We start from the raw sequence: 113,263 nt of genomic DNA, 5'->3' as shown, positions 1-113,263 counted from the left end.
GCTCAAGGACGTGGCACAGATCGTCGACGGCGCGGAGAACGAACGCCTCGCCGCCTGGGCCAACGAAAACCAGGCCGTGCTACTGAACATCCAGCGCCAGCCCGGGGCCAACGTCATCGAGGTGGTGGACCGGATCAAGGCGCTGCTGCCGAGCATCACCGATAACCTGCCGGCTGGCCTCGACGTTACCGTGCTGACCGACCGCACCCAGACCATCCGCGCCTCCGTCACCGATGTGCAGCATGAACTGCTGATCGCCATTGCCCTGGTGGTGATGGTGACGTTCCTGTTCCTGCGGCGGGTCAGCGCCACGATCATTCCGTCGGTGGCCGTGCCGTTGTCGTTGATCGGTACATTCGGCGTGATGTACCTGGCCGGGTTTTCCGTCAACAACCTGACCCTGATGGCCCTGACCATCGCCACCGGTTTTGTGGTGGACGATGCCATCGTCATGCTGGAGAACATTGCGCGCTTCATCGAGGAGGGCGACAGCCCGATGCAAGCCGCGCTCAAGGGCGCCAGGCAGATCGGTTTCACCCTGATTTCCCTGACGCTGTCGTTGATCGCGGTGCTGATCCCGCTGTTGTTCATGGCGGACGTGGTCGGCCGATTGTTCCGCGAGTTCGCCATCACCCTGGCAGTGGCGATCCTGATTTCTTTGGTGGTGTCCCTGACCCTGACGCCGATGATGTGCGCCCGCTTGCTCAAGCGCGAGCCCAAGGAACAGGAGCAGGGCCGTTTCTACCGGGCCAGCGGTGCCTGGATCGACTGGTTGATCGCCGCCTACGGGCGCAAGTTGCAATGGGTGCTCAAGCATCAGCCGCTGACCCTGCTGGTGGCGGTGGGCAGCCTGGTGCTGACGGTGGTGTTGTACCTGGCCGTGCCCAAGGGCTTTTTCCCGGTGCAGGACACGGGCGTGATCCAGGGCATTTCCGAAGCGCCGCAGTCGATTTCCTTCGCCGCCATGAGCGAGCGCCAGCAGCAGCTGGCCAAGGTCATCCTCGCCGACCCGGCGGTGCAGAGCCTGTCCTCTTACATCGGTGTCGACGGCGACAACGCCACGCTCAATAGCGGACGCCTGCTGATCAACCTCAAGCCCCACAGCGAGCGGGACGACAGCGCCAGCGAGATCATCACCCGCTTGCAACCGCAGCTCGACCGGCTGGTCGGCATTCGCCTGTTCATGCAGCCGGTGCAGGACCTGACCATCGAAGACCGGGTCAGCCGCACCCAGTACCAGTTCAGCCTGTCATCGCCGGACGCCGAGTTGCTCAGCCTGTGGAGCGGTCGTCTGGTCGAGGCCCTGGCCCAACAGCCGGAACTGACCGACGTCGCCAGTGACCTGCAGGACAAAGGCTTGCAGGTCTACCTGGTCATCGATCGCGACGCCGCCTCGCGCCTGGGCGTGTCGGTGTCGAACATCACCGATGCGCTGTACGACGCTTTCGGCCAGCGACAGATCTCCACCATCTATACCCAGGCCAGCCAGTACCGTGTGGTGCTTCAGGCCCAGGCCGGGGAAAATCTCGGGCCGCAGGCGCTGGACCAGATCCACGTCAAGACCACTGACGGCGGCCAGGTCCGATTGTCGAGCCTGGCCCGTGTCGAAGAGCGTCAGGCGCAACTGGCAATCGCCCACATCGGCCAGTTCCCGGCGGTGATGATGTCGTTCAACCTGGCGCCGGGCGTGGCCCTCGGGCACGCGGTGGAGGTGATCGAAAAGGTCCAGCAGGATATCGGCATGCCAGTGGGCGTGCAGACCGAGTTCCAGGGCGCGGCGCAGGCGTTCCAGGCATCGTTGTCGAGCACTTTGCTGCTGGTCCTGGCTGCGGTGGTGACCATGTATATCGTGCTGGGGGTCTTGTACGAAAGTTACATCCATCCGATCACCATCCTGTCCACCTTGCCCTCGGCGGCTATCGGCGCGTTGCTGGCGTTGATCCTCACCGGCAATGACCTGGGCATGATCGCGATCATCGGCATCATCCTGCTGATCGGTATCGTCAAGAAAAACGCGATCATGATGATCGACTTCGCCCTGGACGCCGAACGCAACCAGGGCCTGGCTCCGCAGACGGCCATCTACCAGGCCGCGTTGCTGCGCTTTCGGCCAATCCTTATGACCACGCTGGCGGCGCTGTTTGGCGCGGTGCCCCTGATGCTCGCCACCGGCTCCGGCGCCGAGTTGCGCCAGCCGTTGGGCCTGGTGATGGTGGGCGGGTTGCTGGTGAGCCAGGTGTTGACCTTGTTCACCACCCCGGTGATCTACCTGTACTTCGATCGTCTGGGCCGTCGGTTTGCCCGGCCTGAGGAGAAAGAGGTGCGGGTATGATCGCTTCCCTGAACCGCAGAGGGCTTTTGTGGCGAGGGGATTTATCCCCGCTTGAGTGCGCAGCACTCACAAGAGGGGCTGCTGCGCACCCCAGCGGGGATAAATCCCCTCGCCACGAAGCGCCAGCCATTTCTTGCGGTCAGTTTCCTGAAGCCTGGAGCCGGTGCTGATGAACCTCTCCGGCCCCTTCATCCGCCGCCCGGTAGCAACCATGCTGCTGAGCTTCGCCATCATGCTGCTCGGCGGTGTGTGCTTTGGCTTGCTGCCGGTGTCGCCGCTGCCGCAGATGGATTTCCCGGTGATCGTGGTCCAGGCCAACCTGCCGGGGGCGAGTCCCGAGGTGATGGCTTCCACCGTGGCGACGCCGCTGGAGCGTTCCTTCGGCGCGATCGCCGGGGTCAACACCATGAGCAGTCGGTCCAGCCAGGGTTCGACCCGGGTGATCCTGCAATTCGACCTGGACCGCGACATCAACGGCGCGGCGCGGGAGGTGCAGGCGGCCATCAACGCCTCGCGCAACCTGCTGCCCAGCGGGATGCGCAGCATGCCGACCTACAAGAAGGTCAATCCGTCCCAGGCGCCGATCATGGTGCTGTCGCTGACCTCGGATGTGCTGGAGAAAGGCCAGCTCTACGACCTGGCCTCGACGATTCTGTCCCAGAGCCTGTCCCAGGTGTCGGGCGTGGGCGAGGTGCAGATCGGCGGCAGTTCGCTGCCGGCGGTGCGCATCGAACTGGAGCCGCAATTGCTCAATCAGTACGGCGTGGCGCTGGACGACGTGCGAACGGCGATTGCCAACAGCAACGTGCGCCGGCCCAAGGGTTCGGTCGAGGACGACCAGCGGATGTGGCAAGTCCAGGCCAACGACCAGCTGGAAAAGGCCAAGGATTACGAAACACTGATCATCCGCTATCAGGATGGCTCGGTATTGCGGCTCAAGGACGTGGCCAAGGTCAGCGACGGCGTCGAGGATCGCTACAACAGCGGTTTCTTCAATGACGATGCCGCCGTGTTGCTGGTGATCAATCGCCAGGCCGGCGCCAACATCATCGAGACCGTCAACGAGATCAAGGCCCAGTTGCCGGCCTTGCAGGCCGTGTTGCCCGCCAGCGTCAAGCTGAACCTGGCGATGGATCGCTCGCCGGTGATCAAGGCGACCCTGCACGAAGCGGAAATGACCTTGCTGATCGCCGTCGCCCTGGTGGTACTGGTGGTGTTCCTGTTTCTCGGCAATTTCCGCGCTTCGCTGATCCCGACCCTGGCGGTGCCGGTGTCGCTGGTGGGCACGTTCGCGGTGATGTATCTGTACGGTTTCTCGCTCAACAACTTGTCGCTGATGGCGTTGATCCTCGCCACCGGGCTGGTGGTGGACGATGCCATCGTGGTGCTGGAAAACATCTCCCGGCACATCGATGAGGGCGTGCCGCCGCTGAAGGCCGCGTATATGGGGGCCGAGGAGGTGGGCTTCACGCTGCTGTCGATGAACGCCTCGCTGGTGGCGGTGTTCCTGTCGATCCTGTTCATGGGCGGGATCGTCGAGAGCCTGTTCCGGGAGTTTTCCATCACCCTGGCGGCGGCCATCGTCGTCTCGCTTATCGTATCCCTGACGCTTACGCCGATGCTCTGCGCGCGCTGGCTCAAACCTCACGTGCCAGGGCAGGAGAACCGCTTGCAGCGTTGGAGCCAGGGCGCCAACGAAAGAATGGTCCGTGGCTATGCGCGCACGCTGGACTGGGTACTGCGCCATCGGCGCCTGACCTTGCTCAGCCTGCTGGTGACCATCGGCGTGAACATCGCGTTGTACGTGGTGGTGCCGAAAACCTTCATGCCCCAGCAGGACACCGGCCAGTTGATCGGCTTCGTGCGCGGTGACGACGGGCTGTCGTTCAACGTGATGCAACCGAAGATGGAGATCTTCCGTCGCGCGGTGCTCAAGGACGAGGCCGTACAGAGCGTGGCCGGTTTTATCGGCGGCAACAACGGCACCAACAATGCCTTCATGCTGGTGCGCCTCAAGCCGATCAACGAGCGCCGGATTTCCGCGCAGAAAGTCATCGAGCGCCTGCGCAAGGAAATGCCCAAGGTGCCCGGCGGCCAGTTGATGCTGATGGCCGACCAGGACCTGCAGTTCGGTGGCGGCCGCGAGCAGACCACCTCGCAATATTCCTACATTCTGCAGAGCGCCGACCTGGCGTCGCTGCGCGAGTGGTACCCCAAGGTCGTCGCGGCGTTCCGCGCCTTGCCGGAGCTTACCGCCATCGATGCCCGTGACGGTGGCGGCGCACAGCAGGTAACCCTGATTGTGGATCGCGACCAGGCCAAGCGCCTGGGCATCGACATGGACATGGTCACATCGGTGTTGAACAACGCCTACAGCCAGCGGCAGATATCAACCATCTACGACAGCCTCAACCAGTACCAGGTGGTCATGGAGGTCAACCCCAAATACGCCCAGGACCCCAACACCCTCGAACAGGTCCAGGTGATTACCGCCGATGGCGCACGGGTCCCGCTGTCCGCGATTGCCCATTACGAGAACAGCCTGGAAGACGACCGGGTCAGCCATGAAGGCCAGTTCGCTTCCGAGGGCATCTCCTTCGATATGGCCGAAGGCGTGACCGTGGAGCAGGGCACGGCCGCCATCGAACGGGCGATCGCCAAGCTGGGAATGCCCGAAGACGTCATCGCGAAAATGGCCGGGACCGCCGACGCTTTCGCCGCCACCCAGAAAAGCCAGCCGTTCATGGTGCTCGGGGCGCTGCTGGCGGTGTATCTGGTCCTGGGCGTGCTGTATGAAAGCTACATCCACCCGTTGACCATCCTGTCCACGTTGCCTTCGGCCGGCGTTGGCGCGTTGCTGTCGATCTACGTTTTGGGCAGCGAGTTCAGCCTGATCTCGCTGCTGGGGCTGTTCCTGCTGATTGGTGTGGTGAAGAAAAACGCGATCCTGATGATCGACCTCGCGCTGCAACTGGAGCGCGCCGGCCAGACGCCGTTGGAGTCGATCCGCAGTGCTTGCCTGTTGCGCTTGCGGCCGATCCTGATGACGACGGTGGCGGCGATCCTCGGTGCCTTGCCGCTGTTGCTCGGCGGTGCCGAAGGTTCGGAGATGCGCCAGCCGCTGGGCCTGACCATCATCGGCGGCCTGGTGTTCAGCCAGGTCCTGACGCTCTACACCACGCCGGTGGTTTACCTTTATCTCGATAACCTGCGCCACCGCTTCAACCGCTGGCGTGGGGTGCGCACCGATGCTGCCCTGGAAACTCCGCTATGACCGACCGTTCGCTTTTCAACCTTGCCGCACCGCTGGCAGCCGCCCGTGGCTCGCGGGTATTGAGCCTGGCGCTGTGCGTGGCGCTGCTCAGCGCTTGCGCGATCGGCCCGGATTACCAGCGCCCGGCGGCCGCTGCGCCGGTGCAGTACAAGGAAGCCCAAGGGTGGCGCCAGGCCAACCCCAGCGACGCCTTGGCCCGGGGCGCCTGGTGGGAGCTGTACAGCGACGCCCGGCTGAATGAGCTGGTGGCAAAGCTCAACGCATCCAACCAGACCGTGGCCCAGGCCGAAGCCCAGTATCGTCAGGCCCAGGCGTTGGCGCGCAGTGCGCGGGGAGCTTTTTTCCCAACGGTCGACCTTACCGTCGGCAAGAACCGCTCCAGCCAAGGCACCGGCAGCAGCAGTTCGAGCCTGAGCAGTTCTTCCAGCGGCATTCGCGACACCTACAGCGCCCAGGCCGGGGTGAGTTGGGAAGCGGATGTCTGGGGCAAGTTGCGCCGCACCCTGGAAGCCGATGAAGCCAGCGCGCAAGCCAGCTTTGCCGACCTGGCGGCGATGCGCCTGAGCCAACAATCGGAACTGGTGCAGAACTACTTGCAGTTACGGGTCATCGACCAACAGAAGCGCTTGTTGCAGACCACGGTCGATAACTATCAGCGCTCATTAAAAATGACCGAAAACCAGTACCGCGCCGGGGTGTCGGGCAAGGACGCGGTGGCCCAGGCGCAGAACCAGCTCAAGACCACCCAGGGCGACCTGATCGACCTGATCTGGCAGCGGGCGCAGTTCGAAAATGCCATCGCCGTGCTGATCGGCCTGCCTCCCGCCGAATTCAGCCTGGCCGAAACCGAGGACGTCCCGGCGCTGCCGCAGGTCCCGGTGGCGGTACCCTCGCAGTTGCTTGAGCGGCGTCCGGACATCGCTTCAGCGGAACGCTCGGTGATGGCCGCCAACGCCAACATTGGCGTGGCGAAGGCGGCCTATTATCCGGACCTGACCCTGAGCCTGAGTGGCGGCTACAGCAGCAGTACCTACGATAACTGGATAAGTGTGCCGAACCGCTTCTGGTCGGTCGGGCCACAGCTGGCGATGACGCTGTTCGACGGCGGCCAGCGCTCGGCGGAAGTCGACCGCAGCGTCGCGGCGTACGACCAGACCGTGGCGACCTATCGGCAGACCGTGCTCGACGGTTTTCGTGAAGTCGAGAACTACATGATCCAGCTCAAGGTGCTCGAAGACGAAGCCCGCGTGCGCCAGGAAGCACTCGACGCCGCCCGCGAGTCCCTGCGCCTGACCCAGAACCAGTACCGGGCCGGCTTGATCGGCTATCTCGACGTGGTAACCGTCCAGGCCACCGCCCTGAGCAACGAACGCAGCATGCTGAGCCTGCAACAGAGCCGGTTGATCGCCAGCGTGCAACTGATCGCGGCGCTGGGCGGCGGGTGGGATGGGCAGTTGCAGGCGAGCGAACAGCCAGCAGCGGACTGATACCCAGCGCTATCCATGTGGGAGCGAGCTTGCTCGCGATGGCGGCAGCCCAGGCGACATCTCCTTGGCTGAACCACCGCTATCGCGAGCAAGCTCGCTCCCACAGTGGCTTTCGGCGAAGCCAGTCCCGCTTTTGGCCGATGCGCTGCCTACGTCCCTTGGCGATGGCTTGGTATAGTTCAGGCCTCTTTTCAGCCGGTAAAGGATCACTGCCATGTCGCAATACCAAGCGTTCCACGTCGAACTTGCAGACAAAATCGCCCATGTGCAGATCAATCGCCCCGACAAGATCAATGCCATGAACGCCGCGTTCTGGAGCGAGATCATCGAGATCTTCCAGTGGATCGACGATACCGACGAAGTGCGGGTGGTGGTCCTGAGCGGTGCCGGCAAGCATTTTTCGTCGGGTATCGATCTGATGATGCTGGCCGGCGTGGCGAACGAACTGGGCAAGGACGTCGGCCGCAACGCCCGTGTGCTGCGGCGCAAGATCCTCGAACTGCAAGCCTCGTTCAACGCCGTGGACAATTGCCGCAAACCGGTTCTCGCGGCGATCCAGGGGTATTGCCTGGGCGGTGCCATCGACCTGATTTCTGCCTGCGACATGCGCTACGCGGCCGAGGATGCGCAATTCTCCATCAAGGAAATCGACATCGGCATGGCGGCCGATGTTGGCACATTGCAACGCTTGCCCCGGATCATCGGGGACGGCATGCTGCGTGAACTCGCTTATACGGGGCGCACCTTTGGTGCCGACGAAGCGCGCAGCATTGGTCTGGTCAATCGTGTCTACAGCGATACCGCCAGCCTGCTTGACGGAGTGATGGGCATCGCCCGGGAAATCGCCGCCAAGTCGCCGATCGCCATAGCCGGCACCAAGGAAATGATTGGCTACATGCGTGATCACGGCATCGACGACGGGCTGGAATACGTCGCTACGTGGAATGCCGCCATGCTGCAATCGAATGACCTGCGCGTGGCCATGGCCGCCCATATGAGCAAACAGAAACCCGAATTTCTGGATTGATCGATCATGATTTCACGCTGGACCACCGCAGTACTCGACACCGACCTCGCGGGCGGCTGGGCCGTGGCCCGCAGCCCGGAGGGCTTTCTCTACGACGACAACGGCGCGTTGTTTCCCCGCGAGTGGCTCAAGCGCCAGGATGTGTCGATTCTCGCCGAGCACGGCATTGGCCATCTTGACGGCGAGCCGGTCTACCTGCTGGAACTGCATAGCTCGCTGGAGATTCCCGGCTGCAACTGGAAAGGCCTGCGGGCCTTCATGCTCGAGGACGACCACACGCTGTTCAAGGTGCTGGGTTATGCGGCGCAGATCGGCACCTGGGCTCGCGAACATCGCTTTTGTGGCAGTTGCGGCCAGCGCATGATCCAGGTGCCGCGAGAGCGGGCGATGTACTGTGAGGCATGCGATCTGCGGCATTACCCGCGAATCTCGCCGAGCATGATCGTGCTGATTACCCGTGGCGATGAGGTCTTGCTGGCCCGTTCGCCCCGGTTTGTCACCGGTGTCTACAGCACCCTGGCCGGGTTTGCCGAGCCGGGCGAGTCGGCCGAGGATTGCCTGGTCCGGGAGGTGCGCGAGGAGGTCAGCATCGAGGTGAAGAACATCCAGTACGTGGGCAGCCAGTGCTGGCCGTTTCCCCATTCGATGATGCTGGGTTTTCATGCCGAGTATGCCGGCGGTGAGATCGTGCCCCAGGAAGACGAGATCGAGGACGCCCAATGGTTCAGCGTCCATGACCTGCCGCCGTTGCCGGCCTCGCGCTCCATCGCCCGCTACCTGATCGACCTGTATGTCGCCCGCCGTCTAGGCCACGCTGAACCAGTGCTGCCAGGCTAGGCGCACGGTCAGGCCCAGCACCACGGTGATGAATACCGGGCGGATGAACTTCGCGCCGCCGCTGATGGCGGTGCGCGCGCCGAAGAACGCGCCGACCATCACCGACAGGCCCATGCTCAGGCCGATGATCCAATCCACCTGGCCCGAAAAGATGAACACCGACAGCGCCGCGATGTTGCTGACGAAGTTCATGCTGCGGGCCACGCCGCTGGCCTTGACCAGGTCGATGGGGTAGAGCAGCAGGCTGCTGACGGTCCAGAACGCACCGGTGCCCGGGCCGGCCACGCCGTCGTAGAAACCCAAGGTGAAACCCTGGGATGACTGCCACGTCTTCTTGATCGGCGCATTGCTGTCCAGCGGCGCCTTGGGCGTGCCGCCGAACAACAGGTACAGGCCACAGGCAAAGACAATCACCGGCAGCATCTTGTTCAGCCACTCGGCGGGCAGGTAATGAGCAACGACGGCGCCGACCAAGGCACCGACCAGCGTGCCGACGAGGGCGTGGGTCCATTGCCGTGGGTGAAACAGCTTGCGCTTGTAAAAGGTAAAACTGGCCGTGGCTGAGCCGAAGGTCGAGCTGAGCTTGTTGGTGCCCAGCACCAGGTGCGGTGGCAGGCCGGCGGTCAGCAACGCCGGCGTGGTCAGCAGCCCACCGCCGCCAGCGATGGCGTCGATGAAGCCGGCGATGAACGCGACGACGGCAAGGATAGCGAGGGTAGAAAGGTCGACGCTGAGTTCAAAAGGCATGGAATGGGGCTTATTCGGCAGGGCGCAGAAAGACTGCGGGAAAGGCCGCTATGTTACCCATAACAACGCCGGGCCGCGACTGCCTCAAATCGTGGCGAGGGAGCTTGCTCCCGCTGGGCTGCGCAGCGGCCCCAGATTGCCGCAAACGGTATATCAGGCAAACCGCGCCCGCCGGTCTACGACTGCTGCGCAGCCGAGCGGGAGCAAGCTACCTCGCCAAGCTACCCACTCAAACCACGTCGTCCACGATGATGTGCCGCTCATCCCTTGAACAGCGTTCGATCCGGGCCTGGACCCGGTACACGTTGCGCAGCATCTGCTCGGTGATCACTTCTTCACTTCGACCGCAGCCTTGCAGGGTGCCCTCGGCGATGACCAGCACCTGGTCGGCAAAGCGCAACGCCTGGTTCAGGTCGTGAATGGCAATGAACACGATGATCGAGTGTTGGCGGGCGAGGGCGCGCATGAAGCTCAGGACCTGGACCTGGCGGTGCATGTCCAGGGCGCTGGTGGGTTCGTCCATCAACAGGACTTCGGGCTCGCGCACCAGCGTCTGGGCGATGGACACCAGTTGCTGTTGCCCACCGCTCAGTTCACCGAGGTTGCGAAACGACAAATCACTGATGCCCAGGGACGCGAGGATGCGGTCCACCACTTCCAGCTCATCAGCTTGCACTGTCCAGCCGGGCGCCTGCTGTTTGCGCGCGAGCAGCACCGATTCGTAGACCGTCAGCCGGGCGTTGGCGTTGAGGTTCTGCGGCATGTAGCAAATGCCCTGCTGGCCCCTGCGCGAGCCTTCCAGGCGAACATGGCCGGGGCCGTCGATGAGGCCGGCGATGCGTTTGAACAGGGTCGATTTTCCGGCCGCGTTGGGCCCCACCACCGCCACCACCTCGCCACCCGTGAGCAGCGGCGTAGTGATCCCGTCCAGTATCGACCGACGACCATAACGAGCGCCGACACCTTGCAGCTCGATCGTCACCATGACTGTTTCCTGCCGCCCAGAATGAGAGAAATGAAGAACGGCACGCCGATCAGCGACGTGACCACGCCGATCGGGAAGATCGCCCCGGGTATCAGGGTCTTGCTCACCACCGAACTGGCCGACAGGATCAGCGCGCCGGTCAGCAGTGAGGCCGGCAGGAAGAAACGCTGGTCCTCGCCGATCAGCATCCTGGCGATGTGCGGCCCCACCAGGCCGATGAAGCCGATGGTGCCGACAAACGCCACTGGAAACGCGGCCAGCAGGCTGACCATGATCAGCGTCTGCAAGCGCAACTTGCGCACGTTGATGCCGAAACTCGCGGCTTTTTCATCCCCCAGGCGCAGGGCGGTCATGGCCCAGGCGCGGCGGGCAAAAATCGGCAAGGTGACGAGGATTACCAGGCAGATCACGCCGAGTTTCGGCCAGGTGGCCTTGGTCAGGCTGCCCATGGTCCAGAACACCACGGCGGCCACGGCCTGCTCGGTGGCGAAGAACTGCACCAGCGCCAACAGCGCATTGAAGGTGAAGACCAGGGCGATACCGAGCAGCACGATGGTTTCGCTGGTCATGCCCCGGCGCAGGCTCAGGACATGAATCAGCAGCGCCGAGAGCATCGCCATGATAAAGGCATTGAGCGGCACCATGTATTGGGCGATCACCGGCACCAGGGCCACGCCGAATGCCAAGCCCAGGGCCGCGCCGAAACTGGCTGCCGCCGAGATGCCCAAGGTGAATGGGCTCGCCAGCGGGTTGTTGAGGATGGTCTGCATCTGCGCGCCGGCCAGGGACAACGCGGCGCCCACGGCCACGGCCATCAGCGCCACCGGCAGGCGGATATCCCACATCACCACCCGCACTTGCGGCGCCGCGGCATCCGGAGAGAACAGCGCGCCCAGGACTTCATCCAGGCTGTAGCTGGCCGGGCCGAGGGCCAGGTCGAGCAGCACGCTGAACAGCAGCAACAGGGCCAGGCCGATCAGGATCAAGCGTTTGCGCCAGACCTGCTCGCGGTAAATCGTGCCCAGGGCGATACCCTCGATACGGCCATTCATGGTTGGGCCTGCGCGGGCTTGAGGCTGACGAAATAGCCTGGCTCATAGGGCACAGGCAAGAAGCGCTGGTGGAACTCGCGAAACGTCGCGTCGGGGTCCAGGTCGGTGAACAGCTCCGGATGGAACCACTTGGCCAGTTGCTGGATGGCGATGAACTGGTACGGGCTGTTGTAGAACTGGTGCCAGATGGCATGAAAGCCCTGGGTTTGCTGAGCCTTGATCCCGGCATAGGCCGGGCGGGCGGTGTACCACTGCAATTTGCGCCGCGCCTCGGCCAGATCGGCGCCGGGCCCGACACCGACCCAGTGCCCGCCCGGCGCAAAGGCCTCCCAGTTGGCGCTGGTGACCACCACCTGTTCCGGGTTGGCGACGATCACCTGTTCCGCGTTCAACTGGCCAAAGGTGTTGGGAATGATTGCGCTGGCAATGTTGCGGCCCCCGGCCAGCTCGACGAAACGGCCGAAATTTTCGTTGCCGAAACTCAGGCAGCAATCGTCGGTGTAGCCACCGATGCGTTCGATGAACACTTTCGGGCGGGGCGGCTGGCGGGCCTGGATCACATCGGTGACGCGACGGATCTGCTGGTTGCGAAAGGCGATGAACGCCTCGGCGCGTGCCTCTTCGCCGAACAGCTGGCCAAACAGGCGCATGGTCGGTTCGGTGTTCTGCATCGGGTTGTTGCGAAAGTCGACGTAGACCACCGGAATGCCCAGCGCATCGAGTTTCTCGATGTGGCGCGCGTCTTCGGTGGCGTGCTGGGCCTCGATGTTGAGGACGATCACGTCCGGTTGCTGGCTGATCGCTTGCTCGATGTCGAAGGTGCCGTCTTCGAAACCGCCGAAGGTCGGAATCCGGGCAATTGCCGGATACCGCCGCAGGTAGGCGCCGTAGGTGTCCGGGTCGGACTGGATCAGGTCCTTGCGCCAACCGACGATGCGGCGGATCGGGTTGTCGGTGTCGAGTGCCGCGACGAGGTACAACTGGCGACCTTCGCCGAGGATCACCCGTTGCACCGGAATGCGCACCTGGACCTGGCGGCCGAGCAAGTCGGTGACGGTGGTTCTGGTGGCGGGCAAGGTGTCTGAAAACACCAGGCCGCTCAGCAGCAGGGCGGTAGCACCCAGCAGCCAGGCGATGAGCGATGAGCGCGTCAGAGATTGAATCTGCATGGTTGGAACCTTGTCAGGGATCGCCCCGCCAGCGGTGCACGCGCTGTTGGGGCGAGGCGCAATCAGAAGTCGACCGTCGCTGAAAGCAACAGGGTGCGTGGCGCGCCTTGGGAGAACGCGCCGTAGGAGGCCACGCCGGACCAGTATTCGCGGTCGAACACGTTCTGCACCGTGGCGCGCAGCGTGGTCGGCCGGCCATCGAGTACCGTGCTGTAGCGGGCGCCGGCATCAAAGCGTGTCCACGGATCGAGCTCTTGGGTATTGGCCTGGTTGACGTATTGGCTGCCGGTGTAGATCGCTCCACTGGTCAACGTCAGGCCCTGGACCCAGGGGGTGTCCCATTCGGCCCAGAGGTTGGCCTGCACTTCGGGCACGCCCACCGGTTTGTTGCCGCGATTGGCGGCGGTCCCGCTTTTGGTGAGTTCGCCGTCGAGCAAGGTGACGCCACCGAGCAGACGCGTGCCCTCGCGCAGTTCGCCGAACATGTTCAGTTCGATGCCGCGGTTGCGCTGCTCGCCCTGGACCGAATACACGCCACCGGCCGTGCCGTTGGTCAATTCGCCGGCGGGCTTCTTGATCTGGAACAGCGCCAGGGTCGAGGTGAACGTGCCGTAGTCGACCTTGACCCCGACCTCCTGCTGGCGAGAGATGTAGGGCTTGAAGATTTCGCCCGAGTTGCTCGCAGTGGCCGGCGCAGTGTCGCCCTTGCTCAGGCCTTCGATGTAGTTGTAGTAGAACGACACATGTTCCCAGGGCTTGACCACCGCGCCGAACAAAGGCGTGGTTTCGCTTTCGTCATAGGCGCTGGTGACATTCCCGAGGGTGTTGTAGTTGTTTGATTCAATGCTCTGCTTGCGCAGGCCAAGCGTTACCTGGACCCGTTCATCGAGGATCGACAAGGTATCGGCCAGGGCCACGCCGGACAGTTCGGTATCGGAGACCTTCGCCACATCGGGCGATGCGATGGACGGTTTGTCGCGCGCCACCGGGTGATAGATATTCGAAAAGACCGGGGCGCCGGAATTGATTCCTCGGCGCAATTCATCGCGATAGCGGCTGGCCTGCAAGGTGGCGCTGTGGCTGACCGGACCGGTTTCGAAGCGGGCACGGGCACCGGCATCGACGGTGTAACGCTCCACCTCGAACTTGTAGTAGCCCGGTACCGAGCGGGTGTCACCGGCGCTGTTGAGGATCGTCGGGGTCTGGTCCGACAGTCGTGCCACATCGGACTTGCCGCCCCCGGCGTGGCCGAATACCGTCAGGTTGTCGCTCAGGTCATATTCACCACTGAGCAGCGCCGACTTGTCGCGGGTTTCGGACCAGCCCCATTCCTGGGTCACGTTGCTGCGCCCGTTGGCCGCCGAAGGCACCTCGACACCGCTGGCGATGGCAAACGGCCGGGAGGGTGCGTCCCACTGTTCTTCCTGGCTGATCAGGTCCAGGCTGGTCCTGAACCGGTCGCCCTGGTAATCCAGGGAGATCGCACCGATGCCGACATCCCGGGACTGCTTGTCGATCGCGGTGTCGCCACCCTGCAGGCTGCCGTTGACGCGCACACCGAAGCGGCGTTCCTCGCCGAAGCGGCGGCTGATGTCGACATGCCCGCCTGCCTGGGTGTCCATGGCGTAGCTGGCGGTAACGCGAGTCAGGTCCTGGTCCAGCGAGCGCTTGGGCACGATGTTGATCACGCCACCGACGCCGCTGTTGGGCGACATGCCGTACAGCAGCGCAGCCGGGCCCTTGATGACCTCGATGCGCTCGGCATATTCAGTGAACACCCGGTAGTTCGGCGCCACGCCGTACACGCCGTCGAACGCCAGCTCACCCAGGTTGCCTTCGCCCACCGGGAAACCGCGAATGAAGAACGAATCGACGATGCCGCCGGTCTGGCCGGTGGAGCGCACCGAGGAGTCGCGCTCCAGCACGTCGGCGGCGGTCACGGCCTGCTGGTCCTTCATCAGGGTCGAGGTGTAGTTGCTGACGCTGAATGGCGTGTCCATCAGGTCCTTGTTACCCAGCAGGCCAACCCGGCCGCCACGGGCCACCTGGCCACCGCTGTAGGTCGGCGGCAAATCCCCGGGGCGCACCTCGGCGGCATTGATGGTGGTTGGCGCCAGGGCCAGCCCCCCGTCGCCGGCGGATTTTTCCAGGGTGTAGCTGCCATCGTCGCGGGCGACCAGTTCCAGGCCGCTGCCGGCCAGCAATCGGGTAAACGCTTCACGCGCGGTGAACTGCCCTGAAAGGCCCGGGCTGTTCAAGCCTTGGGTCAGGGAGGGTTCAAACGATAATGCGATGCCGGCCTGCACGGCGAACGCCGATAACGTGGCACCCAAGGGACCTGGCTGTATGTTGTAGGACTGGCTGGCAACGTTGTCCAGCGGCGCGCCCGGTGCCGCCCAGGTGCACGGGCTCAAGGTGGAAAGTGCAACGCTGAGCATGGCACTGCGAATCGCCAGATTCAGCTTGCGATCCGAACGCAGGGGGCGGGCAACGGGCATGGCGGGGTGATCCTGTGCAGAGGGTTTGCTCTCTAAGCCAGCCAGGATTGAAAAAAGTATCAGCCCCGCCCGATTATTTTTTCAGCGCTCAAGCCGGCGCCAGCATGACCCAGTAATCGCCCAGGCGGGATGTGACCCGGATGGGGTAGGTTCGGGCGAGCATGTTCAGGGTCTGCCGGCTGTCGTTCAGGGGAAAGGCGCCGGATATCCGCAGGTTGGCGATCGCCGGGTCGCAACGCAGGACGCCGTTGCGATAACGGCTCAGTTCGTTGACGAAATCCGCCAGGCGCATGTTGTCGGCCATCAGCATGCCCTGGGTCCAGGCCAGCACCGACTTGTCGGCAGGTTTCAGGGCGTCGATGCCCCGGGCGGTAAAACCGCTGCTCTGGCCAGCCCCGACCACTTGCTCGCCGATGCCCTTGACCTCGATGCGCACCGCGCCTTCCAGCACGACGAGGCGAGTATGGCCGGTGTCTTCGCGAACGCTGAAGCGCGTCCCGAGCGCCTGCATCCGGCCTTCGTCGGTCTGCACCCGGAACGGCCGGGCGAGCGCTGCTGGGTCCGCTGCGGTCTGGACCAGTATTTCGCCTCGGCGCAACAGCAGCAGGCGCTGGTGTTCGTCGAAAAATACATCGATTGCGGTGTCGGTGTTCAACGTCAGGCGGGTGCCGTCGGTCAGGGTCAGGTCGCGCCGCTCGCCCACCGGAGCGCGGTAATCGGCGGTCCACTGTTGCCAGTCGTTGAGCTTCCAGCTGCCCCAGGCCAATGGCGCCAGGGCGAGCAGGGCGGCCAGCTTGCCCATGGCGGCACGCCGCGCCGGATTGCTCGGGCGGTCCAGCGCCGGCATCGCCAGCGCGGGCGGCAAGCCTTGCAGCTTGCTCAGCAGCAGTTCGGCCCGCGCCCAGGCCTGGCGGTGGGCCGGGCTGCTGGTACGCCAGCGTTCCCACTCCAGGCGTTCGGCGTCGTTGACGCTGCCTTCGCTCAGGCGCATCAGCCAATCGGCGGCTTCGTTGAGAATGGCCGGGTCGAGGGCGTGGCGGTCATGGGCGGGCATTCAGTCCACCAGCATCAGGCAGTGCAGGAAAGCCTGTTTCATGTAGCGCTTGACGGTGATCAGCGAAACGCCGAGTTGCGTGGCGATGTCGTCATATTTCAGGCCATGGATCTGCGACAGCAGGAACGCACGCTTTACCAGGGGCGGCAGGGTGTCGAGCATGGCGTCGATTTCATGCAGCGTCTCGAGCACCAGCAAGCGTCGTTCGGGCGAGGGCGCCTCGGGCTCGGGTAATGTCGCCAGTGCCTGGAGGTAGGCGCGTTCGAGTGCCTTGCGCTGGAACCAGTTGACCAGGATGCCCCCGGCGACGCAGCTCAGGTACGCACGCGGTTCCTCGATCACCGCCACCTTCGAGGCGAGGATGCGAATGAACGTGTCATGGGCCAGGTCGGCGGCGTCCAGCGCATTGCCCAGTTTTCGATAAAGCCTGGCGTACAACCAGCCATGGTGTCCGCTGTAGAGGTCTGCGACGGTGCGCAGGTGACAATCGTTGACCGCTGACCCTGGATCGCTCATGGCTGTTGTATTTTTTGATAGTGAGAATTATTCCCAATAGTAGTGGAGGCGCTCAGTGCCGCGCAAGGTTGATAGGCGGGCAATTTAGGTTTGTGTCGCTATTCGCCAGCCCTGTCGGCCATTCCGAGTGGTTTGTGGCGCAGCAGCATCAACGGCACCAGTGCGATTGCGTAGGCGAGGCAGACATAAAGAAAAATGTGCTTCAGGCCATACACCTGGCTGAGCAATGCGCCAAGGGAGATGCCAATGATCGATGCCGTCTGTGAAACGCCCTGGGCCAACCCCAGCACCTGGCCCTGGCGACTGTTGTCGACGCTTCGGGAGATGAGCGCCGTCAGCACCGGCGTGGTTGCGCCCAACAGCAGGCCCCAGAGGAAATAGGCGAGGGCGAAGACGACCGGCTGGCGCGTCAGGCCGGCCACGGCGGTGACGATGACCAGGCCGATGACAATGCTCGCCATGGCCTGCAGCGTTTGCGCCGGGTTGCGCCGTTCGAAGTAGCGCGACCAGGACGTCGCACAAAGAATGAAGCCCAGGGCTAGCAAGCCGTAGCAAAGCCCGACCATGGCATTGCTGACCTCGAAGGTCGCCCCCACGTACAAGGAAAACGAAGTCTGCGGCAGCATTCGCGCCAGCAGCAGGAGGCCCATGATGCCCAGCAGCCAATTGATCGCCGGGTCGAACAGCCTGGGCGGCAGGGGAGGCTTGCCTGCCAGCGGTGCTTTTTTTACTGGCGCCACGTTGGGCAACGCCAGCGCCGCGACGACGGTACATGCGGCGCAGAGGCCCGAGGCGACGATGTTGATCCAGAAAAACGTCGCATGATCGAGAATCAGCCCGCCGACCACCGCCCCGAGCAACGAACCGACGTTGGTGGAAATCTGCAGGATCGCAAACAGCCTGGCCCGCCGCGACGGTGCCTCGATGCTCACCCCATAGGCCTGGGCCGGGGCGATATAACCGGCGAAGGCGCCTTGCAGGAAACGCAGGAGCAGGATTACCCAGATATCGCTGCTCAATGCCAGCCCGAGCTGGGTCAACGAGAGCCCCGCCAGCGCGCGGATCATCATCAGCTTGTGACCGTAACGATCACCGATCCGGCCCCAGAAGGCACTGGTCAGGATGATGCCCAGCATCGGGCCGACGTACACCGCCGTGCTGGCAAAGCTGAACAGCGCGTCGTTGCTGGTCAGCTGGCGCAAATGCACAGGCCAGAACGGCCCGCTCATTTCCATCGCGCCCATGGAAACCAGCTGGATGGAGAACAGCAGGAAGACGAGCAGGCGCACACTGGAAGCCTGGGGGAGACCTATATGGGGCATGGACACATTCGCAGGGCGACAAAGCTGTGTCTTATCCACCAGTGCGTCGATCGGGGCAAGGGGAAAATGCTCCGTGAGGAAATCGCGCGGCTGCGCATCCGCTTTCGTGGCGAGGGAGCTTGCTCCCGCTGGGCTGCGCAGCGGCCCCAGATTGCCCGACACGGTGCATCAGGCAAACCGCGCCCGCCGGTCTACGACTGCTGCGCAACCGAGCGGGAGCAAGCTCCCTCGCCACGAGCTTCACTCCGGCCGAAATACCGCCCGCAGACAATCCTGGCGTTTTTCCTTGAACATCGCATAGCCGTCCACCGACTGCTCAAGCCCCATGGGATGGGTCAGCAGGTAGGAGGGGTCCAGCTCACCGTTCTGAATGTGTTCGAACAAGCGCTTCACGTAGCGCTGCCCCGGTTGCTGGCCGGAACGCAGGGTCAGGGATTTATTGACGATCGCGCCCATCGGGAATTTGTCCAGCAAGCCGCCATAGACCCCGACCACCGACACCGTCCCGCCTTTGCGGCAGGCGCGGATCGACTGGCGCAGCACGGTTCCGCGCTCGGTGTGCAGGCGCAGCATCTGCTTGGTCTTGTCGTAGAAATAATCGACTTCGGTGCCGTGGGCCTCCATGCCGACGCAATCGATGCAGCGATCCGGCCCACGGCCGCCGGTCAGCTCCAGCAAGGCGGCATGCACATCGGTGGTCTCGTAGTTGAGGGCGATGGCCCCGGCTTTTTCCTCGGCCAGGCGCAAGCGATCGGCAAAACGGTCGATGGCGATCACCCGTTCGGCGCCCAGCAGGTAGGCACTGGTGATTGCCATCAGCCCGACCCCGCCGCAGCCCCAGACCGCTACCGTATCGCCGCGCTGAATGTCGGCGTTGTCGGCGGCGAAATAGCCGGTGGGCACTGCGTCGGAGACAAACACTGCCTGCTCATCGCTGACGCCTTCGGGAATGCTGAACAGATTGACGTCGGCGTAGGGCACGCGGATATAGGTCGCATGACTGCCGGAATAACCGCCGAAGGCATGGCTGTAGCCGATGATGCCGCACGCCGGTTGGCCGTAGGCAATGTCTGTCGCCGTAGGGTTCGGATTGGAATTGTCACAGCAGGAAAAGTCCGAGCGCTGGCAGTGCTCGCATTCTCCACAGCCGACAATCGACACCGTGACAACCCGGTCGCCCTTTTTGAATTGCGTGACGGCCGAGCCGGTCTCCACCACCTCGCCCATGAATTCGTGGCCAATGATGTCACCGGCCTGCATGGTCGGCACGTAACCGCCCAGCAGGTGCAGATCCGAGCCGCACACCGAGGACAGGATCACCCGTACGATGGCGTCACGAGGGTTGAGGATGGACGGGTCGTCGACCGTCTCGACCTGAAGCTTGTTGGGGCCTTGCCAAGTCAATGCGCGCATCAGACGGTTCCTCCGTTGAGTTCGGGCTTGTCAGTGGATGAGTCATTGGCGGGTGCCTGGGTCGCGCTGTTGGCGGGGTGCACGAAGAGGAAGTCCTGCGTCTGCTCCGGGCGCATCCTGTTGGTGCTGACTTCTCCGGTTTCAAGCTGCTGCTTGATACTGCGCAGCACGTTCAACAAGGCTTTGTCCGAGAACCGGGAAATCGCCGCCGCCAGCGCGTAGCCAGCCGCGCCGAGCGGCGTCTGGCAAGCGACAATGACCTTGATCTGCGTACCGCGCCCGCCCGGAGCATCGCTGAAATGCATCTGGATATCGTGCTTGAATCGTGTGTCCGGCCCGGCGATCCAGTGCAGCTTGCGGTCTTCCTTGGGCTCGCACTGTTCGAGGTCGCAGTGCAACGTCTTGTCCATCGGGCCATGGGCGACCCAGCGATAAGTGCGTTCGCCGGTCTGCTCGATGGCGTCGATCCAAGGCATCAGCGCACCCAGATTGGCCGGGTCGCGACAGAACGCGAACACTTCCTCCCTGGGCTTGCCGACCGTGATGCTGCGGGAAATCACCTTGCTGCCGCCCCAGTCACGATCCTGTTCGAAGGTCTGCTCGAACGGACTATGAGTCAGCGCCCGCTTGACCCGGCACGTGCCGGAATAGGCACGCCAGGCAGCACACGCGCCAAGCAATACCTGCGGCCAGCCCTTGAGGCCGCCTTGGCGCAGGCCGTTGGCAATCAACAATGAACCGGCCGCCAGCGACATCAGGCGCTCCGGCTTGCCGAGATTGGGATGCGAAGGCGTGGGCACCGGAGCCCGGCTCGCCACCAGTTGTGGGCGTTCAGTCATGATGGTTCTCCTTTACTGATTCAAGGACGACATAACGAATGAACCGAGGGTAAAGGAGGTTGTTCCGTTTAAGTCGATGGTTTCCCGATGAGCAGGAGGACAAGGGTCCAGCTCGTTGCGCTACCCCGTGGAAAAGCCGCTTTGGCCTGGCCGTCAGGTAAATTTTTTTTGAAATCAAGGGGTTGTCAGCTTGGGCAAATGAGTACATAATTGCGCCCATCGAATGCATCGGAGCGTAAAAAACTTCAATGTTTTCAAGGAGATAGCGCGCTGTAAGCGAGCTTGGCTCCGATACAGTTTGTATGCGGTTGATGTGGTTGTAGTGCATCAGGCGTCTTGAGGCCGAATAGCAAAATGGTTATGCAGTGGATTGCAAATCCACCTACGCCGGTTCGATTCCGACTTCGGCCTCCACTTTTGAAAAGCTCTGTAGATTCTTGATCTACAGAGCTTTTTTATTTTCAGGTAAGGAAAGGTTTTGTCTTGGAAAAGGTCAATGCCAACCTTGCTTCACAGGGGAGGGATGTATATATTTCCCGCTCTGTTGCACCAGCCTGGATCCTGTCAGATGTACATTTGCCAGTTTCACACGGCTTGACCGCGCTACCGCCCGAATGGCGAAACTGGTAGACGCATGGGACTTAAAATCCCCCGCTCGTAAGGGCGTGCCGGTTCGATTCCGGCTTCGGGCACCATTTACGATTCTCAGGCTTTATCACCCATTCTCAAAAAACCCGGTATCCGCAATGGAGTCGGGTATTTTTGTTCTCGGCGGTTCTCGCTAATTATCACCACATCTCATTTTTTAGTACATCATTCAGTCCTTCCTCAGTTCGACTGACTTGGTGGTGTACTAATGCCCCTCACAGACACCGCTGTGCGCCAGGCCAAACCGGCCGACAAAGAATTTTCTATCGCCGACGGCGCCGGCCTTTCTCTATTCGTCGCCCCTAATGGCACGAAATCCTGGCACTTCCGGTTCTCATGGCATGGCAAGCAGCCGCGCATGTCACTTGGAACCTATCCAGAAATCTCCCTGAAAGAGGCTCGTGAGCAGCGGGATCATGCTCGTTCGCTTGTCGCGAAAGGAGTAGATCCTCTATCGCATCGCCGAAAAGAGAAGCAGGCCGCCGCCGATTCTTCCATAGCGCTATCAGGCTGTTACTGCTGACTGGTGTCCGTACGATCGAGTTGCGCAGCGCAACCATCGATCAATTCGACTTCGAAGCAGCGCTCTGGACGGTGCCAGCCGGCACCGTGAAGCAGTTGAAGAAGATGATTCGGGTGAAGGGGGAAGGGATTGTTCCGCCGTACCTGGTGCCGCTATCGCGGCAGACGGTCGAGGGAGACGTTCGAGTTGTAGGCAGCGTTTCGATTTCCGGAGGGCGATTGGTTGGCGGCAACACTGCACCTGTAGTTCATCGCGATACCGGATCCTCAAGTACCCCCGCCAGCGTTACAGCTACTGATCTGATGTCTTATACGATTTCTGCCGGAACTCTAAAAGTTGGGCAGAAAGTTAAGATTTTGGCCTACGGCACGTTTGCGGCGAACGCGAACAACAAAACGATCCGAATCTTTTTCGGCGCGCTGAATGCCGGGGGGTGGGCTGCCACCACTAACGGTGGTGCCTGGCGGATTGATGCAGAAATCGAGCTGATTTCGGCTGGTAATCAGGAATATATCCGCCGGTCCGATGTGCAGAGCGTCAGTAATTCCATCGCTACGGGGACCGGCACTGTAGATGAGGCCGCCGCGGTCATTGTTAGGGTCCAAGGCGAAATGGAGTGGCCAGCGCCGGGGACATCGTGTGTCAGCATTTCAGTGTTGAGCTGAGCCCCTCCTAACCAACTCACAACAGATTCGCCAGTAGACCGCCGCTGAGCGGTTTTTTTGCGCCCGGAGAAAAGATATGAATGCAACCGAGAAGGACCGCGACATTCTCGCCCGAACCCTGTGAGGCGAGGCTCGCGGGGAGGGCCTGGCCGGCCAGATCGCCGTGGGCTGCGTGATCCGCAACCGTGTGAACGATGGAAAGGAAAAGTCCTGGTGGGGCGAGGGGTACGCCGGCGTGTGCCTGAAGCCGTACCAGTTCAGCTGCTGGAACCAGAACGACTGGAACTATCCGTACCTGAGCGGGACCAAGCCAATTCCGCCGGCGCAGTTCGCCCAGGCGCTGCGGGCGGCCGATCTGGTGATCTCCGGCGCCCAGCCGGACATCACTCGCGGCGCGACCCACTACTACGCGACCACGATGCCGAAGCCCCCGGCCTGGTCCAAGGATGCGACCCAGACCTTCCGCCTGGGCAATCATATCTTTTTCAAGGACGTGCCGTAACGATTGAATTAAAGGAAGCTTGTCGGGGCCGAGTGGCCCCGATGCAGTTGGCTCGCACCAATGAATGGCTTTGCCGTAACCGGCCTATTCAGCGACAATTGCTTTTTTACAAGGAGGTTCGAATGGACCGTAACAGCAGTCTTGATTCATTGCGGTTCTTGGCGGCGCTGTGTGTCGCCGTGGCGCATTGCCTCACCGCCTTTTCGACGCAGCCATACCATGCCCAGACTTGGTCCATGATTGATTTTTCAAATGTCGAGGGTGTTTTAGCCAGGGCTATACAGCTCGTCTTCAATGCTCACTCGGCAGTTATTGTATTCTTTGTTTTGAGCGGATTCGTCTTAACCCTTTCGCTTAAGAGAATAACTTCCACGAACTATTTGGAAGAGTTTTCGGTTTTTGTAGTAAGGCGAATTTATAGAATATTCCCAGCGCTGATTTTCAGCCTAATTATTCTTGGATACATTATAAGCTACCCGTCTCAGAAGCTTGTCCAAAACATGCTGTTAATGGACACTTCTATCAATAGCGTTGCCTGGACATTAAAGGTAGAGCTGGCAGGGTGCGTGGTTGTCTTCGCGACGTTCATGGTCGGGAGAATTTTTAGGCCAGGCTTGATACTGGTTGGATTGATGTTGACTCGCCCTGTTCTTTGGTGGCTATTTGATGCCTGTTTACGCTAAATATTTACCCGCTTTTTTTGTGGGTAGCATTATAGCGAACTTTAGCAGGAGTGTAGCCGTTGGCCCTGTAGCTGCTTATTCGGCGTTGCTGGTAATGCTAGTTTCAGACATGCTGTTGGGGTATAAGACAGACTCGTCAATTATGCTCCAGACCGTATGTGCGGGCGCTTTGATTCTGAGCATTGGACGCTCTGATTCTATGCAATGGCTTAATCGCTCGGTTTTATCATTCCTTGGCAAGATATCCTTTTCGTTTTATTTAATGCACTTGGTTGGAATGATTCTGACTAGGCAACTTTGCGTTAAGCTTGGAATACCGCTTGGTCAGATGTCGATGATTGAAAACGCAATAGTCTACGCGGCGATCTCTGTACCCCTAACCATCGTTATATCGGTTGTCTCCTATCAATTTGTGGAGCTCCCCATGAATAAAGTTGGCGGATCTACAGCCGCATCCTTAAGGAAAGTTTTTACCCAGGGCGCTCTGTCTGGCGCCCCTAGAACATCAGAGAAGTGAGCCAGCGATAGGCCTGATGAGGTCCGGGCCCTGGTTGCGCACATTGCCGACGGCGCGATCCACCTTGAACCACTCGAAGGCCTCTGCCGGCTCGCCCTGGTGCAGGACCATTTGCTCGGCGCGTTCTTTTGGCGTGGCCGGGTCCAGCCATTCCCGGGCAAGCTCAGGCGTCAGCACCGCGGGCCGGCGGTCGTGGATGTCGACCATCCCGCCCGCGCTGTCGGCGGTGATGATGACGAAGCCGTCATGCTCGCCACGCTCACGGCCACCGGTGGGGAACTGGCCGATCGATGCGCAAAGGATCGGTGCCTGGTCCCGCCGGCGGATCAGGTAGGGCTGCTTCTTCGGCCCACCTTCGTCGACCCACTCGAACCAGTTGTTGATCGGCGTGATGGCGCGGTTCGGCCAGATCGGGCGATAGAACGGTCCGTGGGCCACTTTCTCTACCCGGGCATTGATCGGTGCGGCCCTGTCTTTGGCCCAGTATGGCCGCCATCCCCATCGCACCAGGTCAGTATGCAGCGTGTCGTCTTCCTGATGGAGCAAGGCGAGCTACTGCGCCGGTGCGCCGTTGTACCGATCCAAGGGCTGGTCACCAACGGTGTTGACCAGTGCGGTAGGCATGCTCAACACAGCCACGAAGTCGTGGATGCCGGTGTACTGCGAGAGTCGTCCGCACATGAAAAACCCTCATTTCGCTACTTTGGCTGGTTGTTGGTGATGATGTACTCGGGGAGGCTGTCACCCTCGTAGACCTTCAGTCGCCGGTACAGGTCGGCGATCAGCGCGGATCTTGCCATATAGTCGAAGTCCGACTTGTTCTTGAGTTCGCCATATAAAAGATGCTCTGAATTCCATCGCTCCCTTGCCCGCTTCAGCTCAGCCCGCAGCCTGGCGGACTCTTTGGCTTCTGCACCGTGCATTTCGATCAAGCCGAAAATGTCCTGACGGGCTTTGCGCAACTGGGTCGTGAGTTCCTGCACCTCGTTCTCGAGCATGAGGCAGGAGTGCTTGTACATTTCCAGGGGGGTTGGGGTGCCCAGCCAGTCGCTGGTGTCTTCTATTTCATACGGGTCCATGACCATGCCTTGATTGATACTGTTTTTATATACAGTAATCGAGGCGCTATGATCCGAGCGAGGGCGAGGCGACGAACTGTAACAGCAGGTGGTAAGGTGAGGCCTGCGAGTCGGTCAAATCGAGCCAGCGACAATCAATTAGTACACGGATCAGTACATCAGAATGGATTATCTTTAGAGGTAGCCAATAATCACTGGAGTTTTATCGTCAAGTTAGGTTCCGGCTTCGGGCATCATCCAAGATCAAGGGTTTGCGGGCGAAAGCTGAGGCAAGCCCTTTTTCGTTTCTGGGAACCGTAAAAACAGCCCGGCTGATCACCACAGACCCGTGGCGAGGGAGCTTGCTCCCGCTGGGCCGCGAAGCCGCCCCAAAACCTGCCAAGCACGGAGCGTCTGACACACCGCATCCGCTGGTTTACGACTGCTTCGCAGCCGAGCGGGAGCAAGCTCCCTCGCCACGGGGCTGTCGTTTCCATTGAGAGTGGGCAGCAACAGGCCGACCAGCCGTTTTTCATCCGCTCGTCGAGGCCATAGCACTTCCTGCCCGAGCAAACCCTCTCACAGGTAGGCGCAGATCCTGCGCTCCAGAACGGGAGACACATCATGGTAATCGACAATAACGGTCCGGAAGCGCCATACCCGGGACCCGATGAAAATACGCCGGAGACGGGCGAAGGTCATGATTCCGGTCTTGATCAAGCTGAGTCTGAACCAAAGCAGGGCACTGGCGAGAGGCCGGAAGACTGGAATCCGCCGCCGGGAAATCCCGGTTCCGACCAGGACGCCCAGACGAATCGTGAGAATGGCGGCGCGAAGTAGTTTTCGGCGCAGGTAAATGGCTCCCACAACCCGGCCGCTGTGCCGGGTTTTTACAACCTGCGCCGAAACGCCTCGAGTATTTCCCGCATGCCCTTTTTCATCTGCAATTGGGCGAGGGCATCCAAGGGATGCCACAGGCAGTCGCTGATTTCATTCTGCGGCCTGGCGTCCTTCGAGTCGTTGACCGAAGCCTCAAAGACGTGATGTTCGGTGTCGCCATCGCTGACCCGCATCAGGTAGAGCAGGTTTTCGGCGCTCAGTCCGGTTTCTTCCGCCAGTTCTCTCAAGGCAGCATCGGCATGCGTCTCGCCACGCTCGACGGTGCCGCCAGGCAAGGCCCAGCGGCTCTTGGGCTTACGAACCAGGAGGATGTGGCGGTCCTCTTCACAGATGACGGTCGCTCGAATTTTCATAACCTTGCCCACTCACCGACTGTCATTAAATTGCAATATAACTGCAATATTTGAGCCTTGCGTCATTCGCGCGTTCAAAATGTATTTCGGCTCATACCGCTGGGACCGTGGGCAGCCATGAAAGGCTGCGTTTATTTCACCAATGGCTGTCGGTGTTGCGCGGCATCGACCGGTCATCGCAAAAAATGAATCAGCGCCGGAAAAACGTATCAATGTTGGGTGGACGATCCGGTCCCGGTAATGGGGGAGCGAGAAGAGATGACCACCGTTGAAGACTTCAAAATCAAATCCCACGAACTTTTAGTCGAGCTCGACACAGCGACCTCAGAAATGATGGCGCTGATCTGTGTCCATCAAATGTCCGGGACTGCCTGGGATGAGGCCGTCCGACGCCAACATGAGGCCTATGAGCAATGGGTCGCCTATCTGAATGAACGCGCGTAGCTGCATCGCCTCTCGCCGCAGGTAACAGGCAGATTCTTTGAACGGTCCCGCAGCGGTCATGCCTAATCCATAGACTGACAAGAGGATAAGGCCATGTCTGAACTAGCCAGTTATTTCTGGATCGCGGTTGCGGTAATCGTGTTGCTGTTGGATCTGTGGGCGATCGTCAGCGTCTTTCGCAGCGACAAATCGGCCGGGACCAAGGCAGGCTGGGCATTGCTGCTGGTCATCCTGCCGGTGCTGGGCTTGATTATCTGGGGTGTGGCCGGGCCGCGAGGCATGAAGAATCCGCCTTCGTCGCCCGAGCACAGCAAGGGCTGACATCGGGACATGCGGGCCACCCCGGTCAACGGTTTTTCCATTGGCCGCCGGTGGTTTCGCAGTCCTTTTTCGCTTGCTGAAGCTGTTCTGCGCCGTAGTAGTACCGGGTGACCTGGGCATTGTCTGGAAGATTCGCCGAGCTGCCACTGCGGTCCTTGCTGGTGGAACGGGGGTTGGCCAGGGCCTCCTGGGTCAGCCTCGCCTGGCAGGTGGCTACATAACCCTCGGCGCAGCGTTCGACGGGTTTCTTCTCGGTGCTGAGCGTGCCCTTGCTTTCGTTACTGCACGACCAGCCGATGGCTTCGGCAGGAACACCCTTGTACTCATAGCAACTGCGGGTTTCGATTTCCGGCACCGCTTGGCTCTGGGACCGGGTGATGACGTCACAACCTTGCGCCAGGGCAGTCGCAGGGCTGGCACAGGCAATCAGAAGCAGGACCTTGGCATTCATGATGTTCTCCCTTTCAAGACGATTTTGCACCGATACCTAACGATATCGAGGCGCAAAAAACATGCTCGTTCCATTGTTTTTCAACCATGGAACGGGGGAGGCCTGCCTGGGGCGATGGCTAACGGAACTTGGGCAGCGGCGGTTCCGCGGGCTTCAATGAGGACAGCGCGCTCTGGATCGTGGGGGCGTCCTTCTCGATATCATTGAGTCGGTCGCGGATTCGTACGGCGGCGGGGTGCCCGCCCTGGTGGTCGACCCAGTCGGCAATTTCCTTGCAGGCGGCTGTCAGCCGCGCCTGGCGCGATTCCAGTAAGGTCAACAGGGTGGTGATGGACTCTTTTTCAGACATGTCACACCTCCGTTAAAGGTCAGGATGGGGCAGCACAAAACCCGCCAGTGACGGCGGGCCATGCTGCAGTTAAGCGTAGTTGAGATATTTCTGATCGGTCGATATCCGGCGTACGACTGGACAATCGGTACGCCGGACGTGTTCATGTCTGTTTCAGCCTGACTCCCTGACCCAGGACGGCGCGACGGAAGCTCGCCAGCGCACATCGGTAATGCCATATTTTTCCGCCATGGGTTTGGAGACCCGCTTGACTTTTTCCCTGCCGAATTTGGGTATACGTCCGACACCCGCATCGCAACTGGCCCAGTGCCAAGCTTCGGAGTTATTCATCACTTCTGCACGAATGATGAAAGACTTGGGCTCGCCATGGAGCACGTAGTCGATGATGTAAAGCGATGGACCGCCCATAAATCCTCCCTAATTGATCCTATACGGATGGATACGGAGGCGTTCGGAAAATTCCATCGAATTTCCGGACGGTCAAAATCGGGGCGGGCAGGGCTGCCGCGTGAGATGTATCACACACCGTGAATGAAGGCGCTTATGGTGAGGAACCAAACCCGGTTAACCTTCTCCAAGGTGGGCTTCAACACCGGTGCCAGGGATCGAAGGCGACGCAGGTTTGGCACTGAATAAAGGCAGGACATGAATAAGATCGCCAAGGCACTGCTTGTGGTGCTGCTTGCCAACGGCCTGTCGGGATGTATCGGCCCGCCCATCGAGCTGACCGCGCAAACCGAGCAACGCTTGCGCGTCCAGCCGCCGATCCGTTTCCTCCTGACATTCGATGACGGTCCCAGCGCCTCATCCTTCTGGAACCCGAGCCTGGACGTGCTCGACGCCCTTGCGGACAACCCGGTGCAGCCGGGAATCAAGGCGCTGTTTTTTGTCCAGACGCGAGCGCCACGGGCCGGTGGCAGCGACATCGGTCGCTCGGTGCTGCAGCGTGAGCAGCGCGAGGGGCATGTCCTGGGTTTTCACACGGCCACCCATTGGCACACCAACCATCGATCCCTCGATCCCGATGAGCTGGAGCTGTCGCTTACCCACGGTGCAGCCGACATCGCCGCGGTTACCGGGGCACCGCCGACCCTGGTCCGGCCGCCATTCTGGAGCTATGACCAGCGCACCTTCGCCGCCTACCAACGGCATGGCATGCATGTTTTGCTGACTGACCTGAGCGCCAACGATGGCAAGGTCTGGGGCATTACCCTGAGTCCTCGCCGGCGGATAAACCTGCTACGCCAGCTCTCGGAGGTGCGTGAGCGCATCGCCGCCGGGCAGTTGCCTGCGGTGGATGGAGTGATTCCGGTGGTAGTGACCTTCCACGACCTCAACCGCTATACCGCCCGTCATGCGCGGGAGTATCTGCAGATCCTGATCGACAGCGCCCAGGCCACCGGATTGAAGACCTACGCGAAACCTTTCTATGACGATCGTCAGGCGCTGGAGCGCGCAGCGATGGCCCGGACCCTGAAGGACGCCACCCAGCCGGTGCGCCTGCCCGGTCTGTGGGATTGGTTATGGAAGCGCGATCCTGACTGAGGGGCGTTGACGAGCCAGCGTGGCGACGCTCGGTTGGCCCTTATGGGCGCACCGGGAGTAAGGTAGGCGCGGTAACCCCGTTTTCTTGAGGAGGTGACGATCATGAGTACTGCGATGCTGACCAAAATGCACATCAACGGCTATGACGTGCTCAGCGTGAACAGCGGGCCCTGGAGGGTCTGCACCCAGGCGGACCGGTTGGGTTCCTTTGCTTCGCGCGAAGAGGCGTTGGCCTATGCCGCCGCGTTGCCCGCCCGGAAACGCCGCAGCGCTGCGTCCGCGAACGTCAGGTAAACAGACGCTCCGTTGACTTCGCGGCGGGAGTAGACGCTCGCCGCGAAGTCAACCTGTCTCAGGAAAATGCCAGTTCCAACGGGATTTCCAAAGTGAACAGGGCGCCTTGCCCCGGTCCGTCGCTTTGAACCTGCAGGCGACCGTTCATCTCCACCGCCGCCAGGGCACAGCTGTGCAGGCCAAAACCGTGGCCATCCTTGCGGGTGGTGAATCCGTGGTTGAAGATCCTCGCCTGATTTTCAGGCGCGATCCCTTCGCCACGATCCCTGACGCTGACGCAGAGCGTTGTCTGATCGACGATGCGGACCCCCAGGGTCATTTCCCTTGGCGGCTCGACGTTGGACATGGCGGCCTTGGCATTGCTGATCAGATTGATCAGGATCAGCAGCAGGCGATGCTTGTCGCCCATGATCATCGGAATGTCCTGATAATCCTTGATCACGGTGACCTGGTGTCGGCTGAGCGCCCCCGAATTCATGCGCAATGCATCTTCGAACAGGTCGGCCACATTCAGCGGCTCGATCAGCCGCGCAGCCCCGGCATAGGTCTGCTGAGTCGTGACGATCTCCTTGATGTGGTCGATGCTTTTGGTCAGTTGCGCGAGTTCTTCAATCAGCAACCCCTGTTCGGTGGCGATGGAATCCACCAGTTCATTGAAATACCGGGGCAACAACTTGCCTTTTTCATCCTCGGTGATGAACTGACCCAGGTCCGTGGCATGTTCATTCATCATCCTTACCGCTTTGCCCAGCCCTTGCGTCTTGCTGTTCTTCAACTTGCGCGTCACCAGCTCCGCTGAGATGTTGACGCTGTTGAGGACATTGCCAACATTGTGTAACACGTTCGTGGCGATCTCGGCCATGCCTGCCATGCGCGCGGCGTCCACCAGCTCACGCTCGGCCTCCTTCAACTCGCGCGTACGCTCCTCCACGCGTTGCTCCAGCTTGTCGTTGGACGTTTGCAGCTCATGGTTGATCTGGTTGATGAGCGAAGAACTGCGCACCAGCCGTACGGCGAGGTAGATCATCAAGAGCGCCATCAGACTGGCGCAGACGGCCAGGTACATATGATATTTGCGATCGATCGCGGCCGTCCTGCGCTGCGTTTCGTTGAGCAGCTCGTTGATGCTGTCCAGTTCCTGGGCGACGGGGATGACGCTGATGCGATCCAGCAGATCGTTGACTACTGGCTGTTCCTGGATGACGGTCTTGACGTGCCGGGTCAGTGAGGTGAAAGCCGGCCGATAGGACGAGGGCAACTGGTCGATCCGATGTTCGAGTTCGCTTAGCTGTTCTTGCAGTTCGCTGGCTTTGTCCGAGGTGACATAAAGCGCGTATTCCAGTGTGGTCAGCGCCAGGTCGAGAACGCTGGAGGCTGCCGTCAGCCGAGCGATTTCTCCGTCATCCTTCATCTGTTGCAGCAGCGTCTGAATTTCATCCTCTACCGTCGGAAGTGCATCCAGGGAGGCGCGCAGATTGGCATTGTGCTGCTCGAACTGTTCCACCAACAGGGTCTTGTTCCTGACCGCGTCCATGTAACCGTTGCGTCTCGACGCCCAAAGTGCAGCCAGTGGACCGGAACTGTTCAGTTGCTCCAATTGCTCCCATCGGCTATGCGCGTCGGCTGGCGGAGCGAGTGACAGGTTGTTGCTGACGCCTATTTTTTTCCTGAGAATCTTCACGTTCCAGTTGGCGTCGGCTTGTTTGAGCTGACGGATGAAGTCGCGTGACTCGAAGAAGGTCGCGGTGTCGCCCGTGTAGGACTTGATCAGGAAGAATATCAGGGCTGAAAACACAACCAGCGCAGTGGCCAACAGGGCGGGCCATTTGTATTTCTTGATAAGGGAGACGGGGTGTTTCGTCGAGCTGCTTTGGCCTGGGTACACGTAGAGCTCCCTGCTAACGTTCAAACGTCGGATGCGTCAGTGAGCAAAGTGTAGCGTCAACGAGGCGGACGGATGTGCTCCGGGCACACTGTGCTGCGAGGAGGCGCGGCCAGGACTGGCCGCGCCGAGGGGCATTACTTGTTGAGATCGATGAAGGGCAGCGCGGTGTTGGGCAGCATGGTGGTGGGCAGCTCGCCGTTCCAACGCTCGGCCTTGGTCAGCTCAACCAGGTTCTGGTTGCTGGCCAGCGCCTGGGCGCGCGCCTTGATCGCCTCGGCTTCAGCCTTGCCGCGCAGCTCGGTGGCCAGCGCGTCGGCCTTGGCCTGGGCAACTTGCGAATCGGCTTCCGCCTGGGCCTGGGTCACCCGAATCTGAGCCTGCACCTGCTCGGTGGCGAGCTGCTGCTCACGAGTCTTGACCTGCACTTCAGCGGCCATGCGCGCTTCGATGGCTTTTTCGTAGGCGTCGCTGAAATCGATGTTTTCAACCTGGACGCTGTCGATGATCACCGGCCCGGTGATAGTTGCCTTGATCGCCGCCGAAATATCATTGACCAGTTGCACGCGGTTCTGCACGGCGGCGACGGCGTTGAACTTGCCGAACACGTTTTCCACCTGAGTCGGCACCTGGCGGCTGATCATCCGGTCGCGAATGCCTTCCAGGTCCTTGAACTGGGTATAGACCTTCGCTACATCGGAAGGCGCGATATGCCAGGACACGGACACCTTGAGCTCGGCTGATTGCTGGTCCTTGCTGTACGCCTGCAGGTCGTCATAGGACGTCACCTGGCTCTGTGTGCTGATCAGGCGGACCGACTCGATGAAAGGCGTCTTGAACGACAGGCCCGGCTCAACCACCCCAACCAGGGCGCCGTTGCGCAAAAGCACGCCACGCTCGGTTTCATCCACCGTGTACCAGCTGCCAAAGAACACGCATAACAGGACCACGCCGATAATTGCCGCGACGATCGAACCGATGGTTTTGCTGGTCACTTTACTTTCCTTGAGTGGGGTAGGGGATGGCATGCACTGTTTCCTTTGTGAAGACCGTCACTGTTTTTTCAAACGCCAGACACGAAAAAGCCCTGAATGATCAGGGCTTTAACGTTAGAAGATGGCGGAGGCGATGGGATTCGAACTCATGGACCTGTTACAGTCGACGGTTTTCAAGACCGTTGCCTTAAACCACTCGGCCACACCTCCGTACTGCGTTGCGGGCGCCATAATACCCGAATGAAACACACTGTCAAACTCTCTACGTAGCTTGTTACAGAGCGTCTGTTATTATCCTTGCCACTGAATGTTTCAAAACCGGAGGAGTGTCGCCATGCGCGAACAGGATTACGCAGTGAACAACAGCGTGCAGGCTGAGCAGCTAGAGGTTAGCCGCGTCCTGCGCAACACTTATGGCCTGCTGGCACTCACGCTCGCTTTCAGCGGTGTGATGGCCTTCGTCGCACAACAGATGCGTGTCGGCTACCCGAACATCTTTGTCGTGCTGATCGGTTTCTACGGCCTTTTCTTCCTCACCAACAAGCTCCGCGATTCGGCCTGGGGCCTGGTTTCTGCCTTCGCCCTGACCGGTTTCATGGGCTTTTTGCTCGGCCCGATCCTCAACCGCTACCTGGGCATGCAGGGCGGCGCCGAAGTGGTCAGCTCGGCTTTCGCCATGACGGCGTTGGTGTTCGGTGGCCTGTCGGCCTACGTGCTGATCTCGCGTAAGGACATGAGCTTCCTGAGCGGTTTCATCACCGCCGGTTTCTTCGTGTTGCTGGGTGCGGTAGTGGCCAGCTTCTTCTTCCAGATCAGCGGCCTGCAACTGGCGATCAGCGCCGGCTTCGTGCTGTTCTCGTCGGTCTGCATCCTCTACCAGACCAGCGCCATCATCCATGGCGGCGAGCGCAACTACATCATGGCGACCGTCAGCCTGTATGTATCGATCTACAACCTGTTCGTCAGCCTGCTGCAACTGTTCGGGTTGATGAGCCGCGACGACTGATAGGGCGGTGACGGCTGTCATGGCCTGAGCTGTTCAAGTAAAAAACGGCGCTTTCCCGAAAGGGAAGGCGCCGTTTTTTTGTACTCGGATACCGGCCCCTGTGGGAGCGAGCCTGCTCGCGAAGAGGCCAGCACATCCAACATCTTCATCGACTGTGATATTGCTTTCGCGAGCAGGCTCGCTCCCACAGAAATGCGGTCACTTCAAAAGCCCTCACTCCATCGGCGGCAAACGCCGCTTGACCGGTGTCTTCTTGACGATCGCCGTATTGGTTTCGGCAAGCACATTCAACTTGTCCAGCAGCACATCCAACTGCTCCATCGAGCGCACGTGCAGTCGCGCAATGAAACAGTCTTCCCCAGTCACCTTGTCACATTCGGTGAATTCGCCGATGGCCTGGATCTGCCGCTCCACTTCCTGCAACTGCCCCGGTAACGGACGGATGCGCACGATGGCCTGAAGTTGATAACCAAAGCACTTCGGATCGACCTCGACGGTGTAGCCCTTGAGCACGCCACGTTCCTCCAGCCGGCGCAGGCGTTCGGCAACGCTGGGGGATGAAAGGCCGCTCAGGCTCGCCAGGGCCTTCAGGGAACGTCGTGAGTCTTCCATCAAGGCGCTGATGAGGATCTGGTCGATGTCGTCAGTCATTTTCGCTCCGTTAGGCAAATGCTCGAAGTTGCCTTGATAAAAAAGGTCGAAAGCCAGTCTAGCCTTTTTCAAACCATGGAGAAGCACCCAGGCGGGTCGGCATACTGTGTCCATTCACTGAAGGAGCCTGAAGATGGACAAGACCCTACGCCGCGGTTCGCTCGAAATGACCGCCGCCATGCTGATTTCCGGAACCATCGGCTGGTTCGTGCTGGTGTCCGGCCTGCCGGTGCTGGATGTGGTGTTTTGGCGCTGCGTGTTTGGCGCCGGCACGTTGTTGCTGATCTGCGCCGGTTTCGGTTTCCTGCGCCGGGATATCCTGACTCGCACGACCTTCCTGCTGGCGGTGCTCAGTGGTGTTGCGATCGTCGGTAACTGGGTGTTGTTGTTCGCTTCATACTCCCGCGCTTCGATCGCCATCGGCACCGCGGTGTACAACGTCCAGCCCTTCATGCTGGTGGGGCTGGCCGCGCTGTTCCTGGGAGAGAAGATCACTGCGCAGAAGCTGTTCTGGCTGGCGGTGTCGTTTCTCGGGATGCTGGCCATCGTCAGCGCCCACGGCGAGCAGGGGCAGGGAGGCGAGGATTATCTGGTGGGTATCGCCCTGGCGCTGGGGGCGGCATTCCTGTACGCCGTTGCGGCGTTGATCATCAAGCGCCTGACCGGCACGCCGCCGCACTTGATCGCCTTGATCCAGGTCGCCACCGGCATCCTCTTGTTGGCACCATGGGCGAATTTCTCGGCCTTGCCGCAGCAACCCGAGGCCTGGGCCAGCCTGCTGACGCTCGGCATGATTCATACCGGCGTGATGTACGTACTGCTGTACAGCGCGATCCAACGCTTGCCGACTGCCGTGACGGGCGCTCTATCCTTTATTTACCCGATCGCGGCGATCCTGGTTGACTGGTTTGCCTTCGGCCATCGCCTCGAGCCGCTGCAATGGCTGGGTGTGGCGGCGATCCTGCTGGCGGCTGCAGGCATGCAACAGGGCTGGGGCATCAAGTCGCGCCGCCCAGCCCTGAGCTGAGGGTCGGTGCTGATCAGAAGATGTAATCGGTGGTCAGGAAGTTCGAATCCCGCTCACGAATGATGTCGCTGATCAGCGCCTTGTTGCTGTCCTGGAACTTGGTCGCAACCAGTGTGCGGATCGAAAAGGTCCGCAGTGCGTCGTGAACCGACAATGTGCCCTCGGCGGAGTTTTTCCGGCCATTGAACGGGAAGGTGTCCGGGCCACGCTGGCATTGGGCGTTGATATTGATGCGTCCGACCTGATTGGCGAAGGTGTCCACCAGCCTGCCGACTTCGGCCGGGTGGGTGCCGAAAATGCTCAGTTGCTGGCCAAAGTCGGACTCGAGGACGTAATCGATCACGGTATTGACGTCGCGGTACGGCACGATGGGCACGACCGGGCCGAACTGTTCTTCGTGATAGACCCGCATGGCGGTATTTACTGGATAGAGTACCGCCGGGTAGAAAAACGAAGCCCGGGATTCGCCGCCGTGCTGGTTCATGACGCCGGCACCCTTGGCGATCGCATCGGCTACCAGCGAATGCAGGTAATCGACCTTGCCCGCTTCGGGCAATGGCGTCAGTGCGACGCCGTCTTCCCATGGCATGCCGGGTTTCAGCGCAGCAAGCTTTGCGTTGAATTTCTCGATGAACGCCGGAGCGATGTCTTCGTGGACGAAGAGGATCTTCAACGCGGTGCAGCGTTGGCCGTTGAAAGACAGCGAACCGGTCAGCGCCTCGCTGACGGCATTGTCCAGGTCGACGTCGGGCAGCACCAGGCCAGGATTCTTCGCGTCCAGCCCCAGCGCGGCACGCAGGCGATGCGGGCGCGGATGGAGTTTCTTCAGGTCGCTGGCGGCCTTGTTGGTGCCGATGAAGGCGAATATGTCGATCTTGCCGCTGGCCATCAGGGCGCTGACGGTTTCCCGGCCGCTGCCGTAGATCACGTTGATCACGCCGGCGGGGAAGCTGTCGCGAAAGGCTTCCAGCAGCGGCCGTACCAGCAGTACGCCGAGCTTGGCCGGCTTGAACACCACCGTGTTGCCCATGATCAGCGCCGGAATCAGCGTGGTGAAGGTTTCGTTCAGCGGATAGTTATAAGGGCCCATGCACAGGGCCACGCCCAATGGCACGCGACGGATCTGTCCGAGGGTGTCCTGTTCCAGCTCGAAGCGGCTGGATCGACGGTCCAGTTCCTTGAGGGCATTGATGGTATCGACGATGTAGTCGCAGGTGCGGTCGAATTCCTTCTGGGAATCCTTGAGGTTCTTGCCGATCTCCCACATCAGCAGCTTGACCACCGCCTCACGCTGCTCGCGCATCCGCGCCAAAAAAGTCTCGACATGACGGATGCGTTCAGCGACGCGCATGGTTGGCCATTGGCCCTGGCCGCGATCATAGGCCCGGACGGCAGCGTCAAGGGCCGTGAGGGCGGTCTCGGCATCCAGCAGTGGCGTGCTGCCGAGAATGACCTGTTCATCGCCATCGGCGCCGGCCAGGTATACCGGGCTGCGCACCGTGGCGAGCGGACCCTGCCAGGTCTTCAGGACGCCATCGACCAGGTATTCGCGCTGCTCCACCTGGCCTTCGAGGCGGTAGGCTGGCGGGATGTCGGCGGCACCGGGGAACAGATTGGCGAGGAAGTTGGCTGTGGTCATGTCGTTACTCCATCAATGAAATGAGCCATGGGCTGCGGCAGGCATGAATCGCTTTTAGCGTTATACGCCTTAATGGAGGTGTTTTTTAAGTGTGCCGGGACGCGAGGCCATGCCATTCACTCCGCCGAGCGCAATGCCCGCGTGGCGAAGATGCCGGTTTCTCGCCACGAGGGAGCGGCTTTGAACGGCGAGCACTTACCAGCGCATCCGCACGCCGAGGCTGGCAATGACGCCATTGAGGTCGTTGTCGTCGACGTCGCTGCTGTAGTCAGCGCTGACATAAAGGCTTACCACCGGCGTAACCCGGGCCACCAGCCCCAGGCCCACCTCAACGGTAGAAGCCTTGCGGCTGCTGCTGATTTTTTCGACCTTGTCCAGGCTCAGGGTGTCGGCGCTCAGGACCGTGTGCCACAGGTTCGTGCGCACGTAAGGCTCCACGCCCAGGCCGTTGACCTGGTACGTACCTCTGAGTTGGGCGCCGACGCGGCCGCTCCAGCTGTTGAGTTTGTTGTTGTTGCCATTGCCGGCATTCGGTGTGTCGAGTGTGATGCGCTGGTTGATCAGTTGGGCCTGGGGTTCGACGATCCAGTTATCGCTGATGCCGATGGGAAATCCGCCCTCGACCGACAGCGTGACGGCGTTGCCCTCGGTGGCCTGGCGCTGGCCTTGTTCGGTCAGGCTGTAACCATTGACGCGTCCGCCGCTCGCGCTCAAATCCAGGTGCCAGCCTGCCGGACCGGTCAGGCTCCAGTAGGCGCCGAGGCTGGGGCCCTGCAGGTTCAGCGCATCCTTGCCGGGATCGCTCATGGCCGGTGTAACCAGCAGTCCGCCATGGTTGGAAGTGATCTGGTGAAAAGCGCTGATCAAACCCATCCGTTGGGTGTGACCGCTGTCGTTTCGCAGGGTAAGCAGGGCGGGGCTCCTGCCCGTTACGGCGTCGTTGTCCGTCTGGCCGTCGGCTGGCATTCGGTCATACCAAAGGGAAGCCGGCCGCCCGGCGGGCTCGGCCTGGAGCTCCATGGAGGAGCACAGCAATAACGAAGTGGAGACGGTGCAGAGGGTAGCTTGAAGGGCTTGGGGGCGCTGGGACGTTTTCATGGGGGCCTGCCTTGCAATCGCATGTATCTCTCGCTCAGGGCGTCTCTCCTACCCCGAATGAGGGGCGACCGAATGGGTTGGGGCAAGCCTCGGGCAGCCCGTCGTAACGGGGTTCCAGAGGCCTGCCCCTGACTGTGTTTCCGGGGGTAGTACGTTGTAGTCAAGAGGACTGATGCGGGTGCGTCAAGAAAATGGCCGACCAGTGGCACGCTGAAATCAGTGGTCAGTAAATGGCTGATTACAGTTGGTTATTTTTGACTCTTATCAGGCGTCAATTAGTCGCCATCCTCGATCACCAACTGATTCGCACACCGACATTTCCGGCCACGCTGCGTTGCTGGTTGCTGTCGAGGTTATTGCCGTAGTCCACTCCGGCATAGGCGCTGACCGCAGGCGCAAGGCTGACGATGACGCCCGCGCCCAGGTCGGCGGTTGAGCTGCGTTGTTGGGTCTCGATCCGTTGGGCGTCGTCGAATGTCACCGTGTCGGTGCCAGAGAACGTGTGCCAGACATTGGCCCGCAGGTACGGCTCCACCGGCGTGTCGCTGATCAGGTAGCGACCCTTGAGACGGGCACCGAGCCGGCCGGTCCAGGCGCTGTCGGAATCGAATTCGACTCTGGAAATCCCATCATCCTGGGTGTCCAGGGAGATCTTCTGATGGATGATCTGTGCCTGTGGCTCGACGACCCAGCCACTGCCCACGGCAAATGGGTAGCCAGCTTCCGCCGAAAGGGTCAGCGCATGCCCGCGATTATCCAGCTTGAGGCCGCGCTCGGAGCGGTTGTCCCCATTCAGCCGGGTGCCCATGACCACCGTGTCGATGTAACCACCGGAGGGAGCGGTCAGCGTCCAGTACAAGCCATAACTGTCGCCGTCGAGTTCAACCTTGCCGGCGCGCCGCCCTTCGAACCCCAGGTTGTAGCCGTCGACGTTGCCGTTCAATTCGCTATGGCCAACGAAAAAACCGATGCGCTGGGTCTGGCCGTCGAAGACCGGCGCGCTGTAAAGGTCGTTGCCCACCTGGAAGCCCTTGATGGAGCCGTCGAACCTCGGTGTCACCGTGCCGGCCCAAGTCTGATCGAGGTCCTTGCCGTAGACTCGGCCCCAACCGGCCCCGAAGGCGCCGGTTTCCGTCAGCAGGCGTTGGTCGCCCTGGCGATCATGGAACGTGCCCAGGGCCATCAGGGTCAGTTGGGCGGCGACGGGAGGCAACGCCGACCAGACGGGTACTTCCGGACGGTACAGCGCAATGGGCGCTGCGCCCGGCACGGCGACGGGCAAGGCCGGCAGCGTGGGGCTGGCCACGGCGATCGGACCGGCGACCACGGTCGAGCGCAGATACCAGCTGTTTTCATTACCGGTCACGCCGCCCTTGAACAAACGGTAATCAAACGCGCCGGCCGACACCGAACGCGCCAGTGAAAAAGCCCCGCTGTCGCTGACGGCGCCGCCCTGAGCCTGGACCAGCTCGATGCCGTCGCGGGCAGTCAAGGCACCTGCACCGCCGATGTTCGTGATGGTGATGGCCGTGCTGCCGCCGAGCGTGCCGGCGTTGACTATCAGCTTGTCGCTCGGCGAGTCGTCTGCACCGAGCAGCGTTTGCAGGCGCAACTGGCCGCCATTGCCCACGTAGTTGCCTTGTACGGTAAGGGTGTCGCTGGTGTGGGTGTTGCCTGCGCCGAGGTCGATGGTTCCGGCATTTTCAAGCGTCGCCATCTGGCCAGCAGTGAACGGGCGAATGCTGCCCTGGCTGGCCGTCAACAGGCTGCTTGCGTCGATGTTCAGCGTGCCGGTGCCGGTGATACCGTCGCCCAAGACCAGCGTGTCGCCCAAGTCCAGGCGGGAGCCTTGGGTGAGGCTGACCGATTCCCAGTTGAGGTAACGGGCGCCATCGCCGGTCGTGCTGGCCACAAAAGCCAGTGTGTCCTGGCCCAACCCCCCATCCAGGCTGGGTGTGGTGGCGAGCAGGGTTTTATCCAGGTTGCTCAACAGCGCCGTGTCGTTGCCTTCGCCCATCAGGATGGCGGAACGGATGAGGCCGCCGCTCCACTGCAACTGGTCATTACCGAAACTGGCTCGAACCTCGCCGACGATCTCGCCCCCGCTCACGGCAATACGGTCGTCACCGCCACTGACACTGACGTTTCCGCCGATGCGTCCCGCGCTAACGATAATGGTATCCCGACCAAAGCCGGTCACCAGATTGCCAAGAATCTGCCCACCTGACATGTCGAAAATATTATCGTCGAGTTTCATGTCGACCCGGCCGATGGTGCCGCCGGTCATTGTCGCCTGGTCTCCGTCTTCGAACGCGCCGACGATGGTGCCGCCGGTCATCAGGAACGTATCGAGCCCATCGCCCTGGGCCAGTGACTGGATGCTGCCGCCGCGCATGACAAAATCATCGGTGCCCGAGCCTTGTCGTACGTCGCCTGCCACGATGCCGTCGGGATTGATCTCGACGTAATCGGCTCCGGCGCCGAAGGTGACGTCTCCCTGGATCACACCGCTGCCATGGGCCGGCATCGTCAGGCGGTTATCTCCCGACAGGTCGCTCAATCCAGGGCTGGTGCCGCTGTCGCAGACATAGCTGTCATTGCCTGCCGTCGGCGTCAGGGTGCATGCCGCCATGGCGGGCGATGCGTCCAGCAACAGCGGTGTAGTCAGCCACAAGGCATTGAACAGCCGGTTGACGCCATGATTGCGCAAGTTCATCCGCTTTCCCTCAGCATCGGCATCCGTGGCATGCCGCAATCCAGCCTCGGTTGCTCTACAGAAGGCTCACGGGCCTGGCAACGCTTGCTGTATATGGGGCACGCTAACAACGGATGATGAGGGTCGCTACTGTCAGATCTTACAGGTCAGCGATGGTGACCGCGGCTACAGGTGCACCTCCACCGACAGCGGCAAATGGTCGCTCAGGTGTGTCCAAGGTCGGTTGCCGAGAATCTGCGGAGCATGGCTGGTGGCGTTGCGCAGATAGATGCGGTCCAGGCGCAGCAGGGGAAAACGCGCCGGATAGGTCCTGGCTGGGCGGCCATGGTGGTGTTCGAAGGCTTCGTGCAGGTAGCGGCGGCCGGCGAGGGTGGTGTTGCCGCGCAGCTGCCAGTCATTGAAATCCCCCGCAATGATGACGGGCGCGTTTTCGGGCAGCGAATCGAGTAGCTTGCAGAGCAATTGAAGCTGCAGTTGGCGATGGCTTTCGAGCAGGCTCAAGTGAACGCAGATCCCATGGACTTCGGCGTGCCCTGGCACGTCCAGTACACAGTGCAGCAACCCGCGCCGCTCCGGGCCGGTGATGGACACGTCGAGATTGCGGAACTGGCGGATTGGATATTTCGAGAGCAGGGCATTGCCATGGTGGCCGTCGGGGTAGACCGCGTTCCGGCCATAGGCGAAATCGCTCCACATGCTGTCGGCGAGGAACTCGTACTGCGAGGTCTGGGGCCAATTGTCATAGCGTGACGCGTGGCGGTCGTGTTCACCCAGCACTTCCTGGAGAAATACCAGGTCGGCCCCCGTGCTGCGTACCGCTTCGCGCAATTCGGGCAGGATGAAGCGGCGGTTGAGGGCGGTAAACCCCTTATGCGTATTGACCGTCAGGACCCGCAGCCGATGAACCGCCGCAGATGCATCCCCCGCCGCGGGTTGCTCGGCCTGCCAGTTGGAATCGCCAGTCACGTTCGCTCCTGAATCAGACATATGTGTTCATGCGACTGACGACGGCTGCGGCAGTTCCGGAATTGTTGAATGTGGAGTCCGCGCCATCCGGAGCACCCAGGCACAACACAAAATCCTGTGGGAGCGAGCCTGCTCGCGATGGCGGTGTTTCAGGCGACAGGGATGCTGAATGGACTGGCCTCTTCGCGAGCAGGCTCGCTCCCACAGTGGAGCTGCGCCATCCGGAGCACCGCTTTAGACCTTGATCTTGATCTTGATCTTGATCTTGATCTTGATCTTGACCTTGATCTGGGACGCCCCGTTAACCACGCTGGCCGAACGCAGGCATTGCGCAGTGGGCATCCCGGCATGGATGCCGGGATAGCCGCGCTGGGCCAGGGACGGCCCTTCGCGGCGGGCCCACGGAGCAATGCCGGAGTGAGGGCACACCGAGCCCAGGCGAGGTGCCGAGTGGTGGGGCAGAGCGTTTTTGGTTACTTTTGGCGCTCTTTCCAAAAGTGACCCGCCGTAAGGGCGGAACCCCAAGCAGCCGTTACCGCAGCAATGGATACGTACCCAGTCAAAAAAATCCCCGCCAGCCGTCAGCCCGCCTTCGCGAGCAGGCTCGCTCCCACAAGGTTGTGGTGACCGGATAAACAGGCCCTAGCCACAGGACAGGGGGCTAATCAGATGAAAACGATTTCGTACGGCATGCCCATGCGGTCGAGAATCACCCGCGGTACCAGCGGTGCGATACCGCTGGCCGGTTCACCGTTGAGCTGGCTGGAGTAAGCATGCATGGCGTGGCGCTTGCGGGCGGTGGTCCAGACATCCAGACGCAGTTTGCGAGCCCGATGCCAGGGGATCCTCTTCTGTTCGCGGAGGGGCCAATGCCACGCCCATACCGGCAGTTCATTGAACACCGCACCGATAACTTCGGCTGCCAGGGCTCCTGCGCGTCCGACAGTGTCGTGATCGCTGTCGCCGTCCTGGCGCCAGGTGCTGAATACCACGTCACCGGGGCGAAGATGATGACCGATGAACGCGGCCAGTGGCTCCTCGTGCTCGGCCAGGCTCTTTTCCGGGAAGCCGCCGCGCACCCATTGCAGGCCGTTGGGCGGCACACCCAGGCGATGCAGGGCGTCGACGCTTTCCTGGGGGTGGGGGCGGAACGTGCGCAGCCGCTCATCGTTCCATAATGGCGAACCCGGGTGGCCGAGGCTGCCGTCGGTGACGGAGATCAGTAGCATGGGATGGTCCAGGTTGCTCAACAACTGGAGCAGTCCCCCGCAGGCACCGACCTCGTCGCCCGGGTGCGGGGCAAGGATGACCGCGCGGGAGCCGGCGGATATGAGTGTCTGGGTGCTGATGATGGGAATGTCGGCCAGTTGCGGCGCGCTGTTCCATATCTGGGGATGCTGCCGGCCTTGCAAGCGGGAGGCGGGTTTCATAGAGGCTACGTCCTTGTGCTGTTCAATCGTTCAGTCATGCACCGGACCGACTGCCCGGCGTCGCCCCGCAGGGCTGACTGTGATTCGCGGCGCTCCGAGTCCTGGAACCGCCGTACGCGAAGTATTGACTATGCTGGCGGTTTCGTCGCGTCAGATTGCGTATCTGATCCGCTTTTTTTTATTCGAACTGCGTCGTGTGAGCGACCAGAAAAACCGCGTCCCTGCGGTTTTGTCAATTTGCCGTCTTATTCCTCTTCGTCGCGTTGCAGCTCGAACAACAGCAACGAGCGGCCGGTCACGGAGTATTCGGCATCAAAATCGAAGCGCTCCTGACCGCGCACCGTCGGCTGGTTGGTGTCCACCATGCACGTCCAGAAACTGCCTTCCGGCACTTCCGGCAAGCGGAAGTTGACGATGTCATGGTGTGCGTTGACGACCAGCAACAAGGTTGCGTCGGCCCCCTTGCGGCGGATACCGGTTTCCTGGGCGCGCCCGTCCATCAGCATGCCCAGGCAGCGGTTCTGGCCGTCCTGCCAGTGTTCAATGGTCATCTCGTTGCCATCCGGGGCCAACCAGGTGACATCCTTGACGCCGATGTCCTCGTTGTAATTGCCCACCAGGAAGCGTCCGCGCCGCAGGATCGGATAAGTCAGACGCAGCTTGATCAGACGCTTGACGAACTTGAGCAGCGCCGCGCCATCCTCGCTCAGGTCCCAGTTGACCCAGCCGATCTCGCTGTCCTGGCAGTAGGCATTGTTGTTGCCATGCTGGGTGCGGGCGAACTCGTCGCCCGCGACGATCATCGGCGTGCCTTGGGCGAGCAACAGCGTTGCGAAGAAGTTACGCATCTGCCGGTGGCGCAGCGCGTTGATCTCGGGATCATCCGTCGGACCTTCGACGCCATGGTTCCAGGACAGGTTGTTGTTGCTGCCGTCCTGGTTGTTTTCGTCGTTGGCTTCGTTGTGTTTGTCGTTGTACGACACCAGGTCGTGCAAGGTAAAACCGTCGTGGGCGGTGACGAAGTTCACCGAGGCATAAGGGCGGCGACCGCGCTGGTTGAACATTTCGCCCGAAGCGGTCATGCGGCTGGCGAAGTCGGCGAGTTGGCCGTCGTCGCCTTTCCAGAAGGCGCGCACGGTATCGCGGAACTTGTCGTTCCATTCGACCCAGCCCGGTGGGAACCCTCCGACCTGGTAACCTCCAGGCCCGCAATCCCAAGGTTCGGCGATCAGTTTCACCTGGCGCAGCACCGGATCCTGGCGACAGGCGACGAGGAAGCTGTGGCGTTCATCGAAACCGTCATGGTAGCGACCCAGGATCGTCGCCAGGTCGAAGCGGAAGCCATCGACGTGCATTTCCGTGGCCCAGTAGCGCAGGGAGTCGGTTACCATCTGCAGCACACACGGGTGGCTCAGGTCGAGGGTGTTGCCGGTGCCCGAGTCGTTGATGTAATAGCGCTTGTCGTCGGGCATGAGCCGGTAGTACGAGGCATTGTCGATCCCGCGCATGGACAGGGTCGGGCCCTGTTCGTTGCCCTCGGCGGTGTGGTTGTAGACCACGTCGAGAATCACTTCAAGATTGGCCTCGTGCATGTGCGCGACCATTTCCTTGAACTCGGCGATCTTGCCGCTGGCCAGGTAACGCGGGTCAGGGGCGAAAAAGGCGATGCTGTTGTAGCCCCAGTAATTGGTCATGCCTTTGTGCAGCAGGTGCTGGTCGTTGACAAAGGCATGGATGGGCATCAGTTCGACCGAAGACACGCCCAGCTTGCGGATATGTTCGAGTACATCGTCGACCATCAGGCCGCCGAAGGTGCCACGCAGGTTCTCAGGCACCGCGGGATGGCGCATGGTGATGCCGCGCACATGGGTCTCGTAGAGGATGGTCTTGTCCCACGGCACGCTGACGCGATGGTCGTTGCCCCAGGTGTGGGCCGGGTCGATGACCTTGCACTTGGGCACAAAAGGGGCGCTGTCGCGTTCATCGAAACTGAGGTCGCCGTCGGGGTGACCGATGGTGTAGCCGAACAAGGCCTCGGACCATTTCAGTTCTCCCACCAGCTGTTTCGCGTAGGGATCGATGAGCAGCTTGTTGGGGTTGAAGCGGTGGCCATTCTCCGGATCGTAAGGGCCATAGACACGATAGCCGTAGATCAGCCCCGGATGGGCATCGGGCAGATAGCCGTGGTAAATCTCGTCGGTGTACTCCGGCAACTCGATGCGTTCGAGTTCGACTTCGCCGGTGTCATCAAAAATACACAGTTCGACCTTGGTGGCGTTGGCTGAGAACAACGCAAAATTGACCCCCAGGCCATCCCAGGTCGCGCCAAGCGGAAACGGCAGCCCTTCACGAATCCGCGAGGCCTCGATAACCGGCGGCGGCGTGGTGTTTTTTGGACGGGTCATAGTTGCTCCTGCAAAAGACAGATTCGGTGATGCGACGCACGCAGGACTGCGTGCCTTGCGCTTATGGCGAGACGATAAAGCGTCATGCCACAAGCAGGCCCCTTCGCTGGAAGGAGCACGGGCTTGAGAACGATGAGTTCGCTGGATCAGACCGCCGGTGGTTTGCGCACCGCTCGTGGCTTCTTCGCGGCCGCCTTGTCGGCGGGCGGGACCACTGCGGCAGTCGCCGCGGAGGGTTTGGCCGCAGGCTTGGCCTTGGGTGTGGTGTTCTTCGCAGCGGTCTTGGTCGCAGCGCTCTTGGCGGGTGCCGGCTTGGTGCCGTCGGTCTTGCTGGCGGCGGTCTTGCTCGCTGCTTTCGGCGGCTTGCTAGGCGCCAGTGCCTCGGCTTCAGCCAGTTTGCGCGCCATTTCCCAGTGACGTTTTTCCTGCCCGGCGGGCTTACCCTCGGACTCCCAGATCTGATAGGCAAATTCACGAATGCGTTTATCGTCGGTACTCATCGCAGTGCTCCTGACTAAACTCAAGATTCAATAAAGACATTGACCGGGAAATCCCCCAGCGCGGCGCTGACCATCAGCTCCCTTTGGGGTGTGACTGCTGCGCTTGCAAAAAGTCCCTTCAGTTTTCCATCCTCGGCGGCGAACGGTAACGACACCCGGGTATCGCCCCAGTCCGATGCAGCCACGTGGGGCAAGGCACCGTTTTCCAGCAGGCGGGCGGCGTGCACCGGGACCACCACGATCGCCCGCTGCTGCTGGTATTCGCGCATGAACGCCAGCACCCGCCCGGCGTGTTCGCCAAGCACCGGCAGCGGTTGATAGCTGCCTTGGCGAAACAGCTGCGGGTATTCGGCGCGCAAGGCCAGCGTCCGCGCTATCAGTGCCTGCTTGACCCGACCGTCGCGCCAGTCGCGTACCAGCGTCGCCGGTGAGCTGTCGCCCTGTACCGCCTCACGGCGAGCATTAAAATCCACCGGGCGACGGTTATCCGGATCCACCAGACTGAAATCCCAGAATTCGTTGCCCTGGTAGAGGTCCGGGACGCCGGGTACGGTCATGCGCAGCAAGGTTTGCGCCAGACTGTTGAGGGCGCCCGCCGGAGCGATGGCCTGGACCGCCTCGGCGATGGCGCTGCGCAACGGCAGGCCCTCGTCGCACAGCAGCAACCGCTCAAGGAACATCTGGGTGGCTTGCTCATAGGCATCGTTGACCGCCGCCCAGCTGCTTTGCAGCTTGGCTTCGCGCAGGGCCTTGCGTTGCCATTGCCACAGGCGTTCGCTGTATTCGGCCAAGGCTTTGGGGTCCTGCAGGTCGAGGTCCAGCGGCCAGCTGCCGAGCAGGGCCTGGTAAAGGATCAGTTCATCACCGGCCGATGGGGCTGCTGGGTCGCTGTGCAGCGACGGCGAGAGGATGCGCCATTGCTCCACGCACGCAGTGTACCAGTCCGGGCGTTCGCTGATCACTGCCAGCCGGGCTCGGGTGTCTTCGCCGCGCTTGTGGTCGTGGGTCGCGGTGGTGACGAGGTTGTCGGGAAAGTGTTCGAGCCGTTCCCGGCACGCTTCATGGAATTCCTCGGCCGGGGCACTGAAGCGCTCGGTGTTGTAGCCCACGTCATTGCGCGAAAGCAGTACCGCCGAGCGATACAGTGCGGTGTCCTCGACAGCCTTGGCCGCTGCCGGCGAGGTCAGTTGCTGGAAGCGCACGCAGGCGTGGCGCAGGCGTTTGCGCTCACTGCCGCGAGGCCGCTTGCGCCATGGCATGCCACCGAGCCAGTCGGCCAGGCAGTCGAGCACCGGCCAATCGGCTTCGCTCAGGGTTTGCCGGGCGCCTTCCAGGGCTTTCTGGAAAAACACCTCGTCCTCGGCGGAGCGTCCCAGCGGGTTGATGTACGTGCGATACACCGGGAAATGCACGATCAACTCCTGCAACGCCCGACGAATCGCGCCCAAGGTCAGATCGCGGGTCATCACGTCGTCCCGGGCGACTTGCAACAGGGCCTGTGCGACGCTTTCGAAATCTCCGGCAAGAGAGCCGTTGAGAATCTGCTGGCGGGCCAGGCGGGCCTCTTCGATGAAGTGCGCCGGGCGCTCGCTGTGCCGGCTCCAGAACTCGGCGAGGGGCTCGGCGCCGGCCGGGTCGTGTTGCAACAGCGAAATCTGGTTCATGAACTCGTAACCGGTGCTGCCATCGATGTTCCAGTCGCGGCGCAGGGTTTCGCCGTCGCCGAGGATTTTCTCGACAAAAATCGGCAGGTGCCGCGAGGGCGAGAGCGAGTCGACGCGACGGCGCAGCTTGCGGCAGTAACCGCGAGGATCGGCCAGGCCGTCGATGTGGTCGATCCGCAGGCCGTCCACCAGCCCCGAGGCGATCAGCTCGAAGATCTTGGCGTGGGTCGCCTCGAACACCGCCGGCCGCTCGACCCGCAGGCCGCCCAGTTCGTTGACATCAAAGAAGCGTCGCCAGTTGATATCGTCCGCCGCCGTGCGCCAGCTGGCGAGCCGGTAGCTCTGGCGCTCGAGCAGTTGGTGCAGGCGCTCGAAACCCGCGGGCTCGGTGGAATCGTAGCCGCGCAGGGTGTCCTCAATGGCGCTGAGGATGCTCGTTTGCGTGGCCAGATCGCGCAGCTCTTGCTGGAGCGGGCGGGCGAGGGAGTGGGCGTCGGTCTGGTAGTTCAGCGTGGTGAAACGCTCGGCCAGCGCCTTGAGCGCGTCGATCTGCTCGGGCTCCAGAGCGTCCGCAGGCTTGAGCAGCTCACCGTATTGCATCGGGCAGATGGGGAAGCGGTGCTCGTAATGCTCGACATGGAAGCTGCCTTGCGCGGAATCAAAACGCAGTTTCAAGGTGCCTTCCTGCAACGCCACACCGTAGTCGCTGCCCAGGAATGGCAGCAGCAACTGGCCTTCCATCAGCGGGTCGGGGGAATGCCACTGGATGTCGAAGAATTCGCCATAAGGGCTCAAGCGTCCCCACTCCAGCAGGTCCAGCCACCAGGGGTTGTCGTTGCCGCCAACGGCCATGTGGTTGGACACGATGTCGAGAATCAGGCCCATCCGGTGCTCGCGCAAGGTGGCGACCAGGCGCTTGAGCGCAGCCTCTCCGCCCAGCTCCGGGTTGACCTGGGTCGGGTCGACCACGTCGTAGCCGTGCATGGACCCGGCCCGTGCCTTGAGCAGGGGAGACGCATAGATGTGGCTGATGCCCAGCGCTGCGAAATAGGGCACTTGCGCTACCGCATCGTCGAGGGTGAAGCCTTTATGAAATTGCAGGCGCAAGGTGGCCTGCAGCGGTTGGGTCAGTGTCTGGTTCATCGGTCACGCTCGTTCGCCTGAAGTCTCGCGCAGGCGAGTATTTCCAGACGCCGTGCGGCGTCCGGGTCATCCAGCAGCGCGCGGCTTTCCAAAGCCAGGCGCCGCCGCCAGTTGGGGTGGGTGTCGGTGGTGCCGGGCAGGTTGGCCTGTTCGTCGATACCCAGGGCATCTTCCAGGGGCAACAGCACCAGCGGCGCGCGGGTATGGCCGAGGAAGCGCACGCTGGCGTCCAGCACCTGGTCGGTTTCGCGGTGTTCTTCGCGAAAATTCTGCGGGTCCTGGTTCAATGCATTGCGTAACCCGTCACGCTCGCGTTGGCGGTGCCGGCGCCAGTCCATCTCGGTGTGGGAGTCGATCAGGTCCAGCCGGGCGTTCCAGTCGATGTCGTGACCGTGCCACCAACCGTTCAGGGTTGGCAGGTCATGGGTACTGGTGGTGGCCAGGGCGTCATCCGGCCAATCGAGGATCGGCTTGAAGTGGGTATTGTCCTGTTCGAACAACAGCACACGCATGCCGAGGATGGCGCGGGCCGCGAGTTTTTCCCGCAGGCCTTCGGGCACGGTGCCAAGGTCCTCGCCGAGCACGATGGCCCGGTGGCGATGGGATTCCAGGGCCAGCAGCCGCAGCAGATCATCGATCGGGTAATAGAGGTAGGCGCCATCGGTGGGCGGGGCGTCGTTGGGGATCACCCACAATCGTTGCAGACCCATGATGTGGTCAATGCGCAAGCCGCCGGCGTGGGCGAAATTAGCCCGCAACATTTCTATGAACGCGCGGAAACCGTTGCGTACCAGCCCCTCTGGCGAGAACGCCGAGATACCCCAGCCCTGTCCGGAGCGGTTGAGAATGTCCGGCGGTGCGCCGACGGTGAGCGAGGCGAGCAATTCATCCTGGCGGCTCCAGGCCTGACTGCCGGCGCCGTCAGCGCCCACGGCGAGATCGGCGATCAGGCCGATGCCCATGCCACTGGACTTCGCCGCGCTCTGGGCGCGCTCCAGGCAGCGGGCAATCAACCATTGGCAGAAGGCGTAGAAGCCGATTTCATCTGCGTTCTCTTCGGCGAAACGGGCCAGCGCGGCGCTGCGCGGATCGCGCCATTCTTTCGGCCACTGGCGCCAGTCGAGGCTTTCGCCCCGAGCGGCGCGATCGGCCTGGAGGGCTTCGAAGCGGCAATGGTTTTCCAGGGCCTCGCCGCTGCTGTGGCGGAAACTGCTGAAATCCTCATGCAGCGGATGTTCGCCCTGGCTGAAGCCGTCGTACAGCGCGCGAAGAACTCGCTGCTTGGCTTCGGCAGCCACCGGCCAGTCGATCAGCGGCTGCTCTTCGAGGCTGCGCAACTGGTTGGTCAAGCCGGTGGCGTCGATGGCCGTGCGCAACGCACGCTCGCCAAGGATGGTGCCTGGTGCGGCGTACAGGCTGTTGAGAAAAAGCCGGCTGGAGGGCGAATATGGGCTGTAGCGCCCGGTATCGCTGCTGAACATCGCATGCATCGGGCTGATGGCCAGGGCGTCGGCACCACGTTCGCCGGCCACCCGGGCCAGTTCTTCCAGGGCCTGGGTGTCGCCGAAGCCGCCATCGCCGGGGCGGCGCAGGGAATAAAGTTGCGCGCTCAGGCCCCAGACCCTGGGGGTCGGGTCGTCCACCGCATCCGCCACGCTGTAGCAACGGGTGGGCGCCACCGCCAGGGTGAAATGCTGGCCCTGGATGCTGACCTGCTGATAGCCCACCGGGACGATCCCCGGCAGCGTCGCGTCGGCGTCAAGTTTCAGATTCAGCGTCGCGCCATCTTCAAGCTGGATCTCGCACGGGGTCGCGGGTTCGAAATAGCGGCTCAGGTCGACATTCACGCCTGCGTTTGCGGTAAGCAGCGGCGGCAGGCGGTGGTTCTGTTGGTCTTCCTGCAACTGCAACAGGCTGGCGTCGATTTCCTGGGCAGTGCCGGCGGGATGCCCCAGGCCGGTGAGGACCGAGCGCAACACCGCGGGTGTAACTTTCTGGGCACGGCCATTGGCATCGATCCAGTCCACCGCCAGGCCCGCTCGGCCAGCGAGGATTTCCAGTTGCGCATCGCTCATAGGCGCTCTCCAGTGATATTGGGCAAGGTTGTCGCTTGCGTCAGACTGACCAGCGCGCTGTGGGGCGTGAGCACCCCTTGTTGCAACAGACCCATGGCCTGCGGTGGATGTTCGAAAAGAATCTGCGCATCTTGCGGTGCGCTGTGTTCGACCGGTTTGTCGCTGAGGTTCAGGTCGATGCGCAACACGCTGCCGTCGCCCATCTGCCAGCGCGCGCTGACGGCGCCATGGCCCAGCACATCCGCGCCCAGGGCATGGGCGGCGGGGAGGCGCGGGACGATTTCCTCACGGCGGATCTTCAATAACTGGCGATACAGGGTTTCGCAGGCCAGTTGTTCCGGTTGATGGGCTTCCAGGTTGGGCCGTGAAGCGTCGAACGTGCCGGCCGCGTTCGGGTCGGGAATCCGCTCGCGTTTCTCGGGGTCGGCAAAAGCTGCAAAGGCCTTGAACTCGTTGCGTCGACCTTCGCGCACCAACTCCGCCAGTTCGCCATGGTGGCTGGTGAAAAACAGGAACGGTTGTTCGGCGACCACTTCATCGCCCATGAACATCAGCGGGATCATCGGTGAAAGCAGCAACAAGGCGGTCGCGGCTTGCAGCGCCTGTGGCGGGGCCAGCTGGTGCAGGCGCTCGCCCAAGGCCCGGTTGCCGATCTGGTCGTGGTTTTGCAGTAACAATACGAATGCGCTCGGCGGCAGGTGGCCGCTGGGCTCGCCGCGGGATTCACCGTGGCGGTTGGTATGGCCCTGGAACACGAACCCCTGGCTCAGGCAGCGCGCGAGCTTTTCCGTGGTCTGCTCGGCATAGTCGGCGTAATAGGCATCGGTCTCGCCGGTCAGCAGCACGTGCAAGGCATTGTGCCCATCATCGTTCCACTGGGCGTCGTAGCCGTGCTCCAGCAGGCTGGCCTGGTTGTGTTCGTTCTCGACGGTCAACCAGACGTAGCGCGTCGGGTCGACCTGTTGGCGCACCGTGGTGGCGAGCTCCTGGAGGAAGTCCGGGTCTTCGATCGCATGCACGGCGTCCAGGCGCAGGCCGTCGAAACGGTATTCGAGCAACCACATCAGGGCGTTTTCGATGAAGAAGTCGCGGACCTCGCGGCGCCGGAAGTCGATCGCCGCGCCCCAGGGTGTGTGCTTGTCTTCGCGAAAGAAGCCCTTGGCGTAGCGGTGCAGGTAGTTGCCATCGGGGCCGAAGTGGTTATAGACCACGTCGATAATGACCGCCAAGCCATGGCCATGGGCGCTGTCGATCAGATGCTTGAGCTGGTCCGGCGTGCCATAGGAGGCCTGGGGAGCGTAGGGCAATACACCGTCGTAGCCCCAGTTGCGATCGCCGGGAAACTGCGCCAGGGGCATCAGTTCGATGGCGGTCACGCCAAGCCCGGCCAGGCGTGCCAGTTGCTGCTCGACGCCTTCGAAACCACCGAGGGCGCCAACATGCAGTTCGTAAATGACGGCGTCGTACCAGGGGCGACCGGACCAGTTGGTGTGTCGCCATTGGTAGGCGTGGGGGTCGACCACCACGCTGTGGCGATCGATATCACCGTCCTGGGCGCGGGAGGCTGGATCGGGCACCTCCAGCTCGCCATCGATGTTGAAGCGGTAACGAGTGCCAGCGGGGCAACGGGCCTGGATCATGAACCAGCCGTTGGCCTGGGGCAGCATCGGTATGGATTCTCCAGTGTCGAGTTCGACACTGACGTAAAAGGCATCCGGGGCCCATAGCGCGAAGCGGGTGTGCTCGGAATCGAGCAAGACCGCGCCGTGGGTCCAGGTTTCAGGCGTCCTTGACGGCATCGGTTACCTCATTGTCTGGCCGATTTTCCCAGCGATTTAGCTACCAGTTGTTCATAAAGTTCGGCATAGGGCTCTACGGCCTTGGACCAATTGAAGGGGGCCGACATCGCCCGGCAACGCATGGCATTGAGCAGCTCGGGAAACTCGAATACCTTGAAAGCCCGGCTCAGGGCCTGCTTGTAGCTTTCCACGGTGGATTCGTCGAACAGGAACCCGGTGATGCCATCCTCGATGGTGTCCGCCAGGCCGCCGGTATTGCGCGCCACCGGCAGCGAGCCGAAGCGCTGGGCGTACATCTGGCTCAAGCCGCACGGCTCGTAGCGCGATGGCATCAGCAGAAAATCGCTGCCAGCGAACATCCGCCGGGCATCGGTTTCGTTGAAGCCGATGCGCACGCCGATCTTGCCGGGGAAGCGCAGCGCCAGTTCACGCATGGCCTGTTCTTCTTCCGGTTCGCCGCGGCCAATGATCGCGATCTGCCCGCCGGACTCGACGATGAATTCGGCGACGGCCTCGGTCAGGTCCAGGCCTTTCTGATACACCAGGCGCGATACCACGGCGAACAGCGGGCCACTGGTATGGTCCAGGCCGAACAGGTCACGGACGTGGGCGGCGTTGGCAGCCTTGCCTTCCCAGTCCCCTATGGAGAACTGGCGCTGGAGATGTGAGTCGGTCGCCGAATCCCAGCTCTCGTCAATGCCGTTGGGGATCCCGCTGAGCAGGCCTTGTTGGGTTTTGGCGGCGAGGAACCCGTCAAGCCCGCAGCCGAACGCCGGGGTGGTGATTTCCTGGGCGTAGGTAGCGCTGACCGTGGTGATGTGGCTGGAATAGGCCATGCCGGCCTTGAGGAACGACAGCTTGCCGTAGAACTCCATGCCTTCCTGTTGCAGCGCGTGCTCCGGGATGCCCAGCTCCGGGCAGGAAGCCAGGCTGACCACGCCCTGGTACGCCAGGTTGTGGATGGTGAACAGGGTCGGGGTACGTTGGCCGCGCCAGTGCATATAGGCGGGGGCCAGGCCGGCCGGCCAGTCGTGGGCATGGACCAGGTCGGGGCACCAGTGGATCTGCGCCAGGTTGGCGGCGATGTCGGCTGCGGCCAGGCCCAGGCGGGCGAAGCGGATGTGGTTGTCCGGCCAGTCGCGGCCATTGTTGGCGCCGTAGGGCGAGCCTTCGCGGGCATACAGTTCGGGACAGATCAGGACGTAGATCACCAGACCGTCGGCCATGTCCATGCGGCCGATCTTGCACGGCGGCAGCGCTGCGTGGCCGCCCAGTTCGCCGATGATATGGATCGGATTGCCGCTGTTCATGACTTGCGGATACCCGGGGATCAGCACCCGGACATCATGCAGGCCGGCCATGGCCCGGGGCAGGGCGGAAGAAACGTCGCCCAGGCCACCGGTCTTGACCAGGTCGGCGATTTCCGAGGTCACGAACAGGATCTTCTTGCGGTTGGGGTTCTGTCGAACGACAGGGAGCAGTGCCTTGCCTCCGGTGGCCAGCACCGGTGCCGTCGGCGATTCAGCCGCCGGCGGTAATTGAGAGCGGACTTGCTGTGGTTCCAAGGCAGCACTGATCATAAATAACTCCTATTTCTCGATCTGTTTCCGGCAAGCGCCAGAGCTGTTGTTTCATTGGCCGAATCCTGCGGCCAGGCGCACGAGCGCTACGCAAGGAGAGCAAAGCGCTGCCCAATGCGGCGAAGCGAATCAGGTGAGGGGGCCGTTGCAAGGAATGCTCCAGCAGTTGTTGCCCTTCCTCTAACCTGACCTGTCGCCGTTGTGAAAAGTTTCGACTTTTTTTCCTTCGGATGACCGGTCGGTTTTCCCCACGGAAAGGCAGTCTAGGTCAGAAGCTAGAGCGCTGCGGTTCGGTTCGTCGAATTGTCCGACAATCACGTCGATTGTCGGCAATGTCTTACACGAAGCAGGGGAATACGAACCGACGAAGTGCAGGTTGTTTGAAACATTCAGGGTGTAGGAAGGGTGCGATGGTTCAATCGCGTGCGCGGTTCCACAGCGCTTCGCACCATAAGGGGGCGGGCTGAATGGAGGCGTTTTGATGGCCTATAAGAGCGCGTTCATATGCCTTATGTGGGAGCGAGCTTGCTCGCGATAGCGGTGTGTCAGCCATACAACTGCAACTGATCTACCGCCATCGCGAGCAAGCTCGCTCCCACAGTGGAGGGGATATTCAACCAGCCGCGGTCAGCACCCGGATCGGCTTGCCAGCCGCCCAGGCCTGCAGGTCCTCGATCATCTGGCCGTAGAACTGCTGATAATTCTGCCGGCTCACATAACCCACGTGAGGTGTGGCCAACACGTTGTCGAGGGTTCGGAACGGGTGCTCGGGCGGCAACGGTTCCTCGGCGAATACGTCCAGCGCGGCGCCTGCCAGGCGTTTGTGCCGGAGTGCGTCAATGAGGGCCGCCTCGTCGACAATCGGCCCGCGCGCGGTATTGACCAGCAGCGCCTCGGGTTTCATCCAGCCCAGGGCCTGGGCGTCCACCAGGCCCCGGCTGCGCTCGCTGAGCACCAGATGGATCGAGAGGATATCAGCCTGCTCGAACAGCGCTTGTTTGCTCACGTATTGCACGCCGGCTGCGGCGGCTCGCTCGGCGGTCAGGTTTTCGCTCCAGGCGATCACACGCATGCCGAACACCTGGCCGAACTGCGCAACGCGCGTGCCGATGCTGCCCAGGCCCAGGATCGCCAGGGTCTTGCCGTGCAAATCACCGCCCAGGCCCTGTTGCCACAGCCCAGCGCGCAGGGCGTTGGCTTCCGGTACAAGATTGCGGCTCAGGGCCATGATCAGCGCCCAGGTCAGTTCCGGCGCAGCGTGCTTGTAGCTCTCGGTGCCGCAGACCTGGATGCCCAGTGTCGTGGCAGCCTTGAGGTCAAGGGCGGCGTTGCGCATGCCGCCGGTCAGCAACAGCTGCAGGTTGGGCAGGCGGCGCAGCAGTTCTTCGTCGAAGCGGGTGCGCTCGCGCATCACGCAGATGACGTCGAAGCGTTGCAGGCGCTCGGCGAGGGTGTCGCGGTCGGCGGGGTAATCGTGCAGGAAGGTCACTTCACCAATGCTATCGAGCACCGACCAGTCCACCACGTCCCTGGCGACGTCTTGCCAATCGTCGATGACTGCTATTTGCACCGCCATGGAACACCTCTATCAGGGAATGGGTTTGTCCAGCCAGCCGAGCAGCGCCTGGTGGAACCGCGCCGGCTCTTCCATTTGCGGCGCGTGCCCCAGGTTGGGGAATTCCACCAGGGTCGACTGCGGGATCAGTCCGGCGACCTGTTTGCCTAGCACCTCGTAACGGCCCAGCCGGGCTTTCACGGCCGGCGGGGCAATGTCACTGCCGATGGCGGTGGTGTCGGACGTCCCGATCAACAGCAGCGTGGGGACCTTCAGGTCCTTGAACTCGTAATAGACCGGCTGGGTGAAGATCATGTCGTAGATCAGCGCCGAATTCCACGCCACTTGTGTATGTCCCGGGCCCTTGTTCAAGCCGGCAAGCATGTCGACCCAACGCTCGAACTCCGGTTTCCAGCGTCCGCCGTAATAGGTGTTGCGCTCGTAGTTGCGAATGCCCTCGGCGTTGAGTTTCAGCTCGCGCTCGTACCATTGGTCCACGGTGCGGTAAGGCACGCCAAGGGCTTTCCAGTCCTCGAGGCCGATGGGGTTGACCATCGCCAGGCGTTCGACCTGGTCGGGGAACTGCAAGGCATAGCGGGTGGCAAGCATGCCACCGGTGGAGTGGCCCAGCACGATGGCCTTCTGTACGCCGAGAGCCTTGAGCAGGGCCTGGGTGTTGATCGCCAACTGCTGGAAGCTGTACTGGTAATGGTCCGGCTTGCTCGACGTGCAAAAACCGATCTGGTCCGGGGCGATGACCCGGTAACCGGCGTCACTGAGCGCCTTGATCGAATCGCCCCAGGTGGCGGCGCAGAAATTCTTGCCATGCATCAGCACCACCGTCCGGCCGTTGGCCTTGCCTTGGGCGGGCACGTCCATATAGCCCATCTGCAGCGATTTGCCCTGGGACTGCAAGGCAAAATGCTTGAGCGTATAGGGGTACTCGAAACCCTCAAGCTGCGGGCCATAGGCCGGGCCTTCAGGTGGGTTCGCGGCCTGGGCGAGCATTGGCAAGGCAGCGGTGAGGAACAGGCTGGGCAGCCAGCGGGCGGTCAAACGCGACATGGGCAATCTCCTTGAGGCAACCGGCCGATCCTGGAACGGCTCGATTATGGCGACATTAACCACAGGCAACCCAAGCGCAGGAACGTTCAACCCATCCAGCCGAGGGTCGCCCAGGTGAGCACGCCATAACGCAGGCCTTTGGCGAGCGTCACGATCAACAGGAAGCGCCGCCAGGGCTCACCCATCACGCCGGCGACCAATGTCAGCGGATCGCCGATGATGGGCAGCCAACTGAGCAACAGCGACCAGTAGCCATAGCGCTGGTAGTGCCGACGGGCCTTGTCCAGAAGGGACGGGCTGACCGGAAACCAGCGGCGATCCTTGAACTGTTCCAGGCGTGTGCCCAGCCACCAGTTCACCAGCGAACCGAGGACGTTGCCGAGGGTTGCAGCTGCCAGCAGCAGCCAGATCGCGTAACGTTCGCTGAGTAGCAGGCCCACCAGCAGCGCCTCGGATTGCAACGGCAGCAGGGTCGCCGCGCCAAACGCTGCAAAGAACAGCCCGATATACGCTTCGCCCATCAATGGGCCGGATAGTCCGCCACCACGGTTTGCGTCCCGTCTTTTTTCAGCCCGATCACTTGGTAGGCATCGCTCATGCCGTCCATCTCCATGCCCGGCGAGCCCATCGGCATGCCGGGCGCGGCTACGCCAAGCAGGTCGTCGCGTATGCTCAATGCCAGCACCTGCTCGGCCGGAACGTGGCCTTCGACGAATTTGCCGTTGATTTCGGCGGTGTGGCAGGAACGCAGGTTGGGCGCGACGCCAAGGCGTTGCTTGACCGCGCTCATGTCGGCCTCGACATGGTCGTTGACCTTGAAACCGTTCTCCTGCAAGTGGGATATCCACTTCTTGCAGCAACCGCAATTGGCATCGCGGTGCACATCGATGGTCGCCGGTTCGGCGGCCTGGGCCAGGGCGGAAATGAGCAAGGTACTCAAGGCGAGCAGATGCAGGGGATGGGCCATGGGAGTGGTCTCGTAGCGAACAGTTTGGAAGGAGGATAACAGACTAGCGGCGAGCGGCTGACACGAGGCTGAGGCGCGGATTACAGATTTGTCAGCTTTGCCAAAGCAGGTGGCCGGGGGGATGCCGGTGCCTTTTGTGGGAGCGAGCTTGCTCGCGATGGCGGAGGGTCAGCTACGATAATGCTGGTTATGCCGCCGCTATCGCGAGCAAGCTCGCTCCCACAGTTATTGGTGAATGCCTCTTAGCGAACCTTGAACCGCCCCATGATCGCATTCACCCGGCTGTTGGCTTCCAGCAGCTGGCGGGTGTTGTTCTGGCTGGCCAGGCCGCTTTCCACCAGTTCCTCGACCATATGGCGGATCTGCACCATGCTGCGGTTGATTTCCTCGGTCACTGCGCTCTGCTGTTCGGCGGCGGTGGCGATCTGGGTGCTCAGGCTGTTGATCTGGCTGACGGAGCCGGCCATTTCATCCAGGCCCGAGTTGACCCGGGACGTGGCGTCGGCCGCCGATTGGCAACTGGCCTGGGTGTTTTCCATGGCGGCGACCGACGAGGTCACGCCCTGGGTCAGGCGGGTCAGCATTTCATTGATTTCCGAGGTGCTGGCCTGGGTGCGGGCGGCGAGGGCGCGGACTTCGTCGGCGACCACCGCGAAGCCACGGCCCTGCTCGCCGGCCCGGGCCGCTTCGATGGCGGCATTGAGGGCCAACAGGTTGGTCTGCCCGGCGATGGCGCCGATCACGCCGAGAATTTCGGTGATGCGTTGCGCGTCCTGCTGCATGTCTTCGACTTTGCGCGTGGCGCTGGCGACCTCATCGATCAGCGCCACGACGCTGTTGGACGCTTCACCGACCACGACCCGCGAACGATCGGCATGCTCATTGGCGCGCTGGGTGAACGCTGCCGTTTCGGCGGCGTTTTGCGCCACGCTTTCAGCGGTGGAGCTCATCTCGGTGATGGCTGTCACGGTCTGGTCGGTTTCCGAGGCGTGGCGCATCAGGATTTCGCTGGTATGGGCCGAACTCCGCTGCAGGCTGTCCAGGCCCGAGGCCATGGCGCCGGTGGCCTGGGTGACTTCGCCGATCATGTCTTGCAGATAGGCGATGAACCGGTTGACCGAATGGCCAATGGCGCCCAGTTCGTCTTCGGCACGGATGGTGATGCGTCGGGTCAGGTCGGCATCGCCAGTGGACAGCGCGTCGATATTGCCTTTGAGGACCTTCATGCGGTGGGTCAGTTGGCGGATGGCGTACAACTGCATCAGCACCAACAGGATCACCAGCGGAATCTGCAGCAGGCTCAGCGTGCTCAACACGTCGTCACGCTGGGCGGTGATCAGGCGGGTCGGCAGGGCAGTGGCGAGGAACCATGGGGAGCCTTCGATGGGGCGCATGAAAAACGTGCTGGCCTCACCCTTGTTGTCGAACTCGAGCCGTTGCAACGGCTGGTCACGGTTGGCCAGGCCTGCCTTGACCTGAGCGGCGAACGGCGAGGTAGCCGCCAGCTCGCTGATGTTCTTCAGCACGATCGGCCCGCTGATACGCGAGCTGTTGCTGATGATCTTGCCGTCGGCTTCGACGATCAGCATCTCGGCGCTCAGTTCCGCTTCCTTGCGCGCGATCAAATCGTTGAAAAAGCCCAGGGTCACGTCAATGGTGGAAACGCCGTAAGGCGCGCCGTTCTTCTGGATCGCCATGGCGCAGTTGGTCCGTGGCTCGGCGCTGGCGTCGTCCTTGTAGGCGGCGGCCCAGGCGCATTTGCCGGGAGGGGTGGCCATGCCGCCCTTGTGCCACGGTTGTTCGAAATAGTTCGGCGCAGCGTCGCTGTTCCAGAAGGTGTTGACCGCCAGTTTGCCGGATGCGTCGCGGTGCCAGAACGTGCTGAACTTGCTGCGACCCTCGGCGCGCTGGTTGGGCAGTGGCCAGATCCCGCCGCCGAACACCTTCAATTCGCCGTATTGATCCACCAGGCCAGGCAATACCTTGTCGATGGCGTCGCTGTCGAGCAGCGGGATGGTCTGGGTGATGCTCCGCTGCTGCGCCTGCACCTTGTTCAGCTCGCCCTGGATCTGTTCCGCGACCTCTTCGATGCGGTTCAGCGCTACTTGTTCCTCGGTCTGGCGCAGCTTTGGCGCGACCAGATAGCTGATACCGACCACCGTCAGGATGGACAGCACCAGGATGAACAGAACCAGGAACAGCGTATAGCGGGCTTGAATGGTGCGGAATGCGGGCATGTAGAGATTCCTTGCACGATGGCGGCTTTCTAGAGACAAGTGGAACGGACGTACTTGTCTTTATCGGCCTATCGCCAGCGGTCTTGAACTCCATGGCGCACTTTGTTGGTTCAGGACCCGTCGTAACTGCGCCAAAAACGCTCCGACGGCTGTACCATGGGCATCCGTTTGCGGCCTCGCCATCGCACTGGGCACGAGCCTGGCAGGCGCGCGGAAACAGCACGAATACATTCAGGAAATTGGCAAATGACTCATTCGCAACGTTTGAAATACTCGATCCTGGTGGTCCTCGTTGTCCTGGCAATCATGCTCGGGCTGTCATGGATGCAAGGTAAAGGCATGATCAGCGAGCAGCTGTTTCAATACATTGCTATTGCCGTGGCGGTCATCGTGGTGGTGATCAACGGGGTGATGAGGCGCAAGGTCAAGCCTTGAGCCCCGGCTACTGCTTGGCGTTGAGCACGGCCACCGCACTCGGGTGCAAGCTGTAGCTTTTATCCGGATGGAGGCTGACGACCCCCTCGCTGCACAGGCGCTTGAGCACCTCGCGTACACTGAGGAAGGACAACGGAATGTCCAGCCCCAGCAACTGGCTATGCACGCCCCGCACCCCCAGTTGCCGATTCTCTTCGGCGGCCTTGAGCAGCGCATCGATCACCTTGAGGCGGATCAGGCTCGTTCGCAGCCCGTAACTCTTGAGCAGACGCCTGATGTGTTCATTGCCGCCGCGTTCCGTTGGCTTGGCGAAAACGTTATTGGTGGTGCTCATTGACACACGTGCCGATCCTGGCTTGCCCTCCATGGGCATCGGTGCGTTATGCATGTAAAGACTCCTTAACAGCCTGATCAGAAAAGGTCATGAAATGCTCTCTTCTATAAGACGAACGAGGAGGGCGAATCATGAAGGGGGCGATGTGAAAAAAATGCCTGAAATCAGCAAAGCCCCGCAGTCAGGCGGCTGTCTGCGGTTAAATTTTTTTCATCCGGTTCGTTCCCAAGGGAGGCGTATTGGTTTTCGATCAGGAGTGAGCGTGAGAATGTCCGGGCAGTTATCGAGGTTTTGCCTTGCGGGTGCGTTGCTGGGGATGGCCCTGGGTGTCAGTACCGTTGTCAGCGCGCGAGGAGAGGTGGAGCAGGCCACCGCCGAGATTCGCCGCACCAGTTTTGGCGTGCCGCACATACGCGCCCAGGATGAGCGTGGATTGGGCTACGGCATCGGGTACGCGTATGCGCAGGATAATCTTTGCCTGCTGGCCAATGAGATCGTGACGGTCAACGGCCAGCGCTCGCGTTACTTCGGCCCCGAACAGGTCACCCTGGAGCAGCGGTCCAACCGGGCCAGCGACCTGTTCTTCAGCTGGCTCAACACGCCTCAGGCCGTATCCGGTTTCTGGCAGGCCCAGACGCCCCAGGTGCAGCAACTGGTCGAAGGCTACGTGGCCGGTTACAACCGCGCACTGGCCGAGCGCAAGGCACAGGGCTTGCCCGCACAGTGCGCCAGCGAATGGGTGCGGCCAATCACGGCGCTGGACCTGGTCAAGCTGACCCGGCGCCTGTTGGTGGAAGGTGGCGTCGGCCAGTTCGCCGAGGCCGTGGCGGGCGCGCAGCCGCCCAAGGCGACCACACAGGCCGACACCTCGATGTCCGGCTTCGAGGTCGCCGCGACCCGCCAGCAGCGCTTCGCCCTCGACCGCGGCAGCAACGCCGTGGCAATCGGCAGCGAACGTTCGTTCAACGGTCGCGGCATGTTACTCGCCAATCCCCATTTCCCCTGGGTGGGCGGCATGCGCTTTTATCAGATGCACCTGACCATTCCCGGCAAGCTGGATGTCATGGGCGCCGCGTTGCCCGGCTTGCCGATGATCAATATCGGTTTCAGCCAGCACCTGGCCTGGACCCATACCGTCGACACCTCCAAGCATTTCACCCTGTACCGCTTGCAGCTCGACCCGAAGGACCCGACCCGCTATCTGCTGGACGGCAAGTCAGTGCCGATGAGCCAACAGGTGGTCACGGTGGACGTCAAGCAGGCCGGCGGGCAGGTCAAGCCGGTTTCGCGGGTGGTGTACGGCTCGCAATTCGGGCCGGTTGTGCAATGGCCTGGCAAGCTGGACTGGGACAACCGCTTCGCCTACAGCCTGCGGGACGCGAACCTGGAGAACGATCGCGTGCTGGCGCAGTGGTACGCCATGAATCAGGCCGTCACGCTCAAGGATCTGCAGGCGTCGGTCCAGCGGATCCACGGAATTCCCTGGGTCAATACTCTGGCGGTGGACGACCAGGGACAAAGTCTCTACATGAACGTTTCGGTGGTGCCCAACGTTGACGCGGCCAAGCTGGCGCGGTGCAGTGATCCGAGGGCCGGGCTGAAACTGATCGTGCTGGATGGCTCGCGCAGCGAATGCAACTGGAGCGTGGACCCCAAGGCCGCGCAAAAGGGCATCTATGCCGCCGACAAACTGCCGCAGTTGTCGCGTCGTGATTACGTGCAGAACTCCAACGATTCGGCCTGGATGGTCAATCCCGCTCAGCCCTTGTCCGGTTATTCGCCACTGATCAGCCAGCAGGACCAACCGCTGGGGTTGCGCGCACGTTTCGCGCTGGATCGACTGGGCCAGTTTGGCAAAGACGGGCCGGTGCAAGTGGATGAGTTGCAGCGCATGGTCATGGACGACCAGGTTTACCTGGCGGAACAGTTGATGCCGGACCTGCTGGCCTTCTGCGCCGGGGACCTGAAGGCTGATGCCGCCGCTCTGACTGAAGTATGCACCCGCCTGAAGGCCTGGGATCGCACGGCGAGCCTGGACAGCGGCGTCGGCTTCGTGCATTTCCAGCAGATCATGAAAACGCTGCAAGCCGTGCCTGATACCTGGCGCGTCGCGTTCGATCCGAACGATCCGCAACACACTCCGCGGGGCCTGGCAATCGAGCGGCCTGCGGTGGCCGAGGCGCTGCGCCAGGCCATGCTGGCTTCACGGGAGTCGGTGAAATCGGCGGGGCTGTCAGCGGACAGCCGCTGGCGGGACGTCCAGGTTGCCAGCCAGGGCGGTCGGCAGACGCCGATCCACGGCGGCCCGGCGGAGCTGGGAATCTATAACGCGATCCAGAGTGTGCCGGGGGCGAACGGCAAGCGGGAAGTGGTCAGCGGCACCAGCTATCTGCAAGTGGTGACATTCGATGGCAGCGGCCCGCAGGCCCAGGGACTGCTGGCGTTTTCCATTTCCAGTGACCCGGCCTCGCCTTACTCGGCGGACCAGACCCAGGCATTCTCGAAGCGGCAGTGGAGCACGCTGCCCTTTACCGAGCAGCAGATCAAGGCCGATCCGAACTACCAGGCCAAGGTCATCCGCGAGCGTGATGAGGCGGGCAGGGTCGCGACGCAGTAAGGCAGCTTTGTCGTGAAGAAAAGCCGCGACCCGAATGGGCGCGGCTTTTTTAATGTTTGGCCGGATGATGACCGATGGAATTGAGGACCAGGTTGCCGTCCTGGTTCTGGGTCAGATAGATCGGCAGGACCTTGGGCAGCGAGGGCACGAGGTTCTTCACTTCGTTGAGGTTGTAGATGCCGCCGACACGCAGGGTGCCGGTAGCATGGTCGGCCAGCATGACGGGACGTTCGAGGTAGCGATTGATCAATGGCAGTGCGTCGGAAAGGGCCAGGTCATTCAGCACCAGCTTGCCGTTGCGCCAGGCCAGGGAGCTGTCGCCGGGTTCGATCTCGCGTACCTGCGGCTGGTAGTCGCCCGCCTTGTAGCTTGCCTGCATTCCCGGTGACAGTTGCGAGCCGCCCGCAGTGGCGTTCATGTTGCTGGTCACCCATACCGAGCCTTCCACCAATGTGACCCGAACCTGGTCCTGATACATCCACACGTTGAAACGGGTGCCTGTCACACGCACCTGGCCCTGGCCCGCCCGAACGACGAAAGGATGCCGGGTGTCGTGACTGACATCGAAGAACGCCTCGCCTTTTTTCAGCGTGACCCGACGCTCATGCTTGTAGTTGGCGAACACCAGTTCGCTGCCAAGGTTGAGCTCCACCTGGCTGCCATCGCCCAGCGTGACATGACGTACGCTCGCGCCGGCTTCCAGGCGCTGGTACGAGTCAGGTAGCCACCCCATGTTCCAACCGGTAATCGCGGCCAAGGGCAAGCCCAGCGCGATCACCGCGGCGGCGACAGCCAGACGGCTCCAGCGCGGCCGTGGCCGCCGGGCTGGCAGGGTCGGCGCGGATTCGACACGCGGCAGATGCTCGGCCACGCCCCAGATTTCCAGCATGGCCTGGTATTCGAAAGCGTGCAGAGGGTCGGCGTCATGCCATTGCTTGAACGCCAATCGGTCGGCATCGGTGCAGTCATCAGCGTGCAAACGCATGCACCAATGCGCGGCCGCATCGCTGATGGCGTCGTATTCGGCTTCCGAGAGTATTCGTTCGGTCATTGGCTGTTCCTGGTTTGCCGCATTCTAACCTTCGACGGCAGCTGCCGAGAACAACCGACATGGCGATTAAGCATCAAATACCCTTGTTTTTCATGTGATAAAGCCGGGCGTTGCCCCGTATGGCCGTACCGTCGCACAAACGGCGTGAAAAAAAGATCAAACGCGTTCCAGCGATGATGCTATGGCGTAGCCACCGGAGGCGGATCCAATTGTCGCCCCAGCTCACAAATGAGCAGCGCTATAGAGTCGGCATTTTTAAACATGACGTCGATCCGTCGATCCGCTGAGTTCAGGTCCAGAAATGCGTCGCGGGCTTGCTCCAGATTTGCACTGCTGGTGATTTGCAGGATTTTTCTGACGGTATCTTTGTGCTTGGGCAGGAGGTCGAGGCTCTTGAACGAGTGGGTTGCACGGTCCCAATCCGTGAACAGGCGAGCGCGCGGCGTGGTCCACGAAAAACCGTTGAGTTGCAGGTCCTTTTGTTCATCGGCTTTTTTTTGTGCCAGTTGAGTCACTGTTGAAATGAGGTCGTGGAATGGTAAGTAGGCGCCCAGGTAGACGATATCCAGTGTGTCGCACAGCAGATGGGACAGTTCATGAATGAAGGTTGAGCCTTGGGCGTGCGCGTCGACATTGAATGTATCGGGCACGGCACTGTTGTACCAATGCGGCACCATGGCGAAAAACTCTTGGGTGAGATAAATCCTGCCGCCCTTGCCGGCCTCGAATACGAAGGCACTCGCATCATAGTTGGCGCTTTTGGCGATGCCGATAACGATGCGACTGCCGTTTTTATGAAGCCACAACGGATCCGCCAGCGTCTGGCAGATCGGGGCGATGGCGGTGTGTATTTTTTCTACAAGGCGCGCGTCGATCACCCTGACGCCGAGAAAAGTCGTCAGGAAGGTGTCCAGTCGGGACCCGGCAGGCATGCCGCCTTTGACCTGCTCAAGATTTTGCAGCGCGTTGCGGGAGTAATGCCGTGCCGTTTCCAGGGCTTGCTCGATCATGTTCGCGCGGGAGGGGGACATCCGGCGTATCTGCTTCATACCCCGTGCTTCAATATTGATGACTTCCTTCGCGTTGAAGTCGCTATGCATATCAGTCAAGGTTGACATCACTTTTCCGTAGCGAATGTGCCGCGAGTCTGGATCGATCAACCACTGCCCGGACTCAGACGAGCGCTTGAGCACTGGCCCCTCGGCGTGGCCATGGGTGATGCGCCAGTCATGGGCAGCTTTTGCTACCTGAAAGACTTTGCCGAACACCGGTGCGTAGTGCTTGCCGGACGCCAGGGCTTCGTAGGTTCCATCGAACGGGTGTTTCTTGAGGTCGGCCAGGCTGACCTTGAGGGCTTCGAATGGCTGCAGGTCTGTACGCGCTGCGCTGGTCAGGTGCTGCCAGTGAGATGCTTTTACCGCGGGGCGAGGCAGGGCGGCGGGACCCACCGGATCGAGCAGGCCGAAGGTATCGTCCCGATTGAGCCAGCCCAGGGAGACCATTTCCGCTGCGCCACAGATGAAATCATGCAAGCCTGCCCCCCAATTGCCCTGCTGGAAATCCTCGGAAGACGCCTTGAAATCCTCATAGGCATCTTTGAGAGTCTCGATCAACGCCAGTTTGCCAGGCAGTTCCCGGCCAAGGGCCTTGATGCCGGTACTGAACAAATGCACCACGGTTTGCCAGTCGAACTGGCGCGTGCCATCGGTGTGGGTTTTCAGCATGCCTGCCAGTAATGAGGTGTTGTCGTTGAACAACGTACCGAGCAGGTTGGCAATCGGGTTCGAAGCCAGGGTTATCTCCGAGAGTTTTCCTGCCGTGGACGCGAACAGATTTCGGAACGTGGCTTGCTGGCTTTCGGGGAGCCGGTGAATCAGCATGTCCTGAAGCACCCCTGGCGCATTGACTGCAGCGATGACCTTCGTTTCGTTCTCGAACTCGGTGAAAACATTCCCTTCGTGGTAAGGGGAATACAGGATATGCGGGGCTTTTGCATCGACACTCGACCCGATCAGATAGAGCCCGGTAGCCTTGACGGCTTCGGCGCCTTGCGTCTTGATCAGTTCCATCGGGCGGATGATTGCCTCGGCCCCGTCTGCTTCCAGCCGGGCGATGCTGTCCGGCATATCGAACACTTGGCTGATCAAGCTGAAGGCAAACGGAGAGAGATTCTGTTGCAAATATCTGGCGTGGGCGTGTTGCAGCAGTTGCCAGGGTAGTTGTTGATAAAATCGACTTTTCCTTTGCTCTATGCCCTCTGCGCTGTCGGACAGCTTGTCCAGCACATGCGCCCTGTAGCGGGTTGACGTACCCAACGACAGCAACATTTGCCTGAGAGCGGCTTCGTTCAAGTGGTTGGGTAGTTTTTGCGAGAGCATCGACGAAATCGTGAAGCCGGGTCGCTGGCGACTGTCGAGATGATTCAGGGCGAAATCGGTCAGGCTGCTTGCCGGGCCTGCCAGCGCAAGATGGGGCGAAATCAGCAGTGTGGCAGGGTCAAGGCCCGTATCGGGAAAACGTGTTTCCAACAGCGCCTTCAAGGTTCTGTCGACGTAGTTACGTAGAGGTTCTATGCCGTCCAGGTAGTCTTTGTCCTCGGTTACGCTGTTTCGATATTGTTCAAGCAGTTCGATGTGCTGTCGTTGGTCCTCGAGCGAGGCGGCACCCAACCAGGCGGGAAGCTTTTGCTGGAACCGGTAGGCATGGGCGATGCGCTCGGCAACTGGCAGGTTGGTAGCGGCGCCCTTGTCCAACAGTGCTTTCAGGCTTTCGAGCATTGCCGGTTCGGTCAGTCGCCAGTCACCTATCTGTAATGCACGCAAATACGCGTGTTCGGCCGCAAAGTGTTCGCTGAACGAAGTCATCCGATTCATCAGCACATTGCCTTCGATCAGTTCAAATGCCTCGAGCTGGTAGCGGGCATGGGGATTCCGTTGCGCGGGCGTGAGATTGGTCAGCACATCGAAACGCGACCGGGCGTTGGACAGGTATTGATTCAACTGTTGGCTGGCAAGGGCGACGGACGGAAAAACCTTGAGTCCGCATGTGGGGAGCCACAGGATTGCCATGCCGGAAAAAGGCGTATCCAGCCCGCCACGCTCGGTCAGCAGGAAGCAACTGGCTGGAGAAACGGCGGTCGTGGCGCCTTCCGTTGTGCAGGTCAACTTCAGCGAATATACGTCCGGGCGGAAACCTTTGACGCTGGGGCGTTGTTCGCGGTCGGGGTAGTTTGCGTCGAAGGCAAACACGCTGTTGATGAGCTTGTGGGCGTCGGTCGACAGCGTCCCGTTGAGCTGCCGCAGCTCAGCCTCCTCCCGGATGCCCAGGGAAAAAGTGCTGCATAGCTTGGGAAGCAGCTTCCTCAGCTCGCTGTCGAGGAGCTCCGATTCGCTTGAATGGGGTAACTCAGTGAACTCGCTATCGAAAGCTTTTTGCACACTGTCATAGGTCTTGAGCTTTCTGTGCAGCACATCGGCGATGAAATTGGAGGGGCGCAGGTTTCCATAAAACGCAGCGCGCGCGCCCCAGTGTCCGTCGACCTTCTGGTCGAGCAGGCCGTTGTCGATCAGGGTGCGTATATCGAGCGCCTTGTCCAGCAGCGCATGGATATCGACCTCGCCCTGGCGGGACATTTCCAGTGCGAAATGAATATTGTCCAGCTGTTTGGCAATGATCGCCTGGCCCAGGGACTCGGCTACGGGCAAGCTCACCTCCTTGCCGGAGACCTGCGGAGCGTCGAAGCGCAGAAGACGGTTGCGTTCCTCAAGGCTCAGCAGTCTATAAAGGGCGTCCATTTGCGGGGCCGCGGTGGGCGGGCCCAGCAACGTATCCCTGAAGCCCAGATGATGGTCAACTTGCTGAATGCCTTTGCCAGGGGTGTAAAGGTAGTGCCCATTCGCGCTGATCATCAACGAGCCCGCCAGTTCGACGCTATGGGTTTCATGTTCCCAGAGGCGAATCGTTTCGATGAACATCAGCCTCTCGTCGTGGCGAGATGGCCGGAACAGACGATGCAGCTCGCTGCTTTGTGCTTCTGTCAGTTGGCCTTTTTCGCCTTCGATAACGATCGCTGACCGTAGCTTGTCGTCGATGACACGGGACAGAAACTGTCGCCGTGAAATGTTCAGGGGACTCGCAGCGTCCCAGTAGGCCTCGAGGCGATCAGTGAGGTGGCGCACCAGATTCCTTGCGGTGAGCTTTACCATGGTCTGCCAGTGCAAGGCGTTTGCGGGCGATTCCTCGGTGGAGGGGTGAGTGAAAGCCGCCTCGTATCCGTCAGGCCAGCCTTGATGATGGAAGTAGATCAGCACTGCATCACTCAGTGGCATGTTCCGGGTCCACTGCTGTAACGGGACGTCCGCGCCCTTGATGAGACTGAGCGAGACGCGTGCCTGCTTATGATCGAAGTTGTCCAACAGCTCCTGCAATACCTGGTCAAGCATCGCTGCCAACGACGGAACTTGGAGCAACTCATGCACCATTGCCTGGGCGTTGAGTTCCTGGGCATTGCTGATCGATGCCAATCGTGTCTCGAGCGGATCTCCGTAGACTGTTCGGCGGGTTTTCTGAAAGGATGCGCCATAGAGTTCGTTGCGCTGGGAGAGCGAAAGGAGGCAAAACAGCTCATCCCGTTCCAGCGGTGTCGCCAGCATTTCATCAAGCCTGTGCTCGAGGGTCTCCGGGCTATCGAACTTTGCGATGCCGCCGTACGGTGTATAGAGGAACGCAGGGTGATCGCCCTGCGCGCTGAGCACCAGGCAACCGGCGAGCGGGATCAAGGGTTTGCCCTGGACATCCAGGGTAATTGTTTCGATCGTCATTGCGGGTGACTGCTCGCCGCGTTGCGTGTAGTTGGGCAGGGCAGCGTGATGCAGCCAGTCAAGATCTGCCTGGGTCAACCCGTGGGGCGCGGTCAATTCATTCAGGCGCCGGGCTTTGAATATTTCAGGAAATAGCAGGGGCGGGTTTGCACTAGTCATCGTTGCTTCTCGATCAGGCGCCTCAAGGCGATACGGCCATCAGTGAGGGGCCAGAGTAGGCAACGAGGAACGGGCGAAGGTGGTACATAGTTACCGCACGCAAGCTGCAGGCCTGTCGGACCATGGCGCGGGCGTTGCACGGTTGACATGGCGGCCGTGAAGCGGTAATCAGCGAGCTCGCCTCTTCACGCTGTTGCTACCTCCAATAATCATTCTGGAGCTTCAGATGCCCGCGCTACCCGATCCTGCCGGTCCTTGCACATTGTCCTATGAAGCGTTGGTGAGTTTGCTGGAGCAGATTTTCCTGCGCCATGGCACCTCGATCGATGTCGCCCGCACCCTGGCCGAGAACTGCGCCGGCGCCGAACGCGATGGCGCCCACAGCCATGGGGTGTTTCGCATGCCCGGGTATGTTTCGACGTTGAACAGCGGCTGGGTCAACGGCCAGGCCGTGCCGATCGTCGAGGATGTTGCGTCCGGGTTCGTCCGGGTCGATGCCTGCAACGGCTTTGCCCAGCCCGCCCTGGCCGCCGCCCGCCCATTGCTGGTGGACAAGGCTCGCAGCGCCGGTATCGCGGTGCTGGCGATACGCAACTCTCACCACTTCGCCGCGCTGTGGCCGGATGTCGAGCCGTTCGCCTATGAAGGCCTGGTGGCCTTGAGCGTGGTCAACAGCATGACCTGTGTGGTGCCCCATGGCGCGGATCGGCCATTGTTCGGTACCAATCCCATTGCTTTCGCCGCCCCACGCAACGGCGGCGAGCCGATTGTTTTCGACCTCGCTACCAGCGCCATCGCCCATGGTGACGTGCAGATTGCCGCGCGCAAAGGTGAGCGATTGCCTCCCGGCATGGGGGTGGACAGTCTCGGTCAGCCGACCTGTGATCCGAAGGCGATTCTGGAGGGCGGCGCGCTACTGCCGTTTGGCGGTCACAAAGGGTCGGCCTTGTCGATGATGGTGGAACTGCTGGCGGCCGCGCTGACGGGGGGCAACTTTTCGTTCGAGTTCGACTGGCACAACCATCCCGGAGCCAAGACTCCCTGGACCGGACAGTTGTTGATCGTGATCGATCCGAGCAAGGCCGCCGGCCAGGATTTCGCTTCACGCAGCGAAGAATTGGTCAGGCAGATGCACGGTGTCGGATTGCGTCGGTTGCCAGGGGATCGCCGACACCGTGAGCGCAGCAAGTCCATCGAACAGGGGATTGTGCTGGACGAGCAGACGCTGGGCCAACTGCGCGAGTTGGCGGGGCTATAGGCTTTTTTGGCTGGGGCTTAACGGCGTCCCAGCAACAAGCCCACCACGAGCCCGAAACCCGCGGAAATCGCTACGGTCTGCCAGGGATGGCCGCCGATATAGGCTTGCGTGGCATCAACCATCGGGCGCGTGCGCTCCCGTGCGCTGGCGACCGAATCCAGGGCTTGGCGCAGTTTCTGTGAAATCTGCTCGCGCAGGTTCTCCGCGTCCTCGCCAACCAGGGCGGCACCGCTCTTGAGCAGCTTCTCCGACTCTTCAATCAATGCTTTCAGTTCGCTGAAGGCTTGATCCTTGATTTGCTCTCCGTTCGCTTGCGCGGCGCTTGTGCGAGCCATTGAAGTACTCCTTGAGGTTGATGGCAGTGAACAATGGAGTGTTGCGCTTGGGCAAAAGTTGCAGCAGTTGGCATGGCCCAGGGCCGCTGGCAAAAATCATGGTTAAGACGTTTCTGTGCAAGGTGTAAGATGGCGCCTATTTACGCAACAGGAAATTCCCCATGAGTTTCAATCTGGCTGACAAGCCCCTGGCCGAGCGTGCGGCGCTGGAAGATGAAAAATCCCGACTTTTCGAGCTGTGGCAAAACAATCTGGGCAAGGCCAAGGGTGACGCTGCGCGGTTGTTTGGCGAACGCTCCAAGCGCAAGGGCAAATGGGCCGAGTGGGTGCGCGCCGAGCTGGACGGCATGTCGCCTCCGGAGTACGCCAATATGGTGCGCAGTGAGGTCAATCGACTGATGGCCGCGAACAAATAACCTCAGTTGAAGGTCGCGACAATGGCCTCGCGCACTTTCTCCACGGCCGGATCCCGCTGCGCATGGGTCCGCCACCCTAGCTCGATCGGGTAGCGCGGCAACGCCAGCGGGCAGGGCAACAGCGACAGGCCGCTGAGCGCCGCAATGGCCGTGGCGGCATGGTCCGGAATGGTCGCCACGGCCTGGCTGCCCTTGAGCAGGAACGGCAGCGCGGCGAAGTGAGTGGTCGAGGCGCTCACCCGTCGGCGCAGGTCGAGTGCGGCCAGTCCTTCATCAGTGATGCCGATGAAACCGCCCGATGAAACCAGCAGATGCTCGCGCGCCACGAACGCTTCCAGGCTCAGGCCCTGCTGGTCCTCCGTCAGGCTGGCAGGGTCCACCAGGCAGGCGTAGCCGCCTTCGCCGAGGACTTGGCGACTGAGCAGCCGCTCGGTAAATCCTCCCGCTGTAATCGCCACGTCCAGGCTGCGCTCCATCAAGGCGCGACCGACGATCTGGCTGTGGGTCTGGCGAAAGATCAAGCGCAGGCCCGGCGCTCTTCGCGCAACTTCCTCGATCAATCGCCGGCCATAGGCAATTTCAAAATCATCCGACAGCCCGACGATGACTGAGCGGCCCTCGTAGTGGCTGGCGCCCGGATCGATCATCGCCAGGCTCTGGCGGCATTTGTCCAACGCTTCGCTGATCACCGGTTTCAGTTGGTTGGCCCGCAATGTCGGCGCCAGGCCGCGGCCGGTGCGCACGAACAACTGATCGTCGTACACGCTTCGCAGCCTGCGCAGCGCCGCGCTGATGGCCGATTGAGTGACGCCCAGGCGCAGGGCGGCGCGGCTTGCACTGGATTCGTCGTGCAGGGCTTCGAAGGTCTTCAGCAGGTTCAGGTCTACATCGGCGATATTCATGTGCTTCATATCTTTTAGCAGCGGGCAGGGCTTTATTCATGATCCGTCGGCGCCTGAGAATCAGCAACACTTGAAATCACGGAGTTGAAGACCATGCCCAAATCCATTGTGGCTGCCTTGCAGATCGGCTCGCTGCCAGGCGGCAAAGGCGAAACCCTCGCGCAGATTCTTTCCTACGAAGACGCTATTCGTGAGGCCGGTGCACGCCTGGTGGTCATGCCCGAGGCGCTGTTGGGCGGCTATCCCAAGGGCGAGACATTTGGCACCCAGCTCGGCTATCGGCTACCGGAAGGGCGCGAAGCGTTTGCCCGCTACTTTGCCAACGCCATCGACGTGCCCGGTGCGGAAACCGAGGCGCTGGCGGGTCTTTCGGCGCGAACCGGGGCAAGCCTGGTGTTGGGCGTCATCGAGCGCGCCGGCAATACGCTGTACTGCACCGCGCTGTACTTTGAACCGGACGCCGGCCTGGTCGCCAGGCATCGCAAACTGATGCCCACCGGCACTGAGCGGCTGATCTGGGGCAAGGGTGACGGTTCGACGTTACCGGTGATCGACAGCCAGGTTGGGCGCGTGGGCGCGGCGGTGTGCTGGGAAAACATGATGCCGCTGCTGCGCACCGCGATGTATGCCAAGGGCGTGGACGTCTGGTGCGCGCCGACGGTGGATGAGCGGGAAATGTGGCAGGTGAGCATGCGGCATATCGCTCATGAAGGGCGTTGCTTCGTGGTCAGTGCCTGCCAGGTCCAGGCCTCGCCGGCAGAGCTGGGTATCGAGGTGGCGAACTGGCCGGCGGAGCGGCCGTTGATCGCGGGCGGCAGCGTGATTGTCGGACCCATGGGCGACGTGCTGGCCGGGCCGTTGAGGGGCTCCGTCGGATTGCTGACTGCTGAAATCGATACCGATGAGCTGGTGCGGGCGCGTTACGACTATGACGTGGTCGGGCACTACGCCCGGCCCGATGTATTCGAGCTGGTGGTGGATGAGCGCGCCAGGCCGGGTGTGCGGTTTACTGCATGATTCACCAGGAAGGCTGCACCTTATTGCGAAAACCAGCTAGATAAAAAATTACTGATAAAAAGATATAAGCACCTGTCATTTCTTACAGGTGCGTAAGATTTTGTTTGTATCTAATCTGTAGTTGCATTAACGGAAAATCTCAACTTTAGAAAAGGATGACAAAATGAACAGTTTAAAAACGGGCGTGATCATCAGTACTGTACTGGCATCATTGGGCGCAAGCGTTTATGCTCAAGCGGCGTCCGACAGCAAATGTTACGTTGTGTATTCGTCAAAGTATAAAGAACCGGCAAAAATTACGCCTGTGGTAAAAAAACCGGTGGAAAAAGGAGTGGTGGGCAAGGAGTACATATTAGATGCCAGTAGCTCTATTACACCGAGTGGGAAGAAAGGGTACAAGTGGGCCGTGGGCACAGGGGGGTACGAGTTCGCTGGGCCAACCGATCAAGCAACAGTCAAAATCAAGTCAGACAGAAAAGAAGGGGTGGATGCGGTTTACAGTCTTACAGTAAGCGACCCAGACTGCCCAGATTCACCGGCAGGCACGCTGGGCGCGGAGGTATTTACGATTGAGAAAGGATAAGGTTAGAGGTTAATTTCCCTCCCCATAGTGGGTCTTGGGAACCTCCGGAAAAATGACATTCTGGAGAAGGTATTGAACGGGGGTCGGGTAATTCCTGACCTCTTTTTTATAAAGGGTTTTTCAGGCCGTAACTTAGATATGACAGCACAAAAAATTGTCTTGTCGTCTTAGCTTAACAAGCGCAGATTATTGCGCTTGTTCGAACGGTTGAGTTGGTTGGAGTGACCAGGTGGTGCACCTAAAAACCAATGGTTCAGACGATTCTGCGCACAAGTGCAAGAAGCGCCTATTTACGCAACTCTAAATTCACCATAAGTTCAATCTGGCTGGCAGGACCCTGTCGAGTGCGAGTGCTGAAAGGTAAAGTCTCGACTCTTCGAGCTGTGACAGGCCAACCTGTAAGACCAAGGATTACGTGGTCGGGCACTATGCCCGGCCCGATGTATTCGGGCTGGTGGTGGATGAGCGAGCCAGGCCGGTTGTGCGTTTCATTGCATGATTCACCAGGCGGCTGCGGAATTCGGTAGATCAAGGGTTCCGCGATCGACGAAGCGCAGGGTGCCGAACAAGCCGCCGGCGAGTTTGCCCTTGAGCACGTAGGGCAGGTTGTCCAGGCTCTGGGTCTGGCTCAGGCCCAGGGTCTGGCGGATCACTGAAAACGCCGAGATGCTCACCGGTATGCTCAGGATTCCTTCGGAAAAGCGTGGGATCGAGCCGCTCTGGTCACTGACGCCGGTCGCCAACGTGCGGCCGTTGACTTGCAGATCCAATGCCGCACCGCTGTAGTCGATGGCGGTTTCGTTCGGGTTCTGCAAGCGCAGTTTCACCGCGAAGCGCATCTCCAGACCCTCGCTGGGCAGTGGCTCGATACCGACCACGTTGATATTCAGCGGGTCGCGGTGCGGGAAGAGGGCGCAGGCGCTCAGGCTGAGCAGTATCAGGATGAGGGGCAAACGGAAGATTCTGCGCATGGAAATGCTCTCTCGCGTTAGAAACGTGTAGGTACCATAACTCATGGCATATCCGGAAACCGGCAATCCTGTGGCGAGGGGATTTATCCCCGTTCGGTTGCGTAGCGACCGCAAAAATGACGTGGGCGCTGCGCGCCCAGCGGGGATAAATCCCCTCGCCACAATGTCCAGGTCACTGCTTTCTCTACTGACAGTTTCTGACACCAGCCTCTGCTAATCTGCTTCATCTTTTCCCTGGATCCGCCATCGTGTCGCGAACCACTCGGCTGCTGACCTTGTTGCAAGTCTTGCGGGGCAAGCGCTGCCCGGTTACCGCCGCGACGCTGGCGGCCGAGCTGAAGGTGTCCGAGCGCACGCTTTATCGCGATATAGCCGAACTGACTGCCCTGGGCGCGCCGATCCAGGGCGAGGCGGGCATAGGTTATGTGCTGCGCAGCGGCCTGTTCCTTCCGCCGCTGATGTTCACCGCCGATGAAATCGAGGCCATCGTGCTGGGCTTGCGCTACGTCGACCAGCGTGGCGATGAGGTTCTGGGCAAGGCCGCCGCCGACGCTTTGGCAAAGGTCGAGGCGGTGTTGGCCCCTGGTTTGCGCGATGCCTTGCACAACCCCACGGTATTGCCCGGCCCACCGGGTTACGGTTATCCGCAGAACGCCGTCGAGCTGAATGTCTACCGCCAGGCCATTCGCACTCAAGCCAAATTGCACATCGATTACGCCGACGTCAACAAGACCCCCAGCCAGCGGTTGATCTGGCCGCTGGCCCTGGGCTTTTTCAATGAGGCGCGGGTGGTGGTGGCCTGGTGCGAACTACGCGGTGCCTATCGGACGTTTCGTACCGACCGGATTGCCTCAGCCAGCGTCCAGGGCGAGCGCTACCCCGGCAGGCGCAGCGACTTGCTGCGAGCCTGGTTGGCGCTGATGAATCTCGATGAGGCGGGGCGTTTTACTCCTGACAAAAACTGACACAGCGCTGTTCTAGGATGGCTCCGGATCGATACAACAAGGAGCCCCTGACATGTCCAATCCCGTCTCTTCCCTGGCCCCGGCCATCGCCGGCTACATCGCTGCCGCGAATGCTCGCGACAGCTCGGCGGTGACGCGTTTCTTCGCCGAGGATGCCAATGTGTTCGATGAAGGCAACCACCGGGTCGGCACCCAGGCCATCGCCCAGTGGATGGAAGATACCGCGCGCCGTTACCAACCGCGGGTCGAAGTCCTCAACGTGCAGCAACGCACCGGAAAGGTGCTGGTCCATAACCTGATCTCCGGAACCTTTCCCGGCAGTCCACTGGAGTTGCGCTACACCTTCCGGCTCGATGAGCAGGGGAAGATCAGTCGGCTGGATATTTCCGCCTGACCGGGGAGCGCTGTTGTGGCGAGGGGATTTATCCCCGTTGGGCTGCGCAGCTGCCCCAATTTTGATCGGTCGCTGCGCAACCGAGCGGGGATAAATCCCCTCGCCACAGTTTCGTCCAGGTTTTCTCAATCAACAGGCATGGCATACTCCAGACCTTCGCCTTCCGGACCCGGGTCGCATGACTTTCACTTCCCCCTTGAGCGCCTGGCAGCATGCCATCGAACACCACGGCTTCGTCCAGGACGAAGCCCAGGAGCTGGCAATCATGGCATTGGAGCAGTGCCATCAGGCGCTGCACGAAGGCCGCAAGGCAATCAAGGGTGTTTACCTGTGGGGACCGGTCGGGCGGGGCAAGACGTGGCTCATGGATCGCTTTTATGAAAGCCTCGAGGTTCCGGCCCGTCGCCAGCATTTCCATCATTTCATGGCCTGGGTGCATCAGCGCTCGTTCCAGCTCACCGGCACGCCAGATCCGTTGCAGGCCCTGGCTCGAGAGCTGAGCCGAGAGGTGCGGGTGTTGTGCTTCGACGAGTTGTTCGTGACCGACATCGGCGATGCGATCATCCTCGGCCGCCTGTTCCAGGTGATGTTCGAGCTGGGCATGGTGGTGGTCAGCACGTCCAACCTGCCGCCGGATGAGCTGTACGCCAGCGGTCACAACCGTGAGCGCTTCCTGCCGACCATAACGGCCATCAAGCAGTACATGCAGGTCGTGCCGGTGAATGGCTGGCAGGATCATCGCCAGCACCCGGGCGCCTTGCAGCAGCGTTATTGGCTGCGTGACCCGGCCCAGCCTGATCCGTTGGCGGAGGTTTTCGCCCAGTTGAGCGCCGGGCAGAAAACCCGCAACCAGGCGCTCGAGGTCGGCCATCGCCAGATCGTTCCGGTCCAGGCCAGCGATACAGTGCTGTGGAGCCGTTACCCCGATCTTTGCGAGCAACCATTCTCGGCGCTTGATTTCATGGCGCTGTGTGATCGTTTCAAGGCCATTCTTCTCAGTGACGTACCCTGCCTGAGCGCCGAACAACGCGAAGGGCGTATTGCCCGAGGCACCGAAGACGGGGTCGAGCGGGTCGAGGCCGGTGATCGCGAGCTGCCGCAGCTGTCGATTCATGACGACGGCGTACGGCGTTTCATTGCTTTGGTCGACGAATGTTATGACCGCAAAGTGCCGTTGTACCTGTCGGCCCAGGTGCCGATGGACCAGTTGTACACGCAGGGCTATCTGCAATTCCCGTTTCGCCGTACTCTCAGTCGCCTTCAGGAAATGCAACTGCAACGTTTTGGTCAGCCCGCCTGACCCGACCCTGCCGACGCCAAGCCGTCGGCCTTATCGAAACGAGATGGAAGATCATGGAAGAAGCCAAGGATATCCTTGTACTGCAAGCCAGCTACACCAACCCGGTCCACGCTGAAGCGATCTGCCATGTGCTCAACGGTTATGCCGAGGATCCGATGGGCGGTGGGCATTCGCTGCCGGCCGAGGTGTTGGCCCATCTGCCTGAAGAGCTGGCCAAGCGTTCCCACGCTTTCAGTGTGCTGGCGTTCGTCAATGGCGAGCCGGCGGGGTTGGTCAACTGTTTCGAGGGGTTTTCGACCTTCGCTTGCCGGCCTTTGGTGAATGTCCACGATGTAGCCGTAATGCCGGCGTTTCGTGGGCTTGGCCTGAGCCAGAAGATGCTGCAGAAAGTCGAAGACATCGCCCGCCAGCGCGGGTGCTGCAAGATCACCCTGGAAGTGCTGGAAGGCAACGCCGTGGCCCAGGCCAGTTATGCCAAGTTCGGCTTTGCCGCCGGCATGTTCGACCCGGCCCACGGGCGCATGCTGTTCTGGATCAAGCCCCTCTAGGGGCGTCATGAGGTTCACTTAAGAACCCGTGGCGAGGGAGCTTGCTCCCGCTGGGCCGCGAAGCGGCCCCAAAACCAGCCAAATGCAGAGCATCAGACACACCGTACCCGCCGGTTTACGGCTGCTTCGCAGCCGAGCGGGAGCAAGCTCCCTCGCCACGGGACTACCTCAAGTGAACCGCATTACTCCAGATGCGGGCTGTGGCTTTTCGACTACTTTTGTACGACCTGGCCCGCGGGGCCCTTGGGCTGCATCAGGCTGAAATCGATCAGCCCCTTGCGCTGGTCCTGGTAGGGGTTGCCGATCAACAGCGGCCGCGACTTGAAGTCATCGCTGACCAGGCTCTTGCTGCGATCGAGCTCATCAAAGCTCAAGCCCGCCATGTCCGCCCAGGTGTGAATCAGGTGCGAGCTGCTGTAGGGCCGCGACAGGTCGCCAGCGAAATTCCAGTCATGGGTTTCGCGCCACTTCGGCGAAGCCCACGCCATGAACGGGATGGTGTACATCGGCGCTGTCGGCTTGGCCTCGTTGCGGCCCAGGGTGCCATGGCCCGGTGAATCGAAGACGTCTTCGCCGTGGTCCGACAGATACAGCAGGAAGCCGTTGGGGTCGCTCTTGGCGTAGTCCTTGATCAGGCTGGACACCACGAAGTCGTTGTACAGCACCGCGTTGTCGTAACTGTTGTAGGTCGGCACCTGATCGTCACGCACCCCGGCAGGCACGCCCTGGCGGTCGGTGAATTTGTTGAAGGTCGGTGGATACCGGTACTGATAACTCATGTGGGTGCCGAGCAGGTGCACCACGATCAGCTTGCGCGGCGCGGTGTCGGCCAAGGCCTTGTTGAACGGCTCGATCACGTCGCCGTCGTACTGCGCGGCGTTCTGGTTGCGGTTGTTGTTCAGGTAGACCTGCTCATCGGCCTGTTGCGAAAACGTCGTGAGCATGGTGTTGCGCTTGGTCATGGTCTGCTGGTTGGTGATCCAGAACGTCTTGTAGCCGGCCTGTTTCATCATGCTCACCAGCGATGGCGTGCTGAGATAAAGGTCCGGGTTCTCCTCGTCGGCGAACGTCAGTACCTGCTGCAGGGCCTCGATGGTATAGGGGCGCGGGGTAATGACATTGTCAAAGACCGAGAGCTGGTCCTTGAGCTTGTCCAGTTCTGGCGTGGTTTCTCTCGGATAGCCGTACAGGCTCATGCGCTGGCGGTTGGTCGATTCGCCGATGACCAGCACCAGGGTGGCCGGCTCGTTGGCCATGGTGTCCTGAAGGTTGCGCAGGGGCGCAATCTTGCTGGTGCTGTGGAGCATGCCCTGCATGTTTTCCAGCTGTTCGGTGTAGCGGCGGTACGCTACCAGCATCTGCCAGGGCACCGCCGGCTCGACGCGGCTCTCGAACTTCTCGAAGCCCTTGGCCAGGCTGCCAGTGCGCAGGGTCTGCTTGGTCAGCGGGTAGCCGACCACGGCCACCATGATGACCAGCGCTGCCGCCCAGGCCTGGCTGCGTGGCAGGTAGACCGGGCGCAGGCGCGTCCAGAGGAAGTAACCGACCAGGGTATGCGCCAGGAACGCCGGCACCATCCACCAGGCGAAATACTGGGTCATGTATTCGCCAGCTTCGGACACGTTCGACTCGAACATGATGAAGATGACGCTTTGGGAAAATTCCTGCTGGTAGATGAAGAAATAGCCCAGGCTGGCCATCGAGCAAGCCCAGAGCACGATCCCGATGATCGCGGCGAGCAGGCGGGTGCGGGCAGGGAAGAGCAGCAGCGGTGCCAACCACAACGCACTCATCACGAAGGCCTGGCGAAACCCGGCGAACCCGGCGGTGCCGCTCGACAGGATCAGCAGTTGGGTGATGCCGGAAAAATACCAGAAGAACAGAAACAGCCAGCCGAACCCGGCCCAATCGAAACCTTTCGCAGTCGTTTTGCTGCGTTTGAACACACTCATCAAGCGCTCCAGCGTTCACCGACGAGACTGCCGGCACCGGACTGGTGCGCACGGGCCGTCGCCGTAACTATTTGTGATTGCAGGATTATTACGGACCAGGTGTGAAAACTTCGTGAGTTTTTCAGCTACAAAAGGTCGCGCGCACCTGGGGGCGGGGTTGCAGGGGCGATTCTGTGATGGGGAACAAGCTTCCTCACCACAGGTTGTGCGGTGTTTTTGTCAGCGTGACACCGGTTTGCCCGGCGTCACCAAAGTGTCTTGCCCGGAGGACAGGATCAGCGAGCCAAAGCCTGGCCCTGGTGTGAGAGCTGTGCGTGTTGCAACTGCATGCGCAACTGCGTCACTTCATCAAGCAGCAGATCACGCTCTTCCTTCAGCAGGCGTAATTCGTCGCGACGAATGGTCACATAAAGGGTTTGTGGAGGACGTGCGGTAACGACAGGGCCCATTGCTCACCTCGCAAATGGCTACATCAACTAGAGAGATGTCGTCAGTTTCTTGGCGACAATTCTTTATCGGCACCAATTCTGAATACTTTTGCCCGTTGATGGAACTTTTTTATTTTTCATGGTCCGCGTGTCTTCGGCCGGTTTTTGAACGTTATCCTTTGTGATCGGGCGATTTACCCGGAAACTATGCGGCAATGCTCTGGACTAACCTCCACAAGTCACCTTGAGCTAAACCTTTGACACACCTTTATTTGTAGTAGGGAGCATCAGCACATGCAACTCGGGATCATTGGACTGGGCCGCATGGGCGGCAATATTGCGCGGCGCCTGATGCTCAATGGGCACACCACCGTCGTCTATGACCGCAATGCCGCTTTTGTCGAAAACCTGAGCCAGGAAGGCGCGACGGGCGTCGCGGACCTGCCGGCGCTGGTCGCCGGCCTGGAGAAGCCTCGGGCTGTCTGGGTCATGCTGCCGGCCGGCGCACCCACCGAAGACACCATCAACGTGCTCAGCGACCTGCTCGAGCCGGGGGACGTCATCATTGATGGCGGCAACACGTACTACAAGGACGACATCCGGCGCGCCCAGGCGCTGTCGGAAAAAGGCTTGAACTACATCGACGTCGGTACCTCCGGCGGCGTCTGGGGGCTTGAGCGCGGCTATTGCATGATGATCGGCGGTGACGCTGAAGTCGTGCGGCGCCTGGACCCGTTGTTCGAAAGCCTCGCGCCGGGCATCGGCGATATCCCGCGTACCCGTGACCGCAAGTCTGACGACGACCGCGCCGAGCGTGGCTACATCCATGCGGGCCCGGCCGGTTCCGGTCATTTCGTCAAGATGATCCACAACGGCATCGAATACGGAATGATGCAGGCCTTCGCCGAGGGCTTCGACATCCTCAAGACCAAATCCAGCGAAAGCCTGCCACCGGAGCAGCGTTTCGACCTCAACCTGGCCGATATCGCCGAGGTCTGGCGGCGTGGCAGCGTGGTTTCGTCCTGGCTGCTGGACCTGACCGCTGATGCATTGGCCAGCGATCCGAAGCTCGATGGCTTCTCCGGCGAGGTCGCCGACAGCGGGGAAGGCCGTTGGACCATCGAAGCGGCCATCGAGCAAGCGGTGCCGGTACCGGTGCTGTCCAGTTCGCTGTTCGCCCGTTTCCGTTCCCGCCAGCAAGCCACCTATGGCGACAAGATGCTCTCGGCCATGCGCTTCGGCTTTGGCGGCCATGTGGAGACGCCGAAAAAATGACCTCGATCGGCAGGAAATCCAAGGCTGAACCGGCACCACCGAGCACGTTGTTCCTGTTCGGTGCTCATGGAGACCTGGTCAAGCGTTTGCTCATGCCGGCGCTCTACCACCTGAGTCGTGACGGGTTGTTGGGGGATGGCCTGCAGATCATTGGTGTCGACCACAACGCTATCAGCGATGTGGATTTTGCAAAAAAACTCGAGGATTTCATCCGTAACGAAGCGGCGAGCAAGGGAGGCGACCCCGACCAGGCGCTCGATCCGGTGCTTTGGGCCAGCCTGGCCCGGGGCATCAGTTACGTCCAGGGTGATTTTCTCGATGACAGTACCTACGAAGCGCTGGCGGCGAAGATCGCCGCCAGCGGCACCGGCAATGCGGTCTTCTACCTGGCGACCGCGCCACGCTTTTTCAGTGAAGTGGTCCGCCGCCTTGGCGCGGCGGGGCTGCTTCAAGAGCAGGATGACGCCTTCCGGCGCGTGGTGATCGAGAAGCCGTTCGGCTCCGACCTGCAAACCGCCGAGGCGCTCAACGCCTGCCTGCTCAAGGTAATGAGTGAAAAGCAGATCTACCGGATCGACCACTACCTGGGCAAGGAAACGGTGCAGAACATTCTCGTCAGCCGTTTCTCCAACAGCCTGTTCGAGGCGTTCTGGAACAATCACTACATCGACCACGTGCAGATTACCGCCGCCGAGACCGTCGGCGTGGAAACCCGTGGCAGCTTTTATGAACATACCGGTGCCCTGCGGGACATGGTGCCCAATCACCTGTTCCAGTTGCTGGCGATGGTTGCGATGGAGCCGCCGGCCGCGTTCGGCGCCGACGCGGTGCGAGGCGAAAAGGCCAAGGTGGTGGGCGCAATCCGGCCCTGGTCGGTCGAGCAGGCGCGGGCCAACTCGGTGCGCGGCCAGTACACGGCGGGTGAGATCAACGGCAACCCTGTCAGCGGTTACCGCGAGGAAACCAACGTCGCGCCCGACAGCAGCACCGAAACCTACGTTGCGCTCAAGGTCATGATCGATAACTGGCGGTGGGTAGGCGTGCCGTTCTATCTGCGCACCGGCAAGCGCATGAGCGTGCGCGACACGGAAATCGTCATTTGCTTCAAGCCGGCACCGTATGCGCAGTTTCGTGACACCGAGGTCGACGAACTGCAACCTACGTACCTGAGAATCCAGATTCAGCCCAACGAAGGCATGTGGTTCGACCTGCTGGCCAAGCGGCCCGGGCCGGCACTCGACATGGCGAATATCGAGTTGGGCTTTGCCTACAAGGACTTCTTTGAAATGCAGCCATCAACGGGTTACGAGACCCTGATCTATGATTGCCTGACGGGCGACCAGACGCTGTTCCAGCGCGCCGACAACATTGAAAACGGCTGGCGCGCGGTGCAACCCTTCCTCGATGCCTGGCGCGAGGATGCAAGCGTTCAGCCTTACCAGGCTGGCGAGGATGGCCCAGCGGCGGCACAAGATCTGTTGACTCGCGATGATCGCGTCTGGCATGGCCTCGGATGACTGATCAGTTGAAACGTCCTATCCGCTTCCTGCTCAGTGACATGGACGGCACTTTGTTGCTTCCTGACCACAGCCTCAACCAGCGCACCATCGAAGCCGTCCGCTCCTTGCGTGAGGCCGGCGTGCTGTTCAGTCTCGCTACCGGGCGTCCGCCCCGGGCGATGTTGCAGCAGATCGAAGCCCTTGGTGTCGACCTGCCCACGGCGGCGTTCAACGGCGGTACGCTGGTGCACCCCGATGGCAGTTTTCTCGCGGTTCATTACTTGCCGCCTGAAGCGGCGTTGAGCACCCTGGCCCTGTACGCCGACCAACCGGGTATCGAGGTCTGGGTGTTCGCCGATGGCGAGTGGCTGGTGCGCGATGCCCATGGGCCAATGGTGCCGGTTGAAACCCGTGGCCTGGGTTATCCGCCCTTGGAGGTAGAAAGCTTCGAGCCTTACCTTGAACGCATCGACAAGATCGTTGCGACCAGCGCCAATACCGATCTGCTGGTCGAACTGGAGGCTCGCTTGCATCCGCTGCTCAAGGGCCAGGCCCAGGTGTCGCGTTCGCAACCGATCTACCTGGACGTGACGGCGATGAAGGCGAACAAAGGGGAGGCGCTGTCAACGCTGGCGGACTACCTCGGCGTGCCGCTGGAGCAGACCGCCGCCATGGGGGACGGTGGCAACGACCCGGCGATGTTCCATCGCGCGGGGCTGTCGATTGCCATGGGGCAGGCGGAAGAGGCGATCAAGCGTCAGGCTGACGTGATCACCGCCGCCAATACCGAGGACGGCGCGGCGCTGGCGATCGAGCGATACATCCTGCCGCGCTAGACAGCCAAATAGTGTTGTGGCGAGGGGATTTATCCCCACTGGCTGCGTAGCAGCCCCTAAACCAGCGAACTCAATCTTTTTGATACACCGAGTTGACTGGTTTGGGGCTGCTGCGCAGCCCAACGGGGATAAATCCCCTCGCCACAGAGAGTCACGCCCCTTCAGTCATGGCGTTACAGCCAGTAAGTCACCGCATACCAGCCAAGGCCGCCCATCACCACCGTATACGGCACGGCCATCCAGACCATCCGACCGTAGGACAAGCGGATCAGCGGAGCGATCGCCGACGTCAGCAGAAACAGGAACGCTGCCTGGCCGTTGGGCGTGGCGACGCTGGGCAGGTTGGTGCCGGTGTTGATGGCGACCGCCAGGGTCTCGAACTGCTCGCGGCTCATGTGGCCGGCAACAAAGGCCTGTTTCACTTCGGTGATATAGATGGTGGCGACGAAGACGTTGTCGCTGATGGCTGACAACAGGCCATTGGCGATGAACAGCATGCCGGGCTGCTGATCGGCCGGCAGGGCCAGGACCCATTGGATCAGCGGTGTAAACAGCTGCTGGTCATGAATGACCGCGACCACCGCAAAGAACACCACCAGCAGCGCAGTGAACGGCATGGCGTCCTTGAATGCGCTGCCGAGTCGGTGCTCGTCAGTGATTCCGGTAAAGGCGGTGATCAGGACGATCACTGCCAGGCCGATCAGGCCGACCTCGGCAATGTGCAGGGCCAGGGCGACGATCAGGAGCAGCGCCGCGAGACCCTGGACGATGAGTGCCGCGCGTTGGCGTGCGGTGCGATCGAGATTGTCCTGTTCGGCGTAATCGGCCAGAACCGCTCGCACATTCTCCGGCAGCAGCGTGCCATAGCCGAACCAGCGCAGCTTCTCCAGCGCCACGCAGGTCACCAGTCCGGCTACCAGAACCGGCAGCGACACCGGCGCGACCTTGAGGAAGAATTCCGCGAAATGCCAACCCATCTCATGGCCGATCAGCAGGTTCTGCGGTTCGCCCACCAAAGTACAGACACCACCCAACGCGGTGCCCACGGCGCCATGCATCAGCAGGCTGCGCAGGAACGCGCGGAACTGGTCCAGGTCTTCATGGTGCAGGGAAGGCAGGTCATGGTCTTCATCAACGCTGCTGTCCTGGCGCGGGTCATTGCCGGACGCAACGCGGTGATACACCGAATAGAACCCGACGGCGGCACTGATGATCACCGCGGTGACCGTCAGTGCATCGAGAAACGCTGACAGGAATGCCGAAAGAAAGCAGAACATCAAGGAAAGCAGCGCCTTGGAGCGCACGCCCAACAGCAGGCGCGAGAACAGAAACAGCAGCAGGTCCTTCATGAAATAGATGCCCGCCACCATGAACATCAGCAGCAGGATGACCGGGAAGTTGTGAAGCAGTTCGTCATACAGGGCCTTGGGCGTGGTCATGCCCATGGCCAGGGCTTCGATCATCAACAGTCCGCCCGGCATCAGCGGGTAGCATTTCAGCGCCATGGCGAGGGTGAAGATGAACTCCACAACCAACAGCCAGCCGGTAACGACCGGGCCGAGTGTGAACAGCACCACGGCGTTGAGAATCAGGAAGGTGATGATGCACGCCTTGTACCAGCGCGGAGAATGCCCCAGAAAGTTGTGCGCGAACGCTTGAGCCATTGGGCCGGACATTGGCTGCTCCTTTTAATTAGAAGCGCGCAAATTGCCGTAACAAAAGAGGAATATCAAGCGTGGGGCCGGATAAATCCGGCCTCGATGCCGATTAAGGCATTCGATCCGATGCCAGGCCCGGCAAACAACACCGGCTGGTCATGGATTTATTCAGGCATCGACCACGATTGCAGCTTGTAACCTTCCTGGCTCAACTCGGCACGGGCCTGCTTCAACAGGTCGGCAAGTTGCGCTGGGTCCGTATAGGCACTGCTGGGGATCTGGGTCCGGCCGATGTGGGTGTTGGTGCGGTCGATGACGGTCAGGCTGAGTTCGCCGTTACCGTCTTGTGGGGCCCAGGCCACGCATTGGAAAGGACGGAATGCGCGGTCGGCAATCAAAAGAGCTTCGTTGATACGGAGCGGGGCGTTCATGGCGTTATCTCTCAATAGTGCCCAATCAAATGATCTGCCGTCGGTTGGGCGTACCGTGCGGCTGGTTACTTGTACTGATGTCCCGAACCCGGGAGCAGGTCACACAATCGATGAATAAATTTCGATTTTCTTTCAGACCAGGCTTTCGGACTTTTGTTTGAAAGGGGGATGAAAGATTCGCCGCGAGGTGAACTAACGAAACGCCCGCTTATAACCGGTTCTCTGATGTCCTGATAACTAATCGATACAAGCAAGTGTCAAGTTCTTGCTACTGTTACATGCAGGTTCGCCAAACGCCTGTTTCTAATCATATTTCCTTATTTTGGCGCCAAGGATCAGTCGTGATTGAAACCAGTGCGTTGCGTCGTCTGCTCGTGGTCGATCCTTGCGATGATTGCTATCGCCTGTTACCGGGCCTGCGCGACATCGGTTGGGACGTCGACAGCTGCTCCCTGGAACACGCCAGCGACCGGACGTGTGACGTCGGCTTGTTGCGCCTGCAGCCCTTTCACCTGGAGCGTCCCGAGGCCGTCAAGGAATTGATTCGCCGCAGCGGCGCCGAGTGGATCGCCGTGCTCAGTCAGGAAGTGTTGCGCCTGCAAAACGTCGGCGATTTTGTCTGCGAATGGTTTTTTGACTTCCATACCTTGCCGTTCGATGTCTCCCGCGTCCAGGTGACATTGGGCCGGGCGTTCGGCATGGCGCGGTTGAGGGGGCGGGGCGCGGTTCACATCAATCAGCCTGAACATGAGCTGCTGGGCGACAGCAAGCCGATTCGCGAACTGCGCAAATTATTGGGCAAGCTGGCCCCCGCCGAGTCGCCGGTATTGATTCGTGGTGAAAGCGGCACGGGCAAGGAGCTGGTCGCGCGCACCCTGCATTGCCAATCGCACCGGCGTAACAAGCCGTTCATTGCCATAAATTGTGGCGCGATCCCCGAGCACCTGATCCAGTCCGAGCTGTTCGGCCACGAGAAGGGCGCTTTCACCGGCGCTCATCAACGCAAGATCGGACGGATCGAAGCCGCTCATGGCGGCACGTTGTTTCTCGATGAGATCGGCGATCTGCCGTTGGAGCTGCAGGCCAACCTGCTGCGTTTTTTGCAGGAAAAGCACATCGAGCGTGTAGGCGGCAGCCAACCGATTGCCGTCGATGTGAGGGTGCTGGCGGCGACGCATGTCGATCTGGAGGCGGCCATCGAGCATCGGCGTTTTCGTGAGGACCTGTATTACCGCCTCAACGTCTTGCAGGTGGTCATGGCACCGCTGCGCGAACGCCATGGCGACCTGTCGATGCTGGCCAGCCACTTTGCCCATTTCTACAGCCACGAAACCGGTCGCCGGCCGCGCAGTTTCAGCGAGGACGCGCTGGTGGCGATGGGCATGCACGACTGGCCCGGCAATGTGCGGGAGCTGGCCAACCGCGTCCGTCGCGGCCTGGTGCTGGCCGAAGGACGGCAGATCGAGGCTCGCGACCTTGGCCTTGTCGGCCAGCAGGGCGTCGCCGCACCGATGGGTACTCTGGAAGACTACAAGACCCGCGCCGAGCGCCAGGCGTTGAGCGATGTGCTCAACCGCCACAGCGATAACCTCAGCGTGGCGGCCCGCGTGCTGGGCGTGTCGCGGCCGACGTTCTATCGGTTGTTGCACAAGCATCAGATTCGTTAGAGCAGCCCAACGACCAGTCAAAAAGTGGGAGCGAGCCTGCTCGCGAAGGCGGCGGATCAGCCACAATCATGTCGACTGACACACCGTCTTCGCGAGCAGGCTCGCTCCCACCGCGGAATGCCGTGGGGCGTCATCCGGCCTTAGAAGTAATACGGCAATTTCAGGCTGAAGGTGAAATCCGGCGCATCGTCGGTCAGCCCGATGGACAGGTTGGGCACGATGGTCAGGTTGTCGCTGGCGGCCACCGTCATGCCGATGTTGAAGTAACCGGCGTTGGCGTCGCTGGAGACCACCGATTCCCAGTCCCCGCCGTCCTGCTTGAGCTTGCTTTTCTTCTGGATCAGGTCCGAGACCGAGAACGACATGCTCATCTTCTCGTTCAGGGCAAAGGCGATGCCCGCGCCGATCTGGAAGCTGTCGCCGATGCGCACCTTGCCTGGCACTTCCTGGTTGACGGTGGAACTGATGTCGTCGAACGACTCTTCGAAGTTGTGGGTGTAGGACAGGCTGCCGAACAGTACTGCCGGGTCGAAGGTCTTGACCAGGGATATCCCGGGCGTGATCGACCACACGCCGTTACCGGTGGGCAGGTCTTCCGGCACGAACAGGTTGGTGTTGGCCTGGGACCGGCGCAGCTTGATGCCGAACGGATCCTTGCCGGTGGGTGCCTTGACGCGCAGAGTCACCACCGCGTCCGGGCTGTTGACCGATTCATCCATGAACTTGTACGCAATGCCGAAATTGACGTCGCCGATGGTGGGGTCGCGGGTCACCGTTTCTTCGCTGGTGACGCCGGCCGCGCCCTGGTTGGCGCCACCGGACTGGTAGGTGGACTCGCGGTAGATCACCGGCACGTTGAGGTCGAACTGCCAGCGATTGTCGAAGTTGTAGCGACCGGTAAGGTCCAGGGTCCAGGTGTCCGCCTTGATCCGGTCCAGGTTGATGTTGCCAAGGAAAATCGAATCCAGGGCCAGGAAGCCGTTGAGAATCAGTTGCCGGGTGTCGTAGCGCGAGTAGGTCACGCCGGTTTCGAAGCTGAATTTGCCGCCGCCGAAAAAGCCGCTGGCTTCGTCATACAGGTTGGAGACGCTCTGGGCCGGTTGCGAGTCGTCGGCCAAAGATTGCCCGTAACCACTGCCACCCGCCGTTGCCGCGCCGCTGCCGGCCACGCCTTGGTTGCCTTTCATGTCGGCGGGAGATTTGGCCAGGCGCTTGGGCGGCGGGGCGGCGGGTTGATCCTCGACCTGGCGGACTCGTTGTTCGAGTACCGCCAGGGCTTTTTGCTGGACCTCGTAGCGTTGCTTGAGCTCGAGAAGTTCTTGCTTCAGGGCCTCGATGTCCGCGTCGGGTGCCGCTTGCAGCACGGTCGCCGGAAACATCGTGCTTAAACACATCACAGCGCGCAACGATACGGATCGATACATGAAATATGCCGTCCCTAGTTAGCCCAATGATCGGAGATCAGCGTAGTTCAATATCCAAGGTTTCGAAGGCCGCGCAGCTGCGTCAGGTTGCAGTCCAATGCCCCGGCGCTGGGGCCGTTGCTGTTCAGCACCACGTTGAGCTGGGTCATGTTGTTGACCAGGTTGCCGTTGCCCAGCAGGCGGGTGTTTTGCAGCAAGCCGCCCTGGGCCACCTGTTGCAGGGTGCTGCCCTGGTTGTGGTTGGCCTGGATTGCCATCTGCATGCCGCTGCCGGTGGCGGTGACCGCCACGCTGCCGGCGGCGTTGCTGCCGCTGATGGTCTGGCCCTTGTCGAGCAATTGGCCTTGGGCGGGCGCCAGGGCAGGTGCCTGGCTGCTTTCTTTCACGTTGATGCTGACATTGTTGTACGCGCTGTTGCCATCGCCCGCGGCGCGCACGCTCTGGGTTACGCCCTGGCCCGAGCCGAGACCGGCGCCGCCGGTGATCGTGCCGCCACCCTGTTCCGGGGCGCTGCCGTTGCCGGTCTGCTTGATCGTGGAGACGTAGAACTGCGGTTTGACCGTTGCAGCCTGAATCTGCATGGAACTGGAAGCGCCGATCAGGTCGCCACTGGCGTTGCGCCAGGTGCTGCTCATGACGATGCCAAAACTGATGACTCGTCCGGGCATGACGTAGCGACCGCGCAGCTCGGCGAGCTCCTGGTCCTGGACTTCGATCGGTTTGAAACCGGCGTGGGCAAGACCCGACGTCGTTGCGGCCAGGCAGGCCAGCGTGAGCCAGTATGAGCGTTTCATCTGTTGCTCCCGGAGCGTCCTGCTCCTTTTGTATTTTTATTGGCAGTTGTTCGGCGATTAGAAAAAGTCGCTCTGGATGAAGCCGAAATCCATCAGTTCCGCGTCCTTGACCGGATTAAAACCGTCCAGCTTGTTGCGCGCTGTCAGAGGTTGCGGAGGGCTGCGCAAGGCGTTGGTCTTGTCATAGCCGGGGCCGACGATGGCGAAGACAATGCCGTTCCAGCCTTTTACGAATTCGTCATGGGCGTAGCGTTTGTGACCAAGCACCGGGTCGGCGATATACACCCATCGCTTGTCCGCCCGCTGCAGCACCACGAAGTGCTTGTAGCCGCGAATTTCCATCAGGACCACGACCGGGATCGTCACCGCGGCGAGTTTTTCCGGTGGTATCCGATAGCCGCGGGCGCGCATGCCGATGGTTTCCACGTAGCGCTTCATGTCCAGCATGGAGAAACCCTGGGTGCGGACCAGATCCTGGTCGGCATTGACCAGCATGCCCTTGATGACATGCTCTTCGTCGACGTCCAGCCAATAGGCCTGGCGCAACACAGTGGCCAGCGCCGCGGCGCCACAACTGAAATCGGTCTTCTGCTCGACGATGTCGCTGAACTTGCGCTCGCGTACGCTTTGCACGGGTTTGTAGACCAGCATGCCGCCAGGCAGGGCGGCGACCGGCATCTGCGCGGCTTCGGTCAAGCCGGCAAGCAAAACCAACAGGCAAAGGGCAGTCGCACGCATGATCAATACGCCTAGTGATACCCGGGAAAAGCCCCTGTGGGAGCGAGCCTGCTCGCGATAGCAGTGTGTCAGGCAACACAAAGGTCACTGATCCAATGCCTTCGCGAGCAGGGCTCGCTCCCACAGTGGTACTTTTTTACATGCAAGCCTTGCAGCCGGCAGCAATCGACAGCGAGTTGCTTTGCTGGTTGCCTACGCCCGCCGACACGTTGGCGCCGCCGTTACCGGAGAAGCCGTTCATGGAGTTGGTCATGGTGGCGTTGTTGTAGACCGGATTTTTCCAGCCGTCGCGAGTCAGCACCTGTTGGGTATTGCTGCCGGCCAGTTCGAAAGTGCCCACGGCGGAGAACTTGAACTTGTCGTCATCGTGACCACCACCGTAGCCGCCCTTGTTGCCCCAGCCGCCGTCATCCTCGACGGTACCGGTGCCTTTGGCCTTGAAGGTGCCGGAAGCCTCGGAGGTGCTGGTGAGGGTGTCGGTCTTGTAGGTCCGCACGCCTTTGTTGTCGACGACAAGGCCGGTGGACGACTGGTCGGCCGCGGCGGAAGCCTGGGCGACGCGGCCGCCCGATACGGCGATGGCCAGGTTGTTTTTCTGCTGGTTGAAGTTGCCGGCGGTCACGTTGATGCCGATGTTGCCGGAGCCGTTGTTGCCCGCGCTGGTGAGCGAGGCGTTGTTCTGCGTCGAGTTGTTCTTCACATAGTTGTTGTTATTGACTTGTGTGGCGCTGGACGCTGCGACAGCCGCGCCGAAGATGAAGCTCTCGTCGGCGGTGGCCAGGGCGGCGGCATTGTCTTGCTGGTTGCCGTCGCCGGCGGCGATGTTGGCGCCCATGTTGCCGTTGCTGCCGTTGAGCGAATCAGTGGCTTCAGCGGTGTTGCGGGTGGCCTGGTTGGTCACCACGTTGCCATCGCTGTTCTGCTCGTCCAGCACCGTGGCCCCTGCGCCGGCGCTGATGGACAGCAACTGATCCAGCGTTGGCCCTTGAGGGCCGTGGTTGCCATGACCGTTGCCGTGCCCGTTACCGTTTCCGCCGGCCTGCGCAGCCATTGCCATGACAGCGGCGAGAGCGAAAACCAATGGTTTGAGCGCCATTGTAGGTTTCATGGTGTTTCTCCTTGCGTGTCGTTGGTTAAGTGTCGGTACGTTCTTATCCACTGCGCCGGGTCAGTCTGCGACCCGGATGCTCAGGGTGTTGGCCATGCGGTTCCCCACCCCGGCACTCTGGTTCACCTGGATCACCCCTCGGCTGCCGGTGAAGGCCTGGTCGCTGGTGGCGACCTGGCGACTGCCGGTTGGGGTGTCAGTTGCTCCCGAGTTCGGTACCAGCGCCACGTTCTGTTGGGAAAGGGCACTGTCGTCCATGCTCTGCGGGTGGGCACTGATGCCCACTCGCATGACATTGGCCATCTGGTTGTTGGCCCCGGCGGACTGGTTGACGCCCAGCACGCCGTTGCCGTTGGTGAAAGAGTTGCCGCCGATACGCGCGCTCGCGTTCATCGACGGCTTGGCCGGCGTATCGAGGCGCTGGTGCACGACGGTGCTTGCGTGGGCATCGGTGCCGATGGCGATGGCGCGGGTGTTGGTCTGCTGGGTCTGGTCGCCGGCCGCCTGGTTGACGTTGAAATTACCGGTGTAACGACCGCCGGAATTTTCCAGGTCGGCCTGGTTGACCACCGCCACGCCCGGGGCGGCGAGCACGGTGGAGCTGCCGAGCAGGGCAACCATGAGCCAGGTTGGATTCATCTCACTGGCCTCCCGCCAACCGACCCAGAGGGGCCAGGCCGGAACTCAGCGAGCGGTTGATGGTGCCCGAGATGGCGCCACCGCTGCCGCCACCGTGGCCGGCACTCATGCCCGGCATGCCGTTGGGGTTGGTCACGACATTGACGCCCTGCACGCCGGTGTTCGCAGTGGTGGTGTTGCGGATTGTCGAGCCGCTGGCGACACCGGCAAATTCGCCGTCGCTGAGCTCGGTACTGGCGGTCGCCTGGTTGATCCGGACGGACGGATTGGCATTGACGGTGGTCGGGTAGGGGTCTTTGCCGCCATTGCGACCGAAATGAACCGGTTGCACGTCACGGTCGAGTACGATGACACCGTTACCCTCGGCCTGGGCCGGCAGGCTGAGCGTCGTCGCACCGACGGCGCAGCCGATCAACAACAGACAGGTCAGATTTCTGTTGGAAGTCCCCATGACATCGATTCCTTCTTCGCTGGACGCTGGCCCTAGTCAGCGCTGCGAAGGGAAGAGCAGGTGTTGTGCCGTGTTTGGAAAAGACTTCGGATTCAATAGCTTGTGAGAAGGGCGCAGATCCGTTGGCGGGACCTGTTTCATCGCTGAGACGGGCTCGCGGCCCGCAACGGCCCGCCGCTGCCGCTGGGCTCTGGATCCAGGCGTTCGGGGGGCGGTGTATCAGTGACTTTACAGTCAGGGTCGCAACGGATCGGAGTGGCTTTGAATCCGGGCTCGGCGCATCAATGATGTTTCAACGATGAAACAACCTCAGGCCTGAAGGAGCCGCGCAATGGCCGCGAACACTTGCTCGCGCCGTTGCTCCCAGTCGCCTTCAATCAACAGGAACGGTTGTTGGTGGCGAACCAGCCAGTCCCTGATGGTCTCGAAAAACCTCACCCGTTCTGCCAGCTCCGGCTGGCAGCGCAAACCGTCGCCGACCCATTCGACCTGCTCGGGGCTGAGCAGCAGATGCAAATCGTAATGGCGCGCCAGCAAGACGGGTTCGAGCCAATCCGGGCAATCACCGAACAGGGTCTGGCTCCAGAGGATATTGCTCAACAGATGGGTATCGAGGATCAGCAGCGCCGGCTGCCGGGCACGAGCCGCGTCTTCCCAGGCGAGTTGCCCGGTGGCGATATCGGTGATGTCGGCCAGGCAGGTATCACGCTGGGTTTGCTCCATGAAGTGGCGCACGTATTCGTCCACCCGCAAACCACCGAAATGCGCCTGCAGTTGCCCGGCCAGCCAGCTTTTGCCGCTGGATTCCGGGCCGGTCAGTACCACTACTTTCATGTGCGCAGGGCCGGGTCGGCGCGCCATTCCCGCCAGCCTTGCACCGCCAGCAGAGTGAACAGCGCATAAAGCGCGGCGGTCAGGTACAGACCCTTGTAGATGAACAGGCCGACGAAAATCACATCCAGGACGATCCACAGCGGCCAACACTGCACACGCTTTTGCGCCATCCACCACTGAGCCACCAGGCTGAAACCGGTCAGCGCCGCGTCGAGCCAGGGTTGGGCGGCGTCGGTCCAATGCGCCATGGCCGCCCCGAGCATCAGACTGCCCGTCGCACCGAGGGCGAGGCTGAGCAGCACTGACGGCGTACCCAGATACGTCACCTGCCGACCATGGTGATTGTGTCCGGCGCGGGTCCACTGCCACCAGCCATACAGTTGCAGGACGGCGTAGACCATCTGCAAGAGCATGTCGGAGTACAACTTCACGTCGAAGAAGAACCAGCTGTACAGCAGCACCATGACCAGGCCGATCGGCCAGCACCAGGGATTCTGCTTGACGGTCAACCAGACAGCGATCACGCCGAGGGCTGCGGCAAACAGTTCAAGCCCGGACATGGCGGTTCCTTGGGGAAGACGAAGAGGGCGGGGATTGTAAACGTTATGGCGGGCGGAGCTCCAATCCTGGTGCTGGCTGTGCTATCGCCTTCGCGAGCAGGCTCGCTCCCACATTGGCTTTGTGTTGCCCTCAGATCTTGTGCCCACCGCAAATCCCCTGTGGGAGCGAGCCTGCTCGCGAAGGCGGTGGGTCAGCTTGCATCAGTGCTGAATGTGCTACCGCATTCGCGAGCAGGCTCGCTCCCACAAGGGGATCATCAACTCAGACCCGAAATTGCTTGAGCAGGCCGTTCAGTTGTTCGCTCAGGCCTTTGAGGCGGGCGCTTGCCACGCTGGACTGTTCCGCGGCCATGGCGGTGCTGTGGGACAGGCCGGCGGCCTGGGTGACGTTCTGGTTGATGTCTTCCACCACATGCGCCTGTTGCAGGGTGGCGCTGGCGATGGAGGCGTTCAGGCTGTTGAGATTGCGCAGGGCCTGGCCGATGGCATTGAGGCTGGCGCCGGCCAGTCCGGCCTGCTCGATGGTCAGCTGCGAAGCACGGCTGCTGTCGCTGATGACTTTCACAGCGGCTTCGGAATGATTTTGCAGGCGTTCGATCATCGCCTGGATTTCAGCGGTGGACTTCTGCGTGCGCTGGGCCAGCAGGCGCACCTCGTCGGCCACAACGGCAAAACCGCGACCTTGCTCGCCGGCGCGGGCGGCTTCAATGGCGGCGTTGAGCGCCAGCAGGTTGGTCTGCTCGGCAATCGAACGGATCACTTCCAGCACACTGCCGATCTGGGTGCTTTCACTGGCCAGGGTGCGGATCACTTCCACGGCCTGGTCGATGGTCTGGGAGAGCCGGTCGATCTGTTGCAGGCTGCCGTCGATGTTCACCTGGCCCTGCTGGGCCTGGGATTCGGCGTCGCGCATTTCGCTGGCGGCGTGTTCGGCATTCTTCGCTACATCCTGCACGCCATAAGTCACTTCGTTGATGGCGGTCGCCACCAGCTCCATCTGTTGCGATTGTTGCTGGCTGCGCTGCTGGGCCTGGGCGGCGTCGTTGCCCAGGTCGCTGGACGATTGCCCCAACTCGCTGGCTGAGACCTGCAACTGACCCACCACCTGGCGCAGCTTGGCGGTGAAGGCATTGAAGTGCCTGGCCAATTGCGTGACTTCGTCCTGGCCATGGGTATCGAGGGTGCGGGTCAGGTCACTCTCGCCGCTGGCGATGTTGGCCATGGCATTGACTGTCTCCTGCAAGGGCCGGACGATGCTGCGTACGATCAGGGTCAACAGCAGGCCCATGAACAAGGTGATCGCCAAGCCGATCAAGGAAGCCTTGATCAACTGGGACTGGAATTCCGCCTGTACATCATCCACGTACACGCCCGAACCGATGATCCAGCCCCAAGGCTCGAACAGCTTCACATAGGACGTTTTCCCCACCGGTGCCTCGGCGCCCGGCTTGGGCCAAAGGTAATCGACCATGCCGGCGCCCTTGGCCTTGGCGATGGCGACCATTTCGTTGAACAGGGCAAAACCGTTCGGATCGCGGATGGCCGAAAGGTTCTGCCCTTCAAGTTTCGGGTTGGTCGGGTGCATGACCATGACCGGCGCCAGGTCATTGATCCAGAAGTAGTCATTGTGGTCATAACGCAGGCCGCGCACCGCGCTGAGCGCCTGCTTCTGCGCCGCCTCGCGCGTCAGGGTACCGGCGGTCTCCAGGCCATGGTAATAGCTCAGTACGCCGCTGGCGGTCTGCACTACATGTTGGGTTTTCTGCACCTTGGCCTGATACAGATCGATGTGGATCTGCTTTAGCATGAACGCGCCCAGCGTGAACAACATCACGATGGCCACGACCAGGATGAGCCACAGGCGTCGGCTGATCGATACACTGCGCAAGCTATTCATACGCTGTCACTCCGGTTTTTATTCTTGTCATTAACGACGGCGGCACTTTAACGCTCGACGTCTACGCGCGATTGACCTGGGTCATAACGCGGCAGCGTTATCAGGGCTTGTCTGATAGGATTTCGGCCCCGCAGCGCAAAACCTGAGTCGCTTCTGATTTTTCATTGGTTTTTTTTGCAAGGTCGCGGTTATCGTGCAGCCGCTGCGTGCACCTGCGTAACATTTGAATAGCGACAAGGCCTGAAACGACAGGCTTTTCTGGGGGATGAATGGATTTGTGGACGGCCTTTTCGGCATTGATTCTCGGCGTGGTAGAAGGGCTGACGGAGTTCCTGCCGATTTCCAGTACGGGGCACCAGATCGTCGTCGCCGACTTGCTCGAATTCGGTGGGGAGCGCTCGATGGCGTTCAACATCATCATCCAGCTCGGTGCGATCCTGGCGGTGGTCTGGGAGTTTCGGCGCAAGATCTTCCACGTGGTGCTGGGCCTGCCGACCCAGCCCGGCGCTCGCCGCTTTACCGCCAACCTGCTGATCGCGTTTTTCCCTGCGGTGATACTGGGCGTACTGCTGGCCGACTGGATCCACCATTACCTGTTCAACCCGATCACGGTCGCCACCGCGCTGGTATTGGGAGGTCTGGTGATGCTCTGGGCCGAGAGGCGCCAGCACACGGTGCACGCCGAAACCGTGGATGACATGACCTGGAAGGATGCGCTGAAAGTCGGCCTGGCCCAGTGCATCGCGATGATTCCCGGCACCTCTCGCTCCGGTGCGACCATCATTGGCGGCCTGCTGTTCGGCCTGTCGCGCAAGACCGCCACCGAATTCTCGTTCTTCCTGGCCATGCCAACCATGGTCGGCGCGGCGGTCTACTCGGGTTATAAATACCGCGAGCTGTTTGTCCCGGCGGATTTCCCGGTGTTTGCCATCGGTTTCATCACCGCGTTCATCTTCGCCATGATCGCGGTCAAGGGCCTGCTGCGCTTCATCGCCAGCCACAGTTATGCGGTGTTCGCCTGGTACCGGATTGCGTTCGGCCTGTTGATCCTGGCGACCTGGCAATTCGGCTGGGTCGACTGGACGGCTGCCCGGCCTTGAACGAATCGGCCAGGCGAGTCGCACGTAACACCGGCGGGGCCGTGCAGAACCTGCGCCTCAAGTTGACGGTATTTGCGATTCTGTGCGCGTTGCCGCTTTTTGGCTCGCTGCTGCTCGGATTGCGGGGCGAGTCGTGGGTGCCCATGACGGCGTACGGAGTCGTCAGTGCCGTGGCGTTCCTGCTTTACTGGAGCGACAAGCGCAAGGCACGCGCCGATGCCTGGCGCACGCCGGAGAACGTTCTGCACGCGGTCGAACTCGCCGGTGGCTGGCCGGGTGCATTGCTGGCCCAGCAGGTGTTTCGCCACAAGACCCGCAAAGTGTCGTTTCAAGTGGTGTTCTGGTTCATCGTGGTGTTGCACCAGGGATTCTGGATCGACCAGTTGTTCCTGGGCGGCCATCTGTTGGCGTTGTTCTGATCGGTATGCGTTCCCTGTGGGAGCGAGCTTGCTCGCGATGACGCCGGTACATCCAACATCTTCACTGGCTGTGGCACCGCTATCGCGAGCAAGCTCGCTCCCACATTGGTATGCAGCGGCTGCAACCCGGCTGAGCCGCTACAGCAACAACCCAACCTGCGTGCGCTTGGGCAACTTGCTGACCACCAACTGATGGGAACGTCGCAACAGACTGCGCAGCTCCTCATCGCCCAGCGGGTAGGGGACTTGCATGATGATCCATTGGGCCCTGGCCAGGTACGGCGCCGGATGAATGCCGGGGCGGTCGCAATGGCCGAGAAACAGGTCCTTGTCGACCTTGAACGCCAACGAATCCCCCCGCAGGTTCTGCAGGGCGAACATCTTGTTGCCGGCGATCGAAAATACCCGCACGCCGCCCCATTTATAGTCTTCCCGGGCGCCCGGCAAGCCCAGGCAGAATTGCGCGACGTCCTCTTCGCTCAAGCTCATATCGTCCTGTCTCCACATTGTGCAAAAGCTTCCACCAGATGATCGATCCACGCGCGCACCGCCGGCAGCATGCCGCGCCGGTGAGGATAGACCGCCTGGAGCCAGCCATCCGGTGATGACCATCCAGGCAACAGCTCCACCAGTCGACCGTCGCGCAGTTCTTCTTCGCAATACATGCTCGGCAACAGGGTAAAGCCCAGCCCCGTGAGGGTGCAGGCGCGCCGCACGATAAAGTCGTCGATGCCCAGGCGCGCCTCCAGGGCCAGCTCGACGCTTTGCCCTGCGGTACTGAGCAAGCGCACATGCACCAGACGGTCCGCCTCCAGCGCTCCCAGCACCGGCAATTGCCTGAGGTCGTCCGGAGTTTCGATCCGCCGCCCTTCAATGAGCACCGGGCTGGCAACCAGGGTCAGGCGGGCCTGGCGCAAGCGCCGGGTCATCAGCAGCGGGTCTTCGTCGCCCAGGTCACGGACGCGCAACGCCACGTCGATGCCCTCGCTGATCAGATCCACGCGCCGGTTGAGCAGGATCATTTCCAACTGCACCTGGGGGTATTTCGCCAGGAAGCTTTCGATGATCAGCGGCAGGAACTGGTGCGCCAGGCCCACCGGGCTCGACACCCGCAAACGCCCACGGGGCTCGCTGGACATGCTCGCCACCGCTTCGTCGGCCATCTCCGCTTCCAGCAACATGGCCTGGCAATGACGCAGGTAACGTTCACCCACGGCGGTCAGCTTCAACTGGCGGGTGGTGCGTTGCAGCAGACGGGCGTCAAGGCGCTCTTCGAGCTCGGCGATTCGCCGTGACAAGCGTGACTTGGGGATGCCCAGCAAGCGCCCGGCGGCCGCGAAGCCACCGGCTTCAACCACCTTGGCAAAGTAATACAGGTCATTAAGGTCTTGCATGGCGAATCGATTGTCCTGTCAGTGGAACGAACCATCACATTCTTGCAGACTTATCTCGGATTGGCTTCATCGATAGGATTGTTCTCAATTGATCGCCTGGTTGCGATCCTCACTTGGAGAGCATTCACATGAAACTGTTGCACATCGATTCGAGCATCCTCGGCGACAACTCCGCTTCGCGCCAACTGAGCCGTGAACTGGTGCAAGCCTGGAAAGCCGCCGAGCCAGCTATCAACGTCACCTATCGTGACCTGGCCGCTGACGCCATCAGCCACTTTTCCGCGCAGACCCTGGTCGCTGTCGGCACCAGCGCCGAATTGCGCGATGCCGCTCAACAGCACGAAGCTGACCTCAGCGCGTCGACCCTGGCCGAGTTCCTCGCCGCCGACGCGGTGGTGATCGCAGCACCGATGTACAACTTCAGCATCCCGACCCAACTCAAGGCCTGGATCGACCGTATCGCCGTGGCCGGCCAGACCTTCCGCTACACCGAAGCCGGCCCGGAAGGCCTGTGTGGCGACAAGAAGCTGGTCATCGTTTCCACCTCGGGCGGCCTGCACGCCGGTCAACCGAGCAGCGTGGGGCATGAACAATACCTGAGGTTGATGTTCGGTTTTCTCGGCATCACCGACATCGAATTTGTTCGCGCAGAAGGCCTGGCTTACGGTGACGACATGCGCACCAAGGCCATCAGCGAGGCCAAGCTGCAGATCAGCCAGCAGTTCGCCGCTGCGTAAGGTTTGCGTAGAGGCATCAAGCTCTGCGGGCAACCTTCGGAAAACCCTGTATTCTCGTCGTCATCGGATGGCTGGGGTGCAGGGTTTTCCTGCATTTGGCGCTGGGGAACATGGCGCAGGTCGTGCATGGCCGGAGCGGCGAGCGACGTGGCTCCTGGTGGGTGGGTGAAGGTGGACTATTCGATGATGCGTCTTGGTGCGCTGCTGCTGCTTTGCTGGGTGAGCGGTCTCGGTTCGGTGCAGGCCGCGCCGGCGCCACATCCGCATTGGAGCGCGGGCTTTCATGAGCTGGATTTTCCTGATCCGCTGGACCACCAGCCGATGCATGCCATCGCGTTTTACCCCTCCACCGCGAAGGAGCAATCCAGTCTGTTGGGCGGCTACCAGATCGATGCGGCGGCGGATGCACAGATCGCCATCGGGCGGTTTCCGCTGCTGATGCTGTCCCATGGCAATACCGGCACGCCGCTGGCCCTGCATGATCTGGCCACGTCGCTGGCCCGCAAGGGCTTCGTCGTGGTGGCGGTGATTCATCCCGGCGATAACGCCCAGGATCACAGCCGGCTCGGTACGCTGAGTAACTTGTACGGGCGGCCGATCCAGATCTCCGAAGCCATCACCGCGACGCTGAACGACCCGATGCTGGCGCCCTTCGTCAACGCCGGGCAGGTCGGCGTGATCGGCTATTCGGCCGGTGGCGAAACCGCGCTGATCCTGTCTGGCGCCACGCCGGACCTCAATCGCCTGCGCCGTTATTGCCAGGAGCGACCGGATGACCGTGACGCCTGCAATACCCAGGGAGAACTGATTGCCGACCGCGATGACCTGTATCCGGTGGCCGATCCCAGGGTCCGCGCGCTGTTGCTGATGGCGCCGTTGAGTTTGAAGTTCGGTCGGCACACGTTGGCCGATGTCCATGTGCCGGTGCTGCTCTATAGCGGCGACGGCGACAAACTGGTGGCTTTCGACAAGAACGCCGCGGCCCTGGCGCGCAAGCTGCCTACCGCGCCGGATTTCAAGACGTTGGCCGGGGCCGGGCACTTTGTTTTCATGGCGCCCTGTACGGACGAGCAGATCGCGGCGATGCCAGCGCTGTGCACCGATGCCGACGGCGTTGATCGCAAGGACATTCACCGCACGATGATCACCGAAGCCAGTCGCTTCTTCAGCCAGGCACTGGGAAAGCCGACCCGTGCGGGCCTGCGGACTGCCGATCAGTGATGCGGGCTTTCGGCTCGCCGACGCAACACGAGCGTCAGGCCCAGGCCGATGATCGACAGCAAGGCGGCGAAGAAAAATATCGACGAGTAGCCCAGGTTCAATGCCACCGCGCCCATCAGCGGTCCGGCAATCGCCAGTGCCAGGTCAAAGAACACCGCATAGGCACTCAAGCCGGCGCCGCGGCTGCTGTTGGGCACCTGCTTGATGGCCTCCACGCCCAGCGCCGGGTACACCAGCGACAACCCGAAGCCCGCCAGCCCCGCGCCGACCAAGGCGAATGCGGTGGTAGGCGCCAGCCACAGCAGCACCAGGCCCAGGGTCTCGATGCTCATGCAGACAATGGCCGAGTTGAAGCCACCGAAACGGGCAATGCTGGAGATGAACAGCAACCGTGACAGGATGAAGCAGATGCCGAAAACGGTCAGGCACCAGGCGGCGCCGGTCCAGCCTCGGCTGAGGTAGAACAGGGTGATGAAGGTGGTCAGCGTGCCATAGCCGATCGAGGCCAGGCACAGGCTTGTCCCGAACGGTGCAATGCGTCCGAACACGGCCCAGAAGGGCAGGCGCTCGCCGCGAACGACCGGCACCGAGGGTTTGTTGCGAATCAGCAGCAATGCGCCGCCGGCCAATAACGACAAGGCGATGCCCAGGCTGGCGAAGCCCAGGCCGCCGACCATGACCACGCCCAGCGGTGCGCCGATGGCGATGGCGCCATAGGAAGCGATGCCGTTCCAGGAGATCGAACGGGCAGTGTGCTCCACGCCGACCTGTCCCATGCACCAGCTGATGGTACCGACGCCGATCAGGCCTTGGGCGACCCCGAGCAGCAAACGCCCGGCAATCAGGATCAACAGGCTGGGCAACGGAAAGCTTTGCAGCAGCGTCGACAACAGCGTCAGCACGCCACTGAGCAGGATGCCCACCAGGCCGTAGACGATCGCCCGCTTGGTGCCGACATTGTCCGACAGTCGCCCGGCCATGGGCCGGCTGAGCAAGGTCGCCAGATACTGCGAGCCAATGGTCAGCCCGGCCACCACTGCGCTGAAGCCCAGTTGCTCATGGACATACCCAGGCAACACGGCAATCGGCAGGCCGATGCAGAGGAAAGCGATGAAGGTATAAAAAACGATGGAGACGATCTGCAAGGTGATCGACAGGGAACTGGATGCGGGCTGGGGCGTTGGCATGGCGGCTCGTTCGCGGGCAGCGGTAAGAGTGCTTCATCATGGCGCGTGCGGGGGAGAAAAGGAAGCAGGCTAACGGTTCGCCATCAGTGATAGCCTCATAGTCAGCTGAAGTCACCCACTTCTATATGGGAACAGGGCCATTGTGGGAGCGAGCTTGCTCGCGATGGCGGTGGGTCAGGCACTTAGATGCTGACAGGCTGGGCCTCATCGCGAGCAAGCTCGCTCCCACAGGTTTTATGTCGCGGTCATGAAAAAGCCCCATCACATGGACAGGGCTTTTACTTTCAGCTTGCAGTTGTTTTAGAACAACACGCCCTGGCTGCGCAGGTAGTCGTCATAGGTGCCGCTGAAGTCGACCACGCCGTCGGCGCTGAGCTCGATGATGCGGGTTGCCAGGGACGACACGAACTCACGGTCGTGGCTGACGAAGATCAACGTGCCCGGATAGTTTTCCAGCGCCAGGTTCAGCGCTTCGATGGATTCCATGTCCAGGTGGTTGGTCGGTTCGTCCATCACCAGCACGTTCGGCTTTTGCAGGATCAGCTTGCCGAACAGCATGCGGCCTTGTTCACCACCGGAGATGACCTTGACCGACTTGAGGATCTCGTCGTTGGAAAACAGCATGCGGCCCAAGGTGCCACGAACCAGCTGCTCGCCACCCTGGGTCCACTGGCCCATCCAGTCGAACAGGTTGACGTCATCCTCGAAGTCATGGGCGTGGTCCTGGGCGTAGTAGCCCAGTTCCGCGGCGTCGGTCCATTTCACGGTACCGGCATCCGGTTCCAGTTCATTGACCAGGGTGCGCAGCAAGGTGGTCTTGCCGATGCCGTTCGGGCCAATGATCGCCACGCGCTCACCGGCTTCGACGGTGAAGCTGAAATCCTTGAACAGCGGCTTGCCGTCGAAGCCCTTGGCCATGCGTTCGACGATGACCGCCTGGCGGTGCAGCTTCTTGGTCTGCTCGAAACGGATGAACGGACTGACGCGGCTCGATGGCTTGACCTCGGCCAGCTGGATCTTGTCGATCTGCTTGGCGCGGGAGGTGGCCTGCTTGGCTTTCGAGGCGTTGGCCGAGAAACGGCTGACAAATGACTGCAGTTCGGAAATCTGTGCTTTCTTCTTGGCGTTGTCCGACAGCAGCTGCTCGCGGGACTGGGTCGCCACGGTCATGTACTCGTCGTAGTTGCCCGGGAACAGACGCAGCTCGCCGTAGTCCAGGTCCGCCATGTGGGTGCAGACACTGTTCAGGAAGTGACGGTCGTGGGAGATGATGATCATCAGGCTCGAACGCTGGGTCAGTACGTTTTCCAGCCAGCGGATGGTGTTGATATCCAGGTGGTTGGTCGGCTCGTCAAGCAGCAGCACTTCCGGGTCGGAGAACAGCGCCTGGGCCAGCAGCACACGCAGTTTCCAGCCTGGCGACACTTCGCTCATCGGACCGAAATGCTGCTCGATGCCAATCCCCAGGCCCAACAGCAGTTCACCGGCGCGAGATTCGGCGGTGTAGCCGTCCATCTCGGCAAATTCGGTTTCCAGCTCAGCCACGGCCATGCCGTCTTCTTCGGTCATTTCCGGCAGCGAATAAATGCGGTCGCGCTCGGCCTTGACCTTCCACAGCTCTTCGTGACCCATGATCACGGTGTCGATCACGGTGAATTCTTCGTAGGCGAACTGATCCTGGCGAAGTTTACCCAGGCGCACGTTCGGCTCGAGCATCACCTGGCCGCCGGACGGCTCGAGGTCGCCGCCGAGGATTTTCATGAAGGTCGACTTGCCGCAACCGTTGGCGCCGATCAGGCCGTAGCGGTTACCCGCGCCAAATTTGACAGAGACGTTTTCGAACAGTGGCTTGGCGCCGAACTGCATCGTGATGTTAGCTGTAGAGATCAAAGGTTTATCCTGCGGAACATTCAGAGTAGCTAAGGGTGCGGCAGTACCTGTTCAGTACCTGTTTGCGCAAGTCCCGACCGCGCAAGCGGCTTGGCGGTCACTGGCGCAAGGGTCCATCCGGCATATAGAGGACAGCTGCATACGGAGCGCCTGGCCCGAGTGGATATGCGCCGAAGCCGGGATCGCCGGTGTCAGCCAGAGGGGGCGCTTGATAGTTGGCGGCGATTGTACTGATCTGGCCGCGTTAACGATAGGGTGTAACCCAGGCAAGACGGTTTTTCACAACGCAGGGATAACTTTAAATCGCCAACTGTGGCTAAAATGCCATCTCACTCGACGCCATCTCCCTTGCCGCTTGGCTGGCCCCGGAGAAGCAGCCTGTTCACTTCTGGACCCTGACCGAATCCGTGAAGCTCATTATTGTCGCAATCTACGTACTTTCCATTGGCTATGTGCACCTGCGCGGGCGCGTGCGGCATAAATTCGGGCGCCAGTTGAGCGATCACTCATCCTTCCTTGCGCCGATCAATTGCCTGCTCTACCTGTGTTCGAAACTGCCCAACAGGCCTTTCCTGAGCCCGGCCCAGTTTCCTGACCTGAGCCCCTTGCAGGCCCATTGGGAAGAGATCCGCGCCGAAGGCCAGAGCCTGCTGCAAGCGGGGGAGATCAAGCGCTCCGATCAATATGACGACGTGGGCTTCAACTCGTTTTTCAAGACTGGCTGGAAGCGCTTCTACCTGAAGTGGTATGGCGACAGCCATCCCTCGGCGATGAAGCTGTGCCCGCGCACCACCGAACTGGTGCAGAGCATCGGCTCGATCAAGGCCGCGATGTTCGCCGAGCTGCCGCCGGGTTCGAAGCTGGTGCGTCATCGCGATCCGTATGCCGGGTCTTATCGCTACCACTTGGGGCTGCAGACACCCAACGACGCCGGCTGCTACATCAATGTCGACGGTGAGGCTTATCACTGGCGCGACGGCGAGGCGGTGGTGTTCGACGAAACATTCATTCATTACGCCGAGAACACCACGTCGCAGAACCGCATCATCCTGTTCTGCGACGTGGAGCGGCCGATGAGATTTCGTTGGGCCACCGCCTTCAATCGCTGGTTCAGTCGTACCGTGATGGCCGCCGCTGGCGCGCCGAATGACGCCGGGGACCGGACCGGTGGCCTGAACCGGGCGTTTTCCCGGCTGTACAAGATCCGCCTGCAAGGCAAAGCGCTGAAAAAGCGCAATCGCAAGCTGTATTACCTGCAGAAATGGGCGTTCTTTGGCGGCCTGCTGGCGATCTTCATCTGGATCTGAACGGTTCAGCCGCCCGGTTTCTCAGCCTCCAACTGTTCCCACATCTTCGCCGTGATCCGTTGGCGATGGTTGTAGCCTTCCCACGGATCGGCGCCCAGGCCCTTGGCCCGTTCCAGCGCGGTATGGATATCCCATTGCTGCGCGTTGCGCAGGCCGGCGAGTTCGTCCCGGGCGATCGGTACCGAAACCGGCAGGCCCGGCCGGGCACGCACCGAATAAGCGGCGACGGTACTGGCACCACGGGCGTTGCGCAGGTAGTCGATAAAGACCTTGCCCACGCGGTTTTTCGGGCCCATGGTCGCGGTGATTCGTTGCGGCATCTGCCGGGTCAGGAACTGCGATATGGCCTTGGCAAAGGCCTTGGTGACGTCCCACCCCTCGCTTCGCGCCAGTGGCACGATGACGTGCATGCCTTTGCCGCCGCTGGTCTTGAGAAACCCCTGCAAACCCAGTTCGTCGAGTACTGACAGGGTCATGCGCGTCGCGTCGAGCATGGCGTTCCAGGGCAACGACGGATCCGGGTCCAGGTCCAGCACAAACAGATCGGGCGTCTCGATCCGGTCATGGGTCGCCGTCCAGGTGTGCAGTTCCACCGCGCCCATCTGCGCCGCGCCGACCAGGGCATGGATGCTGTCGATTTCCATCAAAGCCGCATGGCCCGGGTCCAGCGCCGGATCGAGTTGCCTGATATGGGGGATTTCCAGGCGATCGGCGTGTTTCTGAAAAAACAGCTCCTCGCCAATCCCTTCCGGCGCCCGTACAAGGGAGACCGGCCGCAACTTGAGATGCGGCAGGATCCAGGGGGCGATGTCCAGGTAATACTGGGCCAGTTCGGCTTTCTGCACACCGCTGACGCTGTCGACGACGCGGTCCGGGTGGGTGATGACCACGCCGTCGACTTTCGCGGTGTCGGCCTTGCCGCGGCGTTTGGGCTTGGCGGGCGTGGCTTTGATGGGCATGGGTTGTTCACGCGTCACCCGACTGACCTGCCGGTCGCCGGGCAGATCGAGGAACACCGCCTGACGCACCAGCCCGTCGCGGGTCCATTCGGCAAATTCGATTTCGCAGACCTGCGTCGGCTCGACCCAATGCACGCCGCGCGCCGGTGCGCCTTTGAGCAGCTGGTCGAGTGGCGACGTTTCACGTTCCAAGGCACATAGCTGTTCATGCAGTTGTTTGAGTTGGGATTGGCTGAAGCCCGTGCCGACCCGGCCGGCATAGACCAGCCCCGACGGCCCGTTGACCGCTAGCAACAGTGCGCCGAAGCCGTTGCGCGTGCCTTGCGGGCGGGTGAACCCGACGATGACGAAGCATTGGCGCAGCCGACATCTGAGTTTGACCCAATCGGCGTTCCGTCCCGAGGCATAAGGGCTGCCCAGACGCTTGCCAACCACGCTGTCCAGTGACAGGGCGCTGGCGCTTTCGAAGATGTCATGCTGGCTGGCGGAAAACGCCTCGGAGAACCGCAGGCGCTTGCTGGAGTTGCTCTTGAGCGCATTTTTCAAGGCTGCGCGGCGTTCTTCAACCGGTTTGTCGCGCAGGTCGACGCCATTGAGAAACGGTGCGTCGAAAAGGAAATACAGCATGTCGACGCTGCGGCCGATCTCGAAGGCCTGGCGCAGGGCAGGGAAGTCGGAATGCCCGGTCTCATCGAGCAGCACCAGTTCGCCGTCGAGCCAGCTGTCGCCCAGATTCAACTGGGCCAGGGCGTCGGCGTGCAGCGTGAGGCGATCGGTCCAGTCCGCATGGTGGCGATTGAACAGCCGGACCTCGCCGTTCTGGATGCGCGTCATCAACCGGTAGCCATGAAACTGCACTTCATAGCGCCACTCACCGGCCGGCGGTTGCTCCACCGGTGTCGCCAGCTGCGGCGACAGACGTTCGGGGATTCGCCCCGTGTCGGTCTGCGCATTCCGGCGGGTGCGGCTACGAGTCGTTGGTTCATCCGCCTCCACGGCGGACAGGCGGGCATATTCACTCTCGGCCTTGGCCATGACAGATTCCCTTGTATTACAGGCGCCCGGGGGTTAGCCCCGGGAGGCCTTGGTGGCTTTTTTAGCAGGAGCGGATTTGCGCGTCTTGGTCGATTTTGCCGCAGGCTTTTCGGCAGGCTTTTCCGCCGTCTTGCCCTTGCCGCCGAGGCTGCGCTTGAGCAGTTCGGTGAGGTCGATAACGTCGGCGGTTTTGCGCTGTTCTTCGCCGGGGTCGGTTTCCACCGCTTCGAGCCGGCCTTCGGTGGCTTTTTTCTCCACCAGTTCCATGATCTTTTCCTGGAAACTGTCGCGATACTCCTGGGGTTCCCAGTCGCCACTCATGTCTTCTACGAGCCGTTTGGCCATGTCCAGTTCGCCCTTCGCCAGCGTCGGGTTGGTGACTTCGTCGCCCAGTTCCAGGACGTCGAGTTCGCGGACTTCGGCGGGCCAGCGCAGCAGCACCAGCACCAGGGCCGATTCCAGGGGCATCAGCGCCGCCAGGTGCTGGCGGGTATGCATCACCACATTCGCCAGCGCGACTTTGTTGGTCTTGAGCAGGGTTTCGCGCAGCAGGGCGTAGACTTTGCCACCACGTTTATCAGGTGCGAGGAAATACGGCTTTTCGATGTTCTGCAGCGGGATCTTCTCGCTGTCGACGAAGGAAAAGATGTCGATGGTCTGGGTGGACTTGGGGTGGGCGGCGCGAATCTCCTCTTCGCTGATCAGCACGTATTGGCCTTTCTGGTATTCCACGCCTTTGACGATGTCGTCCTTGGTCACCTCCTTGCCGGTAACCTTGTTGACCCGCTTGTAGCCCACCGGGTCCATGCTGCGTTTGTCCAGCCAGTCGAAATCCACGCCCTGGGACGCGGTGGCTGACACCAGGGCCACGGGAATGTGGACCAGCCCGAAACTGATTGCGCCTTTCCAGATAGCCCGTGCCATGGTGGAGTTTTCCTTGCCGGTGAATAGTCTCTCTGGTGACCCTTGGGTCTCTGGAAAAGTTTCCACCGGGCGCCGGCTGGCTGCGGTTGGGGTGCTCCAGGGGCGCTGAGTTGGAGACGCCTGGTTACATCTTCATGAGGATATTTTGCTTAACAACGGCGAACCTGCGGCGTAGCGTATTTTCGCAATGCGGGTGCCGTACCCATGAAATCAGGAAGGTCTCGATGAACAGACTGATACTCGCCACCCTGGTGCTGCTGACGGCAGCCACTGCCCAGGCGGCTACGCCCGGCGCCGATCCAGTACTCGTGGCGCAGAACCTGCCGGGCAACAACAATCCCTACAACAGTCCGATTCGCCGGGCCAACCCGAACAGCATGCAGGGCACCCAGCCCAACGTGCCAGGCATACGGAACAACCCGACGGTTCCGGTTCCCCGACCGCCGACCCTGGAGAATGGCGGCATCGGCAACGGCTACCCGCGTTCCGGACCGCCATCGGGGTCGCCACGCCCCACCATCGAGTCGCCGACGCCTCCCCGGCACACCAATAATGGCAATCGTTGAGACACCGTGCCGATCAACACCACCACAGAAGGAAGTGTGCATGTTGCGTAAAACATTCCTGGCAACACTTTGCGCCAGCGCTGTCCTGGCCCTTTCAGCGCCGGCCTCTGCCGCGCCAGTCCAGCAATTCAAGGCCGAGGACGGCACCGTCGAAGTCACCACGGTCACCCGGGGGCTGGAGCGGCCCTGGTCCGTGGCGTTCCTGCCGGAGCAGCAGGGCATGCTGGTCACGGAGCGTCCCGGTAACCTGCGATGGGTGAAGGCCGACGGGAAATTGTCTGCGCCGTTGAGCGGTGTTCCCGAGGTCTGGGCCAAGGGGCAGGGTGGTTTGCTGGATGTTGTGCTGTCTCCGGACTTCAAACAGGATCGCACCGTCTACCTGTCGTATGCCGAGGCGGGCGAGGATGGCAAGGCCGGCACGGCGGTGGGCCGTGGGCAGTTGTCCAGCGACATGACGCGCCTGGACAACTTCGATGTAATTTTCCGCCAGCAACCCAAGCTCTCGACGGGCAACCATTTCGGTTCGCGCCTGGTATTCGACCGGGACGGCTATCTGTTCATCACCCTGGGCGAAAACAACGACCGTCCGACCGCACAGGACCTGGACAAGCTGCAAGGCAAGATCGTGCGGATCTATCCCGACGGCAAGGTGCCGGACGACAACCCTTTCGTGGGGCAGAAAAACGTCCGTCCCGAGATCTGGTCCTACGGCTTGCGCAATCCCCAAGGCGCCGCGCTCAATCCGTGGAATGGCACGCTATGGGAGAGTGAGCATGGCCCCAAGGGCGGTGACGAGCTGAACATCATCGAGCGCGGCAAGAACTATGGCTGGCCGTTGGCGACTCATGGCGACAACTATTCCGGCGCGCCGATTCCCGAGGCCCAAGGCAAGACCGCGAAGGGTACCGTCGGTCCCCATCACGTCTGGCAGGTATCGCCAGGGCTCAGCGGCATGGCGTTCTACGACAATGACCGGTTTAAGGCCTGGCAACGCAACGCGTTTGTCGGGGCGCTGGTTTCCAGGGACCTGATTCGCCTGGAGTTCGACGGCGACAAGGTTGTCCATGAAGAACGCTTGCTTGGCGAGCTCAAGGAGCGGATCCGCGATGTTCGCCAGGGGCCGGATGGTTTCCTCTATGTGCTGACGGACGACGATGACGGTGCGCTGTACAAGGTCGGGCTGAAGCAATAGCCGTGCTGTGAAGTTTGTGGCAAGGGAGCAAGCTCCCTTGCCACAGGATCAAAAGCGTCAAAGGATCACGGAGGCCGGGGATTTCCATTGACTTCCCGGCCCCTCGCGGCTAGTTTTCAGCCATGACTTCCACCGTACTGCGCAGCCAGCCAAGCATTATTACCGCCATTCCTTATCTGGCGGGCTAGCTGACGACTGCACCCAACCCGCCCTAGAGGCGGGTTTTTTCTTTCTGTCTCCAGGGCTTTACCCGACCAGGAGACAGCCATGACCCCAACCAGCCCCGAGCAGACGCTGCTGGAGCACTACGTCAAGAAGATCCTTGCCGCTGCGGTGTACGAACTGGCGGTGCCCACGCCGCTGCAAGCGGCTGCGGCGCTGTCCCAGGCCTTGGGCAATCGGATTCTGCTCAAGCGCGAGGACCTGCAACCGACGTTCTCGTTCAAGATCCGCGGCGCTTATAACAAGCTCGTGCAACTGACCCCCGAGCAACGCAGCCGTGGCGTGATCACCGCATCGGCGGGCAACCACGCCCAAGGCGTGGCGCTGGCGGCTCAAGCGTTGGGTATCTCGGCGTGCATCGTCATGCCGCGCACGACGCCCCAACTGAAAGTACTGGGCGTGCGCAGTCGCGGGGCCGAAGCGTTGCTGCATGGTGAGAGTTTTCCATTCGCCCTGGAATTCGCCCTGGACCTGGCTCGGCAGACCGGGCGGGAATTCGTCTCGCCGTTCGATGACCCGCAAGTCATCGCCGGGCAGGGAACCGTCGCGATGGAGATCCTGCGCCAGCATCCAGGTCAACTGGATGCCATCTTTGTTCCGGTCGGCGGTGGCGGCTTGATTGCCGGGGTGGCGGCTTACGTCAAATACCTGCGTCCGGAGGTGCGCATCATTGGCGTCGAGTCGGAACACTCCGCATGCCTCCAGGCCGCACTGGCAGCAGGGGAGCGGGTGACGCTAGCGAGCGTCGGCACGTTCGCCGACGGCGTGGCCGTCGCGCAGATCGGCGCCCATGGCTTCGATATCTGTCGTTTCTGTGTCGATGAAGTGATCACCGTCAGCAACGACCAGCTCTGCGCCGCGATCCGGGATATCTATGACGACACCCGCTCGATCACCGAGCCATCCGGCGCCCTGGCGGTGGCGGGGATCAAGCGCTACGTGACGGACAGCGGAGCGCAGGGCCAGACACTGGTGGCGATCAACTCTGGCGCAAACATCAACTTCGACAGCTTGGGCCACGTGGCAGAGCGCGCGGCAATGGCTGCGTCTTGAGGTGCTCCCGCGCATCATATTTTTTGAAGTAGCCGACGGGTGCCCGCCCGTGAAGTCGAAATAGTGGCTAATCTCCAGCCTGGCAAGTTGAGCGACGTGATGCAGTTTGCATGGATAAAACACCGTTTCCTTGCATTTTGCACGGCCGTTGCGTTGGATCTGACTGCTAAGTAATTGATTTGTAACAGTGTCGCTGTACTGATTTACGGGCATATTTTTTGCGAGTTGATACCCGAGTCCGATGACGGGCTCCAACACCAGAAAACGCCAAAATGAACGAACGGCACGGCATTCGAAGTCCTGTCCGCAGGGAAGAATCGGACGAAAATACCGCCGTCGTGAACATGAATTGGCTGCCTCAAAAGGAGAGAGTTGCCATGTTTTTATCTGCCCTCGAAATGCGAAACATCATTGAAAGCAGCCTGCTGCCCAAACGCTCGCAATGCACCTTGTCACCTGATCTGTCCATGACCGTTAAAATCTACGACGACCACCAGACCGACCGCGTGGCCCTGGTCAAGAGCGATATTGACGCCACCAAGCTCACCGGCTGCCGCGCCATCAACGATCTGATTGCGGAACTGCGTACCGAACTCGACCGTGGCCAGGGTCACGGCCACGGGAACTATTTCCACCAGCAACACCGGATGAGCGGGCGTTAAGCACCGCCCGACCTTTGCAAACCTGACGACCGGGTCCGATGTTTTCGAACCCGGCGTCCAGCTTTCGTTTTTTCCTAGACCAATTGCTGCCGATAGGGCAGGTCTGGCCCGACTTTGCCGCACGTAAGTGCCGCGGCGCGCATGGCGAAATGCAGCATCTCCCCGATCTGCTCCGCGCTCAGCGAATGCAAACCCTGCACATCATCCAACTGCTGTTCGGTCAGCCAAGCGATCAGCGCAGCCTGGAACGTGTCGCCCGCGCCCACCGTATCGGCGATCTGGACCGGGCAGGCGGGAAGCGACCATACGCCATGCTGACGGCTGAACACCGTTGCGCCCTGGCCGCCACGGGTGAGGAAGGCCAACTGACAGCGGTGCTCCAGCCAGCCCCCAATCACTTCATGTGGGTCCCGGTCAGGATAGAGCAGGCTCAGGTCTTCATCGCTGACCTTGATCAGGTCGGCATATTCCACCAGCGTCGCGATCCGTGAACGCCACAACCCGATGTCTGGCTGCGGATTGAGCCGCACGTTCGGGTCGAGGCTGATCAGGCGTCGGCCGCTTTCGCGTTGTACCAGTGCCAGCAGCGTATCGCCCACCGGTTGCACCACCAAGGAGAACGAACCCACATGCAGGCCGCGCACTTGCGGGCCCAGCGTCGGCAAATGCTCCGCGCGCAATTGCCGGTCTGCGCAGCCTTCGCCACGGAAGCTGTAGTGGGGCGAGCCGTTGGCGCCGACAGCGACCATGGCCAGGGTGGTGGGGGCCTCGAAGTCCTGGGCAAATTGAATGCTGACGCCTTCGTCCACGAGCACCTGTTTCAAGCGCCGGCCCAGATAGTCGGTGGACAGCCCGGTGAATAGTGCCGACTCGATCCCCAGTCGACGCAAACCC

General features: G+C 61.3%; 98 protein-coding genes, 3 tRNA genes and 3 pseudogenes (2 of these 104 only partly in view). 41 read left to right on the top strand and 63 right to left on the bottom strand.

The features are described from left to right. The 5 genes from J3P86_RS15285 to nudC form a co-directional block, all read left to right on the top strand. Positions 1 to 2,332, top strand: partial view of an MdtB/MuxB family multidrug efflux RND transporter permease subunit gene (locus J3P86_RS15285; protein ID WP_434698340.1) — the 3' portion only. Its footprint begins 764 nt before the window's first position; only the last 2,332 of its 3,096 coding nucleotides appear in the window; its start codon lies beyond the left edge, outside the window; its stop codon occupies positions 2,330 to 2,332. Between the two features lie 169 nt (positions 2,333 to 2,501). Continuing rightward, positions 2,502 to 5,606, top strand: coding sequence for an efflux RND transporter permease subunit (locus tag J3P86_RS15280; RefSeq protein ID WP_434630454.1), 3,105 nt, complete (start codon positions 2,502 to 2,504; stop codon positions 5,604 to 5,606). Further along, on the top strand, positions 5,603 to 7,093 hold the full coding sequence (locus J3P86_RS15275) for an efflux transporter outer membrane subunit (RefSeq protein WP_434698339.1): 1,491 nt from the start codon (positions 5,603 to 5,605) through the stop codon (positions 7,091 to 7,093). Before J3P86_RS15280 ends, J3P86_RS15275 begins: the two co-directional genes overlap by 4 nt. Before the next feature lie 214 nt (positions 7,094 to 7,307). After that, the gene (locus J3P86_RS15270; protein ID WP_434601012.1) at positions 7,308 to 8,120 is read left to right on the top strand and encodes a crotonase/enoyl-CoA hydratase family protein; all 813 of its coding nucleotides are present in this window, start codon (positions 7,308 to 7,310) and stop codon (positions 8,118 to 8,120) included. Positions 8,121 to 8,126: 6 nt separating this feature from the next. Continuing rightward, positions 8,127 to 8,957, top strand: coding sequence for an NAD(+) diphosphatase (gene nudC, locus J3P86_RS15265; protein ID WP_434630460.1), 831 nt, complete (start codon positions 8,127 to 8,129; stop codon positions 8,955 to 8,957). Here the strand turns inward: nudC and J3P86_RS15260 are convergent. The 10 genes from J3P86_RS15260 to J3P86_RS15215 all read right to left on the bottom strand — a co-directional run bounded on the left by J3P86_RS15260 (position 8,925) and on the right by J3P86_RS15215 (position 20,552). Then, positions 8,925 to 9,704 (bottom strand): TSUP family transporter, encoded by a 780-nt coding sequence (locus J3P86_RS15260; protein ID WP_305500574.1) that lies wholly within the window; start codon positions 9,702 to 9,704, stop codon positions 8,925 to 8,927. The two genes, nudC and J3P86_RS15260, sit on opposite strands and share 33 nt — an antisense overlap. A gap of 229 nt (positions 9,705 to 9,933) precedes the next feature. After that, the gene (locus tag J3P86_RS15255; protein WP_305500576.1) at positions 9,934 to 10,689 is read right to left on the bottom strand and encodes an ABC transporter ATP-binding protein; all 756 of its coding nucleotides are present in this window, start codon (positions 10,687 to 10,689) and stop codon (positions 9,934 to 9,936) included. Next, positions 10,683 to 11,741 carry a FecCD family ABC transporter permease gene (locus J3P86_RS15250; RefSeq protein ID WP_434697528.1) on the bottom strand — a complete coding sequence of 353 codons (1,059 nt, stop codon included), beginning with the start codon at positions 11,739 to 11,741 and terminating at the stop codon, positions 10,683 to 10,685. The genes J3P86_RS15255 and J3P86_RS15250 overlap by 7 nt, the downstream gene beginning before the upstream one ends. Continuing rightward, positions 11,738 to 12,910 (bottom strand): ABC transporter substrate-binding protein, encoded by a 1,173-nt coding sequence (locus tag J3P86_RS15245; protein WP_434698338.1) that lies wholly within the window; start codon positions 12,908 to 12,910, stop codon positions 11,738 to 11,740. The genes J3P86_RS15250 and J3P86_RS15245 overlap by 4 nt, the downstream gene beginning before the upstream one ends. A 62-nt stretch (positions 12,911 to 12,972) precedes the next feature. Continuing rightward, positions 12,973 to 15,408 carry a TonB-dependent siderophore receptor gene (locus J3P86_RS15240; RefSeq protein ID WP_434698337.1) on the bottom strand — a complete coding sequence of 812 codons (2,436 nt, stop codon included), beginning with the start codon at positions 15,406 to 15,408 and terminating at the stop codon, positions 12,973 to 12,975. An 88-nt stretch (positions 15,409 to 15,496) separates the two neighbouring features. Beyond that, the gene (locus J3P86_RS15235) at positions 15,497 to 16,462 is read right to left on the bottom strand and encodes a FecR domain-containing protein (protein WP_434698336.1); all 966 of its coding nucleotides are present in this window, start codon (positions 16,460 to 16,462) and stop codon (positions 15,497 to 15,499) included. Then, positions 16,463 to 16,978: a sigma-70 family RNA polymerase sigma factor gene (locus J3P86_RS15230; protein ID WP_434698335.1), complete on the bottom strand. Its 516-nt coding sequence runs from the start codon at positions 16,976 to 16,978 to the stop codon at positions 16,463 to 16,465. It lies immediately after the preceding gene. Between the two features lie 98 nt (positions 16,979 to 17,076). Continuing rightward, positions 17,077 to 18,300 carry an MFS transporter gene (locus J3P86_RS15225; protein ID WP_434698334.1) on the bottom strand — a complete coding sequence of 408 codons (1,224 nt, stop codon included), beginning with the start codon at positions 18,298 to 18,300 and terminating at the stop codon, positions 17,077 to 17,079. A gap of 240 nt (positions 18,301 to 18,540) precedes the next feature. Next, positions 18,541 to 19,713 (bottom strand): zinc-dependent alcohol dehydrogenase, encoded by a 1,173-nt coding sequence (locus J3P86_RS15220; RefSeq protein ID WP_434698332.1) that lies wholly within the window; start codon positions 19,711 to 19,713, stop codon positions 18,541 to 18,543. Beyond that, positions 19,713 to 20,552: an SRPBCC family protein gene (locus J3P86_RS15215; protein ID WP_434698331.1), complete on the bottom strand. Its 840-nt coding sequence runs from the start codon at positions 20,550 to 20,552 to the stop codon at positions 19,713 to 19,715. The genes J3P86_RS15220 and J3P86_RS15215 overlap by 1 nt, the downstream gene beginning before the upstream one ends. A gap of 340 nt (positions 20,553 to 20,892) precedes the next feature. On the opposite strand from J3P86_RS15215, the gene J3P86_RS15210 reads away from it, so the two are divergent. The 6 genes and pseudogenes from J3P86_RS15210 (at position 20,893) to J3P86_RS15185 (ending at position 24,090) form a co-directional block, all read left to right on the top strand. Continuing rightward, positions 20,893 to 20,966 (top strand) — tRNA-Cys (locus J3P86_RS15210). Between the two features lie 194 nt (positions 20,967 to 21,160). Continuing rightward, positions 21,161 to 21,247 (top strand) — tRNA-Leu (locus J3P86_RS15205). A gap of 161 nt (positions 21,248 to 21,408) precedes the next feature. Next, a pseudogene (locus tag J3P86_RS15200) lies at positions 21,409 to 21,896 on the top strand (integrase family protein); the annotation flags it as partial. Positions 21,897 to 22,464: 568 nt separating this feature from the next. Beyond that, positions 22,465 to 22,890: pseudogene (locus J3P86_RS15195) on the top strand (cell wall hydrolase). A gap of 122 nt (positions 22,891 to 23,012) precedes the next feature. Next, positions 23,013 to 23,573 (top strand): acyltransferase family protein, encoded by a 561-nt coding sequence (locus J3P86_RS15190; protein WP_434698330.1) that lies wholly within the window; start codon positions 23,013 to 23,015, stop codon positions 23,571 to 23,573. Then, positions 23,557 to 24,090, top strand: a complete 534-nt coding sequence (locus J3P86_RS15185; protein WP_434698329.1) for an acyltransferase family protein — start codon at positions 23,557 to 23,559, stop codon at positions 24,088 to 24,090. Before J3P86_RS15190 ends, J3P86_RS15185 begins: the two co-directional genes overlap by 17 nt. Here J3P86_RS15185 and J3P86_RS15180 read toward each other — a convergent pair. Then, positions 24,079 to 24,771 (bottom strand): annotated as a pseudogene (locus J3P86_RS15180) (SOS response-associated peptidase family protein). The gene J3P86_RS15185 and the pseudogene J3P86_RS15180 overlap by 12 nt on opposite strands. A 17-nt stretch (positions 24,772 to 24,788) precedes the next feature. Continuing rightward, the gene (locus tag J3P86_RS15175; protein WP_434698328.1) at positions 24,789 to 25,169 is read right to left on the bottom strand and encodes a hypothetical protein; all 381 of its coding nucleotides are present in this window, start codon (positions 25,167 to 25,169) and stop codon (positions 24,789 to 24,791) included. A gap of 603 nt (positions 25,170 to 25,772) precedes the next feature. Here J3P86_RS15175 and J3P86_RS15170 point away from each other — a divergent pair. Continuing rightward, positions 25,773 to 25,988: a hypothetical protein gene (locus J3P86_RS15170; protein WP_434698327.1), complete on the top strand. Its 216-nt coding sequence runs from the start codon at positions 25,773 to 25,775 to the stop codon at positions 25,986 to 25,988. 50 nt (positions 25,989 to 26,038) lie between these two features. Here J3P86_RS15170 and J3P86_RS15165 read toward each other — a convergent pair whose 3' ends face one another. Continuing rightward, positions 26,039 to 26,401: an NUDIX hydrolase gene (locus tag J3P86_RS15165; protein WP_434697535.1), complete on the bottom strand. Its 363-nt coding sequence runs from the start codon at positions 26,399 to 26,401 to the stop codon at positions 26,039 to 26,041. Positions 26,402 to 26,659: 258 nt separating this feature from the next. Between J3P86_RS15165 and J3P86_RS15160 the strand changes: the two genes are divergently transcribed. Together J3P86_RS15160 and J3P86_RS15155 are read left to right on the top strand one after the other, a co-directional pair. Continuing rightward, positions 26,660 to 26,845, top strand: coding sequence for a hypothetical protein (locus J3P86_RS15160; protein ID WP_434630485.1), 186 nt, complete (start codon positions 26,660 to 26,662; stop codon positions 26,843 to 26,845). Positions 26,846 to 26,938: 93 nt separating this feature from the next. After that, entirely contained in the window at positions 26,939 to 27,166 is a 228-nt protein-coding gene (locus J3P86_RS15155; protein WP_434601000.1) for a PLD nuclease N-terminal domain-containing protein, read from the top strand. A 25-nt stretch (positions 27,167 to 27,191) separates the two neighbouring features. Here the strand turns inward: J3P86_RS15155 and J3P86_RS15150 are convergent, their stop codons facing one another. The 3 genes from J3P86_RS15150 to J3P86_RS15140 form a co-directional block, all read right to left on the bottom strand. Next, the gene (locus J3P86_RS15150; protein WP_434630487.1) at positions 27,192 to 27,617 is read right to left on the bottom strand and encodes a hypothetical protein; all 426 of its coding nucleotides are present in this window, start codon (positions 27,615 to 27,617) and stop codon (positions 27,192 to 27,194) included. Positions 27,618 to 27,735: 118 nt separating this feature from the next. Next, a complete protein-coding gene (locus J3P86_RS15145) occupies positions 27,736 to 27,966 on the bottom strand; it encodes a hypothetical protein (protein WP_305500600.1) in 231 nt (76 codons plus the stop codon). A gap of 153 nt (positions 27,967 to 28,119) precedes the next feature. Continuing rightward, positions 28,120 to 28,374 (bottom strand): DUF6555 family protein, encoded by a 255-nt coding sequence (locus tag J3P86_RS15140; protein WP_305500602.1) that lies wholly within the window; start codon positions 28,372 to 28,374, stop codon positions 28,120 to 28,122. Between the two features lie 237 nt (positions 28,375 to 28,611). Here J3P86_RS15140 and J3P86_RS15135 point away from each other — a divergent pair, with 237 nt between their 5' ends. Both J3P86_RS15135 and J3P86_RS15130 read left to right on the top strand, forming a co-directional pair. Next, positions 28,612 to 29,511, top strand: a complete 900-nt coding sequence (locus tag J3P86_RS15135) for a polysaccharide deacetylase family protein (RefSeq protein WP_434698326.1) — start codon at positions 28,612 to 28,614, stop codon at positions 29,509 to 29,511. A 102-nt stretch (positions 29,512 to 29,613) separates the two neighbouring features. Further along, entirely contained in the window at positions 29,614 to 29,805 is a 192-nt protein-coding gene (locus tag J3P86_RS15130; RefSeq protein WP_434630493.1) for a DUF2188 domain-containing protein, read from the top strand. 58 nt (positions 29,806 to 29,863) lie between these two features. On the opposite strand, the gene J3P86_RS15125 is transcribed toward J3P86_RS15130, so the two are convergent. The 3 genes from J3P86_RS15125 to J3P86_RS15115 form a co-directional block, all read right to left on the bottom strand. After that, entirely contained in the window at positions 29,864 to 31,690 is a 1,827-nt protein-coding gene (locus J3P86_RS15125) for a DAHL domain-containing protein (RefSeq protein ID WP_434698325.1), read from the bottom strand. A gap of 134 nt (positions 31,691 to 31,824) precedes the next feature. Next, positions 31,825 to 32,682, bottom strand: coding sequence for an SPFH domain-containing protein (locus tag J3P86_RS15120; protein WP_305501228.1), 858 nt, complete (start codon positions 32,680 to 32,682; stop codon positions 31,825 to 31,827). Between the two features lie 122 nt (positions 32,683 to 32,804). Further along, a tRNA-Ser gene (locus J3P86_RS15115) sits at positions 32,805 to 32,892 on the bottom strand. A gap of 124 nt (positions 32,893 to 33,016) precedes the next feature. Here J3P86_RS15115 and J3P86_RS15110 point away from each other — a divergent pair. Further along, a complete protein-coding gene (locus J3P86_RS15110; RefSeq protein WP_434630496.1) occupies positions 33,017 to 33,688 on the top strand; it encodes a Bax inhibitor-1/YccA family protein in 672 nt (223 codons plus the stop codon). A gap of 213 nt (positions 33,689 to 33,901) precedes the next feature. On the opposite strand, the gene J3P86_RS15105 is transcribed toward J3P86_RS15110, so the two are convergent. Continuing rightward, a complete protein-coding gene (locus J3P86_RS15105) occupies positions 33,902 to 34,339 on the bottom strand; it encodes an Lrp/AsnC family transcriptional regulator (RefSeq protein ID WP_434600994.1) in 438 nt (145 codons plus the stop codon). Positions 34,340 to 34,472: 133 nt separating this feature from the next. On the opposite strand from J3P86_RS15105, the gene J3P86_RS15100 reads away from it, so the two are divergent. After that, positions 34,473 to 35,366 carry a DMT family transporter gene (locus J3P86_RS15100; RefSeq protein ID WP_434698324.1) on the top strand — a complete coding sequence of 298 codons (894 nt, stop codon included), beginning with the start codon at positions 34,473 to 34,475 and terminating at the stop codon, positions 35,364 to 35,366. A 13-nt stretch (positions 35,367 to 35,379) separates the two neighbouring features. Here the strand turns inward: J3P86_RS15100 and J3P86_RS15095 are convergent, their stop codons facing one another. The 17 genes from J3P86_RS15095 to J3P86_RS15015 all read right to left on the bottom strand — a co-directional run bounded on the left by J3P86_RS15095 (position 35,380) and on the right by J3P86_RS15015 (position 60,205). Then, positions 35,380 to 37,005 carry an NADP-dependent glyceraldehyde-3-phosphate dehydrogenase gene (locus J3P86_RS15095; RefSeq protein WP_434698323.1) on the bottom strand — a complete coding sequence of 542 codons (1,626 nt, stop codon included), beginning with the start codon at positions 37,003 to 37,005 and terminating at the stop codon, positions 35,380 to 35,382. 195 nt (positions 37,006 to 37,200) lie between these two features. Then, positions 37,201 to 38,103, bottom strand: a complete 903-nt coding sequence (locus J3P86_RS15090; protein ID WP_434698322.1) for an autotransporter domain-containing protein — start codon at positions 38,101 to 38,103, stop codon at positions 37,201 to 37,203. A 292-nt stretch (positions 38,104 to 38,395) separates the two neighbouring features. Next, entirely contained in the window at positions 38,396 to 40,819 is a 2,424-nt protein-coding gene (locus tag J3P86_RS15085; RefSeq protein WP_434698321.1) for an autotransporter outer membrane beta-barrel domain-containing protein, read from the bottom strand. A gap of 165 nt (positions 40,820 to 40,984) precedes the next feature. Continuing rightward, complete coding sequence (locus tag J3P86_RS15080) at positions 40,985 to 41,785, bottom strand: endonuclease/exonuclease/phosphatase family protein (protein WP_434698320.1); 801 nt, start codon at positions 41,783 to 41,785, stop codon at positions 40,985 to 40,987. Between the two features lie 234 nt (positions 41,786 to 42,019). Beyond that, complete coding sequence (locus J3P86_RS15075) at positions 42,020 to 42,214, bottom strand: nucleoid-structuring protein H-NS (protein WP_434700698.1); 195 nt, start codon at positions 42,212 to 42,214, stop codon at positions 42,020 to 42,022. Between the two features lie 236 nt (positions 42,215 to 42,450). Further along, positions 42,451 to 43,215 (bottom strand): PIG-L deacetylase family protein, encoded by a 765-nt coding sequence (locus J3P86_RS15070; protein ID WP_434698319.1) that lies wholly within the window; start codon positions 43,213 to 43,215, stop codon positions 42,451 to 42,453. Between the two features lie 245 nt (positions 43,216 to 43,460). Continuing rightward, positions 43,461 to 45,620 carry a glycogen debranching protein GlgX gene (glgX, locus tag J3P86_RS15065; RefSeq protein ID WP_434630513.1) on the bottom strand — a complete coding sequence of 720 codons (2,160 nt, stop codon included), beginning with the start codon at positions 45,618 to 45,620 and terminating at the stop codon, positions 43,461 to 43,463. A gap of 146 nt (positions 45,621 to 45,766) precedes the next feature. Beyond that, positions 45,767 to 46,120 carry a DUF2934 domain-containing protein gene (locus J3P86_RS15060; protein ID WP_305500620.1) on the bottom strand — a complete coding sequence of 118 codons (354 nt, stop codon included), beginning with the start codon at positions 46,118 to 46,120 and terminating at the stop codon, positions 45,767 to 45,769. Positions 46,121 to 46,140: 20 nt separating this feature from the next. Beyond that, positions 46,141 to 48,927: a malto-oligosyltrehalose synthase gene (locus tag J3P86_RS15055; protein WP_434698318.1), complete on the bottom strand. Its 2,787-nt coding sequence runs from the start codon at positions 48,925 to 48,927 to the stop codon at positions 46,141 to 46,143. Further along, on the bottom strand, positions 48,924 to 51,002 hold the full coding sequence (gene malQ / locus J3P86_RS15050) for a 4-alpha-glucanotransferase (protein ID WP_434698316.1): 2,079 nt from the start codon (positions 51,000 to 51,002) through the stop codon (positions 48,924 to 48,926). Before malQ ends, J3P86_RS15055 begins: the two co-directional genes overlap by 4 nt. Further along, on the bottom strand, positions 50,999 to 52,801 hold the full coding sequence (gene treZ, locus J3P86_RS15045) for a malto-oligosyltrehalose trehalohydrolase (protein ID WP_434698315.1): 1,803 nt from the start codon (positions 52,799 to 52,801) through the stop codon (positions 50,999 to 51,001). The genes malQ and treZ overlap by 4 nt, the downstream gene beginning before the upstream one ends. 8 nt (positions 52,802 to 52,809) lie before the next feature. Next, positions 52,810 to 54,381 carry a glycogen synthase GlgA gene (glgA, locus tag J3P86_RS15040; protein ID WP_434697548.1) on the bottom strand — a complete coding sequence of 524 codons (1,572 nt, stop codon included), beginning with the start codon at positions 54,379 to 54,381 and terminating at the stop codon, positions 52,810 to 52,812. Positions 54,382 to 54,994: 613 nt separating this feature from the next. Next, the gene (locus J3P86_RS15035; protein ID WP_434698314.1) at positions 54,995 to 55,957 is read right to left on the bottom strand and encodes a D-2-hydroxyacid dehydrogenase family protein; all 963 of its coding nucleotides are present in this window, start codon (positions 55,955 to 55,957) and stop codon (positions 54,995 to 54,997) included. A 12-nt stretch (positions 55,958 to 55,969) separates the two neighbouring features. Next, positions 55,970 to 57,001: an alpha/beta fold hydrolase gene (locus tag J3P86_RS15030; RefSeq protein WP_434630526.1), complete on the bottom strand. Its 1,032-nt coding sequence runs from the start codon at positions 56,999 to 57,001 to the stop codon at positions 55,970 to 55,972. An 86-nt stretch (positions 57,002 to 57,087) separates the two neighbouring features. Then, on the bottom strand, positions 57,088 to 57,522 hold the full coding sequence (locus J3P86_RS15025; RefSeq protein ID WP_434630528.1) for a YqaA family protein: 435 nt from the start codon (positions 57,520 to 57,522) through the stop codon (positions 57,088 to 57,090). Next, the gene (locus J3P86_RS15020; RefSeq protein ID WP_434698313.1) at positions 57,522 to 57,968 is read right to left on the bottom strand and encodes a DUF411 domain-containing protein; all 447 of its coding nucleotides are present in this window, start codon (positions 57,966 to 57,968) and stop codon (positions 57,522 to 57,524) included. Before J3P86_RS15020 ends, J3P86_RS15025 begins: the two co-directional genes overlap by 1 nt. A 242-nt stretch (positions 57,969 to 58,210) precedes the next feature. Then, a complete protein-coding gene (locus J3P86_RS15015) occupies positions 58,211 to 60,205 on the bottom strand; it encodes a methyl-accepting chemotaxis protein (RefSeq protein WP_305500631.1) in 1,995 nt (664 codons plus the stop codon). 246 nt (positions 60,206 to 60,451) lie between these two features. Here J3P86_RS15015 and J3P86_RS15010 point away from each other — a divergent pair, with 246 nt between their 5' ends. After that, on the top strand, positions 60,452 to 60,640 hold the full coding sequence (locus tag J3P86_RS15010; protein ID WP_186631798.1) for a hypothetical protein: 189 nt from the start codon (positions 60,452 to 60,454) through the stop codon (positions 60,638 to 60,640). Between the two features lie 7 nt (positions 60,641 to 60,647). Here the strand turns inward: J3P86_RS15010 and J3P86_RS15005 are convergent, their stop codons facing one another. Further along, positions 60,648 to 61,028 (bottom strand): fe2+ zn2+ uptake regulation protein, encoded by a 381-nt coding sequence (locus J3P86_RS15005; RefSeq protein ID WP_434697551.1) that lies wholly within the window; start codon positions 61,026 to 61,028, stop codon positions 60,648 to 60,650. Positions 61,029 to 61,242: 214 nt separating this feature from the next. Between J3P86_RS15005 and pvdQ the strand changes: the two genes are divergently transcribed. Next, the gene (pvdQ, locus tag J3P86_RS15000; RefSeq protein ID WP_434698312.1) at positions 61,243 to 63,591 is read left to right on the top strand and encodes a bifunctional acylase PvdQ; all 2,349 of its coding nucleotides are present in this window, start codon (positions 61,243 to 61,245) and stop codon (positions 63,589 to 63,591) included. 49 nt (positions 63,592 to 63,640) lie between these two features. Here the strand turns inward: pvdQ and J3P86_RS14995 are convergent, their stop codons facing one another. Both J3P86_RS14995 and J3P86_RS14990 read right to left on the bottom strand, forming a co-directional pair. Continuing rightward, on the bottom strand, positions 63,641 to 64,642 hold the full coding sequence (locus J3P86_RS14995) for a FecR family protein (RefSeq protein WP_434698311.1): 1,002 nt from the start codon (positions 64,640 to 64,642) through the stop codon (positions 63,641 to 63,643). Between the two features lie 179 nt (positions 64,643 to 64,821). After that, positions 64,822 to 69,621 carry a dermonecrotic toxin domain-containing protein gene (locus J3P86_RS14990; RefSeq protein WP_434698310.1) on the bottom strand — a complete coding sequence of 1,600 codons (4,800 nt, stop codon included), beginning with the start codon at positions 69,619 to 69,621 and terminating at the stop codon, positions 64,822 to 64,824. 226 nt (positions 69,622 to 69,847) lie between these two features. On the opposite strand from J3P86_RS14990, the gene J3P86_RS14985 reads away from it, so the two are divergent. Further along, complete coding sequence (locus J3P86_RS14985; protein WP_434698309.1) at positions 69,848 to 70,879, top strand: Ldh family oxidoreductase; 1,032 nt, start codon at positions 69,848 to 69,850, stop codon at positions 70,877 to 70,879. Between the two features lie 17 nt (positions 70,880 to 70,896). On the opposite strand, the gene J3P86_RS14980 is transcribed toward J3P86_RS14985, so the two are convergent. Beyond that, entirely contained in the window at positions 70,897 to 71,214 is a 318-nt protein-coding gene (locus tag J3P86_RS14980) for a DUF883 family protein (RefSeq protein ID WP_434573816.1), read from the bottom strand. 161 nt (positions 71,215 to 71,375) lie between these two features. Here J3P86_RS14980 and J3P86_RS14975 point away from each other — a divergent pair, with 161 nt between their 5' ends. Continuing rightward, entirely contained in the window at positions 71,376 to 71,630 is a 255-nt protein-coding gene (locus J3P86_RS14975) for a hypothetical protein (RefSeq protein WP_003181187.1), read from the top strand. 2 nt (positions 71,631 to 71,632) lie between these two features. Here J3P86_RS14975 and J3P86_RS14970 read toward each other — a convergent pair whose 3' ends face one another. Then, positions 71,633 to 72,541 (bottom strand): LysR family transcriptional regulator, encoded by a 909-nt coding sequence (locus tag J3P86_RS14970; RefSeq protein WP_434698308.1) that lies wholly within the window; start codon positions 72,539 to 72,541, stop codon positions 71,633 to 71,635. 84 nt (positions 72,542 to 72,625) lie between these two features. Between J3P86_RS14970 and J3P86_RS14965 the strand changes: the two genes are divergently transcribed. Both J3P86_RS14965 and J3P86_RS14960 read left to right on the top strand, forming a co-directional pair. Continuing rightward, positions 72,626 to 73,549, top strand: coding sequence for a carbon-nitrogen hydrolase family protein (locus J3P86_RS14965; protein ID WP_434630549.1), 924 nt, complete (start codon positions 72,626 to 72,628; stop codon positions 73,547 to 73,549). Between the two features lie 163 nt (positions 73,550 to 73,712). Further along, a complete protein-coding gene (locus J3P86_RS14960; RefSeq protein WP_434630552.1) occupies positions 73,713 to 74,132 on the top strand; it encodes a hypothetical protein in 420 nt (139 codons plus the stop codon). A 500-nt stretch (positions 74,133 to 74,632) separates the two neighbouring features. Here J3P86_RS14960 and J3P86_RS14955 read toward each other — a convergent pair whose 3' ends face one another. Then, positions 74,633 to 75,103 carry an LEA type 2 family protein gene (locus tag J3P86_RS14955; protein ID WP_434630555.1) on the bottom strand — a complete coding sequence of 157 codons (471 nt, stop codon included), beginning with the start codon at positions 75,101 to 75,103 and terminating at the stop codon, positions 74,633 to 74,635. Between the two features lie 248 nt (positions 75,104 to 75,351). Here J3P86_RS14955 and J3P86_RS14950 point away from each other — a divergent pair, with 248 nt between their 5' ends. The 4 genes from J3P86_RS14950 to J3P86_RS14935 all read left to right on the top strand — a co-directional run bounded on the left by J3P86_RS14950 (position 75,352) and on the right by J3P86_RS14935 (position 78,310). Next, complete coding sequence (locus J3P86_RS14950) at positions 75,352 to 76,068, top strand: helix-turn-helix transcriptional regulator (RefSeq protein ID WP_434657394.1); 717 nt, start codon at positions 75,352 to 75,354, stop codon at positions 76,066 to 76,068. A gap of 52 nt (positions 76,069 to 76,120) precedes the next feature. Then, positions 76,121 to 76,462, top strand: a complete 342-nt coding sequence (locus tag J3P86_RS14945; protein ID WP_434573825.1) for a nuclear transport factor 2 family protein — start codon at positions 76,121 to 76,123, stop codon at positions 76,460 to 76,462. A 178-nt stretch (positions 76,463 to 76,640) separates the two neighbouring features. Continuing rightward, the gene (zapE, locus tag J3P86_RS14940; protein ID WP_434698307.1) at positions 76,641 to 77,762 is read left to right on the top strand and encodes a cell division protein ZapE; all 1,122 of its coding nucleotides are present in this window, start codon (positions 76,641 to 76,643) and stop codon (positions 77,760 to 77,762) included. A 53-nt stretch (positions 77,763 to 77,815) separates the two neighbouring features. Further along, a complete protein-coding gene (locus J3P86_RS14935) occupies positions 77,816 to 78,310 on the top strand; it encodes a GNAT family N-acetyltransferase (protein ID WP_434573829.1) in 495 nt (164 codons plus the stop codon). Positions 78,311 to 78,522: 212 nt separating this feature from the next. On the opposite strand, the gene J3P86_RS14930 is transcribed toward J3P86_RS14935, so the two are convergent. Next, the gene (locus tag J3P86_RS14930) at positions 78,523 to 80,262 is read right to left on the bottom strand and encodes a phosphoethanolamine transferase CptA (RefSeq protein WP_434630566.1); all 1,740 of its coding nucleotides are present in this window, start codon (positions 80,260 to 80,262) and stop codon (positions 78,523 to 78,525) included. Between the two features lie 275 nt (positions 80,263 to 80,537). Beyond that, complete coding sequence (locus J3P86_RS14925) at positions 80,538 to 80,711, bottom strand: DUF6026 family protein (protein ID WP_305500661.1); 174 nt, start codon at positions 80,709 to 80,711, stop codon at positions 80,538 to 80,540. 273 nt (positions 80,712 to 80,984) lie between these two features. Between J3P86_RS14925 and gnd the strand changes: the two genes are divergently transcribed. Genes gnd through J3P86_RS14910 form a run of 3 tightly spaced genes read left to right on the top strand, consistent with a single transcriptional unit; the run spans position 80,985 to position 84,300 of the window. Next, a complete protein-coding gene (gene gnd, locus J3P86_RS14920) occupies positions 80,985 to 81,965 on the top strand; it encodes a phosphogluconate dehydrogenase (NAD(+)-dependent, decarboxylating) (protein ID WP_434698306.1) in 981 nt (326 codons plus the stop codon). Then, positions 81,962 to 83,482 (top strand): glucose-6-phosphate dehydrogenase, encoded by a 1,521-nt coding sequence (gene zwf / locus J3P86_RS14915; RefSeq protein WP_434630572.1) that lies wholly within the window; start codon positions 81,962 to 81,964, stop codon positions 83,480 to 83,482. Before gnd ends, zwf begins: the two co-directional genes overlap by 4 nt. Next, entirely contained in the window at positions 83,479 to 84,300 is an 822-nt protein-coding gene (locus tag J3P86_RS14910) for an HAD family hydrolase (protein WP_434698305.1), read from the top strand. Before zwf ends, J3P86_RS14910 begins: the two co-directional genes overlap by 4 nt. A 173-nt stretch (positions 84,301 to 84,473) precedes the next feature. Here J3P86_RS14910 and nhaB read toward each other — a convergent pair whose 3' ends face one another. Next, positions 84,474 to 85,976 (bottom strand): sodium/proton antiporter NhaB, encoded by a 1,503-nt coding sequence (gene nhaB, locus J3P86_RS14905; RefSeq protein ID WP_434630576.1) that lies wholly within the window; start codon positions 85,974 to 85,976, stop codon positions 84,474 to 84,476. A gap of 146 nt (positions 85,977 to 86,122) precedes the next feature. Beyond that, a complete protein-coding gene (locus J3P86_RS14900) occupies positions 86,123 to 86,389 on the bottom strand; it encodes a hypothetical protein (protein WP_030142711.1) in 267 nt (88 codons plus the stop codon). 341 nt (positions 86,390 to 86,730) lie between these two features. Between J3P86_RS14900 and J3P86_RS14895 the strand changes: the two genes are divergently transcribed. Next, a complete protein-coding gene (locus tag J3P86_RS14895; RefSeq protein WP_434630579.1) occupies positions 86,731 to 88,056 on the top strand; it encodes a sigma 54-interacting transcriptional regulator in 1,326 nt (441 codons plus the stop codon). Positions 88,057 to 88,196: 140 nt separating this feature from the next. Here the strand turns inward: J3P86_RS14895 and J3P86_RS14890 are convergent, their stop codons facing one another. The 9 genes from J3P86_RS14890 to J3P86_RS14850 form a co-directional block, all read right to left on the bottom strand. Continuing rightward, the gene (locus tag J3P86_RS14890; RefSeq protein ID WP_434698303.1) at positions 88,197 to 89,480 is read right to left on the bottom strand and encodes a hypothetical protein; all 1,284 of its coding nucleotides are present in this window, start codon (positions 89,478 to 89,480) and stop codon (positions 88,197 to 88,199) included. Positions 89,481 to 89,527: 47 nt separating this feature from the next. Beyond that, a complete protein-coding gene (locus J3P86_RS14885; RefSeq protein WP_434698302.1) occupies positions 89,528 to 90,274 on the bottom strand; it encodes a hypothetical protein in 747 nt (248 codons plus the stop codon). 57 nt (positions 90,275 to 90,331) lie between these two features. Further along, the gene (locus J3P86_RS14880; RefSeq protein ID WP_434600967.1) at positions 90,332 to 91,012 is read right to left on the bottom strand and encodes a C39 family peptidase; all 681 of its coding nucleotides are present in this window, start codon (positions 91,010 to 91,012) and stop codon (positions 90,332 to 90,334) included. Between the two features lie 136 nt (positions 91,013 to 91,148). Then, positions 91,149 to 92,120 carry a heme utilization protein gene (locus tag J3P86_RS14875; protein ID WP_434630584.1) on the bottom strand — a complete coding sequence of 324 codons (972 nt, stop codon included), beginning with the start codon at positions 92,118 to 92,120 and terminating at the stop codon, positions 91,149 to 91,151. 60 nt (positions 92,121 to 92,180) lie between these two features. Continuing rightward, positions 92,181 to 92,759, bottom strand: a complete 579-nt coding sequence (locus J3P86_RS14870) for an adhesin (RefSeq protein ID WP_434697565.1) — start codon at positions 92,757 to 92,759, stop codon at positions 92,181 to 92,183. 1 nt (position 92,760) lies between these two features. Beyond that, positions 92,761 to 93,210 (bottom strand): hypothetical protein, encoded by a 450-nt coding sequence (locus tag J3P86_RS14865; RefSeq protein ID WP_434698301.1) that lies wholly within the window; start codon positions 93,208 to 93,210, stop codon positions 92,761 to 92,763. Positions 93,211 to 93,519: 309 nt separating this feature from the next. Continuing rightward, positions 93,520 to 94,044, bottom strand: a complete 525-nt coding sequence (locus J3P86_RS14860; RefSeq protein ID WP_434698300.1) for an AAA family ATPase — start codon at positions 94,042 to 94,044, stop codon at positions 93,520 to 93,522. After that, positions 94,041 to 94,604: a nicotinamide riboside transporter PnuC gene (gene pnuC, locus J3P86_RS14855; protein ID WP_434698299.1), complete on the bottom strand. Its 564-nt coding sequence runs from the start codon at positions 94,602 to 94,604 to the stop codon at positions 94,041 to 94,043. Before pnuC ends, J3P86_RS14860 begins: the two co-directional genes overlap by 4 nt. Before the next feature lie 262 nt (positions 94,605 to 94,866). Further along, a complete protein-coding gene (locus tag J3P86_RS14850) occupies positions 94,867 to 96,501 on the bottom strand; it encodes a methyl-accepting chemotaxis protein (protein WP_434630597.1) in 1,635 nt (544 codons plus the stop codon). Positions 96,502 to 96,770: 269 nt separating this feature from the next. Here J3P86_RS14850 and J3P86_RS14845 point away from each other — a divergent pair, with 269 nt between their 5' ends. Continuing rightward, positions 96,771 to 97,601 carry an undecaprenyl-diphosphate phosphatase gene (locus J3P86_RS14845; protein ID WP_434698298.1) on the top strand — a complete coding sequence of 277 codons (831 nt, stop codon included), beginning with the start codon at positions 96,771 to 96,773 and terminating at the stop codon, positions 97,599 to 97,601. Continuing rightward, on the top strand, positions 97,598 to 98,020 hold the full coding sequence (locus tag J3P86_RS14840; RefSeq protein WP_434630601.1) for a DUF1294 domain-containing protein: 423 nt from the start codon (positions 97,598 to 97,600) through the stop codon (positions 98,018 to 98,020). The genes J3P86_RS14845 and J3P86_RS14840 overlap by 4 nt, the downstream gene beginning before the upstream one ends. Before the next feature lie 138 nt (positions 98,021 to 98,158). Here the strand turns inward: J3P86_RS14840 and J3P86_RS14835 are convergent, their stop codons facing one another. Both J3P86_RS14835 and J3P86_RS14830 read right to left on the bottom strand, forming a co-directional pair. After that, complete coding sequence (locus J3P86_RS14835; protein ID WP_434573856.1) at positions 98,159 to 98,509, bottom strand: MmcQ/YjbR family DNA-binding protein; 351 nt, start codon at positions 98,507 to 98,509, stop codon at positions 98,159 to 98,161. Beyond that, the gene (locus J3P86_RS14830) at positions 98,506 to 99,414 is read right to left on the bottom strand and encodes a LysR substrate-binding domain-containing protein (RefSeq protein WP_434698297.1); all 909 of its coding nucleotides are present in this window, start codon (positions 99,412 to 99,414) and stop codon (positions 98,506 to 98,508) included. The genes J3P86_RS14835 and J3P86_RS14830 overlap by 4 nt, the downstream gene beginning before the upstream one ends. Positions 99,415 to 99,542: 128 nt before the next feature. On the opposite strand from J3P86_RS14830, the gene J3P86_RS14825 reads away from it, so the two are divergent. Together J3P86_RS14825 and J3P86_RS14820 are read left to right on the top strand one after the other, a co-directional pair. Beyond that, positions 99,543 to 100,151 carry an FMN-dependent NADH-azoreductase gene (locus J3P86_RS14825; RefSeq protein WP_434698296.1) on the top strand — a complete coding sequence of 203 codons (609 nt, stop codon included), beginning with the start codon at positions 99,543 to 99,545 and terminating at the stop codon, positions 100,149 to 100,151. Positions 100,152 to 100,334: 183 nt separating this feature from the next. Then, on the top strand, positions 100,335 to 101,372 hold the full coding sequence (locus J3P86_RS14820; RefSeq protein ID WP_434698295.1) for an alpha/beta hydrolase family protein: 1,038 nt from the start codon (positions 100,335 to 100,337) through the stop codon (positions 101,370 to 101,372). Here J3P86_RS14820 and J3P86_RS14815 read toward each other — a convergent pair. Further along, positions 101,366 to 102,559, bottom strand: coding sequence for an MFS transporter (locus J3P86_RS14815; protein ID WP_434698294.1), 1,194 nt, complete (start codon positions 102,557 to 102,559; stop codon positions 101,366 to 101,368). The genes J3P86_RS14820 and J3P86_RS14815 overlap by 7 nt on opposite strands. A 300-nt stretch (positions 102,560 to 102,859) precedes the next feature. Beyond that, entirely contained in the window at positions 102,860 to 104,449 is a 1,590-nt protein-coding gene (locus tag J3P86_RS14810) for an ABC-F family ATPase (RefSeq protein WP_215005954.1), read from the bottom strand. A 407-nt stretch (positions 104,450 to 104,856) separates the two neighbouring features. On the opposite strand from J3P86_RS14810, the gene lpxO reads away from it, so the two are divergent. Beyond that, positions 104,857 to 105,756 (top strand): lipid A hydroxylase LpxO, encoded by a 900-nt coding sequence (lpxO, locus tag J3P86_RS14805; RefSeq protein ID WP_434698293.1) that lies wholly within the window; start codon positions 104,857 to 104,859, stop codon positions 105,754 to 105,756. A 5-nt stretch (positions 105,757 to 105,761) separates the two neighbouring features. On the opposite strand, the gene ligD is transcribed toward lpxO, so the two are convergent. Next, positions 105,762 to 107,750 carry a DNA ligase D gene (gene ligD, locus J3P86_RS14800; protein WP_434698292.1) on the bottom strand — a complete coding sequence of 663 codons (1,989 nt, stop codon included), beginning with the start codon at positions 107,748 to 107,750 and terminating at the stop codon, positions 105,762 to 105,764. Between the two features lie 33 nt (positions 107,751 to 107,783). Next, entirely contained in the window at positions 107,784 to 108,674 is an 891-nt protein-coding gene (locus tag J3P86_RS14795; protein WP_434600956.1) for a Ku protein, read from the bottom strand. A 224-nt stretch (positions 108,675 to 108,898) separates the two neighbouring features. Here J3P86_RS14795 and J3P86_RS14790 point away from each other — a divergent pair, with 224 nt between their 5' ends. The 4 genes from J3P86_RS14790 to J3P86_RS14775 all read left to right on the top strand — a co-directional run bounded on the left by J3P86_RS14790 (position 108,899) and on the right by J3P86_RS14775 (position 112,369). Then, a complete protein-coding gene (locus J3P86_RS14790; protein WP_434630620.1) occupies positions 108,899 to 109,240 on the top strand; it encodes a hypothetical protein in 342 nt (113 codons plus the stop codon). Between the two features lie 40 nt (positions 109,241 to 109,280). Next, on the top strand, positions 109,281 to 110,432 hold the full coding sequence (locus J3P86_RS14785) for a PQQ-dependent sugar dehydrogenase (RefSeq protein WP_434697574.1): 1,152 nt from the start codon (positions 109,281 to 109,283) through the stop codon (positions 110,430 to 110,432). Between the two features lie 267 nt (positions 110,433 to 110,699). After that, positions 110,700 to 111,707, top strand: a complete 1,008-nt coding sequence (gene ilvA / locus J3P86_RS14780) for a threonine ammonia-lyase, biosynthetic (protein WP_434573875.1) — start codon at positions 110,700 to 110,702, stop codon at positions 111,705 to 111,707. A gap of 377 nt (positions 111,708 to 112,084) precedes the next feature. Then, positions 112,085 to 112,369: a DUF1652 domain-containing protein gene (locus tag J3P86_RS14775; protein WP_434605157.1), complete on the top strand. Its 285-nt coding sequence runs from the start codon at positions 112,085 to 112,087 to the stop codon at positions 112,367 to 112,369. 74 nt (positions 112,370 to 112,443) lie between these two features. Here the strand turns inward: J3P86_RS14775 and J3P86_RS14770 are convergent, their stop codons facing one another. Beyond that, positions 112,444 to 113,263, bottom strand: partial view of a carbohydrate kinase family protein gene (locus J3P86_RS14770; protein WP_434698291.1) — the 3' portion only. Its footprint extends 119 nt past the window's final position; 820 of the gene's 939 nt are visible here — the last part of the coding sequence; its start codon lies beyond the right edge, outside the window; its stop codon occupies positions 112,444 to 112,446.

Origin of the sequence: Pseudomonas sp. D1-1 (genome assembly GCF_051132225.1) — a bacterium.
Classification (GTDB): domain Bacteria; phylum Pseudomonadota; class Gammaproteobacteria; order Pseudomonadales; family Pseudomonadaceae; genus Aquipseudomonas.
This window is presented reverse-complemented; position numbering and strand designations above follow the sequence as displayed.

What these genes read in the sequence shown, in the direction of transcription:
- J3P86_RS15280 (WP_434630454.1), top strand. Translation starts at nt 2,502, where the DNA reads ATGAACCTCTCCGGCCCCTTCATCCGCCGCCCGGTAGCAACCATGCTG.
- J3P86_RS15275 (WP_434698339.1), top strand. Translation starts at nt 5,603, where the DNA reads ATGACCGACCGTTCGCTTTTCAACCTTGCCGCACCGCTGGCAGCCGCC.
- J3P86_RS15270 (WP_434601012.1), top strand. Translation starts at nt 7,308, where the DNA reads ATGTCGCAATACCAAGCGTTCCACGTCGAACTTGCAGACAAAATCGCC.
- nudC (WP_434630460.1), top strand. Translation starts at nt 8,127, where the DNA reads ATGATTTCACGCTGGACCACCGCAGTACTCGACACCGACCTCGCGGGC.
- J3P86_RS15260 (WP_305500574.1), bottom strand. Translation starts at nt 9,704, where the DNA reads ATGCCTTTTGAACTCAGCGTCGACCTTTCTACCCTCGCTATCCTTGCC.
- J3P86_RS15255 (WP_305500576.1), bottom strand. Translation starts at nt 10,689, where the DNA reads ATGGTGACGATCGAGCTGCAAGGTGTCGGCGCTCGTTATGGTCGTCGG.
- J3P86_RS15250 (WP_434697528.1), bottom strand. Translation starts at nt 11,741, where the DNA reads ATGAATGGCCGTATCGAGGGTATCGCCCTGGGCACGATTTACCGCGAG.
- J3P86_RS15245 (WP_434698338.1), bottom strand. Translation starts at nt 12,910, where the DNA reads ATGCAGATTCAATCTCTGACGCGCTCATCGCTCATCGCCTGGCTGCTG.
- J3P86_RS15240 (WP_434698337.1), bottom strand. Translation starts at nt 15,408, where the DNA reads ATGCCCGTTGCCCGCCCCCTGCGTTCGGATCGCAAGCTGAATCTGGCG.
- J3P86_RS15235 (WP_434698336.1), bottom strand. Translation starts at nt 16,462, where the DNA reads ATGCCCGCCCATGACCGCCACGCCCTCGACCCGGCCATTCTCAACGAA.
- J3P86_RS15230 (WP_434698335.1), bottom strand. Translation starts at nt 16,978, where the DNA reads ATGAGCGATCCAGGGTCAGCGGTCAACGATTGTCACCTGCGCACCGTC.
- J3P86_RS15225 (WP_434698334.1), bottom strand. Translation starts at nt 18,300, where the DNA reads ATGCCCCATATAGGTCTCCCCCAGGCTTCCAGTGTGCGCCTGCTCGTC.
- J3P86_RS15220 (WP_434698332.1), bottom strand. Translation starts at nt 19,713, where the DNA reads ATGCGCGCATTGACTTGGCAAGGCCCCAACAAGCTTCAGGTCGAGACG.
- J3P86_RS15215 (WP_434698331.1), bottom strand. Translation starts at nt 20,552, where the DNA reads ATGACTGAACGCCCACAACTGGTGGCGAGCCGGGCTCCGGTGCCCACG.
- J3P86_RS15190 (WP_434698330.1), top strand. Translation starts at nt 23,013, where the DNA reads ATGGACCGTAACAGCAGTCTTGATTCATTGCGGTTCTTGGCGGCGCTG.
- J3P86_RS15185 (WP_434698329.1), top strand. Translation starts at nt 23,557, where the DNA reads ATGCCTGTTTACGCTAAATATTTACCCGCTTTTTTTGTGGGTAGCATT.
- J3P86_RS15175 (WP_434698328.1), bottom strand. Translation starts at nt 25,169, where the DNA reads ATGGACCCGTATGAAATAGAAGACACCAGCGACTGGCTGGGCACCCCA.
- J3P86_RS15170 (WP_434698327.1), top strand. Translation starts at nt 25,773, where the DNA reads ATGGTAATCGACAATAACGGTCCGGAAGCGCCATACCCGGGACCCGAT.
- J3P86_RS15165 (WP_434697535.1), bottom strand. Translation starts at nt 26,401, where the DNA reads ATGAAAATTCGAGCGACCGTCATCTGTGAAGAGGACCGCCACATCCTC.
- J3P86_RS15160 (WP_434630485.1), top strand. Translation starts at nt 26,660, where the DNA reads ATGACCACCGTTGAAGACTTCAAAATCAAATCCCACGAACTTTTAGTC.
- J3P86_RS15155 (WP_434601000.1), top strand. Translation starts at nt 26,939, where the DNA reads ATGTCTGAACTAGCCAGTTATTTCTGGATCGCGGTTGCGGTAATCGTG.
- J3P86_RS15150 (WP_434630487.1), bottom strand. Translation starts at nt 27,617, where the DNA reads ATGAATGCCAAGGTCCTGCTTCTGATTGCCTGTGCCAGCCCTGCGACT.
- J3P86_RS15145 (WP_305500600.1), bottom strand. Translation starts at nt 27,966, where the DNA reads ATGTCTGAAAAAGAGTCCATCACCACCCTGTTGACCTTACTGGAATCG.
- J3P86_RS15140 (WP_305500602.1), bottom strand. Translation starts at nt 28,374, where the DNA reads ATGGGCGGTCCATCGCTTTACATCATCGACTACGTGCTCCATGGCGAG.
- J3P86_RS15135 (WP_434698326.1), top strand. Translation starts at nt 28,612, where the DNA reads ATGAATAAGATCGCCAAGGCACTGCTTGTGGTGCTGCTTGCCAACGGC.
- J3P86_RS15130 (WP_434630493.1), top strand. Translation starts at nt 29,614, where the DNA reads ATGAGTACTGCGATGCTGACCAAAATGCACATCAACGGCTATGACGTG.
- J3P86_RS15110 (WP_434630496.1), top strand. Translation starts at nt 33,017, where the DNA reads ATGCGCGAACAGGATTACGCAGTGAACAACAGCGTGCAGGCTGAGCAG.
- J3P86_RS15105 (WP_434600994.1), bottom strand. Translation starts at nt 34,339, where the DNA reads ATGACTGACGACATCGACCAGATCCTCATCAGCGCCTTGATGGAAGAC.
- J3P86_RS15100 (WP_434698324.1), top strand. Translation starts at nt 34,473, where the DNA reads ATGGACAAGACCCTACGCCGCGGTTCGCTCGAAATGACCGCCGCCATG.
- J3P86_RS15095 (WP_434698323.1), bottom strand. Translation starts at nt 37,005, where the DNA reads ATGACCACAGCCAACTTCCTCGCCAATCTGTTCCCCGGTGCCGCCGAC.
- J3P86_RS15090 (WP_434698322.1), bottom strand. Translation starts at nt 38,103, where the DNA reads ATGAAAACGTCCCAGCGCCCCCAAGCCCTTCAAGCTACCCTCTGCACC.
- J3P86_RS15085 (WP_434698321.1), bottom strand. Translation starts at nt 40,819, where the DNA reads ATGAACTTGCGCAATCATGGCGTCAACCGGCTGTTCAATGCCTTGTGG.
- J3P86_RS15070 (WP_434698319.1), bottom strand. Translation starts at nt 43,215, where the DNA reads ATGAAACCCGCCTCCCGCTTGCAAGGCCGGCAGCATCCCCAGATATGG.
- glgX (WP_434630513.1), bottom strand. Translation starts at nt 45,620, where the DNA reads ATGACCCGTCCAAAAAACACCACGCCGCCGCCGGTTATCGAGGCCTCG.
- J3P86_RS15060 (WP_305500620.1), bottom strand. Translation starts at nt 46,120, where the DNA reads ATGAGTACCGACGATAAACGCATTCGTGAATTTGCCTATCAGATCTGG.
- J3P86_RS15055 (WP_434698318.1), bottom strand. Translation starts at nt 48,927, where the DNA reads ATGAACCAGACACTGACCCAACCGCTGCAGGCCACCTTGCGCCTGCAA.
- malQ (WP_434698316.1), bottom strand. Translation starts at nt 51,002, where the DNA reads ATGAGCGATGCGCAACTGGAAATCCTCGCTGGCCGAGCGGGCCTGGCG.
- treZ (WP_434698315.1), bottom strand. Translation starts at nt 52,801, where the DNA reads ATGCCGTCAAGGACGCCTGAAACCTGGACCCACGGCGCGGTCTTGCTC.
- glgA (WP_434697548.1), bottom strand. Translation starts at nt 54,381, where the DNA reads ATGATCAGTGCTGCCTTGGAACCACAGCAAGTCCGCTCTCAATTACCG.
- J3P86_RS15035 (WP_434698314.1), bottom strand. Translation starts at nt 55,957, where the DNA reads ATGGCGGTGCAAATAGCAGTCATCGACGATTGGCAAGACGTCGCCAGG.
- J3P86_RS15030 (WP_434630526.1), bottom strand. Translation starts at nt 57,001, where the DNA reads ATGTCGCGTTTGACCGCCCGCTGGCTGCCCAGCCTGTTCCTCACCGCT.
- J3P86_RS15025 (WP_434630528.1), bottom strand. Translation starts at nt 57,522, where the DNA reads ATGGGCGAAGCGTATATCGGGCTGTTCTTTGCAGCGTTTGGCGCGGCG.
- J3P86_RS15020 (WP_434698313.1), bottom strand. Translation starts at nt 57,968, where the DNA reads ATGGCCCATCCCCTGCATCTGCTCGCCTTGAGTACCTTGCTCATTTCC.
- J3P86_RS15015 (WP_305500631.1), bottom strand. Translation starts at nt 60,205, where the DNA reads ATGCCCGCATTCCGCACCATTCAAGCCCGCTATACGCTGTTCCTGGTT.
- J3P86_RS15010 (WP_186631798.1), top strand. Translation starts at nt 60,452, where the DNA reads ATGACTCATTCGCAACGTTTGAAATACTCGATCCTGGTGGTCCTCGTT.
- J3P86_RS15005 (WP_434697551.1), bottom strand. Translation starts at nt 61,028, where the DNA reads ATGCATAACGCACCGATGCCCATGGAGGGCAAGCCAGGATCGGCACGT.
- pvdQ (WP_434698312.1), top strand. Translation starts at nt 61,243, where the DNA reads ATGTCCGGGCAGTTATCGAGGTTTTGCCTTGCGGGTGCGTTGCTGGGG.
- J3P86_RS14995 (WP_434698311.1), bottom strand. Translation starts at nt 64,642, where the DNA reads ATGACCGAACGAATACTCTCGGAAGCCGAATACGACGCCATCAGCGAT.
- J3P86_RS14990 (WP_434698310.1), bottom strand. Translation starts at nt 69,621, where the DNA reads ATGACTAGTGCAAACCCGCCCCTGCTATTTCCTGAAATATTCAAAGCC.
- J3P86_RS14985 (WP_434698309.1), top strand. Translation starts at nt 69,848, where the DNA reads ATGCCCGCGCTACCCGATCCTGCCGGTCCTTGCACATTGTCCTATGAA.
- J3P86_RS14980 (WP_434573816.1), bottom strand. Translation starts at nt 71,214, where the DNA reads ATGGCTCGCACAAGCGCCGCGCAAGCGAACGGAGAGCAAATCAAGGAT.
- J3P86_RS14975 (WP_003181187.1), top strand. Translation starts at nt 71,376, where the DNA reads ATGAGTTTCAATCTGGCTGACAAGCCCCTGGCCGAGCGTGCGGCGCTG.
- J3P86_RS14970 (WP_434698308.1), bottom strand. Translation starts at nt 72,541, where the DNA reads ATGAAGCACATGAATATCGCCGATGTAGACCTGAACCTGCTGAAGACC.
- J3P86_RS14965 (WP_434630549.1), top strand. Translation starts at nt 72,626, where the DNA reads ATGCCCAAATCCATTGTGGCTGCCTTGCAGATCGGCTCGCTGCCAGGC.
- J3P86_RS14960 (WP_434630552.1), top strand. Translation starts at nt 73,713, where the DNA reads ATGAACAGTTTAAAAACGGGCGTGATCATCAGTACTGTACTGGCATCA.
- J3P86_RS14955 (WP_434630555.1), bottom strand. Translation starts at nt 75,103, where the DNA reads ATGCGCAGAATCTTCCGTTTGCCCCTCATCCTGATACTGCTCAGCCTG.
- J3P86_RS14945 (WP_434573825.1), top strand. Translation starts at nt 76,121, where the DNA reads ATGTCCAATCCCGTCTCTTCCCTGGCCCCGGCCATCGCCGGCTACATC.
- zapE (WP_434698307.1), top strand. Translation starts at nt 76,641, where the DNA reads ATGACTTTCACTTCCCCCTTGAGCGCCTGGCAGCATGCCATCGAACAC.
- J3P86_RS14935 (WP_434573829.1), top strand. Translation starts at nt 77,816, where the DNA reads ATGGAAGAAGCCAAGGATATCCTTGTACTGCAAGCCAGCTACACCAAC.
- J3P86_RS14930 (WP_434630566.1), bottom strand. Translation starts at nt 80,262, where the DNA reads ATGAGTGTGTTCAAACGCAGCAAAACGACTGCGAAAGGTTTCGATTGG.
- J3P86_RS14925 (WP_305500661.1), bottom strand. Translation starts at nt 80,711, where the DNA reads ATGGGCCCTGTCGTTACCGCACGTCCTCCACAAACCCTTTATGTGACC.
- gnd (WP_434698306.1), top strand. Translation starts at nt 80,985, where the DNA reads ATGCAACTCGGGATCATTGGACTGGGCCGCATGGGCGGCAATATTGCG.
- zwf (WP_434630572.1), top strand. Translation starts at nt 81,962, where the DNA reads ATGACCTCGATCGGCAGGAAATCCAAGGCTGAACCGGCACCACCGAGC.
- J3P86_RS14910 (WP_434698305.1), top strand. Translation starts at nt 83,479, where the DNA reads ATGACTGATCAGTTGAAACGTCCTATCCGCTTCCTGCTCAGTGACATG.
- nhaB (WP_434630576.1), bottom strand. Translation starts at nt 85,976, where the DNA reads ATGTCCGGCCCAATGGCTCAAGCGTTCGCGCACAACTTTCTGGGGCAT.
- J3P86_RS14900 (WP_030142711.1), bottom strand. Translation starts at nt 86,389, where the DNA reads ATGAACGCCCCGCTCCGTATCAACGAAGCTCTTTTGATTGCCGACCGC.
- J3P86_RS14890 (WP_434698303.1), bottom strand. Translation starts at nt 89,480, where the DNA reads ATGTATCGATCCGTATCGTTGCGCGCTGTGATGTGTTTAAGCACGATG.
- J3P86_RS14885 (WP_434698302.1), bottom strand. Translation starts at nt 90,274, where the DNA reads ATGAAACGCTCATACTGGCTCACGCTGGCCTGCCTGGCCGCAACGACG.
- J3P86_RS14880 (WP_434600967.1), bottom strand. Translation starts at nt 91,012, where the DNA reads ATGCGTGCGACTGCCCTTTGCCTGTTGGTTTTGCTTGCCGGCTTGACC.
- J3P86_RS14875 (WP_434630584.1), bottom strand. Translation starts at nt 92,120, where the DNA reads ATGAAACCTACAATGGCGCTCAAACCATTGGTTTTCGCTCTCGCCGCT.
- J3P86_RS14870 (WP_434697565.1), bottom strand. Translation starts at nt 92,759, where the DNA reads ATGAATCCAACCTGGCTCATGGTTGCCCTGCTCGGCAGCTCCACCGTG.
- J3P86_RS14865 (WP_434698301.1), bottom strand. Translation starts at nt 93,210, where the DNA reads ATGGGGACTTCCAACAGAAATCTGACCTGTCTGTTGTTGATCGGCTGC.
- J3P86_RS14860 (WP_434698300.1), bottom strand. Translation starts at nt 94,044, where the DNA reads ATGAAAGTAGTGGTACTGACCGGCCCGGAATCCAGCGGCAAAAGCTGG.
- pnuC (WP_434698299.1), bottom strand. Translation starts at nt 94,604, where the DNA reads ATGTCCGGGCTTGAACTGTTTGCCGCAGCCCTCGGCGTGATCGCTGTC.
- J3P86_RS14850 (WP_434630597.1), bottom strand. Translation starts at nt 96,501, where the DNA reads ATGAATAGCTTGCGCAGTGTATCGATCAGCCGACGCCTGTGGCTCATC.
- J3P86_RS14845 (WP_434698298.1), top strand. Translation starts at nt 96,771, where the DNA reads ATGGATTTGTGGACGGCCTTTTCGGCATTGATTCTCGGCGTGGTAGAA.
- J3P86_RS14835 (WP_434573856.1), bottom strand. Translation starts at nt 98,509, where the DNA reads ATGAGCTTGAGCGAAGAGGACGTCGCGCAATTCTGCCTGGGCTTGCCG.
- J3P86_RS14830 (WP_434698297.1), bottom strand. Translation starts at nt 99,414, where the DNA reads ATGCAAGACCTTAATGACCTGTATTACTTTGCCAAGGTGGTTGAAGCC.
- J3P86_RS14825 (WP_434698296.1), top strand. Translation starts at nt 99,543, where the DNA reads ATGAAACTGTTGCACATCGATTCGAGCATCCTCGGCGACAACTCCGCT.
- J3P86_RS14820 (WP_434698295.1), top strand. Translation starts at nt 100,335, where the DNA reads ATGATGCGTCTTGGTGCGCTGCTGCTGCTTTGCTGGGTGAGCGGTCTC.
- J3P86_RS14815 (WP_434698294.1), bottom strand. Translation starts at nt 102,559, where the DNA reads ATGCCAACGCCCCAGCCCGCATCCAGTTCCCTGTCGATCACCTTGCAG.
- ligD (WP_434698292.1), bottom strand. Translation starts at nt 107,750, where the DNA reads ATGGCCAAGGCCGAGAGTGAATATGCCCGCCTGTCCGCCGTGGAGGCG.
- J3P86_RS14795 (WP_434600956.1), bottom strand. Translation starts at nt 108,674, where the DNA reads ATGGCACGGGCTATCTGGAAAGGCGCAATCAGTTTCGGGCTGGTCCAC.
- J3P86_RS14790 (WP_434630620.1), top strand. Translation starts at nt 108,899, where the DNA reads ATGAACAGACTGATACTCGCCACCCTGGTGCTGCTGACGGCAGCCACT.
- J3P86_RS14785 (WP_434697574.1), top strand. Translation starts at nt 109,281, where the DNA reads ATGTTGCGTAAAACATTCCTGGCAACACTTTGCGCCAGCGCTGTCCTG.
- ilvA (WP_434573875.1), top strand. Translation starts at nt 110,700, where the DNA reads ATGACCCCAACCAGCCCCGAGCAGACGCTGCTGGAGCACTACGTCAAG.
- J3P86_RS14775 (WP_434605157.1), top strand. Translation starts at nt 112,085, where the DNA reads ATGTTTTTATCTGCCCTCGAAATGCGAAACATCATTGAAAGCAGCCTG.